The organism is Gammaproteobacteria bacterium (assembly GCA_035546635.1).
In the GTDB taxonomy this organism is placed as follows: Bacteria; Pseudomonadota; Gammaproteobacteria; order JAURND01; family JAURND01; genus DASZWJ01.
The window spans coordinates 57,672-173,014 of the sequence record DASZWJ010000034.1 but is presented as its reverse complement, the minus strand read 5'-3'; the positions used below and the strand labels follow the sequence as shown (position 1 = coordinate 173,014).

At 42.3% G+C, this 115,343-nt stretch carries 90 protein-coding genes, 3 tRNA genes and 1 pseudogene; 26 read left to right on the top strand and 68 right to left on the bottom strand.

Features of this window, described 5'->3' with window-relative positions; translation table 11 throughout:
* Window positions 1–185: 185 nt before the first annotated feature.
* The 4 genes and pseudogenes from htpG to tsaE all read right to left on the bottom strand — a co-directional run bounded on the left by htpG (window position 186) and on the right by tsaE (window position 4,935).
* Window positions 186–2,099, bottom strand: coding sequence for a molecular chaperone HtpG (htpG, locus tag VHE99_10080; GenBank protein HVV69358.1), 1,914 nt, complete (start codon window positions 2,097–2,099; stop codon window positions 186–188).
* 302 nt (window positions 2,100–2,401) lie between these two features.
* Window positions 2,402–3,418, bottom strand: a complete 1,017-nt coding sequence (rpoS, locus tag VHE99_10075) for an RNA polymerase sigma factor RpoS (GenBank protein ID HVV69357.1) — start codon at window positions 3,416–3,418, stop codon at window positions 2,402–2,404.
* Window positions 3,419–3,557: 139 nt separating this feature from the next.
* A pseudogene (locus VHE99_10070) lies at window positions 3,558–4,343 on the bottom strand (N-acetylmuramoyl-L-alanine amidase).
* Window positions 4,344–4,410: 67 nt separating this feature from the next.
* Window positions 4,411–4,935: a tRNA (adenosine(37)-N6)-threonylcarbamoyltransferase complex ATPase subunit type 1 TsaE gene (tsaE, locus tag VHE99_10065; protein HVV69356.1), complete on the bottom strand. Its 525-nt coding sequence runs from the start codon at window positions 4,933–4,935 to the stop codon at window positions 4,411–4,413.
* 96 nt (window positions 4,936–5,031) lie between these two features.
* On the opposite strand from tsaE, the gene VHE99_10060 reads away from it, so the two are divergent.
* Entirely contained in the window at window positions 5,032–6,090 is a 1,059-nt protein-coding gene (locus VHE99_10060; protein ID HVV69355.1) for an FUSC family protein, read from the top strand.
* A 25-nt stretch (window positions 6,091–6,115) separates the two neighbouring features.
* Here VHE99_10060 and VHE99_10055 read toward each other — a convergent pair whose 3' ends face one another.
* The 3 genes from VHE99_10055 to VHE99_10045 all read right to left on the bottom strand — a co-directional run bounded on the left by VHE99_10055 (window position 6,116) and on the right by VHE99_10045 (window position 12,267).
* Entirely contained in the window at window positions 6,116–6,712 is a 597-nt protein-coding gene (locus tag VHE99_10055) for a hypothetical protein (GenBank protein HVV69354.1), read from the bottom strand.
* 159 nt (window positions 6,713–6,871) lie between these two features.
* The gene (locus tag VHE99_10050; protein ID HVV69353.1) at window positions 6,872–10,333 is read right to left on the bottom strand and encodes a hypothetical protein; all 3,462 of its coding nucleotides are present in this window, start codon (window positions 10,331–10,333) and stop codon (window positions 6,872–6,874) included.
* 425 nt (window positions 10,334–10,758) lie between these two features.
* Entirely contained in the window at window positions 10,759–12,267 is a 1,509-nt protein-coding gene (locus VHE99_10045; GenBank protein HVV69352.1) for an NAD(P)H-hydrate dehydratase, read from the bottom strand.
* Window positions 12,268–12,364: 97 nt separating this feature from the next.
* On the opposite strand from VHE99_10045, the gene VHE99_10040 reads away from it, so the two are divergent.
* Together VHE99_10040 and VHE99_10035 are read left to right on the top strand one after the other, a co-directional pair.
* Window positions 12,365–12,440, top strand: a tRNA-Ala gene (locus tag VHE99_10040).
* A gap of 271 nt (window positions 12,441–12,711) precedes the next feature.
* Complete coding sequence (locus VHE99_10035; GenBank protein HVV69351.1) at window positions 12,712–14,568, top strand: hypothetical protein; 1,857 nt, start codon at window positions 12,712–12,714, stop codon at window positions 14,566–14,568.
* Between the two features lie 107 nt (window positions 14,569–14,675).
* Here VHE99_10035 and VHE99_10030 read toward each other — a convergent pair whose 3' ends face one another.
* The 3 genes from VHE99_10030 to VHE99_10020 all read right to left on the bottom strand — a co-directional run bounded on the left by VHE99_10030 (window position 14,676) and on the right by VHE99_10020 (window position 18,592).
* A complete protein-coding gene (locus tag VHE99_10030; GenBank protein HVV69350.1) occupies window positions 14,676–15,992 on the bottom strand; it encodes a Y-family DNA polymerase in 1,317 nt (438 codons plus the stop codon).
* On the bottom strand, window positions 15,956–16,381 hold the full coding sequence (gene umuD, locus VHE99_10025) for a translesion error-prone DNA polymerase V autoproteolytic subunit (protein HVV69349.1): 426 nt from the start codon (window positions 16,379–16,381) through the stop codon (window positions 15,956–15,958). The genes VHE99_10030 and umuD overlap by 37 nt, the downstream gene beginning before the upstream one ends.
* 222 nt (window positions 16,382–16,603) lie before the next feature.
* Window positions 16,604–18,592 carry an ankyrin repeat domain-containing protein gene (locus VHE99_10020; GenBank protein ID HVV69348.1) on the bottom strand — a complete coding sequence of 663 codons (1,989 nt, stop codon included), beginning with the start codon at window positions 18,590–18,592 and terminating at the stop codon, window positions 16,604–16,606.
* A gap of 537 nt (window positions 18,593–19,129) precedes the next feature.
* Between VHE99_10020 and VHE99_10015 the strand changes: the two genes are divergently transcribed.
* Together VHE99_10015 and VHE99_10010 are read left to right on the top strand one after the other, a co-directional pair.
* Window positions 19,130–23,638 carry a hypothetical protein gene (locus VHE99_10015; protein ID HVV69347.1) on the top strand — a complete coding sequence of 1,503 codons (4,509 nt, stop codon included), beginning with the start codon at window positions 19,130–19,132 and terminating at the stop codon, window positions 23,636–23,638.
* Between the two features lie 310 nt (window positions 23,639–23,948).
* Window positions 23,949–24,791 carry a hypothetical protein gene (locus VHE99_10010; GenBank protein HVV69346.1) on the top strand — a complete coding sequence of 281 codons (843 nt, stop codon included), beginning with the start codon at window positions 23,949–23,951 and terminating at the stop codon, window positions 24,789–24,791.
* 148 nt (window positions 24,792–24,939) lie between these two features.
* Here the strand turns inward: VHE99_10010 and tal are convergent, their stop codons facing one another.
* Window positions 24,940–26,052 carry a transaldolase gene (tal, locus tag VHE99_10005; protein HVV69345.1) on the bottom strand — a complete coding sequence of 371 codons (1,113 nt, stop codon included), beginning with the start codon at window positions 26,050–26,052 and terminating at the stop codon, window positions 24,940–24,942.
* Window positions 26,053–26,257: 205 nt separating this feature from the next.
* Here tal and VHE99_10000 point away from each other — a divergent pair, with 205 nt between their 5' ends.
* On the top strand, window positions 26,258–27,538 hold the full coding sequence (locus tag VHE99_10000) for an ATP-binding protein (protein HVV69344.1): 1,281 nt from the start codon (window positions 26,258–26,260) through the stop codon (window positions 27,536–27,538).
* Between the two features lies 1 nt (window position 27,539).
* Here the strand turns inward: VHE99_10000 and pgi are convergent, their stop codons facing one another.
* The 6 genes from pgi to zwf form a co-directional block, all read right to left on the bottom strand.
* Window positions 27,540–29,174 (bottom strand): glucose-6-phosphate isomerase, encoded by a 1,635-nt coding sequence (gene pgi, locus VHE99_09995; protein ID HVV69343.1) that lies wholly within the window; start codon window positions 29,172–29,174, stop codon window positions 27,540–27,542.
* The gene (locus VHE99_09990; protein HVV69342.1) at window positions 29,171–29,818 is read right to left on the bottom strand and encodes an HAD family phosphatase; all 648 of its coding nucleotides are present in this window, start codon (window positions 29,816–29,818) and stop codon (window positions 29,171–29,173) included. Before VHE99_09990 ends, pgi begins: the two co-directional genes overlap by 4 nt.
* On the bottom strand, window positions 29,815–30,486 hold the full coding sequence (gene rpe, locus VHE99_09985; GenBank protein ID HVV69341.1) for a ribulose-phosphate 3-epimerase: 672 nt from the start codon (window positions 30,484–30,486) through the stop codon (window positions 29,815–29,817). Before rpe ends, VHE99_09990 begins: the two co-directional genes overlap by 4 nt.
* A gap of 240 nt (window positions 30,487–30,726) precedes the next feature.
* A complete protein-coding gene (locus VHE99_09980; protein ID HVV69340.1) occupies window positions 30,727–39,351 on the bottom strand; it encodes a glucoamylase family protein in 8,625 nt (2,874 codons plus the stop codon).
* A 21-nt stretch (window positions 39,352–39,372) separates the two neighbouring features.
* A complete protein-coding gene (gene pgl, locus VHE99_09975; protein HVV69339.1) occupies window positions 39,373–40,149 on the bottom strand; it encodes a 6-phosphogluconolactonase in 777 nt (258 codons plus the stop codon).
* Complete coding sequence (gene zwf, locus VHE99_09970) at window positions 40,137–41,651, bottom strand: glucose-6-phosphate dehydrogenase (protein HVV69338.1); 1,515 nt, start codon at window positions 41,649–41,651, stop codon at window positions 40,137–40,139. The genes pgl and zwf overlap by 13 nt, the downstream gene beginning before the upstream one ends.
* 166 nt (window positions 41,652–41,817) lie before the next feature.
* Here zwf and pgm point away from each other — a divergent pair, with 166 nt between their 5' ends.
* The 9 genes from pgm (at window position 41,818) to VHE99_09925 (ending at window position 54,128) form a co-directional block, all read left to right on the top strand.
* The gene (gene pgm, locus VHE99_09965; GenBank protein HVV69337.1) at window positions 41,818–43,488 is read left to right on the top strand and encodes a phosphoglucomutase (alpha-D-glucose-1,6-bisphosphate-dependent); all 1,671 of its coding nucleotides are present in this window, start codon (window positions 41,818–41,820) and stop codon (window positions 43,486–43,488) included.
* On the top strand, window positions 43,478–44,782 hold the full coding sequence (locus tag VHE99_09960) for a glucoamylase family protein (protein ID HVV69336.1): 1,305 nt from the start codon (window positions 43,478–43,480) through the stop codon (window positions 44,780–44,782). The genes pgm and VHE99_09960 overlap by 11 nt, the downstream gene beginning before the upstream one ends.
* Window positions 44,783–44,861: 79 nt before the next feature.
* Window positions 44,862–45,875: a class I fructose-bisphosphate aldolase gene (locus tag VHE99_09955; GenBank protein HVV69335.1), complete on the top strand. Its 1,014-nt coding sequence runs from the start codon at window positions 44,862–44,864 to the stop codon at window positions 45,873–45,875.
* Between the two features lie 232 nt (window positions 45,876–46,107).
* Entirely contained in the window at window positions 46,108–47,523 is a 1,416-nt protein-coding gene (gene gndA / locus VHE99_09950) for an NADP-dependent phosphogluconate dehydrogenase (GenBank protein ID HVV69334.1), read from the top strand.
* Window positions 47,524–47,629: 106 nt separating this feature from the next.
* On the top strand, window positions 47,630–49,702 hold the full coding sequence (gene tkt, locus VHE99_09945; GenBank protein HVV69333.1) for a transketolase: 2,073 nt from the start codon (window positions 47,630–47,632) through the stop codon (window positions 49,700–49,702).
* A gap of 82 nt (window positions 49,703–49,784) precedes the next feature.
* Entirely contained in the window at window positions 49,785–51,683 is a 1,899-nt protein-coding gene (locus VHE99_09940) for a HAMP domain-containing sensor histidine kinase (GenBank protein ID HVV69332.1), read from the top strand.
* A 33-nt stretch (window positions 51,684–51,716) separates the two neighbouring features.
* Window positions 51,717–52,766: a hypothetical protein gene (locus tag VHE99_09935; GenBank protein HVV69331.1), complete on the top strand. Its 1,050-nt coding sequence runs from the start codon at window positions 51,717–51,719 to the stop codon at window positions 52,764–52,766.
* A 70-nt stretch (window positions 52,767–52,836) separates the two neighbouring features.
* Window positions 52,837–53,130 (top strand): hypothetical protein, encoded by a 294-nt coding sequence (locus VHE99_09930; protein HVV69330.1) that lies wholly within the window; start codon window positions 52,837–52,839, stop codon window positions 53,128–53,130.
* Window positions 53,131–53,144: 14 nt separating this feature from the next.
* Complete coding sequence (locus VHE99_09925; protein HVV69329.1) at window positions 53,145–54,128, top strand: response regulator; 984 nt, start codon at window positions 53,145–53,147, stop codon at window positions 54,126–54,128.
* Between the two features lie 264 nt (window positions 54,129–54,392).
* On the opposite strand, the gene VHE99_09920 is transcribed toward VHE99_09925, so the two are convergent.
* Window positions 54,393–55,547, bottom strand: a complete 1,155-nt coding sequence (locus VHE99_09920; protein HVV69328.1) for a hypothetical protein — start codon at window positions 55,545–55,547, stop codon at window positions 54,393–54,395.
* A 206-nt stretch (window positions 55,548–55,753) separates the two neighbouring features.
* A complete protein-coding gene (locus VHE99_09915) occupies window positions 55,754–56,467 on the bottom strand; it encodes a hypothetical protein (protein HVV69327.1) in 714 nt (237 codons plus the stop codon).
* A gap of 170 nt (window positions 56,468–56,637) precedes the next feature.
* On the opposite strand from VHE99_09915, the gene VHE99_09910 reads away from it, so the two are divergent.
* Window positions 56,638–57,045, top strand: a complete 408-nt coding sequence (locus VHE99_09910; GenBank protein ID HVV69326.1) for a LuxR C-terminal-related transcriptional regulator — start codon at window positions 56,638–56,640, stop codon at window positions 57,043–57,045.
* Window positions 57,046–57,144: 99 nt separating this feature from the next.
* Entirely contained in the window at window positions 57,145–57,720 is a 576-nt protein-coding gene (locus VHE99_09905) for a L,D-transpeptidase family protein (GenBank protein HVV69325.1), read from the top strand.
* Window positions 57,721–57,722: 2 nt separating this feature from the next.
* On the opposite strand, the gene VHE99_09900 is transcribed toward VHE99_09905, so the two are convergent.
* Together VHE99_09900 and VHE99_09895 are read right to left on the bottom strand one after the other, a co-directional pair.
* Window positions 57,723–58,211, bottom strand: coding sequence for a cupin domain-containing protein (locus tag VHE99_09900; protein HVV69324.1), 489 nt, complete (start codon window positions 58,209–58,211; stop codon window positions 57,723–57,725).
* Window positions 58,212–58,283: 72 nt separating this feature from the next.
* Window positions 58,284–59,483, bottom strand: coding sequence for a multidrug effflux MFS transporter (locus VHE99_09895; protein ID HVV69323.1), 1,200 nt, complete (start codon window positions 59,481–59,483; stop codon window positions 58,284–58,286).
* A gap of 111 nt (window positions 59,484–59,594) precedes the next feature.
* On the opposite strand from VHE99_09895, the gene VHE99_09890 reads away from it, so the two are divergent.
* Window positions 59,595–60,029, top strand: coding sequence for a thioesterase family protein (locus VHE99_09890; GenBank protein HVV69322.1), 435 nt, complete (start codon window positions 59,595–59,597; stop codon window positions 60,027–60,029).
* Here the strand turns inward: VHE99_09890 and VHE99_09885 are convergent.
* Window positions 59,988–60,863 (bottom strand): LysR substrate-binding domain-containing protein, encoded by an 876-nt coding sequence (locus VHE99_09885; GenBank protein HVV69321.1) that lies wholly within the window; start codon window positions 60,861–60,863, stop codon window positions 59,988–59,990. The two genes, VHE99_09890 and VHE99_09885, sit on opposite strands and share 42 nt — an antisense overlap.
* A gap of 195 nt (window positions 60,864–61,058) precedes the next feature.
* On the opposite strand from VHE99_09885, the gene VHE99_09880 reads away from it, so the two are divergent.
* The gene (locus VHE99_09880) at window positions 61,059–61,598 is read left to right on the top strand and encodes a peroxiredoxin (GenBank protein ID HVV69320.1); all 540 of its coding nucleotides are present in this window, start codon (window positions 61,059–61,061) and stop codon (window positions 61,596–61,598) included.
* 97 nt (window positions 61,599–61,695) lie between these two features.
* The gene (locus VHE99_09875) at window positions 61,696–62,220 is read left to right on the top strand and encodes a carboxymuconolactone decarboxylase family protein (protein HVV69319.1); all 525 of its coding nucleotides are present in this window, start codon (window positions 61,696–61,698) and stop codon (window positions 62,218–62,220) included.
* Window positions 62,221–62,315: 95 nt separating this feature from the next.
* Here VHE99_09875 and VHE99_09870 read toward each other — a convergent pair whose 3' ends face one another.
* On the bottom strand, window positions 62,316–63,674 hold the full coding sequence (locus VHE99_09870) for a hypothetical protein (GenBank protein ID HVV69318.1): 1,359 nt from the start codon (window positions 63,672–63,674) through the stop codon (window positions 62,316–62,318).
* A 128-nt stretch (window positions 63,675–63,802) separates the two neighbouring features.
* Here VHE99_09870 and xseA point away from each other — a divergent pair, with 128 nt between their 5' ends.
* Window positions 63,803–65,176 carry an exodeoxyribonuclease VII large subunit gene (gene xseA / locus VHE99_09865; GenBank protein HVV69317.1) on the top strand — a complete coding sequence of 458 codons (1,374 nt, stop codon included), beginning with the start codon at window positions 63,803–63,805 and terminating at the stop codon, window positions 65,174–65,176.
* Between the two features lie 140 nt (window positions 65,177–65,316).
* Here the strand turns inward: xseA and VHE99_09860 are convergent, their stop codons facing one another.
* From VHE99_09860 to icmT, 17 genes are all read right to left on the bottom strand, one after another.
* Complete coding sequence (locus VHE99_09860) at window positions 65,317–68,334, bottom strand: type IV secretion protein IcmB (GenBank protein HVV69316.1); 3,018 nt, start codon at window positions 68,332–68,334, stop codon at window positions 65,317–65,319.
* 136 nt (window positions 68,335–68,470) lie between these two features.
* Entirely contained in the window at window positions 68,471–69,094 is a 624-nt protein-coding gene (gene icmJ / locus VHE99_09855) for a type IVB secretion system protein IcmJDotN (GenBank protein HVV69315.1), read from the bottom strand.
* Between the two features lie 165 nt (window positions 69,095–69,259).
* On the bottom strand, window positions 69,260–69,664 hold the full coding sequence (locus VHE99_09850) for a type IV secretion protein IcmD (GenBank protein ID HVV69314.1): 405 nt from the start codon (window positions 69,662–69,664) through the stop codon (window positions 69,260–69,262).
* Between the two features lie 131 nt (window positions 69,665–69,795).
* On the bottom strand, window positions 69,796–70,203 hold the full coding sequence (locus VHE99_09845) for a DUF6750 family protein (protein ID HVV69313.1): 408 nt from the start codon (window positions 70,201–70,203) through the stop codon (window positions 69,796–69,798).
* A gap of 263 nt (window positions 70,204–70,466) precedes the next feature.
* On the bottom strand, window positions 70,467–71,300 hold the full coding sequence (locus tag VHE99_09840; GenBank protein ID HVV69312.1) for a hypothetical protein: 834 nt from the start codon (window positions 71,298–71,300) through the stop codon (window positions 70,467–70,469).
* 428 nt (window positions 71,301–71,728) lie between these two features.
* A complete protein-coding gene (locus tag VHE99_09835; GenBank protein ID HVV69311.1) occupies window positions 71,729–74,278 on the bottom strand; it encodes a TrbI/VirB10 family protein in 2,550 nt (849 codons plus the stop codon).
* Between the two features lies 1 nt (window position 74,279).
* Complete coding sequence (locus tag VHE99_09830) at window positions 74,280–75,413, bottom strand: DotH/IcmK family type IV secretion protein (GenBank protein ID HVV69310.1); 1,134 nt, start codon at window positions 75,411–75,413, stop codon at window positions 74,280–74,282.
* Window positions 75,414–75,540: 127 nt separating this feature from the next.
* On the bottom strand, window positions 75,541–76,176 hold the full coding sequence (locus VHE99_09825; GenBank protein ID HVV69309.1) for a type IVB secretion system apparatus protein IcmL/DotI: 636 nt from the start codon (window positions 76,174–76,176) through the stop codon (window positions 75,541–75,543).
* Between the two features lie 68 nt (window positions 76,177–76,244).
* The gene (locus tag VHE99_09820) at window positions 76,245–76,790 is read right to left on the bottom strand and encodes an OmpA family protein (protein ID HVV69308.1); all 546 of its coding nucleotides are present in this window, start codon (window positions 76,788–76,790) and stop codon (window positions 76,245–76,247) included.
* A gap of 101 nt (window positions 76,791–76,891) precedes the next feature.
* The gene (locus VHE99_09815; GenBank protein HVV69307.1) at window positions 76,892–79,255 is read right to left on the bottom strand and encodes a TraM recognition domain-containing protein; all 2,364 of its coding nucleotides are present in this window, start codon (window positions 79,253–79,255) and stop codon (window positions 76,892–76,894) included.
* An 8-nt stretch (window positions 79,256–79,263) separates the two neighbouring features.
* Complete coding sequence (gene icmP, locus VHE99_09810; GenBank protein HVV69306.1) at window positions 79,264–80,403, bottom strand: type IVB secretion system coupling complex protein DotM/IcmP; 1,140 nt, start codon at window positions 80,401–80,403, stop codon at window positions 79,264–79,266.
* 70 nt (window positions 80,404–80,473) lie between these two features.
* Window positions 80,474–81,031 (bottom strand): Dot/Icm secretion system protein IcmQ, encoded by a 558-nt coding sequence (gene icmQ / locus VHE99_09805; protein HVV69305.1) that lies wholly within the window; start codon window positions 81,029–81,031, stop codon window positions 80,474–80,476.
* Between the two features lie 46 nt (window positions 81,032–81,077).
* Window positions 81,078–81,380 carry a hypothetical protein gene (locus VHE99_09800; protein ID HVV69304.1) on the bottom strand — a complete coding sequence of 101 codons (303 nt, stop codon included), beginning with the start codon at window positions 81,378–81,380 and terminating at the stop codon, window positions 81,078–81,080.
* A 463-nt stretch (window positions 81,381–81,843) separates the two neighbouring features.
* Window positions 81,844–82,083 (bottom strand): hypothetical protein, encoded by a 240-nt coding sequence (locus tag VHE99_09795; GenBank protein HVV69303.1) that lies wholly within the window; start codon window positions 82,081–82,083, stop codon window positions 81,844–81,846.
* A gap of 10 nt (window positions 82,084–82,093) precedes the next feature.
* Window positions 82,094–82,339, bottom strand: a complete 246-nt coding sequence (locus VHE99_09790) for a hypothetical protein (protein ID HVV69302.1) — start codon at window positions 82,337–82,339, stop codon at window positions 82,094–82,096.
* A gap of 206 nt (window positions 82,340–82,545) precedes the next feature.
* Window positions 82,546–82,884, bottom strand: a complete 339-nt coding sequence (locus VHE99_09785; GenBank protein ID HVV69301.1) for a type IV secretion IcmS family protein — start codon at window positions 82,882–82,884, stop codon at window positions 82,546–82,548.
* Between the two features lie 57 nt (window positions 82,885–82,941).
* Window positions 82,942–83,202: an IcmT/TraK family protein gene (icmT, locus tag VHE99_09780; protein ID HVV69300.1), complete on the bottom strand. Its 261-nt coding sequence runs from the start codon at window positions 83,200–83,202 to the stop codon at window positions 82,942–82,944.
* A 201-nt stretch (window positions 83,203–83,403) separates the two neighbouring features.
* Here icmT and dotD point away from each other — a divergent pair, with 201 nt between their 5' ends.
* The 3 genes from dotD to dotB all read left to right on the top strand — a co-directional run bounded on the left by dotD (window position 83,404) and on the right by dotB (window position 86,163).
* Window positions 83,404–83,892 carry a type IVB secretion system lipoprotein DotD gene (gene dotD / locus VHE99_09775; GenBank protein HVV69299.1) on the top strand — a complete coding sequence of 163 codons (489 nt, stop codon included), beginning with the start codon at window positions 83,404–83,406 and terminating at the stop codon, window positions 83,890–83,892.
* A gap of 34 nt (window positions 83,893–83,926) precedes the next feature.
* Window positions 83,927–84,865 (top strand): type IV secretion system DotC family protein, encoded by a 939-nt coding sequence (locus VHE99_09770; GenBank protein HVV69298.1) that lies wholly within the window; start codon window positions 83,927–83,929, stop codon window positions 84,863–84,865.
* A 167-nt stretch (window positions 84,866–85,032) separates the two neighbouring features.
* A complete protein-coding gene (dotB, locus tag VHE99_09765) occupies window positions 85,033–86,163 on the top strand; it encodes a Dot/Icm type IV secretion system ATPase DotB (GenBank protein HVV69297.1) in 1,131 nt (376 codons plus the stop codon).
* A 220-nt stretch (window positions 86,164–86,383) separates the two neighbouring features.
* Here dotB and VHE99_09760 read toward each other — a convergent pair whose 3' ends face one another.
* The 23 genes from VHE99_09760 to VHE99_09650 all read right to left on the bottom strand — a co-directional run bounded on the left by VHE99_09760 (window position 86,384) and on the right by VHE99_09650 (window position 106,156).
* Window positions 86,384–89,032, bottom strand: a complete 2,649-nt coding sequence (locus VHE99_09760; protein ID HVV69296.1) for a DotA/TraY family protein — start codon at window positions 89,030–89,032, stop codon at window positions 86,384–86,386.
* Complete coding sequence (gene icmV / locus VHE99_09755) at window positions 89,029–89,490, bottom strand: type IVB secretion system protein IcmV (protein ID HVV69295.1); 462 nt, start codon at window positions 89,488–89,490, stop codon at window positions 89,029–89,031. Before icmV (VHE99_09755) ends, VHE99_09760 begins: the two co-directional genes overlap by 4 nt.
* Before the next feature lie 72 nt (window positions 89,491–89,562).
* Window positions 89,563–92,316: a DotA/TraY family protein gene (locus tag VHE99_09750; GenBank protein HVV69294.1), complete on the bottom strand. Its 2,754-nt coding sequence runs from the start codon at window positions 92,314–92,316 to the stop codon at window positions 89,563–89,565.
* Entirely contained in the window at window positions 92,313–92,774 is a 462-nt protein-coding gene (icmV, locus tag VHE99_09745) for a type IVB secretion system protein IcmV (protein HVV69293.1), read from the bottom strand. Before icmV (VHE99_09745) ends, VHE99_09750 begins: the two co-directional genes overlap by 4 nt.
* Window positions 92,775–92,978: 204 nt before the next feature.
* Window positions 92,979–93,668: a tRNA (adenosine(37)-N6)-threonylcarbamoyltransferase complex dimerization subunit type 1 TsaB gene (tsaB, locus tag VHE99_09740; protein HVV69292.1), complete on the bottom strand. Its 690-nt coding sequence runs from the start codon at window positions 93,666–93,668 to the stop codon at window positions 92,979–92,981.
* A 9-nt stretch (window positions 93,669–93,677) separates the two neighbouring features.
* Complete coding sequence (locus tag VHE99_09735) at window positions 93,678–94,211, bottom strand: hypothetical protein (protein ID HVV69291.1); 534 nt, start codon at window positions 94,209–94,211, stop codon at window positions 93,678–93,680.
* Window positions 94,212–94,346: 135 nt separating this feature from the next.
* The gene (locus VHE99_09730) at window positions 94,347–95,102 is read right to left on the bottom strand and encodes a hypothetical protein (protein ID HVV69290.1); all 756 of its coding nucleotides are present in this window, start codon (window positions 95,100–95,102) and stop codon (window positions 94,347–94,349) included.
* A gap of 174 nt (window positions 95,103–95,276) precedes the next feature.
* Window positions 95,277–96,308: an L-threonine 3-dehydrogenase gene (gene tdh / locus VHE99_09725; protein ID HVV69289.1), complete on the bottom strand. Its 1,032-nt coding sequence runs from the start codon at window positions 96,306–96,308 to the stop codon at window positions 95,277–95,279.
* Window positions 96,309–96,362: 54 nt separating this feature from the next.
* Entirely contained in the window at window positions 96,363–96,707 is a 345-nt protein-coding gene (locus VHE99_09720) for a hypothetical protein (protein ID HVV69288.1), read from the bottom strand.
* Window positions 96,670–96,891, bottom strand: coding sequence for a hypothetical protein (locus VHE99_09715; protein ID HVV69287.1), 222 nt, complete (start codon window positions 96,889–96,891; stop codon window positions 96,670–96,672). The genes VHE99_09720 and VHE99_09715 overlap by 38 nt, the downstream gene beginning before the upstream one ends.
* A 130-nt stretch (window positions 96,892–97,021) precedes the next feature.
* Window positions 97,022–97,110 (bottom strand) — tRNA-Ser (locus tag VHE99_09710).
* Window positions 97,111–97,124: 14 nt separating this feature from the next.
* Window positions 97,125–97,865, bottom strand: coding sequence for a phosphoribosylaminoimidazolesuccinocarboxamide synthase (gene purC / locus VHE99_09705; protein HVV69286.1), 741 nt, complete (start codon window positions 97,863–97,865; stop codon window positions 97,125–97,127).
* A 147-nt stretch (window positions 97,866–98,012) separates the two neighbouring features.
* The gene (locus tag VHE99_09700; GenBank protein HVV69285.1) at window positions 98,013–98,693 is read right to left on the bottom strand and encodes a hypothetical protein; all 681 of its coding nucleotides are present in this window, start codon (window positions 98,691–98,693) and stop codon (window positions 98,013–98,015) included.
* 91 nt (window positions 98,694–98,784) lie between these two features.
* Complete coding sequence (locus VHE99_09695) at window positions 98,785–99,012, bottom strand: hypothetical protein (GenBank protein HVV69284.1); 228 nt, start codon at window positions 99,010–99,012, stop codon at window positions 98,785–98,787.
* An 11-nt stretch (window positions 99,013–99,023) separates the two neighbouring features.
* Window positions 99,024–99,938: a 4-hydroxy-tetrahydrodipicolinate synthase gene (dapA, locus tag VHE99_09690; GenBank protein HVV69283.1), complete on the bottom strand. Its 915-nt coding sequence runs from the start codon at window positions 99,936–99,938 to the stop codon at window positions 99,024–99,026.
* A 48-nt stretch (window positions 99,939–99,986) separates the two neighbouring features.
* Window positions 99,987–100,063: transfer RNA gene (locus tag VHE99_09685), tRNA-Arg, on the bottom strand.
* 281 nt (window positions 100,064–100,344) lie between these two features.
* A complete protein-coding gene (ccmI, locus tag VHE99_09680) occupies window positions 100,345–101,559 on the bottom strand; it encodes a c-type cytochrome biogenesis protein CcmI (GenBank protein ID HVV69282.1) in 1,215 nt (404 codons plus the stop codon).
* A 2-nt stretch (window positions 101,560–101,561) separates the two neighbouring features.
* Window positions 101,562–102,020, bottom strand: a complete 459-nt coding sequence (locus tag VHE99_09675; protein ID HVV69281.1) for a cytochrome c-type biogenesis protein — start codon at window positions 102,018–102,020, stop codon at window positions 101,562–101,564.
* Between the two features lie 22 nt (window positions 102,021–102,042).
* Complete coding sequence (locus tag VHE99_09670; GenBank protein HVV69280.1) at window positions 102,043–102,579, bottom strand: DsbE family thiol:disulfide interchange protein; 537 nt, start codon at window positions 102,577–102,579, stop codon at window positions 102,043–102,045.
* Between the two features lie 278 nt (window positions 102,580–102,857).
* Window positions 102,858–104,780 (bottom strand): heme lyase CcmF/NrfE family subunit, encoded by a 1,923-nt coding sequence (locus VHE99_09665; GenBank protein ID HVV69279.1) that lies wholly within the window; start codon window positions 104,778–104,780, stop codon window positions 102,858–102,860.
* Entirely contained in the window at window positions 104,770–105,186 is a 417-nt protein-coding gene (gene ccmE / locus VHE99_09660) for a cytochrome c maturation protein CcmE (protein ID HVV69278.1), read from the bottom strand. The genes VHE99_09665 and ccmE overlap by 11 nt, the downstream gene beginning before the upstream one ends.
* Window positions 105,170–105,385, bottom strand: a complete 216-nt coding sequence (gene ccmD, locus VHE99_09655; GenBank protein HVV69277.1) for a heme exporter protein CcmD — start codon at window positions 105,383–105,385, stop codon at window positions 105,170–105,172. The genes ccmE and ccmD overlap by 17 nt, the downstream gene beginning before the upstream one ends.
* On the bottom strand, window positions 105,386–106,156 hold the full coding sequence (locus VHE99_09650; GenBank protein ID HVV69276.1) for a heme ABC transporter permease: 771 nt from the start codon (window positions 106,154–106,156) through the stop codon (window positions 105,386–105,388).
* Between the two features lie 125 nt (window positions 106,157–106,281).
* On the opposite strand from VHE99_09650, the gene VHE99_09645 reads away from it, so the two are divergent.
* Window positions 106,282–106,479, top strand: a complete 198-nt coding sequence (locus VHE99_09645; GenBank protein HVV69275.1) for a DUF378 domain-containing protein — start codon at window positions 106,282–106,284, stop codon at window positions 106,477–106,479.
* A 37-nt stretch (window positions 106,480–106,516) separates the two neighbouring features.
* Here the strand turns inward: VHE99_09645 and VHE99_09640 are convergent, their stop codons facing one another.
* The 4 genes from VHE99_09640 to ccmA all read right to left on the bottom strand — a co-directional run bounded on the left by VHE99_09640 (window position 106,517) and on the right by ccmA (window position 110,492).
* The gene (locus VHE99_09640) at window positions 106,517–108,109 is read right to left on the bottom strand and encodes a DHA2 family efflux MFS transporter permease subunit (protein ID HVV69274.1); all 1,593 of its coding nucleotides are present in this window, start codon (window positions 108,107–108,109) and stop codon (window positions 106,517–106,519) included.
* Window positions 108,096–108,989 carry an HlyD family secretion protein gene (locus tag VHE99_09635; protein ID HVV69273.1) on the bottom strand — a complete coding sequence of 298 codons (894 nt, stop codon included), beginning with the start codon at window positions 108,987–108,989 and terminating at the stop codon, window positions 108,096–108,098. The genes VHE99_09640 and VHE99_09635 overlap by 14 nt, the downstream gene beginning before the upstream one ends.
* A gap of 144 nt (window positions 108,990–109,133) precedes the next feature.
* Complete coding sequence (gene ccmB / locus VHE99_09630) at window positions 109,134–109,808, bottom strand: heme exporter protein CcmB (GenBank protein HVV69272.1); 675 nt, start codon at window positions 109,806–109,808, stop codon at window positions 109,134–109,136.
* 78 nt (window positions 109,809–109,886) lie between these two features.
* Entirely contained in the window at window positions 109,887–110,492 is a 606-nt protein-coding gene (ccmA, locus tag VHE99_09625; GenBank protein HVV69271.1) for a cytochrome c biogenesis heme-transporting ATPase CcmA, read from the bottom strand.
* Window positions 110,493–110,636: 144 nt separating this feature from the next.
* Here ccmA and VHE99_09620 point away from each other — a divergent pair, with 144 nt between their 5' ends.
* Window positions 110,637–113,003 (top strand): mechanosensitive ion channel domain-containing protein, encoded by a 2,367-nt coding sequence (locus VHE99_09620; GenBank protein ID HVV69270.1) that lies wholly within the window; start codon window positions 110,637–110,639, stop codon window positions 113,001–113,003.
* 564 nt (window positions 113,004–113,567) lie between these two features.
* Here VHE99_09620 and VHE99_09615 read toward each other — a convergent pair.
* The gene (locus tag VHE99_09615) at window positions 113,568–114,869 is read right to left on the bottom strand and encodes an ATP-binding protein (protein HVV69269.1); all 1,302 of its coding nucleotides are present in this window, start codon (window positions 114,867–114,869) and stop codon (window positions 113,568–113,570) included.
* Between the last annotated feature and the right edge of the window lie 474 nt (window positions 114,870–115,343).

Sequence of the window (115,343 nt, the reverse complement as noted above, 5' to 3'; positions counted from 1 at the left end):
GTCGTAGGCCGTTGGGGAGGCTCACCCACTTTGAAAAAGGGGGTCGTAGGCCGTAAGGCCTGCGGGGGGATTTAAAGAGCCGGTGAGTACTAACACACCATATTGCGCACCCAAAACTCTTTAAATCCCCCCTCAAGCCTTGCGGCCTTCGACCCCCTTTTTCAAAGTGGGTGAAATTCACCTCCCTACTTAGCCTCCACCAACAACGCATTCAAGCGCCTAACAAAATTAGCCGGATCTTCCAGCGCCGAACCTTGTGCCAGTTGCGCTTGCTCAAACAACACCCATGTCCAGTCCGCAAACCGCGCCTCATCCGCTTCATCTTTCATTTTGATAACTAACGGATGATCTGGGTTGATCTCAAAAATAGGCTTGCTGGCTGGGAAATTCTGACCAGCATCGCGCAATAAATTCTGCAGATGGATACTCATATCCTGCTCATCCGCTACTAGACACGCCGGTGAATCCGTCAAACGGTCAGTTAAACGTACCTCTTTCACTTTATCGCTCAACACATTTTTAATCTGCGTAATCACACTGGCCAATTCACCTTCAGCCTGCTTGGTTTTTTCCTTAGCCTCTTTTTCTTCCAAGCCACCTAAATCAAGGTCACCTTTAGCCACTGATTGTAAAGGCTTGCCTTCAAATTCAGTCAAATGCGAAACCAGCCATTCATCCACACGGTCAGATAATAATAATACTTCTATACCTTTTTTGCGGAAAATTTCTAAATGCGGACTATGTTTGGCCGCATTATAGGTTTCTGCCGTCACATAATAAATTTTCTTTTGTTCCTCCGGCATACGACTGACATAATCTGCAAACGACACATTCTGATCAGATGAATCATTATGGGTTGAAGCAAAACGCAGCAAACGCGCAATACGTTCACGATTTGCATAATCCTCACCTGGACCTTCTTTTAACACCTGTCCAAATTGCGACCAGAATTTAGCGTATTTTTCACTATCGTTTTTAGCCAATTCATCTAGCATATCCAACACGCGCTTGATGCTACCTGTGCGTATGCTGTCGATAATATGGCTGCTTTGTAAAATTTCACGCGACACATTCAGCGGCAAATCATTGGAATCGACAATACCGCGCACAAAACGCAGATAACTTGGCAATAACTGCTCCGCGTCATCCATAATAAATACACGATGCACATACAATTTTAAGCCATGCCGACGTTCACGATTCCACATATCGAAGGGGGCACGTCCCGGAATAAATAGCAGACTAATATATTCTAATTTGCCTTCTACGCGGTTATGCGACCACAACAATGGTTCCTCAAAATCGTGGGCAATGTGTTTATAAAGTTCTCGATATTCTTCATCTTTGATTTGTGATTTTGGCAATGTCCAAAGCGCGGTAGCGCGATTGACCACCTCTGTTTCAGGTTCAGTTGTTTCTGTTTTTTTTTCTTCCTCGCCTGTATAAACTTGAGCCTTTTCCATGACAATCGGCAATAAAATATGGTCAGAATATTTAGTGATAATTCCGCGTAAGCGCCAATCATCTAAAAACTCATCTTCATCGGTGCGCAAATGCAAAATGACTTCGGTACCGCGTTCTTGTCGCTCTATATTTTTAATAATATAGTCTCCACCGCCGGTTGATTCCCAATACACACCTTGATCGGGTGTCATGCCTGCGCGGCGGGTTTTTACTATCACTTGGTCAGCCACCACAAAGCCGGAATAAAACCCTACCCCAAATTGTCCTATCAAATTGGAGTCTTTGGCCTGGTCACCGCTTAAACGGCTTAAGAATTCTCGGGTACCGGATTTAGCGATAGTGCCTAAATTTTCTATCACTTCTTCGCGGTTCATGCCAATGCCGTTATCTTTTATCGTGATAGTTCGTTTTTCTTTATCAAAACTGATATGAATTTTTAGTTCTGGATCATTTTCAAACAGTGCTGAATCCCCTAATGCCTCAAAGCGCAGTTTATCGGCGGCATCCGAAGCATTGGAAATCAATTCACGCAGGAAAATTTCTTTATTGCTGTATAAAGCGTGGGTGACTAAATGTAACAGCTGTTTGACTTCGGCCTGAAAACTTAAAGTTTCCTGTTGTTCTGGGGTTGTCATGGGGGATCTACCTCTTGGATGGATTTGTTTTTAGACACTAGTGAGTGTTTTTTAGAACATAGGGACGTTTGGAGAAAATTCAACGGGAGGTATACTGTAACTTCTTTCCTTTGTGGCATAGGCGTCAAGTTAAGCACTGCATCCTCTCCCCTTGTGGGCATAAGCGTCAGGTTAAGCACTGTATCCCCTCTCCCCTTGTGGGAGAGGGAGTTATAGTGCTTTACCTAACACCTATGCCCACAGCAACAGGAAAGTGCTTAATCAAGGCTTCTGTAGCCAAGGAAAGAAAGAAACTCCCAAACCTACACTTCATCACCCCCAAACCCCTGCTCCATCACAATATCATGCAAGCGCTTAATCGCCTCAATCTGAATCTGCCGCACCCGTTCCCGCGTCAAACCCACCGCTTTACCTACCTCTTCAAGTGTGGCTTTTTCATAACCATATAACCCAAACCGCCGCGCTAAAATTTCCTGCTGTTTTGGCAAAAGCTGCTCAAACCAAAGGTGCACATGCTCTTCCATATCTTCATCTTCTAACAGCGTTCCTGGATCGACATTGCGTTCATCAACCAAGGTTTCTGCTAGTGATTTTTCCGTGTCCTTTGCTAAAGGCACATCAATGGACGTAGTATCCTTGCTCAATTCCAACATATAACGGATATCTTCTAAAGGCTTATCCACCTCGGCAGCAATCTCTTCACAGGTAGGCTCATGATCTAAGACCTGCGTTAATTGACGCGCAGCACGCAAATAAGTATTTAATTCTTTGATTTTGTGAATCGGTAGGCGAATCGTACGACGCTGATTCATGATGGCGCGCTCAATGGCTTGGCGTATCCACCAAGTGGCATAGGTAGAAAAACGAAAACCTAAATCAGGATCAAATTTTTCCACCGCATGCATTAATCCTAGATTACCTTCTTCGATCAAATCCAGGAATAACAAACCACGACCCAGATAATGTCGGGCAATTTTTACCACTAGGCGCAAATTGCTTTCTATCATACGCGCACGCGCCTTCATTTCGCCTTTAACTGCCAAATGCGCGACCTTAAGCTCCTCTTCAGGACTCATCAATGGCACATAGCCAATTTCACTCAGATAAATTTGCGTAGGATCTCGCGAATGCGCGCTATGATTAGATCGTTCACGTGCTTTGGGCAGCTCTTCTTCTAGAAGCACCTCTTCTGCAGCTTCCCCGATCTCTAACTCCGCATCCTCGGGTTCTGCTTCTGCCTCTATGGCTTTTAATTCTTCAATATTTTCGGGAACGAAATCTAACTCAGGGCTTCCCTGCCCTTTCTTGGATTTTTTCACAGTTTTTACCTCTATCCTTGTGGTTGAGTTGAGTGAAAATGGTGATAAAAACTACACCATGCCGTTTCGTTATGGTTTGTCATCCTTGACGCCATAAGTAATGACAGACAGTCTTACATTATAACGCATAACACGCTATTTAGACAGCCTGCGGCGGATGGCGCTCAAAATAGGCTTTAACGCCTTTTGCAATGGCGGCGGCAAGTTTCTGTTGGTAGGCCGGATTGACTAGCTGTTTCTCCTGTTGTGGATTCGATAGATACCCTGTTTCTACCAGCAAGGAAGGAATATCCGGCGACTTTAACACCACAAAAGCCGCCTGCTCCACTTGGGTATAATGTAAATCCGTCATTGTACTCAATTGATTCAAAATATTTTGACCCATTTCCAGACTGACTCTAATGGTGTGGGTCTGCGACAAATCCAGCAGTACTGAACGCAGCATCTGATCTTTATTGACAAACACCCCATCGACTAACTCAGACTGATTTTCCTTTTCCGCCAGCCACCTGGCCATTTCACTGGTAGCGCCGCGTTCAGATAGGGCAAACACTGAAGCCCCATTCGCAGTGGTATTTTGAAAAGCTGCATCGGCATGTACTGCGATAAATAAGTCCGCTTTATAACGCCGGGCAATAGCTAATCTTTGCCGCAGTGGAATAAACTCATCACGCGACCTGGTCAAAAATACCCGCGCCCCGGATTGGCGCACCAGCTCCCGAGACAAAATTTTAGAAATAGCCAACACCACGTTTTTTTCTTTATTACCAGCTACGCCGGTAGCGCCTGGGTCTTTTCCACCATGTCCTGGGTCAATCACCACAACCAAAGAACGCATAACAGCTGGCTTAGCTTTGGCCTGCTTTCTCTTGGCTTGACTGGATTTTTCAACCGGCGAGGCATGTACCTTGGTATTCTTGGCAGTGTTACCCCAGGTCAACATAAAAACACTTAGCAGGGCGACTCCCAATAACCAATGGCGATAACCCTTCTTACAATGCCTTTGCTGCATGCCTTAGATGCTCCATAATCTGTTGGCCAAACTTGCTCACCGCTTCTACTTCCAGATTTCGCCCCTCATCAGGCACTGCAATATGCAGCACCAAATCAGGCGCAGGCAACCAGCCTTGTGCAAGCTCCGGCCATTCCACAAGACAAATTGCGCCCTCGCTAAAATAATCATTGAGACCAATAAATTCCAGCTCTTCTTGAGCATTAATGCGGTAAAAGTCGAAATGATACACGCTAACATCCCCTACTTGATAGGATTCTACCAGAGTATAAGTGGGACTTTTAACCCGGCCTAAATAGCCTAAACCCTGCAAAAATCCCCGCACCAGCGTGGTCTTTCCTGCACCTAATTCGCCTTGCAAAAAAATCAAAGCGCCAGCGCCATGGTTAGCCATGGCTTTGGCTAACAATTTACCCATAGCAGTCATGGAAAATTCATCCGGCAGGTATTTTTTCAGGATTTTTGTGGCGAGCATAAGTTGATTATTGGTTAGTTTTTCTAACATTAAAGAAGAAATATTTGCTTTAACTATCAGTTTTTTTGTAGGAAAATATGATTATCTTATTTGGCAACACAATTAAAACTGACATAACAAGCACCCATGCATTTTAATCAAATCAAACAGGAAATCAAATGGAATAGCCTCATACTGGGCATATTATCCCTGGTACCTATATTGATCGGCTATTTGTGGTTTCATGAGCCTTTATTATTTAACGTTGGGCTAGTTACAATTTCCCTTTTTGTTCCCATTGCTCGCAACCATACCGGCCTTTACTTAGCCCTACTACAGTTTGTACTCATATGGCTATGTTTTACCTTACTGTTTTTTACCTTTCAAATACCGTATTTGTTCGCTTTCTTTACTGCCGCCATTGCCTTTGGCGTTATTTATTTTACTCGCTATGACTCTAATTTGCGCAGTTTAGCTAATTTTATTTTTATCCCAGCAGTTTATTTGTCCTGCGAATTACATGAAAGCTTGCAACACACGGCTATCACTCATGTTTACAGACAATTTGTGTTGTTAATGCCGATTGCCTTACTCACTAACATGGTGTTGGTCATCGTAATGCATGCACTGGCTGATTCTAAATTAAGCAATGATCCTTCTGGCCTTGAATTTAAATCATTAACACAGCGCATTTTACACGGTGAAGCCTGGGGAAAAATAGAGGAGAACTGGGTAAAACAAGCGGCAGCGATTTTTTTCGGGATATTAATTGCAGCAAGTATTGTTATTTATAAACCGATTCCCCATGGCGAATGGGTCATATGGTCTACTGCTGCAGTGATTACTGCAGATTTAAGTAGTTCAAAAAAGAAGATACAAGACCGCTTGATTGGTCTTTTCATCGGGGTACCCTTAGGGTTTTTTGTAGGGCAGTTTTTACCTAAAAATATCGTCACTTACTCCATCGCCGTCTTAGCAGTGATGATGTCACTCGTGACTTTTAAAACTTATCGTGTCGCTTTTACTTGTCGGTGTTTTTTTATCGCATTGGCATCTTATCTTGCGACTGCTACGCCACAGATCGCCTTAGAACGCGTAGAAAATGTGATTCTGGGGGGCATTATCGGTATGGCGTCGCTCTATATCGCCGACAATATTGCTGGAAATTTCAGCAAAAGAAAAACCCAACGATCCAAAAAAACTTGAAAGAGGAATGTCTCTACTGAATTGACTATCGGAATTTTTTTGATGGAACTTTTTCATCAATCGGCAGCTTCTGCTTTTTGAAATTCTCAAAATTTTTCTTATGCAGCTCATTTAAAATTTTATTCAATTCTTCTGAAAATTTATCGTAACTCAACTCTGATAACGAAGTAATTTTTGATTTTTCTTCCCAAAAATTACTTCTATATGCCCTACTCATCTTATCAACAAATAACTTACTCGTATGTTTTAGTTCCTGCAACCCTAAATCTTTTAGCAAAGATAATTTATAGTTTAAAAAAATGCTTAGCGTTTCTCGATAGAGTGGTGTTAATTTATTAATAACATTCTCTTTAGACTTAATCAGCTCAGCTGGTATTTCCGGACTTGGATATTCTTCACCTTTTATCTGTTTGATTTCTCCAGGGCTACGATGAATCACCTCCTCTACCCCTTTGAGCAACGCTTCAATTGTTTGCAGAGTGTCACATAGTAATTCGCATTTATTCTCAAATAATACACCAAACAATGGATAATTATCTACGCCAGCGCCAACCCCTCGCTGATAAGAATGTATTCTATAACGTGATATTTCGAGCATATTATCTACTAATTTCTCTAACATAAAAAAACCTCAAAAATCAATATAAAGGAAATTGCAAAGAATAACTTTTCTAAATAGTTCAAACTCTAACACGACATGCTTAAATTAGTATTATGCCCAAAAAATAAATAGCCAAAATCCTCGCAAGGCGATTACCTCATCGAGGTAATTCAAATTCAATTACGGTTTTACTTGCTCCCCGAGCATATATTCAAATTCAGGATCAGAATCATCTCCTTCATCGAGATCGGTGAAATCAAAATTCTCGATGTCGATTTGTGGGGCATTTATTCCAGTTTGTGTAGTAGTTCCTTGCAGCGGTGGAAGATCATTTCCTTGTAATTGAAATAAACAAATCCCAACGCCTAACGCTGCGGCCATATCTGTTTTAGGTTGATGAATTGTTATTGTCTCCTGATCTCCGAGACGTTCAAGCGTCGTACTGCGGACTCTGATTATATCATCGCTTTCATTTTTCTTGTCTTGTGGTTCTTGCAGTTGACCCACAACTTGCAAATCCTCCTCTTCCATATCCGCTTGCTGAGACGGTTCAGGAAGCAACAATTTACAAATATCGTCGCGTTTTCTTTTAACAGCATATCGATATATCTCATGATCGCAAGTAAACAGTGTATCACCATCTCTGGTTTTAATTTTCATCAGTTGCTCTATAATTTCCGGCTTTTTTCTATCAATTGCATGGTAGAATATTTTTTCTTCAATCTCAGCAATTACTGGATTTTTTTGTAGACTGGGCGCCTTTTCCTTCATATCCTTTGTTTTGCGTTTTTCGTTTTCACGCAGCGCTTCCCATAATATCACACAAGTGTCTAAATCTTGGTTGAAATACATACTATCAATGTAATTAATAAGATCTTCTGCATCTTTTTGTGGTTGGTCTAATTGTATTTTTGTTTTGATATCTTTTGTTTGATACCAACCAACTTCGTCATTGATGTCATTATCAAGTTCATCGTATTTCCACCATGCTCTTGCCATCAACAACACCAAACTGATAGTAACTGCCGGCCAATCGGAACCATTAGGTTTTTGCTTTAAAAGTGTATGCAATACTAATTTTGGATCTGCATCCAAAACCATTGAATGACGGACGAATGCCTCCACTTTTTTTGTTATGTCTAGTGCGCCATCCTGCATGAGCAACCCCGTTTTTCCATTAATCCAACCATTAAGAAAAACTATTAGAAGACTGCTGCTAGTAATATTACAGAGATTTTGTTTTGACGAATAAAAATCGTCCACAATGCTACGTTGATTATGCAACATTGCCTCAATTAAAAGACTCTGAAAGAACATTTCATAAAAAAAATTATCCTCCAAACCACAATCCTGCGCAAATTGAAAAAATTTCAAATAAACCTGGTCAAGTGAGGTTAACCCGCAGTAGGCCATAAGAGTACCATAGCGATCAGTAAAAGTTTTGAATTCTTTAGCACTAATATCTTGTGTTTTTTTGGTTTCTGCGAGCTCGTTCTTTGCAATATGTATCGAGGTAAGATCAGTTTTTTTCAGCCTGAGATAGGCACATATTCTTTGGACCACATTCTCTCTCGCTGTTGCATCCAAACCCGCACAAAAAGCTTGACTTATGTCCCCACATATTATCTGATAACCATTTGCACAACGTTTAATTTTCATGTTATCTTTTTTATTGAGGCCAATATCATAAGCAGCAAAATAAATGCTATCGCCTTCGCTTTTTAAAAACTCCATAGCAGCGTTAAAACCATCTTCTTGAAAGATTCCCAATCCTAAAAGTTGACTTGAACGTTTAAATCTGTTTTGGCGCAAGGTAATAATTTCTGTAAAAATGCTATCCATATTAACGCCTTCTGCTTTCAGCTTCGCTAACTTTTTCAAATCCTCGCCTGTTATTTCTTGACGTACAATAGCTTCTTTTACGGCTGGGATAGTATAAGTTTCGCTAATTTGCGGATTGTTAACAATTTCATCCACAGTTAATATCTTCTTTCTTATCAATTCGACTATGGTTGGATTGGTGTATATTTTATAGGCTTCCTGGCTAGTCAAAGATGCTGCTGTAACAGCTTTTTCAAGAGAGGAATACAAAAGGGTATAAACATGAAAATGATCCAGCGAGTGATGCAATTTTGCCTTATTTAGCAGCGCTTTATTGTAGACAAGCGTTTTATGCAATGCTTCATCAAAGGCTTTTTCATTACCTTCCAGAAGAAGAGACGCCATGTTTAATGTGTCAAAACCTGATATGAAGCTGAAGCCTTGGCGGATTTTTTCCAGTGCTAATACGGCAAAAAATTCGTAGAATGAATGTCCACCACTATGTGCTAATATGATAGAAGCATAACACTTCGAAAAGTTTTTAAATTGTTCTAAAGTTTTTAAGCGCAATTTTTTATTTTGTTCCAATGCTAAAAAAACTCTGAGTAATCCTAAATAGTGGCCGGATATTGAACATGAAAACGGGTGTATCAGCGTAGCTGAACAATGTTCAACCCATAAGCTAGACGGCTGCGGGCGGTCTCTATCTGTAGATTTAAAGAAAGGATAGGTTTCAGAAGCACGCACTAAATCATCCAGCGGCACAGGCATACTGCTTTGTAATATGCCAAGATTATTGGATGACACATGATGATGCTGGTCTTTAAATTCTCTGCCTCTGCCAGAATGTGCAAAATATCCCTCAGTAAATACTTCGCCTAATGGTATTGATTTATCCTGGATAGTAAGCAACGGGGCTGCGTAGGCAATTTTAACAATATATTTCAGCAGATCTTTTTCCGCCAGAGAAAACTTTTTTTCTCTGGCATATTCATTTAATGGTATCTTTTTAAATAAATCTAAGTATTCACTGTCATCAGTAGTTTCTTGCCAATCTGGTTCACCAATCTCGACTCTACTCAACCATAATTGAGATCTGTAATCTAATTTATTGTAAATATCCTCGTAAGTATGAATTAAACTGAAAATGTTTATGTTGTTTAAATTATATTTCAACGTTGCCAAGGCTAAATGGGTTTCAAAATATCGGCGACTGGCTTCGCTAGTGGTTATTTTAAAATCTTTTGAAACTTCATACTCCGTATTTTGGTATTTCTTGATTTCTTTCTCAATTGCATCTGCAGAAATTTCAGAATCCACACCACATAGGTATAATTTCTTCAAACGGGCTAGTTCTTCTAAATTAGCTTTTAATTTATCATAATTGTCACTTAATTCACCCAATCTGTGTACTACTGTTTCTGAGGTGATAAGAATTTGCTTTTTTTTCTGCTCATTTTGTGGCCTACCTGAAAATAAAGGCTGGCTACGTAATTCACTAATATATCTGTTAACTTGCCAATCTAATGTATCCCGCAAGCTTTCTAGATTTTCCTTTATAAGTTCACATGTTTTCTCGATAGACAACAGCAGAGCCTGGCCAACTGAAATCACAATCTTTCTTGGCGGTATTATATCCGTCATTATCGGACTGCTACTTGGTGAGGCGATTTCAGGCGTTGATTCTAACGGTGCAAGCGGCACATCTTCGATTGTTTCGATATTGATTTTTTTCTCTCGTCTTAAGGTTTGGGTACCCGCTTCATGGCGTGCTTGCGGAAACTCTACCTTTATTTCAGTTGATTTTTGCTGCTCATACATTACATATACTCTTTGTGCGGAGATGCTAAGGATTTTGCTTTTTAAAATTATATTTAAAAAATCTTATGTAGATATTAAGAGCACCTCTAGAAATTACGCGCGCATGAATTGCCTCATAATTCACCTAACTTTAGGGAAAAATGGTGGGTTATGAATAATGGGCGTTAATTTAGAACTTTTTCAGAGCAGATATTTGCGGTCTAAGCGAACAAGGGGGAACTACCCAGGTTGGTGATGAAGTTAAAATATAGAGGACTTGGCGCCTCAAATGTTGAATCCATTTACATTAAAAAAGCGCTACAGAAGAAAATAAAGCATATTTTCAGATAGGTTTCGGTTAATAAAAATCCGAGAAAGAAATAAAGAAATTATGAATTTAGATCATTATGAAATTTGAGAAGCCTATGAGGCTATGATCTCATAGGTTATTTAGGTGAAGAATTACCCTCTTCATTCACCAACATTCGCAGCACCCGCATCAAATCCAAAGCCAGCATACCTCGCTCACCTTGCTCGCGCGCCACCTTATCACCTGCTTCTGCATGTAATACTACGCCTAACTGCGCAGCATTTTCTAAAGGTAAACCCTGCGCTACCAATCCGCCAAGCACCCCGCTTAATACATCCCCCATGCCACCTGTTGCCATACCGGGATTGCCCAGCGCGCAAACACCAACTCGAGCACTTGATTGCACCAACGTACCCGCCCCCTTCAACACAATCACACCACCATAGCGCTCTGCCAACTCTGCCGCCGCTTTAAAGCGATCAGCCTGAATATCCGCCACACTACAATTCAATAAGCGCGCCGCTTCTCCCGGATGTGGCGTTAAAATCCAATCATCACGCTTGCAAGGATTTTTCGCCAATAGATTTAGTGCATCCGCATCCAGAATTTTCAATTGCGCGGCTGATAAGCCTAAAGTCCACAATTGCTGCGCCCAACTATCCTGCCCCAAACCCGGCCCTATAACCAACACGGACGCCCTAGCCAATAAAGCTCCGCAATCTGCAGGGGATGTGACTCCATGGCACATCAACTCAGGCCGCGCTGCTGCAATATACGCCGCATGTTCCGGCCAGGTCGCAAGACTCACCAATCCCGCGCCCACTCTCGCCGCCGCCTCACCCGCCATCCTCGCAGCCCCCACCATGCCACGATTACCCCCCATAATCAAAACATGTCCAAAATTGCCCTTATTGGCATCTCTCTTGCGAGGCGCCAGGTACTGCAGCAAAGCAGACAAATGCAACAAAACCGCGCTAGCTGGCACTTCATCCAACAATGTTTCAATCGCTGGCAGCAACCCATCATAGTGCAAATCCCCGCAATACTGCGGCGCAGCCCCTGTGTACAGTCCTCTTTTCAAAGCCATAAAGGTCAAGGTCACATTAGCTTGCACAGCAACACCACAAACCCGACCCGTATCTGCATCAATACCCGAAGGTACATCAATAGATAATACTGGCTTTTGTGCCGCATTAATCGCAGCTATGACTGTCGCATAACTCCCCTTCACCTCACCTTTGATACCAATACCCAACAAAGCATCGACAATCACATCCGCTTGAAATGGCTGCTGCCACAAATGCTCAAAAGGCTTTATCTCCACACCCGCCGCCTGACAAGCCAGCCTGGCCTTTTCGGCAGCAACAGGCTCACCTGTCCCCTCCCCCACCTGACACACCATAACCTTCCACCCTGCCTGCTTGGCCAACCGCGCCACGACATAACCATCCCCACCATTATTACCTTTACCACAAAATACCCCAAGTGTTCTGGCATCAGGCCAACAATGCTGCAATAGATGAAAGGCCGCTAAGCCAGCACTCTCCATCAATTCAAATTCAGAAACTGCATATTGGGGAACAGCCAACTGTTCAATGGTTTTAATCTGCTGCGCTTGGTATAACCGAGTAGTTTGATCCGTCATAGAATGATTCTCTGGATATATGGCAAGGAAAGCCTATGCAAAAGTGGCTTTTCAAATACCACCAAATTATAGTATAACAATCCCTCAACTACACCATGGGGCCGTAGCTCAGCTGGGAGAGCGTCGCGTTCGCAATGCGAAGGTCGGGAGTTCGATCCTCCTCGGCTCCACCATTTAAAATCAATAGATTACATCAAAAAAATTCAGACTCACTTCAGTTATAAAAAGGGGAAATCTAAAAGTGAAGTGCAAATGAAGTGTAATTTAAAATTGAACCCCCTTGTACCTACAAATTTAGTGAGAAAATGTGAACAACAGAAATCTCCTTACGGCATAGCCGTTTCAGTCCTGTGGTGAATAGTTACAAAAGTTTTAATAGAAAAGCTGGATAATGCAGTATAATTAACCAATGCATAGAAGCTTATAGTTTTCGCAGAGGCATATATGTCTGAGTCACTAAATGATAAAAAATCATCTCCATCTTCGTCCCCATTAACACCAGAAGAAATAGACGATATAAAAAAAGCTACTGAGTTGAGTCTGCTTACCTTAGAAGAAGAAACGCATAAAGGCCAAGAAAGAAAAAGTTCGCCGCAACAAAGAACGCTTTATGATGAGTTATCGTTTCAATTATATGCTAAAGAATCATGGACTAATTTTTCTTCTAGAAGTTCGTCCTCCAGCAGTTTTTCTTCTAGCTCTGCTTCTTCAACTTCAAGTTCCTCGAGCACAGATGATTTTACTGGCGTAGAAAAGGAACTTGATCTTGAGTTCGCCATTGAGGCGGCTATAGGTGTGGTTGATGATTTTCTGAATTGTTTTGATAAATTTACTGGACCTCCTCCCCAGTCATTAGATATTAAATCGATTAAAGAAAATCTGCAGGGTAAAAAATTTCGGAAACCAGCCGACAAACCAGAAAAATTGGAAAAGCTCATGGCGCAGTTTGATGAAAAATGCGCATCTTTTTCTCAAGCAATCATGCTAAAGATGAAACAAATAATGGCCGCTCCTATCGCCTTGGTGGATCCATCTGCACCTCCACAAGAAGTGCTTACTCACATACAGACCATAGAAGTTGCCAAGGAAAAATTGAACCGGTTATTGGAATACACGACAATAAGTCCTAACCAGGGCGATGCAAAAAAATCTCTAGAATTGGTAAACAAGAATAATCAACATTTTAATATACATTTTGAGAATTTGAGTACTAGTCTTCCAGATGAATATGCTTGTGCATTAGCTTGTCATCTATCTGCCGCAGAGCTTCAAGCTGCTTCTACAAAAGATCCAAGCCATAACTTAGATGCCTTGCGAGTTCTAGCAGGCAGCAGCGAAACTGAAACGGATGCTGAAAAAATCTTAAGAGATAACATACAAAAAGCTCAAAAATTTCTAGAGCAACTACGTGCATTTACTGCCTCTCCCGAAGAAGATATCAGCTCTCTCCCAAAAATTCAGATTAGTGCTAAATTCTTAGGTAGTTTGCTTAGCTCGGCTGATAGGGTAGCTAAGGCAAAAAAAATGTATGAAGATGTTCAAAATTTAATGTCTCTTATGCAGGCTATTCGCGAAGAAATAGCTAGAAGACATATTAGTATTTTCCTCCCTAGTCATAACTTAATCCTTGAATTACTAAATCCAGACACTTTTAAAGAAGATGAAGCATTGGGTAAAATGGAAAAAGTAGAGGCTGCCAGGAAGCAATTCAGTCTTTTGCTGGAAAATATGAAAAAATGTTTGGCGGATAAGGAATCTTTAGACATCAGAGCAAGTATAAGCGAATGTTCTATGATGTTTGATCTATATCGTAGAGTTATGTTGCGAGTTTTTCCAGCAATTGCCAAACCTTTTTATGCTTCTATAGATGAGGCAGCTGCTAAGGAACAAAAGGCTATGGAAAGTGCTTCACTTGATAGTAAGATTAAAACATTGGGCATAGAAGAAGAATCTGACGATGAGGAGGAGAAAGAAAGGCAGGCTATCGAATTATCTTTGGCTTCGCAAGAATCATCTGTTGAACAACCGGTTTCACCAAAGTCAAACCCAGTGTTGAGTTCTTTGCATCCAGCAGAAGATAAAGAAGAGGAGTCTGAGTCTGACGATGAAGAAGAAAAGCAGGCTATAAAAATGTCTTTGGAAAAATATTCATCTGTTGGGCCGTCGGTTTCGCCAGGGTCAAACCCCAGTTCATTTTTTAATGAGACACAAGCTTCATCTGGCGCCGAACATAATGAGTTAAAAGCTAAGTCTGACCCTGTTGTTCCCAACAATACTCTTACCTCTACTTCACCAACATAATACAGGGATTAATCTCTAAAAGCTGTCTCAAAAAAATTTTAGCTGTCATCCTGTGGTGAATAGTTACTATTTTTGTAAATAAATCACTCGCATTTCTAAGTGTAGCTCTATGCTAATACGCGAGCCAATTCCTGCCAATTGGTGGTAAAGTGCAGCGATTTATTTTTGATTCGCATGCTCCAGTTTGGCTCCATACCCTCAGCAGCAATAAATAATGTATTTGTCCCAAATTGGGTATTCAGTGTATCCATGACCTGCATGACTTTTTCTCGCTTTGTATTGGTCATATCATTATCCAGCAACAAATCTTGTTGTATGTTGTCTGAGGCAATATCCATCAACATGATTCCAGCTTTGTAGTATTGATATCCCGGCCGGAATATTTCCCTTAACCCTTTTTTAGCGATAGCAATCAAACGCGAAGTATCTGCAGTGGGCGTAGAAAGACCTAGCATTTTGCCGTTTTGATACTGAGGCTCGGATAGTCGGAATTGATTAGTGGTAATAAAAATATAAATCGCTTGCGCTTTGGAATTTTGTTGGCGCAATTTAATACAAGCGCGCGCAGTATGATGGCTAATCGCCTCAGCTAAATCGGCAAAACTAGTGATGGGCTTACCAAATGAACGGGAGGCCATAATATTTTTTTTAGGCAAGGTTTTTTCTAGCGCCAGACAGGCGATGCCGTTGAGTTCAAGCACAATCCTTTCAACCACAACACCCAAATGTTGACGGATCATTTTAGGAGGATAATCGCATAGCTGTTGTGCAGTGCTGATACCTAACCGCTGCAGCTTGGCCGCAGTACGGTGGGCTATACCCCAAATATCAACTACCTCACATTTTTGCAGTATGGTCTGTTGCAATTGTCGTTCACGCAGATCAAATACGCCGGTAGTCGTTTGTGATTTCGCCACTCGATTTGCAAGCTTGGCTAAAGTTTTAGTAGGGGCAATGCCAATAGAAACGGGAATGCCAGTCCACTGATAGATTTTTTCCCGCATATTTTCCGCATATTTTTGCAGGTCGCAATGTGCCAAGCTATCGAGCCGTAAAAAAGCCTCATCGATAGAATATACCTCCACTTCAGGGCATAACAGGCGCAACGAAGCCATCACACGTTGGGATAGATCACCATACAACGTGTAATTTGAGGAAAAAACTGCAACCTGATGGCGTTTGAGTAGCGCACGGTATTTATAAAATGGTGCCCCCATAGGGATGCCCAATGCCTTGGCTTCGTTAGAGCGCGCAACGATGCAACCATCGTTATTCGATAACACGACCACCGGTTTGCCATTTAATGCCGGGTTAAATAAACGTTCGCAGGAAGCATAAAAATTATTGCAATCCACTAGAGCATAAATCGGTGAGGCACAAGATGAGCTCAGACGGGATGAATCACATTGGTGACGACGCCCCATATGTGCACCTCACTTTCTGGTTTAATTTCAATCGGCGGGAAGTCTTCGTTTTCAGGGAGCAGATATACCTTTCCCTTCGCAGTCTTTTGCAAGCGTTTCACAGTCAGCTGACCATCAATCGCTGCAATGACTATTCGCCCTGACGCAGGTGTCAAACTGCGGTCTACAATCAGGATATCTTGATCGTGAATACCGGCATGAAGCATGGAATCGCCACTGACACGGACGAAAAAAGTGGCGGTAGGATGCTTAATCAGCAGTTCATTTAAGTCGAGGCTGCTCTCAACATAGTCATCTGCAGGAGAAGGGAAACCAGCTGCTACACTGGAGGAATATAAGGGGAATGGACAAGCGTGTTTTGAGGTTGCTGGTGTAGGGGCGCTAATCATGGGTAAATACCTGTCTATGCATATGTCAGCTCCTTGCTGTTTTGGTGGCTTCCTGGCCTGTGTTCTGGTTAGGCTTAAACTATCTCAAAGCAGTTTATCAGATTTGTTTGGTAAAGTGCTATTTCCTGTATGCCGGGATTAAATATTAAAAAGCAGGGTAACTATTCACCACAGGATTGAAACGGCACTCCTTCTGCCCGTTCATCCACTTCTTCTTCATCTTCACCATGGCCAAAATTGTCTAAAGCAAAGATTGAACGACAGTGATGGTTCTGACTCTTCATCTTGTTTATCGCTTGGATTATCAACTGGCTGATATCCAGGCGGTGGAATATAACTTACAGCTTTAGGAATATATGCGCGCTTTAGCTCTTTTTTATTTTCGTAAACAGAACACCAATCTTCAGGAATAGCCATAGGTGCTGAAAGAGATAGCTCTGCTCTAAGTTCTTCTATTTTTTTATTGCGCAGAAACTGTTTTTTTATTCCATCTTCAATCACTTCTTCTATAGCCTTATCTCCCAATACATCCAGGACAGCCGATTTCATTTTAGGGAATTCTGCCAGAAAACTTTCTTTAGAACTTCCAGTCATATTGGTGGCAATATAGATTTTTAGATGCTGCTTTAGGAAATCGTTAATTTGTTCCTTGAGCAATATAGATGAATTCGCTAGCGTATCTAACGATCTTCGGAATTTATCTTCTAAACTAGAGCTGTAAATATTCTCTAGCGGTGAATTGCTTACTTCAGAATAATTAAGCCTGGAAATTATAGATTCTTTGTTTTTTTGCAACATATTAAGCAAAAGTATCTCATTGGTTGTATAACTTAATATTAACCCAATTAATACAAGTGGCATTGCTGGCAAGCATAAAAACATAAAAGAAGGGCAAGCTTCTTCCAGGACATTATTCAAAAATTTTTTACCCACATAGAACATTTCTTCTTTATCTGATGGGATTGAAGTGATTAGGTTTTTTCGCGCAGTGACCTCTGTTAATTCATTTTTTATATGATCTGGTAAGCGGCGAAAATCTTCGAGAGAAATAGTCATGCCATATTCGAGATAGTCTGCCAACCTTTCATGTTTTATGCTGTCAGATCGCGGACAAAAGCCCAATTTAAGCAAGAACTTGGCTCTTTCGTTCTGATAGTGTCTTTTACTCTTTCCCTCATCTATTTTAATGCCAAATGAAATAAGTTCTTCAACCATCGCAATATCGGGCTCTACTGATATGGACCGTGAAGATAAACAATTATGCAAAAATGCGCCTAAGAGTGCATTTAAGTCAGCATCCTTAATGACCGCGGGATAGCCGAATTCTTGTCTATGTTTAATAAAGAAACTAATTATATCTGCGCGACCTACTTCTGCAGCTCGAATAAGAATATTTATAAAATCTTTATAGTCCGCTTTTTTTCTTTGATAGCATATCTGTTGCACATAATGTATCAATCGAAAGTTATTTTTTTTAGTTACGTATTGTAATGTTGTGCAGCCTTCCTTTGACAAAAATAAATTATCATAATCTTTAATGTTTCTTTTTAGTTGCTCTATACAATATTTAAACACTCGAAAAGCTCCACTCGTTGCTGCAGAATATAATATATTATTGCTGGGTTTTATTTGCGTTAGCAATAAGTCGATACTTTCATCTGGGCAATTACAAATAGCCCTATCTTTGCATCGGCAATACCCCGGGACATTCCCCCCAATACACCCCATAATATACAATAAATTCTCTTCACTGAATTGTAATCCGAATTGCATTAGCCGGAATATCGCTGTCTTTTTTTTACCTACATCAAGATCTCTAGAAGAGAATAGCTGAACGACAGGTGTTTGATGTATATAACCTTCCATTTTTAGCGAGAGCGGTGTTGCAGCATTCACATCGAGTTTCCATTTTGTGACTAAAAATTCAATTGCTTCAATGCGCCCATAATATAGAGCTGTTCCTAATAACGTCCAACCATGATTGTCTAGGCATAGTGGGTTGGTTTTTTGGTCTTCAACTAAAAAATTGCAGATGCTCAAATTTCCGCCTTGAACAGCATAGTGTAATAACCTTTCTTTTTCTTTCTTACGTGGGATGGATATTTTTTTGAAATTTTCTAAAAATGGTCTGTTCCGACCATTTATTGCAGCATCTATTGCTTTGCTTAAGTATGATGCTCGAATATTTTTTTCATCAGGTATAGTTGTCATTGGCTTCAGCCTTCCGCATGAGGAGCATCGCGATTGGATATACAGAAATTCTTTAACTATATAATAAATTTTCGACTTTGAACAAACTTTTAAAACCTGACTGCTATAAAATTTATTCCTTTTTTAGCGAAACGACCTTAGCCCCTTCCCACCCGGGGAGAGCGGATATAGAGCTTTACCGGACTAGTGCGCATTGGTGTGGAGGGCATAGATGCAAGCCAAACCAAACAACCACAACAACCCTGCAAATCTAAAGCCACCCTTTTAAAATACAAGGATGTTAACTCGACTCGCTTTTCAGAGCATCGAAACTGCTCTTAACCGCCAATCAGCGATAGGTACCCACGCCAGGTGGGTAAAACTACGCTAGCACTTGCAGTTGCTCAAGGACATCCGTCCATCTATTTAGATTTTGATTTAATTAATCCTTAATCTTAGATAAAAAAACACCACATCCATTTTAATGACAAAGGCTTTTAAAACCCTAATAATTCGAGTATTCTCTATTTTAAATACCTTAAATTTAAGAGAATAATCATGACCGAAGAAATAAAAATAAAGAAACTCAGCCAAAATGAAGACCAAATCAGAGAAGAGTACTTAATAGCAAAAGCATCAGCACAAGGCAGAGAATATCTATCAAAAAAAATCAAAGAATGCACAGATGAAGAACAGCGCTATAATTTAATCTACATTTTTTTAAATAACCTTGGTTTTTTTGATCTAGCAGACATGCAAGACCTAAATAACTTGGTTAGCACAACCCTAGGAGAAAGACACAGCTTACTAAGTATTGCTGCACCTTCCAATTCAAACCTTTTAAATACCCTATTAACACAAATCGAAAGCCATAAGCTAACAGTCACTTTTGATAATTATCTGGAAGCTGCTAGCAAAGCTTTAGAATCGAAAGCTTTTGAAAATTTTAGACACATCCACTCCACATTTTCTAAATCTGATGAAATAAATACCGGAACATACTTTACCTTCATTCTATCATTACTAACACATACTGCAAAAACAGATGATGTAAACGCTTTCGCCTGCTTATATTCAGAATTCATGGCTCAAATTGCATTTGACGAAGACAAATTTAAAAAGTTTAAAACATTCGTTGAAAATATCACTGAAGCCGCGTTTCGTTGGAATGCCCCAAATATCATCCTATTCATTATAGAAAAAAATCCGAGTTTAGACGAATTTATCAACAATCAATTAGACATCCATCATGACAATACTTTATTAGCCTGGGCATTAAATTTTCCAAAAAAACCAGGACTTTTACAAAAATTAATAGGTACCCAACCTGAAAAGTCAATTCGAAAATTTGCACTGACCATCTTAGACAGCGACTTTCATAAATTATCAATTATTATTCAGCAACTTCCAAATCTGGCTAAAAATGAAAATTTTGTGTGCAACTTATTAGAGCGAATATTCTACGACCACGATGAAGAAAAGCCCAGTTTTAGCAAAAATCCGCCTAACATCCTATTATTATTAGAAATTTTAAATGCTGATATTATTACACTAGATAATTCATTAAAAAAATCCAAAGAATTTAGTTTATTAGAACTTGCAGCAAAGTATAATCAAGTAAATGCACTTCAAAAATTTCTTCCCAATGAATTCACTCTTCAAGACTTACTAAACCCGTTAAAAACAGCAATATTATATGGGAATCCAGAAGCAATAGAATTTTTACTTTTTCAAACGAAAAAAATTATCAGACAAACAACTGATAGTAAATCAGAAAATCACTCAAATTCATTTTATTTAGAAATAATTTCAGCACTTGCGCAATCACCCATGCAACCTGAAAATATGACTCACTTCTTCAAAAAAATAATATCCCAACTCCAAGACACCCATGCTCTGACATTTGATTTTCTAAATCATGTAATATTGTCTACAGAAGATTTAACCCTGGAACAGCTCAACTTTTTTTTAAAAAGTCTCTTCGAAATTTCACCAAAGGAAAAATTTCAAGAAACTATAACAGCTATGATAATAAAAGGCGCACAACCAGGACAGGACATTTATCTACGCTGCCTACTGCTTCCACCTAGCACGTTGTCTATCATGCAGCTTAACGATTTAATGCAGGTTGCCATCGGCATTGATGTAATACAATGGTTAAGCCAGTTAAATGATCCTAATATATTTGACAGGGTAATTTGCGCTCTATCCGCATCTCAAGATGGATACAAACACCTAAATACCATTGCTTTAAAGTTAATAGAAACAGGGCAAGATGATAAACTGGAGATGTTTTTATTAACTCTAAAAGCAACACCTGAAGACCAAAAAGAAGGAAAATCTGCTGCAAAAATTACGAAGCCACTGATAAAAGAAATAATATCTCACGCTCTAAACAACCAAAATGTAAATAGCCTCACATCACTAACCAATGCTGACTTAAATTTGCCTTTAGACACATTGGATAGTCTTTTTCTTGAAGTAATTGCTGAAAAATCCACTGACATGAATAAATTTGATAACTTTACGCCTTTTTATACGCCATGGCTTTGGGCAGTAGAGGCGGGCCTTAAAAGAACAGTCGCCTGGTGTTTAGAGCATAAAAAAGCTCCCATTCCTGAAAGTCATGCCAAATCGATGCTATATGTTGATATTCTGGAAGAATTAGCTGAAGAAAGTGATACTGATATATTAAAAATGCTCATCGAGTCTCGTCAAATTAATGACACCCAAGCCAAACAATTGACAATTACTGCAACAAGAGTAAGAAATATAAATTTATTAACTTTATTACTACAAACCTATTCTGCTCACGACTTAAATCATTTTATTGAACCACCTTCTGAATTCAAAGATAGTGCACATCACTTCCAGAAATTTGAAGAAGAGCGAACTCCCGATTTTTTACTAAGATTAGCAATTGACACGAATAACTCGGAATTTTTAAAATTGGTTATTACCAGAACCAAAAACTTTGCTGAAAATTTTAATGTATACACCGGGAGCCAAACTGGTACAACTTTATTTTCGCAGGCACTTAAAAAACCCCAAGCCTTTCAAGTGCTTTTAGATGTACCAACCTTTAATATTAAAGAGTTTCATAAAACCGCATTTCTTAACCTTGCTGCTCAAGACGGCGTACCCGAAACATTCAATCGGCTATTTAATGCGCTTAAAACAGAAAAAGATTTGAAAAAGAGCGATGGTCATATAGACCTTGCTAGTGAACTTAATGTTGAAAAATATATATTTTCTGCCTTAAAGTCAGATAACTGGGGAATGTTAGTCTCATTTTTAGCACCACCTGTATCTTTCCCACATGATAAATTAAATGAGTTCGTATTAAAATTTTCAAAACTGACTTTAGTTGATACCTTACTCAAAAATGCTGATGAAACTATTTTAGAAAAGTATATTTCAACATTAGGTCAATCTCATTTAAATAGAGTTAAGGTAGCATATCCAAATATTTCTCCAGGTTGTATGCGAGTTTTATTACAAAAACAAGTAGACATTCCTTTACATGATATATTTAGAGGCATGGAAAACAAGCCTGATAAATCTGCACGCATGCATATATTGCTTAGTCAATTTAACTTAACTTTAATGGAATTAACAAAACCTCAAGAATTGGCTCAGCTTGATATTGATACACGCATTAAAACTTATTATTTTCTTGCATTTTGTTATGCAAATTCAGCCGCACAACGGATTACTACATTAGAAAATGCAATCGTTAATTTTTCTAAAGCAATGGAATATGCGAACCTTGCAAATCAAATGTCAAAAAACACTTTGCTTTTACCCGCTGCAGCGAGATTTAAGGTTTTCTTCCACCAAGTTTTATCCGTAGGAATATGTACTTATTTAACTAAATATACAGAAATAGATCAATCATTAAAAAATCAAAGCCCCGATGAAGTAAAATCCAAAACATTGCTTAATGACAAAAAGTCGCTAGGTGCCGAAATTAGAAAAATGTTATTAACCTGTGGGATCACTAATAAAAAAAATTTAAATGAATTTAAAACTGTTTTTCAGAAATTATTACAAGGGTCCAAGGACGGCGATACCAATATCCGCGTTATGAATAATCTCGATGGCCTATTTAAATCAATAATTAATGAATTCAAAAGTCGATATTTTTTCGACTGGCATAATTCTGGATCTATACGGGCTGCAAGCAATACAGTTAATGAATTTCTTGATGTCCAACCTACACATTTCCCCCTTATCGAGCAGGAATCAAATCAATTTATTCTTGAATATCGAAAGAACTTTTTAGAAAAAATTTCTCTTCAAGCTGCAAAAAATACCTTCTTTATTCCTATAAAGATTTTTGCTGCTCTCGAATCTCTGATTTTAACTTCAACAAACCCTGAAATATCCTCCCTGGCAGATGCAGATGAAATTTTTGGAGAAAAAATTGTGTTTGCCATTGATGAATTATCCCACCCCACTTTAAGAGAAAGTGTACCTACGTTAAAAAATTGTATAGCCACCGTCATACAAGATCATATCAGTGAAAAACAACTTTTTAATGACATACTTGGTAGAGCTTTTAAAGAAATTATACCCACACAAAAACAAACGCCTATAGATAATCAATTTAAAAAGGCACTATTAAATCTTTTAATGAATTATTACAGCTTTAAGCCAACACATCACTTAAGAGTCACAGAAAATCAGCAATATTTAATAGAAAATATAAAAACCTTTCTAAGCGCCTGCCATTGTGGCGAAGACAATAATCCTGATAAAAAAACTAAAAATATAGCTATTTATTACCAAGGCACTGCTATTTTTCCTCATCGCAAGGAATTAAAAGATATATTTAAATTGCATTTAATTAACGCAGATCTTGCCTTACAACAAGCTGCCACTAGCAGTTCTCAAACAGATGTAAAGAAAAAACGAAAACATTCTTCAACAACTTCACTCAATGAAAACATGCCCGCTCCTCCTTCAAGTCCTGTAAGACTTCAGCTAACGAATAATAGTTCCAGGAAGCGCAAACTAGAAAACCAAAGTACAACCCAAAAAGGGCAAGAACGTATTTTTCATTAAATCTAATTAAAACTATAATCTTTATCTGGTGAAGAAGTAGTTTCAGGAGCAGGAGCAGGAACAGCAACTTTTCATTGAGGAACTCGTTAATAAAAGCCTGTCATTCCTGCGTAGGCAGGAATCCATTTACAATATAGCACAGTGCCACAGTTTGGGTGGATTCCCGCCTGCGCGCGAATGACAATTCTTTCAGGATATTAAATTTTTTATCTAGCGCAGAGTGTTATCACTTTGTTTTTAAAAATCTTAATAAATTATTAATGTTGTTTGTTGTACAATAATACCTTATTTAACAATTTGGGCACTTAACATGCAACCACGTCTCTATACTAGCGCTTTTTTAGCATTCTATTTAGTCTTTTGTAGTACTTCTTCCTTAGCAAATATTACTGATTATAAATTTTATACTAATCAAGTATACGATGCCCAGCGTTCTCCAGCATTTCCAATAGCCAATAACCTCTTCACACTCAGCTATTTTAATAATCCCTATCGAGCTAATTTAACACAGTACAACCTGCTTGATGGCGGATATATTCAGCTATTTTATGTGGGCGGCATCTGCCATGATGGACAAGTCGGAATCAATCATTACGATGCCAAGGGTCATTTTCTGGAAACAGTACAGTCTACAGGACACATTTATGGTTTAACAAATCAAGGATTTTTGCATGATAACGATAACAATATCGGCACCTTTATTTCCACGCAGTATGTATTAAACAATAGCTCTTTGAGCTATATTCCAACTACCGGTCCTAGCCCAGAATCTTGCAGCACACTCGAATCATATAAACCATCTCAAACTCACAAAAGATTTTTCTTTAATTTCAAACAAGGCCTATTTCCAATAACCAGCTCATCCCCAGCGAAAATTAATTCAATATCTGAGAACCAACTTTCTCAAATTCAACAGCAGCAGCAAGCAGCTAATGAAATTCTAGGCAATCAACAAAGACTCATAGCAGATTATGCACAACAAATACAACAACTCACCGCGCAGCTTGCTGACGCAAATCAAGTACAAAAACAACAAGCTTATCATATTGAAGTTTTAGAAAAAAAATTAGATCAATACATGCAATTGATTTTTGAGCATTGCAGCACAACTGAAGTTCAGAGCACCAAAAATCCAGATGATGTTAAAAGGTGAAAAGAGTAGTTATTGAAGAGAAGTTTTCACTACTCGTTCCTATAAGAAATAAAAAAGCACAAAGCGTTGTCATTCCCGCCAGCGCGGGAATGGCAGTGTTTTTTATAGGGACGAGTAGTTACAAAGTAAGAAAGTATAGAAAAATCCATCACTTCTTATTTTTCAAAGCAGCCATTAATTCATCAAAAGATTTGATAAATTTATCGACACCCTCATCTTCAAGTTGTTGGGTTATTTTATCTATGCTGAAACCTAATGCGGGTAACTGCTGAAAAATCCAATCAGCAAAATCAATACCTTGTTCTAATTCTGATTTTGGATTGCCATGATCTCGATAAGCGTCTAAGGTTTCCACAGGCAAGGTATTCACAGTATCCACCCCAATCAACGCTTCCACATACATCACATCACTATATGCTGGATTTTTAGTGCTGGTGCTAGCCCATAACAGCCGCTGCGGCTGCGCACCTTTTTCTTGCAGTTTTTTAAACCGTTCATTCTGAATTAATTTTTTATAATGTTGATAAGCAATTTTTGCAGAGGCGATAGCCACTTGCGCTTGCAATTTTTTGGCAACTGCGGCTTTTTCACCCCCTTCAGCCACAACCTTCCCCAACTTTGGGTCGAGCAATACATCAATACGGCTCAAGAAAAAACTGGCCACAGAGGCAATATGTTTGAGGGATTCTCCCTTGGCAAGCCGTGCTTCTAAACCTTTGAGGTGGGCTTCTGCCACTTCTTGATAGCGCGGCACGCCAAACAATAGCGTTACATTGACATTAATCCCTTCGCTGATTAATTGCGTGATAGCCGGCAACCCTGCTTTTGTGCCCGGAACTTTAATCATGACATTAGGACGGTTCAATGCCTTCCATAATTGGCGGGCTTCAGCAATCGTGCCTTCAGTATCATGCGCTAAATGTGGATTGACTTCTAAACACACATAGCCATCTTTAGCTTCCGTCTGATGATAAAGGTCGCGGAATTGATCGGCAGCCTGTTGTATATCTTGTTGGGTGAGTGTTTCATAGATGGTATTAACATCTTTCCCTGCCTTGAGCATGGTCTGAATATCTTTGTCATAATCACTGCTATCCACAATGGCTTTTTCAAAAATGGATGGATTGGATGTCACCCCACGCAAACCATCTTCAGCAATTAATTTTCTGAGCTTACCACTTTGCATCAGATCACGATTGATAAAATCTAGCCAAATCGATTGACCGAGGGCTTCTAGTTTTTTTAAAGGGTTTACTGACATTGAATTTTCCTCCTGGTGTTGATTGAGTATGAAATCATCATATCATATCGAGTAGGCATAAGCGTTACCCACTTTCCTCTTATACAAGGGGGAGTGTTGTTTTTAAGTTCGACTACTTAGCCTACAAAAGAGTTGATATACGTAGATCAATCTTTATAATATCCTTACCCATATTCGTTTAACCAAATTTAAGTAGGGTTTATTTGTGGATTATCAGCTTCTAAATATTATCTACCAACAGAATCCCTGGCTACAGGATAAAACAAATCCCCTAATTACTGAAAATCAATATATTCAAAGATTGCAATATCAATTTCTGGCACAATCCGATTGGGATAAATTATGGACAATCTTGGTGGGGCCGCGTCAGGCAGGGAAAACGACATTAGGTAAACACCTATGCCAAGGACTTATTAGGCAGCATCGCTATCAACCATTGCTATACTTGAATTGCGATTATTACCAAGTCCGTCATTGGTTAAAATCTCCCACATTTCTATCAGAGGCAGCAGCCGCTTTTTCTTTAAAAAACTATATTCTGTTTATCGATGAAGCCCAACGTTTAGAGTCCCCAGGGTTATTATTAAAAATCATTGCCGATTTGCAATTACCCATTAAAATGATCGCCTCAGGGTCATCACAATTAGAAATAAAAAGCAAAATTCAAGAACATTTAACTGGCCGACAGATTGAATCAGTGATCTTACCCTTGAGTTGTCGTGAAATTGATTTCGCTAACCATTGGCGTTCGTTGCTGCAGTATGGCAGTTATCCACAAGTTTATCTTAACCAAAATAAACTGGTATTTTTGCAAGAGTTATTCAACAGCTATGTGCAAAAAGACATCATTGAATTCCTGCGGGTGGGCAAGCCTGAAGTCGTATTGCAACTGCTGGCACTTTTGGCACATGCTTGCGGACAATTATTGAATTTCCAACAATTAGCCGTAGATTGCCGGGTAAATGTTGAAACTATCCGCCATTATATAGACATCTTTGAAAAAACTTATGTAATAAAAACTATAAAACCTTTTGTTGGCAATAAACGCACGGAACTTACATCAAATCCGATTTGTTACTTTATCGATAATGGCTTTCGCAACCAAGCGTTAAATAATTTTGCCGCTATCGAAAATCGTACTGACAACGGTCTTTTGGTGCAAAATTTGGTATTTCAAGAAATTTATAAATATCAAATGCAAGAAAGAAAAAATTGGCAAATTCATTATTGGCGCACTAAAGCAGGCGCCGAGGTGGATTTCGTTATACAAACCGGCTTTGACACGATTATTCCCATTGAAGTTAAATTCAGAAATACTAAAGATTTAATTTTGAGTCGCAGTTATCGATCCTTTTTAGATGCCTATCAGCCAGCACAAGGATATGTCATTACTAAAAATCAAACTGGCGAATTGAATTACCCTTTTGGGCGGATTAATTTTATTCCGCTTTGTGCATTACCGACGTTGTTTGAAAATATTACCTAACCTAAAACATCCTTCCCCCATAGGTTCGATAACGAGAAATCAGCGTATTCGTAGAACTATCATGCTTCAATTCCGGTTCAGCTTGGCTTTCTAATTCAGGAATGATTTGCAACGCCAACTTCTTACCCAGCTCCACCCCCCACTGATCAAATGAGTCAATTTGCCAAATGGCGCCTTGCGTGAAAACACAGTGTTCATAAAGCGCAACCAGCTTGCCGAGGGCTTGTGGTGTCAAACGCTCCAATAACAACATGGAAGACGGGCGATTACCTTCAAACGTGCGATGCGGCACCAACCAGTCCGGCGTACCTTCCGCCTTAACTTCTGCTGCGGTTTTGCCAAAAGCTAAAGCCTCAGCCTGTGCAAAGACGTTGGCCATCAGTAAATCATGATGACGCCCCAATGGATTTAATGTCTGAATAAACGCAATAAAATCACACGGCACTAACTTAGTACCCTGATGCAATAACTGATAAAAAGAATGTTGGCCATTGGTACCTGGTTCGCCCCAATAAATGGGGCCGGTCTGATAATTAACTTCTGCTCCATTCAGTGTCACATGCTTACCATTGCTTTCCATCGTCAATTGCTGCAGATAAGCTGGAAAACGCTTTAAATATTGCTCATAGGGCAACACCGCCACCGTCTGCGCTGCAAAAAAATTGTTATACCAGATACCTAACAATCCCATTAGCACCGGCAAATTACGCTCAAATGGCGCGGTGCGAAAATGTTCATCCATCTCATGGAAACCCGCGAGCATATCGCGAAAATGATCGGGGCCAATGGCTGTCATAATCGATAAACCAATCGCTGAATCCATAGAATAGCGACCACCTACCCAATCCCAAAACTCAAACATATTCGCCGTATCAATACCAAACTTTGCCACTTCTTCGGCATTAGTTGAAACTGCAACGAAATGCTTGGCAACTGCCGCTTGATTCTTCAATGTCTTTAATAACCAATCGCGCGCCGTACGCGCATTGGTAATCGTCTCCAGCGTCGTAAAAGTTTTAGATGAAATAATAAATAATGTCTCTTCAGGATCAAGATCACGTGTGGCTTCAACAAAATCCGTACCGTCAATATTAGAAACAAAACGGCAGGTCAACTCCGGCGGACTATAATGTCGCAAGGCTTCATATGCCATGACCGGCCCCAGATCAGAGCCACCTATACCAATATTAATAATATTACGAATAGATTTACCGCTATGGCCTTTCCATTCACCACTGCGGATTTTGTTAGCAAAACCCGCCATTTTATCGAGCACCGCGTGAACTTCCGGCACAACATCCGCCCCATCCACCACCAGCGATTGTCCTTTAGGAATACGCAAGGCAATATGCAATACGGATCTGTCTTCCGTGACGTTTATTCTCTCGCCTTTAAACATCGCCTCAATGCGTGATTTGAGTTTAGATTGCTCTGCTAATTGCAAAAGTAACTTTAAGGTCTCATCCGTAATCCGGTGTTTGGAATAATCAAAATAAATACCTGCTGCCTCAAACGCCAGACGTTGTCCACGCTTGGGATCTTCTTGGAAAAGTGTGCGTAAATGTATATCACGCATATTTTGATAATGTGTTGTAAGCGCCTGCCATGCAGGCAATGCCGTTAACTGCGAAGTCATTCTGATATTCCTTCTAATCCAAATTTAGCCAATTTCTCACACGTCGATTGATAATCGGTATGATGAATTCCTTTAATTCCCAAACCTTCTGCAACACTGACAAACATCAAGCGATCTTCAATATATAAGACCTGTTCGGTAGGTGTTTGTGAAATATCCAATGCCATACGAAATATATCAGCATCGGGTTTGCGCAGATGCACGTAGCAGGAAGAAATAAAAAAATCTACAAAGCTGTGCAATTTAAATTTTTTAATACGATAGATATTGAGTTCACGCGCTTCATTACTGACTACGGCAATTTTCAGACCGTAGCGAGACTTGAGTTGACAAATTAATTCCAACATTTGTGGATAAGGTTGCGACTGGGTAAACATGAAGGCTTTGAATTGCGCTCTAGTAAATGACCTTTTTTGATAAAATACGACACGTTGTAGATATTCTTCCAAGTCAATTTTGCCTGACTCATAAGTATCGAAAGTTAGATGATGCCGCTCCTGCATGTCATCGCAATCGAGATGAAAGTGTTGGGCAGCGAGGTTTCGGCTTTTTCTGTCCCAGCCATTGGTTAATAACACACCACCTATATCGAGGAATAATGTAGTAATAGGGGGGGTTTTGGTTTTGGAATTTTTTTTGTTCATGAGTTCTTCCTTAATTGTTCACGCAAATTTGCAATCACTTTAGCATAATCTGGTGCACCAAAAATAGCCGAACCAATAACAAACCTTGTTGCACCCGCACGTGCAATTTCAGCAATGTTATTGATTTTAATACCACCATCTACCGCCAAAATAATATCACGACCACTCGCTAAAATAAGCTCTCTTAGCTTCTTGATTTTATCTAAAGAGGAAGGAATAAATGCCTGCCCGCCAAACCCAGGGTTAACTGACATAACTAAAATAAAATCCAACTGCTCTAACAAACTTTCTACATGCTGCCAAGTGGTATCTGGTTTAAGCGCAATACCCGCCCTACAACCCTGTCCACGAATTTGCATCAAATTGCGCTCTGCCTGCTTCGATGCTTCATAATGAAATATGATGCCAGAGGCTCCCGCTTTGGCAAAATCCACAATCAGCTGATCGATAGGCTCTGCCATTAAATGCACATTGATTTCCGCTTGAATACCGTAACGACGTAACGAAGCACACACGACAGGACCGATAGTCAGATTCGGCACAAAATGATTATCCATGGCATCAAAATGCAAGGCATCGGCGCCTGCCGCCATCACCGCTTCTGCCTCTTGCCCTAAACGTGCGAAGTCGGCGGATAGTAATGAAGCGGCTATTTGATAATTACGCATGGGGTTTCCTAAAAACTGTAACTTCTCTCACCTGGTGGGCATAAGCTTCGCACCATATCCCCTCTCCCCCAAGGCTAGGGTATGCACACATCTTTCATAAGCGCTTCTAAGCTAAGAATTAGCACTGTAACTCCCTCTCCCGCGAAAAGAGTTTGAAAGAACTCTGAACCTTGCTTAGCCTAAAGTCTAGTGCTACTTTCGCCGATGAGTAGCAATCACTTTCATTGGAGCAAGTATGGGTCACAGCAATGGCACTTTCAAATCAACAAAATGCTCTCGCCCATCATCCAACAAAGTTAACACTAAATCAGGCAACAGCATACCATCCAACAACAACTCCCCTTGCTCTTGCCCTTGCACCCGCTTCACAGAAATCTTATACAACGTATTCCCATAACGATAATCTGCTGTAAAACCATCCCAAGCATCTGGTAACAGCGGTTTCACATGCAACTGATTACCATCCTCCAATTGCAAACCTAACAAAGTTTCCGTCATCAAACGATACATCCAACCCGCCGATCCCGTATACCAACTCCAACCACCCCGCCCCGTATGTGGCGCCACACTATACACATCACCCGCCGTCACATACGGTTCAATTTTATAGCGGCTGATTTCCGCCGACGTACGCCCATGATTCACCGGATTCAACATATGCAACAATTGCCAAGCACGCTCTTTATCACCCGCCTCAGCAAACGCCATCGCCGCCCAAACTGCAGCATGCGTATACTGACCACCATTCTCTCGAATACCCGGCACATAACCCTCAATATAACCCGGGCTAGGCTTAGATTCATCAAAGGGTGGATCCAACAACTTAATCAAACTATTTTCAGCATCAACCAAATAATGATACAACGCGGCCAAAGCCTGCTTTCCACGTAATGAATCCGCTGCACCTGATAACACCGCCCAACTTTGCGCAATTGAATCAATCCGACACTCCGTATTACTGGCTGACCCCAAAGGTGTACCATCATCAAAATAAGCACGCCGGAACCATTCCCCATCCCAAGCTGCCTCAATATGTTGCGCCAATTGCTGACTTTCCGATTCACAGCGTGTTGCAAAAGCACTGTCACCATAACGCGCAGCGATCGGCGCAAAACTTTTCAACACACTGTATAAGAAAAATCCTAACCAAACACTCTCGCCATGCCCATCCTTGCCCACCAAATTCATACCATCATTCCAGTCACCCGAACCCATCAGCGGCAAACCATGCACCCCGAATTTCAAACCATAACCAATAGCACGCACCGCATGGTGGTAAAGACAAAAACTTTCTGTGCCTATCAACGGCAAATCATAATAAGATTCTTCATCAACATTCAGTGGCCGTCCTCTGAGAAACGGCACAGCCTCATCCAATACCGCCATGTCTCCGGTCGCATCAATGTAATGACACAACACAAAAGGCAACCATAAATAATCATCAGAACAACGCGTACGCACGCCACGGTTGGATGGCGGATGCCACCAATGTTGCACATCGCCCTCTTCAAACTGATGCGCCGCACAGAGCAACAAATGCTTGCGCAACAGTTCGGGCGCCATATGGGTCAGCGCCATCACATCTTGCAATTGATCGCGAAAACCAAACGCACCACCTGACTGATAATAACCGCTGCGCCCCCACAACCGACTAGACAAGACCTGATACAGTAACCAACCATTGGCCAAGAAATTAAACCCAACATCCGGTGTTGTAACTTGCAATGCACTCAAGCTGTGTTGCCAATATTGCCGCACGCCCGCTAATGCACTCTGTGCAGCAGGTAAACCACGATAGCGCTGCGCCAAACTTTCAGCTTCTGACTTATTCTGTCCCGCACCTAAAGTAAAGACAATCTCACGCGATTGACCTTCGGCTAAATCAAAAGTTAATTGAATCGCACCGCAAGGATCTAACGCCGCCCCCACACGCCCTGACAAGCGTTTACGTTCCAAAGCAACGGGTCGAGCCAAACTGCGATTACGACCAATAAACTCCGCACGATCACCGGTAACGGTACGCGTATTTAAGCCTGAAGTCGCAGTGGCTGCATCAAAAAAAGCCGTGCGCTCACCAAACTCCGTGTTGTAATGATTTTGCGCTAACAATGCACCACCTGCCGATAATTCCGTGACCACATACATCGCATTCTTAGTACGTAAATCTCCCAATACCCAAGCGACATAACCCGTCACCGATAAACGTCGTACACGCTTTGAATCATTGCGTATCTTTAACACGGAAAATTTAACCGCTGCATCCAACGCCACAAACATAGATAATTCTGAATGAATCTCTTCTTCCGCATGTTCAAACACGCTGTAACCAAAACCGTGGCGCGTTAAATAATCACCACGCCCAGGGCACGGTAATGCGGCAGGCGACCATACCTGTCCGGTTTCTTCATCGCGTACATAAAATGCTTCGCCGGAAGAATCCTTGAGCGGATCATTATCCCAAGGTGTCAAACGAAACTCATGGGCATTTTCTATCCAGGTATAACCTTGCGCAGTTTCTGAAACTAAAGTACCAAAATTAGGATTAGCCAACACATTGACCCAAGGTGCGGGGGTGGGTGCATTTTCAGACAGACGAATGACATACTCATCCCCACTGGCAGAAAACCCGCCTAAGCCATTAAAAAATTGTAAATCCGGCGGCAATGGCAGCGACTTATCATAGACAAAAACATGCGGTGATTTAATGACAGCTAAAGCGGGCATCAAAGGCGGGCTGACACGGCGGCGGCTCAGCTGTTCACGTAATTTCCCGCGTTTGTCTGAAAGAATATAGCGGGCAACGGATTGCAACAACACATGATCTTCCAAGGGAACTTGATCCATCATACGCACAACAATACTGCCACTATGATCGGGGGCGTTTGCGCTGATGTTGGCATTAATCAAACTCATAATCTGATCTTGCAATGTCTGGCGATAACTGACGCGCTCTTCATTTAAAATCACCAAATCTACGGCTAAACCTTTACGCCGCCAATAAGCTTGTGCTTGAATGAGTTGCCGTACTAATTCAATGTTAACGGCATCTTCAATTTCCAATAATACAATCGGCAAATCACCAGAAATTGAATAACCCCACAAACCGGATTGTCCGCGACGATTACTAGCAATAATGGCCGGATCTGCGCGACGATTGGTACTGGTGTAAATAATCGCACTGGCGAGTTTACCAAACAGCTGTGCGTCAGCCTCGGTGATATTCAACTGATGCAACAACACTTGACCATGCGTCCAAGCTAATTCGAAAACGCGGTTGGCAAAACTGCGATCATGGTATTTCTCTGCCAAAGCCAAACAATGGTCATGCGTATCTGCCACACCGGTTATCAGATCAAAGGTCACTAAGGCATCAGGTTCCAAGGTTAATCGGCAGCGGATAGCGACAATCGGATCTAACACAGCACCTTGGGTATTAGAAAGATCCCCTGTTTCCAGCATAGCTAAAGGCGCAGCTAAAGTCCGGTCACGGCCAATAAACTGTGAGCGATCCGTTTCAAACGATAGAACAAAGGGCTGTTCTGTATAGACATTCAAGCGATGACACATAAACGGCGGTTTTTCTTGTTCATCACGCGGTCTACGCGTCGCTAAAATTGCCTGTTGTTCTGGTAGAAGTTCTGTTTCTACAAATAAATTACTAAACGCGGCTTGCGCCTGATCGGCCGCCTGCGGCGCCAACACAATTTCTGCGAAACTGGTAAACTCAATGGTGCGTTTGACACCAGCTAAGTTATGAATGCGGATACGGCGTAATTCAATATCATCTTCTGGCGATACCACAATTTCCGTATGCATATCCAAATTCATCAAACTACGGGTGAAATCAGCATGCGCTTCTGAGAACACCGCTTTGAAATTCTCAGCGCTTCCGGCGGTGGGTTGATAGCTGGTAGAACAATACTCACCCGTCGCAACATCACGCACATAACTGAACAAACCCCAGTTATCACAAGTACTATCCTCACGCCACCTCGTCACTGCTATATCTTTCCAACGGCTATAACCGCCACCTGCTTGGGTGAGCACCAAATGATAACGACCATTGGAAAGTAATTGCACTTGCGGTGTCTGGGTATTGGGTGTGTTAAATACCCGCATGGAAGCTTCTGGACGCGAGAGTACGGCGGCGCCCGTGGGTAATTTGGGTATGTGCAAGTAAGAGGCTGTGGGCTTGGGAATGCGTTCTTGCAATAACAATAATGTCGCCTGAAACAGTGGATCAGCGATAAAACGCTGCTGCATGGGTTGGTTATGTAATAAATAAGAAAATGCTAACAGACTCATGCCTTGATGATGCGCCATAAATGAGCGCACGATGGCTCTTTTACTATCCAGCGGCAAACGCGACAGCGTAAAATCAATCGCCTCATAAAAACCAAATTTACCGACAACATCCTCGGCTGCTAAGCGCTGCAGATTTTGACAAGCCGCTTCTGGTGCTACCATCAATGCCATGACACTGGCATAAGGTGCGATCACCAAATCTTCTTCCAAACCGCGCTTTAAACCTAACCCCGGCACACCAAAGGCGCGGTACAAATAATTGATTTGCGTATCCACTGCATTAAAACCTGACTCAGATACACCCCAAGGTAAGCCACGTTGTTTGCCATAGGCAATCTGGCGTCTTACTGCCACACGGCAAGTTTGATCCAACAATGTATCCGGGTAAGTCGGCATGACCAATAGCGGCATTAAATACTCAAACATCGAGCCGCTCCAGGAAATTAAAATCGGCTCACCACCACTTGATACTAATAACCGTCCTAAAGCAAACCAGCTTTCCTGCGGCGTTTGCCCCTGCGCAATGGCAACGAAATTACCTAAACGCGCTTCTGAAGACAGCAAATCGTAATAACTGGCATCTACACGCTGTTCATCAACATTGAAACCAATCGTCATTAAATGACTAGCTTGATCGTACAAAAAGCTCATATCCATTTCAGCGAATGAAAATGCACCTTCCGCCAAGGTTTCAATCAAGGCTATGCGTTCTTTTGCTGTGAAGATTGCTACCTTTTGCGCCTCATTATCCATAGCGGGTAAAAGCGCTATATCCCGTAAACTGGCATTAGCCGGCAATCCTGGCACATAAGCAAACAAACTGATTTCATCGCGCAGTGCCTGACATTGCAACAGTAATTTCTGCGACCAATCCGACATCTCATTTAATGCCGCACCCGATGGGGCTGATAACTCAGCAATTTTTTCTGCGGCCACACAGAGTTCTTCACAACTGCTAAGTGCAGTTGACCAACCGCTAAAGGCATGACGTGCATCTAACAATAATTGTTGGAAATGTTGGACTGCCTGCGCCAGGGATTTAATCACAGTGGTGGCTAACACATCGCGTGTATCTTCTAAGCCATCTAGATAACGCACACGCAACAATGGTTCATCCGGCAATGCCAATAACCCTTGTCGTAGCGTTAACAAATGGCCGGCTAAATTGCCGCTATCTACGGTAGAAATATAGCGCGGCAATAAGGGTTCTAATGTTTCAGTGCTGTACCAGTTATATAAATGGCCGCGATAATGTTCGAGTTTAGATACCGTCTGCAAAGTATTTTGCGTACGCTCCAATAGCTGGCGCATATTAATATAACCAAAATCATAAGCCGACAAACTCGCCAGTAACGATAAACCAATATTGGTAGGCGATGTACGTCGTGCTAAAGCCGGCACTGGCGCTTCTTGATAATTATCCGGCGGCAACCAAAAATTTTCCGCCGTAATAAACGTGTCAAAAAATCCCCAGGTTTTACGTGCCATTCTATGTAAAAAGCGTATTTGCCCGGCATCTAGTTTCGGTTCTTTGCGCACAAACGGCCTGCTCAGCCAAAGCGCAATCCAAGGTGAAAAAAACCATAACGCCAATAAAGGCAAAGCCAAAATTAATGACTCAAAACGCTTATGTGCAATTAAAATCGCTACCGCAGCTGAGGCAAAAACTGGCCCCATCCACATATGCATCAGCCATTCCAACGCTGTGCCGCGCAAACGTTTATCGACTTGATCTGAAGGTGTCCATTCTAATAAATGATGCCTAGAAATAAAGTTGCGCCAACAAGTACGAAACACCGCGCTCAAACTGTACCAAGCCTCATGCGGTAAGCACGCTAAATATAAAAACAATTGCCCAGCACGCCGCTGTATCACATGCAGAATATTAGTCACATGTTGCATGGGTAGCATATCGGCAGGCTTGCGCACTAATTCCAGCAATGTCGTCACCACAGCCGGCAATAATATAATCGTCAGAGTCAGACTCAGCCAAAACACCGTAGACGGCAACAATGTCCAGTTCAATGCAATTAATATCAATAGCGTCACCGCCACTAAACTGCGACGCAGATTATCAAATATCTTCCATTTCGATAACCCCGATAGTGGATTGGCTATCCGCTCTCCAGCTTCATTTCGCACCTTGGGAAATAACCAACCGATGATCTGCCAATCACCTCGAATCCAGCGGATGCGGCGTTTGGTATCTGCTAAATAACTGCTGGGTGATTTTTCATAGACAGGCGTATCGCTTAAAAAACCTGAACGCAAATAACAGCCTTCTAATAAATCATGACTGAGAATCTGATTATCCGGTAAACGTCCAGCCAAACCTTGCTGAAAAAAATCTACATCATAAATACCTTTACCAACAAAAGAGCCTTCGTGAAACACATCTTGATAAACATCAGATACTGTGCGGGTATAAGGGTCTATACCAAACTCACCACCACACAGTTTTACATAAAGTGTTTGACCAGAATTAGATAAAGCCTCTGCAACTCGAGGCTGTAAAATTCCATAGCCGGAGGTTACACGCTGCTTGGCTGCATCATAGTAGGGTCGATTTAAGGGATGCGCCATCGCACCCACAAACTGCCAAGCTGATTCACGCGGTAATTGCGTATCACTATCCAGCGTAATCACATATTTGACAGAAAGAAGGGGAGCGATATCTCCACTGATATAAGAAAAATTTTCTCTAGGATTACCACGCAACAAATCATTTAAATCGGTTAATTTACCGCGTTTGCGCTCCCTACCCATCCACACTTTCTCACGGACATTAAACGTGCGAGGACGATGGAATAAAAAAAAGATATCACTGCCCTCACGCGAATAGCGTTTATTGAGCTCGGCAATTTGTGATTGAGCCAAAGATAATAATTCCTCATCTCCTGGCATATGCTCTTGAGGTGCGTCATTAAAATCCGTCAGTAAGGCAAAATACAACTGCTCATCGCGATTACCTAAAAAACGCACCTCCAGCGCTTCAACTAACGTTTCAATACTGGATGGACTACTCAGCATGGAGGGCACTACCACCAATGTGCGGAAAGCCTCTGGAATTCCGTGCGTAAAATCCATGCGCGGCAAAGGCAACGGTTTCACCAGCAAGGTGGCTACCCAATTCACGAGCGCTACAGAAAGTTGGCTGCCACATATGGCAACTGTGATGCCCAAAATCCAAAGCCAACCGCTACCGATATGATTTTGACTCGCCTTAGCCACCACGCCACACACTAATGCCGCAGTAATCAAAAAGATAAAACCTAAATAACTTTGTAAAGCATGGCCATGAATAAAATGACGAATTTTTTGCCATCCGCTATAGCGTATATTCAACACATTTTTTAATTGCGGCAAACCGGCATCAATCAAGTAATAACCCACATGGCATAACCTTTCTTGATGAGGATCTGCCATTTCGGCAACAGAGACCGCCTGCGCTTGTGTTTTTGCCAACAAAATGGCGGCGGCGGCGACTTCTTCTTCGGGATGTGAACTACTGCGTGATAACCGTTCAATCACATGACGATAACGGTCGCGGGTGCTGAAATCCATCTGGCTATAAATTTGCGCCGGATCCGTCATTAAGGTTTGATTGACCACGCTCACATGTTCAACAAAATCGCGCCAATTGACTTCACCTAAACGCCGTAAACTGGCAATGCTATTACTGACTGTGACCTGATTAGCCGCTTGATACTTATTTTCTTCATGTACTAATTGTTCAATCGTCAATCCTTCATCGGTCAAGTGCTGTTCAATCCAGCTTAACGGCAATGACAGTGCCGCACCTTGTAAACGTCGCGCTAATTCGGCGACGAAAGCACTGCTCATGGGTGGATCAGAACGTGCCATATCGGCAATGACAATCACGAGTCTTTTTGGCTCTGATGCAGCTACTTCTATCATACGATCAGCCCAACGATCAGCTAGGCTGCGATCATTTTTATCAGCGACAATGCGTTTAGCGGCACGGCTTAAATTTTCAATCAAGGCCACGCCTAAGGTAATGGGGACAGCCCACAACTCTCCTAGCGTCAGCGGCGTGACGCTTTGATAAGCGGAGATAAAGCGGGTTAAATTTTCTAGATCCCAACGGCCATCACCGTGTTCAATGATTTGTAAGGCAATATCATAAACGCGCGGCAGTCCTTGCAATCCGCTGGCTAAATGCGGCAATGCCCTGCCGTAACCTTTGGGGAGATGACGCCTGATTGTGTGAATTTGTTCTTGAATTAAATAAAAATTATCCAGCAACCACTCGCTGGCAGGGGATAGGCTACCATTGCCATTTTCGGTTATTTTTTGTGTAAGTATGCTACAGGATTTAATTAAGGCGGCTTCGCTTTCTGACAGTCGATTTAATAATATATCAGGGACAAATTTTTCAGTTAGTTGGTGTGAAAGCGCCAAGGTAATGCCGTAACGCTCAAGCTGATCGGCGCTAAAAAGTTCCGGGAGTAAAGGTGGCTCAGTTGCGTCTTCGGTTGAAGTTTTGTTTTTAAGGTGCAACCATTCTTGGATGGTGCCAATTAGGGTTTCGGTGTCCATTAAAAGCTTCCGTGTTGTTAATTATTCATTAGTTTCGCGTAACAAGCTCCGCGCCGCTTTCTCATCCAAATACCAAATCGTCTCTCCTCCAGCACAGCGGATCAATTGTGCCGGAAACTGCGATGGGTCAAATGAACCACGCAACACCTCTTTAACTGCCGGTGCTTTATCCTCGCCTTTCACTAAAAAACATACACATTGACTGTTATTCAACGCAGGCGGCGTCAAGCTGAGGCGATACATCTGCAATTTCTCAACCCATAATGCCTCAACCAGTTTGCTGGTACCCACTTCAATATAATTTTTCACCACTTCACTATTCGGCATTAATGAAGCCGTATGTGCATCGGCTCCTAATCCTAAATAGACTAAATCAAATATCGGCAATTCACTATTAAACACCTGACGCAATGTCTGTTCATACTGCAGAGCTGCCAGGCTTGGATCTTTTAAATCCGTTGGCATGGGATAAATATTTTCAGTCAACACCGGTAACTTAGAAAATAAATGCACATAGGCCGAATGATAATTACTCGCGCTATCATCAGCGGCAACATAACGCTCATCACCAAAGAAAAATTTTATTTTCTGCCAAGGAATTTTGGTTGTTTGCGAATTTTTCACTAAGGTATCGTAAAAAAGTTGCGGCGTTTCACCTCCTGAAAGCACAACATTAAATTGCTGTTTTTTAGAAACTGCCTGGATGGCGCGTTGTGCAAAATCCTCGGCAGCAGCCTCAAATAAGGAGATGGCATCAGGTAAAATATGTAAAAGCGCATGATTAATTACAGTATCCATTTTCTACCATCTCGTTCTAACAACTCATCAGCTGCTTTGGGCCCCCAAGATCCCGCCACATAATTCGGAAAATCGCGCGGCGGCAGTGCACTCCAAATATCTAAAACTGGTTGCACCAAACACCAAGCAACTTCTTCCATCTCCGCTCGTGCAAATAAAGTATGGTCACCATTCATGCAATCATACAGCACGGTTTCATACCCAGTTTTCGGCTCAATACCAAAATAATCCCCGTATTTGAAATCCATATTCACCGGACCTAATTGCATCAACGGACCAGGCACTTTGGCATTGAAGCGCAAGGAAATACCTTCATCGGGTTGAATTTTAATGCACAACAAGTTGGGCTGAATGTTTTGTCCTGAACCAAATAAAACCGAAGGTCCTGATTTAAATTGAATAATAATTTCCGAAGTACGAACTGGCAACCGCTTGCCCGTGCGTAAATAAAATGGCACGTGCAACCAACGCCAGTTATCCAACATTAATTTTAATGCCACATAAGTTTCAGTATTGGAATGCGGATCGACATTTTTTTCTTCTCGGTAACTGACCACTTCTTTGCCATTGATTAGTCCTGCACCATATTGGCCGCGCACGGCGTATTGCAATACTTGTTCTGGGGTAAATTGATCGATGGTATGCAGCAGTTTGGATTTTTCATCGTGGATATAATTGGCAGAAAATGAAACCGGCGGTTCCATCGCAATTAAACTCAATACTTGAAAAATATGATTAGGCACCATATCGCGCAATGCGCCGGCACGCTCGTAATAAGCACCTCTTAATTCGACACCCAACGTTTCCGCAACGGTAATCTGCACATGATCGATATAACGGTGGTTCCATATTGGTTCAAAAATACCGTTGGAAAAACGAAAGGCGAGTAAATTTTGTACGGTTTCCTTACCCAAGAAATGATCGATACGAAATATTTGCGATTCATCGACTATGGATAGTAGCTCTTCATTCAATTTTTTTGCTGAAGCTAAATCATGTCCAAAAGGTTTTTCGACCACCAGATGCCGGAACACACCCTCTTCTTCTGTCAATAGCTTGACTTTATTTAACTCAGTTGCCACCGTAGCGATAAATTCAGGCGGTACTGCACAATAAAATAAGTAATTCTTACTGGCTTTTTGTTCTTGATTTAGTTGTTCTAGTTTATTTTTTAATGCCACATAAACGCCGGAATCATTAAAATCTCCTGAGATATAATCAACTCGTTTAATGAGTTCAAGACCAAAATTTCTTGTGGCTAAGTCTTTGATAAAGTTATCGACCTCTTGTGTTAACACATCGCGAAAACTTTGGGTGCTGTAATCCTCTTTGCCTAAACCAACAATATGGAAATTTTCATCTAATAATCCTTGCGTGCCTAAATTGCAAATGGCGGGGTAAAGCAGACGTTTGGTTAAATCACCGGTCACTCCAAAAATGACCAGTATGCAGGGACGGGCGGGTTGTGGATGTATTGATTCTACTGATTGGTGAGTCACCATTCATACTCCTTCATTATTAATTCCCATTGAAATATAATAGCTTATATTATTTTTAAAGGGAATTTTAGTTCTATAATAGCCGTTGCTTTTTCCCTTCTCCCACAAGGGGAGAAGGGAAAAAGTCGAGGCTATAAGAAATGCTTGAGCAATAAAAAAGGATTAACCCATGAATTCACCCAACTTAAGCCCCCTAGCCGGCAAGCCTGCTTCCGCCTCACTGCTGGTCGACGTACCCAAACTCATCACCGCCTATTACACCCAAGTACCCGACCCTTCCATACCCGCACAACGCGTTGCCTTCGGAACTTCAGGGCATCGCGGCTCCTCCTTCGACAATACCTTCAACGAATGGCACATACTCGCTACCACGGCAGCCATTTGTCTTTACCGCAAAGAACAAAATATCACAGGTCCCTTATTTATCGGCTTCGACACCCATGCCCTCTCCACACCCGCTTTCGCCAGCGCACTTGAAGTACTAGCGGCCAACGGCGTAGAAGTCATGACTGCTGCACAAGATGAATACACGCCTACTCCGGTGATTTCACACGCCATACTGACATACAACCGCAAACGTGAAAGCGGTCTCGCCGATGGTATTGTCATCACGCCCTCGCATAATCCACCTCAAGATGGTGGTTTTAAATACAATCCGCCCAACGGCGGGCCAGCAGATCAAAACATTACCCAATGGATAGAAACCAAGGCCAATGAATTTCTGGTCAATCAATTAAAAAACGTGAAAAGAATTCCCTTCTCACAAGCCCTACGCGCCAACACCACCCATACCCATGATTACCTCAATCATTACGTGAACGATCTCGAACAAGTCATTGATTTTGATGTAATTCGTAACGCCGGTCTCCGTATGGGCGTCGACCCACTGGGAGGCGCTGGCGTGCATTATTGGCCGGCCATAGCCAAACGCTATCAACTCGATCTGACCGTAGTCAACACAACGGTTGACCCCACCTTTCGTTTCATGACAGTAGACTGGGACGGTCAAATTCGCATGGATCCCTCTTCACCCTATGCAATGGAAAGTTTAATCAGTTTAAAAGATCGTTTTGATAATGCATTTGCCTGTGATACCGATCATGATCGGCATGGCATAGTCACACGCAGTTCGGGTTTGTTACCGCCTAATCATTATCTGGCAGTGGCTATTTATTATTTGTTTCAGCACCGTCGAGAATGGGCAAAATCGGCGGCCGTGGGGAAAACCTTAGTCAGCAGCCAAATGATTGATCGTGTCAGCACTAAACTTAGCCGCAAACTTTATGAAGTCCCCGTCGGCTTTAAATGGTTTGTCTCCGGCCTGCTTGACGGCACATTAGGATTTGTTGGAGAAGAAAGTGCCGGCGCATCTTTTCTACGTCGTGACGGCACCGTATGGACTACGGATAAAGATGGTATCACCGCAGCATTACTATCAGCTGAAATTACCGCCAAGATGCAACGCGACCCTGGTGAAATTTATCATGACCTGGAAAAAGAATTTGGCGTATCTCATTACCTACGCATTGATGCCCCAGCAACTCCTGCGCAAAAAGCCTCACTAAAAAAACTTTCAGCAGAGCAGATTCATTATAAAGAACTCGCGGGTGAAAATATTCAATCCATTTTAACCCACGCCCCTGCCAATGACGCGCCCATTGGCGGCGTGAAAGTCATTGCTGAACATGGCTGGTTTGCCGCACGCCCGTCCGGCACAGAAGATATTTATAAAATTTATGCAGAAAGTTTTAAAAGTGAAACACATTTGCAACAGATTATCAAAGAAGCACAAACTATAGTGAATGATGCACTAAACAAAGCGGTTATCCATGACCACTAAAAAACCAACCCTAGATGCCGAACTTGAAAAACTCCAACGTGAATCCTTCGAGTATTTCTTACACGAAGCCAATCATGCTAATGGGTTAATCAGGGATAAGAGCAAAGAGGATTGGCCGGCTAGCATTGCTGCAACCGGCGTTGCCTTAACCGCCTATCCCATCGCTGTCGAGCGCGGCTTCATGTCACGTAATGCAGCAATCGAGCGCACACTCAATACTTTGCGTTTTTTCTGGAACAGCCACCAAGGTACCGAACCCAATGCAACCGGCTATAAAGGTTTTTATTATCACTTCCTCGATATGCAAACCGGCCAACGTGCCTGGCGATGTGAATTATCTACCGTCGACAGCGCTTTTTTATTCGCAGGCATGTTAACTGCTGGCATTTATTTCAACGGAAATAGTAAAGAAGAACAGGAAATCCGCCGGTTAGTCGATGCGCTTTATCAACGCGCCGATTGGCAATGGGCACAAAACCAGGGAGTAACAGTTACCCATGGTTGGAAGCCGGAAACGGGTTTTCTTCCCTACCGCTGGGAAGGATATGACGAAGCAATGCTGCTCTATGTGCTGGGGCTCGGTTCTCCTACTTTTCCTCTACCGGAAACCAGCTATACTGCCTGGAGTAAAACTTATGAATGGAAGCAATGTTATGGCTTTGATTATTTATATGCCGGATCATTATTCACGCATCAGCTCTCCCATGTATGGCTGGATTTTCGCCACATCCAAGATGCGTTTATGCGTGAAAAAGCCAGCGACTATTTTGAAAACAGCCGACGTGCGACTTATGTTCAACAACGCTATGCTATCAATAACCCATTGGATTTTGTCGGTTATGGCGACTGTGCTTTTGGCATCACCGCCAGTGATGGTCCAGGTTTTGTAACGTGTAAAATCCACGGCATCCAGCGACAGTTTTATGATTACATTGCCCGCGGCGTACCTTACGGTCCTGATGATGGCACACTTGCCCCTTGGGCTGCTATCACCTCACTGCCGTTTGCACCTGAGATTGTACTGCCAGTTATTGACCATTACATTTATGAATTAAAGCTCAAAGAGCAGTATCGCTATGGTTTTAGATCTACGTTTAATAGAACCTTTCCTGAAAAATCTCATTTCTGCGGCTGGATATCACCCTGGCATTATGGGATCAATCAAGGACCAATTGTTTTGATGACAGAAAATTACCGGACTGAGTTATTGTGGAATTTAATGCGCAGTTGTCCGGTTATTATTAATGGATTGAAGCGAGCGGGGTTTAGTGGGGGATGGTTAGGCACTGAGTAATTCCTCTAACAGCCGTGGCTTTTTTCCTTCTCCCCTTGTGGGAGAAGGAAAAATGTTAAGGCCATAATAGGAGACAACTATGAACACACAAGAACTCATCAACACCGCCAAAGCCTTAGTCGCCAATGACAAAGGCCTACTGGCAATGGATGAAAGCACCACCACCTGTAACCAACGCTTTGCCAAACTCGGTATTCCGCAAACGATAGAAGCCCACCGCGCCTACCGAGAATTAATTGTCACGACACCTGGTTTAAGCGATTACATTAGCGGCGCAATTCTCTATGATGAAACCATTCACCAGCAAACCAAAGATGGCACACCTTTTGCGAATGCCTTAAAAAATGTTGGAATTATTCCTGGCATTAAAGTGGATATGGGTGCTGTTAGCCTCGCAGGACACCCTGGTGAGAAAATAACTGAAGGTTTAGATGGTTTACGCGCACGCTTGGCGCAATACGTACAAATGGGAGCACGGTTTGCCAAATGGCGTGCGGTGATTACCATTGGCGATAACATACCGAGCTATGGTTGTATTGAAGCGAATGCACAAGCACTGGCGCGTTACGCTGGGCTCTGTCAGGAAGCAAACTTAGTACCGATTATTGAACCCGAAGTACTGATGGACGGTGACCATACACTGGCACGATGTTTTAAAGTCACAGAGAAAGTGTTACATACAGTATTTAATCAGCTGCATACCCAGCGCATCCTGCTGGAAGGGATGCTGTTAAAACCCAACATGGTTGTTCCTGGATTAAACTGCCCAAAACAAGAAAGCATAGATGAAGTGGCCGATGCCACCATCAATTGTTTCTTACAAGTTGTCCCTGCACTCGTACCAGGTATTGTTTTTTTATCAGGAGGCCAATCTAGCCAATTAGCTTCAGCGCGTTTAAATGCGATGAACATTAGATTCAAGTCACGACTACCCTGGGCAGTTTCATTTTCGTTTGCTCGCGCTATCCAGCAACCGGCTATGGATATTTGGCAAGGCAAAGAAGAAAATGTTTCTGAAGCGCAGAAAGCATTGCTGCATCAAGCTAAATGTAATTGGATGGCACGCCGGGGGGAATATACTCACCGTGTTTGAGATTGAGATTTTTAACACTTCATGCCAGATGAAAGATTATGCATTTTATGAGATAAAAGACACGGTGAATATATTTTATTTTAAGAATAAGGGGGATACTCCCCCTTAAAATTTCCCATTGTCTTTTGGAAATGATAAAACGCAAGAGGAAAAGTTAAGATGGCAGAAAATGGTAGCATCACAACACAACTACATCGTTGTGATTTCACTTAAACCCAAAAGGACAAACAGCATGGTAGATCAATCACAAGCAGAAATTGGCATGGTTGGCTTAGGTGTTATGGGACGAAATTTATTATTAAACATGGCCGATCATAATTTTTTTGTTGCAGGTTACGACATTGATGCCGAGAAAGTGACTAGTCTTGTTAAAGAATCACAGGAGCATAATGTTCACGCCACCGGTGATATTCAAGCCTTTGTCAATTCGCTACGAAAGCCACGCGCAATTATATTACTGGTGCCTGCGGGTGCTCCAGTAGATGCGGCCATTAAAGATTTTGTACCCCTACTGCAACCTGGCGATCTCATTATCGATGCCGGCAATTCTTATTTTAAAGATACTGATAGACGCGCACAGGATTTAAAAGCCAAGGGTATTCACTTTATGGGCATGGGCGTATCCGGCGGCGAAGCTGGCGCACGTCACGGACCCAGTATGATGCCAGGCGGGCCTAAAGAAGCTTATGAACGGTTGCGTCCCCTGTTGGAAGCTGTGGCTGCTAAAGTCAAAGGCGAGCCTTGTGTGACTTATATCGGTCTAGGATCAGCGGGTCATTTTGTAAAAATGGTACATAATGGTATTGAATACGGCATCATGCAACTGATTAGCGAAACCTATGCTTTGATGAAACTGGGTCTTAGGTTAACTAACCAGCAATTACATGAGGTTTACAGCCTATGGAACCAAGGAGAATTAAGCAGCTACCTGCTAGAAATCACCAGCCATATTTTCAGCAAACTCGATGATAAAACTGGAAAGTCACTGATTGATATGATTACACCCGTTGCAGCACAAAAAGGCACCGGCATGTGGACTTCGCAAATCGCTATGGAATTACAAGTGCCTGTTCCTACCATTGATATTGCTGTGGCTATGCGTGATCTATCGGGTTTTGTTAGCGAACGGCAACAAGCCAGCGTACTTTATCCATCGCCGACTTTTCAGCTCACAAGTGACGCCACTCTTTTGATTCAACAATTACAACAGGCGCTCTTTGCTAGCCTTTTGATCGTGTATGCACAAGGTATGGCGTTACTTAAAGTGGCATCCGACAAATATCAGTACCAGCTACATCTTGAAGATATCGCTCGCATCTGGCGCGGCGGCTGCATTATTCGTGCAGCTTTGTTAGAAGATATTCGCTCTGCGTTTCAGGCTCATGCTGATTTACCCAACTTATTATTGGATGCTAATTTAGCAGAACAGCTAAAAAGCCATGAGAACGGTTTGCGCCAGGTCGTTGGCTTGGCTACAAAAGCCGGCATTGCCATACCGGGATTGACGCAATCCTTAAGCTATTTAGACAGTTATCGCAGTGCCTGGCTGCCGGCTAATCTGATTCAGGCACAGCGGGATTATTTTGGTTCGCATACTTATCGGCGCTTGGATAGGGATGGGATATTTCATACTGAGTGGGATAGTTAGACCCTGTAATCCTCTCCCTTTTGCCTCACCCCCCTTGAAAAAGGGGGTGAGAAAGGAAGAAAGACTTTTTACAGGGACACAAATTCACAAACAAGGAAGCCACACCATGAAACGCAGCAAAACCTCCTCTTTAGACCAACTCTGCGTTAATACCCTACGCACACTTTCCATCGACGCGGTGCAAAAAGCAGATAGCGGGCACCCTGGCCTACCCCTAGATGCGGCGCCAATGGCCTATGTGCTATGGACACGGCATCTACGTCACAACCCCAAGAATCCTAATTGGCATAACCGCGACCGCTTTGTGCTTTCCGCCGGACACGGTTCTATGCTGTTGTATAGTTTGCTACATCTGACCGGATATGCCGTTTCCCTGGAACAAATAAAACAATTTAGGCAATGGGGCAGCATCACACCCGGCCATCCCGAAAGTGAATTAACCCCAGGCGTTGAAGTCACTACAGGACCACTGGGACAAGGCTTTGCCAATGGCGTCGGTATGGCCATCGCTGAAAGTTATCTCGCCGCACGTTATAACCGACCCGGTTTCAATCTCATCGATCATTTTACTTATGCTTTGGTCAGCGATGGCGATTTAATGGAAGGCGTCGCAGCAGAAGCAGCATCACTCGCCGGTCATTTAAAACTAGGCAAATTAATTTATTTATATGACGACAATCACATGACGCTATCGGCTTCAACCCAGCTAGCGTTCACTGAAGACTGCCAACAACGTTTTAATGCTTATGGCTGGCATACGCACATGATTGAAGATGGCAATGATCTAGAAGCCATTGACCAAGCCATTAAAAATGCACAACAGGAAACTTTACGTCCCTCAATCATTATTATCAGAACCCATCTAGGCTACGGCTCTCCACATAAGCATGATACCTTTGAAGCCCACGGCTCTCCCCTAGGTGTAGAAGAAGTTAAGCTGACTAAACAAAATTTGGGCTGGCCTATCGAACCTAATTTTTACATACCCAAAGAAGCCACCAAACATTTTCATAACGCCCTCCTACAAGGGCGAAAATTAGAAAAATCCTGGAATGAACGATTGACCGCTTATGCAAAAAAATATCCAGATTTGGCACGTGAATTTTTACACTTAATGAATAAAGAACTCCCCTTAGGCTGGAACGAAAATATTCCCGTATTTCCTGCCCATGAGAAAGGCATGGCCACCCGCGATGCCTCGGCAAAAGTCATGCAAGCCTTTAGCCCTAATCTGCCGGGATTTATTGGCGGCTCGGCTGATTTAAATCCTTCGACGAAAACGCAATTAATTAACCTGGGTAATTTTCAAAATCCTGACATGGCCGTAGGCGACACCCAAGGGTCTGTAGATGGTGGTTGGACTTATGCCGGACGCAATATTTATTATGGCGTTCGCGAACATGCGATGGGCGCAATTAGTAATGGCTTGGCGACTTTTAATGGCATTATTCCATTCACAGCGACCTTTTTAACTTTCGCTGATTATATGCGCCCGCCGATGCGATTGGCGGCATTAATGGGACTGCAAGTGATTTATGTTTTTACTCACGACAGTTTAGCCTTAGGCGAAGATGGTCCAACGCATCAGCCCATAGAACAACTGGCGAGCCTGCGTGCCATTCCCAAAGTCGTTGTGATCCGGCCAGCAGATGCCAATGAAACTGCCATCGCCTGGCAAGTCGCTATAGAAACTCGTCATACGCCGGTGGCATTAGTGCTGACCAGGCAAGCAGTGCCTACACTAGATCGCAAGGAATTTGCCTCAGCCGAAGGTTTGCGACGCGGTGCTTATATTTTGGCAGATGCGCCAAAAAGCAAACCCGACATTATTTTAATTGCTAGCGGTTCAGAAGTTAGCTTAATTGTTCAAGCACAAAAAGAATTACAGAAAAAGAACATTGCCGTGCGCACGGTTTCCATGCCGAGCTGGGAATTATTTACAGCGCAATCACAAAAATATCGTGATTCAGTGCTGCCTCCTACCGTACCATTGCGACTGGCAGTTGAAGCGGGAGTTTCACAAGGTTGGGAGCGGTATATTGGAGAACAAGGTGCGATGATTAGCGTAGAGAAATTTGGTGCATCCGCACCCGCAGCAACATTAATGGAACACTATGGTTTTACTACAAAAAATGTTTACAAGCAGGCACTGGCCTTATTAAAAAAGAAAACCTCGTGATGAAAACAAAAAAATAACGGTATATACAAATCCAAATAATCGATGTTAGTATCATTTATGATAGCCGCCCAACGGAGAAAATATGGGTATTCATAACATAAGTGATATAAAAAAATCTATTAATCAGATAGCGCTTTTACCTTTAGTCATTATATTTTGTCTAGCCACCTTAGTTTTGAGTGTATTCAATTACAAATCTCAACTCAATAAACAATATCTAAATCATCATATTTTGCTAGGCCTATTTGCCACTTATCAATCACAACTCTCCGAGAAAATTAGCATCATCGCTTCATCACCGATTTTTTTAGATTATCTGCACTCTGGAGAACGCACCAAAACCGCTACTCTACCTGATTTTCTATCTTTACTGGAAACTTTAAAAGATTTCAGCGGCGGCATTGAAGGGATAAAAATTCAGGATATAGATAGTAATAACTTGTTTCAAAGTATTTCCTTCCAAGATGGAACAGTAAGTCCTGATAATGTCACTTTAAAATTATGTTATCTCGGCAACTTACTCAATACCCAGTTCGGTCAATGCAAGTATCAATTAACCTTATATTTTAATAAAGCCCTGTTAGAAAAATCCTTGCTGAAATCTCAATTAAATCTCAATCATTGTCCAAAATGTACACCTATTGACTTTATCGATAAACACTTAGCGTTTGGCACTTTTCCTATCCTGTCTTCTACCGGCTTGAAACTTAACCTTGAAATTACCAAACAATTAGAGTGGTTAATATTTTATGATATAGGATTATTATTTTTAGCCCTCATTATATTCGCCTTTTGGAACCGGCGCCGCGTCAACTATCTTACGCAACAATATATCGTTTCCCCACTAATGACTTTAAATACTGCATTAAAATCCGGCGATGGCTTGCGCAAAGTGGAGTATCCTATTGAAGAAGTAGCTTATCTCGCTAATGAATTAATTAGCTGGCAAGAAAAATATAAATCGGCTTTAACCAGTGAGCAACAAGCGAAAATTGGACGCATTGCATCACAGTTGGCGCATGATATCCGCTCACCGCTGGCCGCATTACAAACCATAGTCCAAGATCTATCTGGGTTTACCCAAACACAAAAAAAAATAATCCAGCATGTCGTGCTACGTATTAATGACATAGCCAATAATTTATTGCGTTCTCCAAAGAGCATTTCCACAAACACCACCGCTCTAACCACAACGCAACCTGAAGTAATTGCACCCATTATTGAAAGTTTAGTTCTTGAAAAGAAAATACAATTCAATTATAAAACCGTTCACTTTGATCTCAATTTTCAACCCCATGCTCTTAAAATTGCAGTTAATGTCAATCCCTCAGAATTCAAGCGCGTCATTTCTAACTTATTGGATAATGCTGTTGAATCACTAAAAGAAAAAGGCCAGATTCATATCAGTTTAATCTCAGATACAGATACCATTAAAATTATCATCGCAGATAATGGTTGTGGGATGTCACACGATTTGCTAAATAAAGTACTAAACGATGGCATTAGCACTAAACCTGAAGGTCATGGCATGGGATTATCACATGCCACAAAATGTATCAATCAATGGTCAGGACAATTAGCCATTGAATCTGAAGAAACTCGAGGCACCACCATTAGCATCACACTGCCCATTGCCATAAAATTTCAACCAGCTCAACCCGCAACTGAAGAACCCATCATCATTTTAGATGACAATAAAGTTTTAACTGAAACCTGGAAATTACAAGGCGAGCTGCGTGGGAAACAGGTAATGACTTTTAATCGCGTAGAGGAATTTTTGCAAGCAATTAAACATTATGCAAAAAACACACCTATTTATATAGACTCTTACCTTTCTGAAGATATGCGCGGAGAAATATTAGCTAAACAATTATTTGAACAAGGTTATCAAAACCTGTATTTGACGACAGGTTTTGAGAAAAGTCAATTTAAAGACATGTATTGGATTAAAGAAATAGTCGGCAAAGAACCGCCGTTCTAAGCTGTCACATCAACAATAAAAACTGGAGTTTTCATGATTAAACCTCTCATTATATTAGCGAAACTTTTCATCTTCTGTCTTTTTCTAGTTTCACCACTACTCGCCCTATCAACCCCCAGCACCCCCCCAGTCAATATACTGACCTGGTGGGGTTATTTAACCAGCCCCTGGGTACATGAAATGATTATGAACCAATGTCACGTCAATATTTCCTACGACGAATATTATACCAATGATGAATTTATCCGTAGATTTCGAGAACATAATACCCAATACGATATTGTGATATTTCCCAATATTGACTATCAAATGTTTGCCAAACAGCTCACCAAAAATACTAGCAAACTATTCGAAAACACCAAAGCTTATGAAAAAAATGTCAGAGCCAATTATGAAAAACAAAATTATGCCCACAATGTCGTATACTTCCAGCTCAATATTGAAGGATTTTTATGGAATCCTAAAGTCATAAATCTCTCTGATACTGACTCAATTTCTACTCTATTTAAAAAAGCTGGCTCTAACACGGTTGTGATGATTGATGACCCCATGTTTGTTTATTATCTGCTCAATACAAATGTAGAAAATATCGATAAAATGGCCGAGTTGAAAAAATTTGAAAATCTCAGTAAAAATTCAAAATTATTTTTAACTAATGAACTGAATGATATTTACGGACGATCAGATTTTGCCTTTGCCTATACCTGGCCAGGCATTGCTATTTATGCCATAGACAATAAATATAAAAATTACCGTTACTTGATTCACCCAGAATTATCTCTAATTTCTGCCGATCTTTTAGCCACAATGAACAATAACCCTGCAACTGTTTGTGTAGCCAATGTGATGGCTGGCAAAGAATTTCTCAGCAAAATGCAAAATGATGCCTTGTATATATCACCTTATAAAGACTTAACCAGCATATCCAGTCCCACCATGAAAAACTTTGTGGAAAGTTTTTTCATTGCTTTGCCCAAACTAAGGTGGCAAAATAGCCGCGTCAATGAGACGGACTTTGATTCTATGGATCAGGCATGGAAGTTTTTTAAATTGAAATTTAATAATAGGCAGTATACACATTAAAAATCATACCTAAGTAAACCGTCACCCCCTTTGCAAAGGGGGTGAATATATTCACATTCACAAGGTCCTGATGCCGATAATTGAAAATCCAGAAAACACCTGGCTAAAATTTATTCATGACCTTAAAACTTCACTAGTAACCACTAGCGCAGGGATAAACAGTGTCAAAAAATATTTACCCACATTGATCGAAGCCTATAAAGCTTCCAAACCAAACCTCCGCATCTCTCAAGAAATACCTGAAAGACACCTAGCTATCCTAACTAAGCTGCTGGAAAATAGCGAAAAAGAAATAAACAATTTAAATCTCTTGGCAGATGTTACGGTTGCTCATTTAAAAAACAAACCCATCTCAAATTCATAATCCAAGGTACTAAAATGGAAACAGCACCCCTATTTTACTGGCCAACTGATATTTTAATAGTCGATGACAACCAAAGCTTTTTAGAAAACTTCAGCTCAGCCTTAGATGAAAGTGCTTCTGTGATAATATTTGATAACCCACATGCCGCTTTAGAAGCTTTAAGCAAAAATAATAATGTCTTTGAAGATTTATCTTCTTTAGCAACTTTTGTGAATTCCAATGAATACGATGATGAAAATCCACTAAAAAAAATCGACTACAGTAAACTATCCAATTTTATTTATCAAAAACAGAGATTTAACAATATCTCTATTGCCATAGTCGACTACACCATGCCAAAAATGAATGGTGTTGAATTCTGTAAAAAAATCTCCAACTCTCGTATAAAAAAAATTATGCTCACTGGCGACGCCAGTTATGAGATTGCTGTGAAATCTCTTAATCACGATATTATTGATGCGTTTGTACCCAAAGATGCCACCCATGTTTTTGATGAAGTCAATCAATACATTAAAAAAATGCGCTTAGCCTATTTCTCAGATATCTCTAACTCCTTGCAGGGTGATCCGCAAAATACACTGAAAACTTCTCAAGATTATTTGAAATTATTCAGGCAATTTGTCAAACAAAATAATATAGTGGAATACTACCAATTGGATGTCTCCGGCAGTTACTTGGCGTTAGATAAAGCCGGTCATAATTATTGGCTAGTTATAAAGAGCATGGATAAGCTACAACAAGATATAGACGTGGCCAAATACCATAAAGAAAACATTGAAGTGCTTAAAAAATTAGAAACGAAAACCCATCTTTTATTTCTCTTCTCTGAAATAGAAAAAAAACTACCCGTTTCACTATGGGGTAATTATATTTTTCCCATTGCAAACTCTTTCAGTTTTAATAACTGTCAATATTTCAGTGCGATTATTAAGAAAGAAGACTTTAGTTTACGGCGCAAAGATATTGGTACGCTTCAGGCTTACTTGAGCGATAGATAAATGTGTGTACTAGCCACTACTCCTTCTCCCCTTGTGAGAGAAGGTGCCCGTTAGAGCGGATGAGGGGTGAGTTTGAGTTGGCTTTGAGTTGAATTGCCATAACAGGCTCACCCCTCATCCGCCTTCGGCACCTTCTCCCACAAGGGGAGAAGGAGTAGTGCCTATTTATGGGTAATGATATGGTTAAGCACTACCTTTCCCCCTTGTGGAAAAAAGGAATTGCACTTTGTATCTAAATCCACCACACTATTCTGAGATAATAGATCAATTTCTTGAAAGAGAAGACGGGCTATTAACTAACTCTTCGGTATCAGGCGCCATCCAAGTCGCTGATCGTCTTTTTTCTTCCATTTCTGATTTGACCTTTGCTGTTATTTGCTTAGTTTCGCTCTCATTCGGTGATGATGATGAAGCAATCTCTTTAGTTATTCTATCTTTAAATTCCCGTTCATAACTGAGTAGAGAGCTTTCGATTGCGGCCTTAAACATGTCCTTATAAGAGTCAGGAGAAGAACGCTCAGCTGAGTACGCAACCAATTCTGCCGCCTCTTCTTCTTTTAATTTGGCCTTACCACGTGTTCGAGCTGCAGCCATACTAGACAAAAGCTGTTCTTTGCTTGAGGACGTTGCGCTCTGTATGCGAGCATAAGTGCCCGTTGTACTCGATCGGGACGATAATGGTGTATCGCTAACATCACGCTTAGGTTGGTCTTTTAAAAATGAGTTACAAACGGAAAAACTAGTCTTTGGCACATCTCTGAATCGTCTTATTAACTGATCGCAGCCTTTACTTAACTGTTCAGTTGCTTCTTTCTCAGAAACACCTGATGTTTTTTGAACCTCATTGCGGGCTAAGAGTGCCTTCAGTGATAAATAATATTGTTGGCTATCCGTTAACCCTGAGTGTTTAATAGTATTAATTACGCGCGGGTAATCTTCTTCAAAACTTTTAGAACTATTATTTGTATCTGATTTTAGAAATGTATCTGGTTTAAGCCAAGAATCTATAGACTTGCCCAATATTCTAAAGTTTTCAGCTTGCTCTCCAGTTCCACGAATTGTAAGCGAACTGGGCATGCGGAGGGTATCCTTTCCATAAGCTTCTACAAGTTTTCGCATGCCTAGTTGAAAATATTGATCTTTCTCCAAGAGGCCATCGTAACCACGATCATGAAAAAAATCACTAATTTTGCTCAGAAACTTAGCTTTTAAATGAAACTGGGCGCTAGGATTATGTTCTAGTCTTATATTAATTGCGGCAAACAAGTCTTGACGATAACGCTCAATTTGTTCCTGAGCTTTTGCTTTATTAAAATGTGCAAATTGATGACAATCCATATTGTCTATTAGACGCTCTAAACCTCTAGCATCTAGGTCTGCTATCTTTTCTAATTCAATTTCTTTTGCATCATCTTGCATAAATTTGGCTCTTTATGTTGTTAAATGGGGTATTTAATGCTTAACATCCTAATACTATTTCCCTTATCAGCTCATTGTATTTTACAAATCTTAAGAGAATATTAAACTTTGGCAGAATATGCGTACAAAAAACGTCATTTTCAAAAAAGCACTGTCATTCCCGCGAAGGCGGGAACCCATCCTTGAACTTCATTAGTAATTACCTCTCATAACGCTTTTTTATAGCAACGAATAATTGGTGCCGCACTCACAATGGCTACATCATAAAGCACTGGCATTTTGGTAGTAGTATAAATATTAGAACACGTCAACATATACACACCGGCTTTAGAGCCCTCCTGCAGTTTTCTGGCCAACACCTTGCCCTCTTGCGTTTGAATGATGCAATTTTTATTAAGCGCCTTATGGATATTATCTGCAAACAACTTAATACCTGCGACAAAATCACCTGGCTCAAATATTGGACTTAAACCATCATCTTCGATAGTGTAAATAATCACATCGGGAAACTGTTTTCTGAATAACAATAATTCATTGGTGATTAATTGTTCTTCATTATCCGGTACCACATAAGCCTGTTTACCACCTTTCTCAGCAGCGCTTTTGTAATCGGGTATCACATAAGGACCTACCCCTATCTCATATAGCAACCAATCTGCTGTACAAACCACCCCTTCCTGCCGCACTCGCACCACAACCCTTTCAGCACCATCAACCGGTAACCCCCCATAACGCGCCACTTCCCATCCTTTATAAGTATTGATGTTAATAGCACCATCATGACACATTTGCTCTCGCGTTAAATTAGCCATATTCCGCACACGTTTCAGCCGTTCTGCCCTAGCCTCCGGCGTTGAATTCTCATCTGTGACCAGCACTTTTTTAGTGTATTTTCGACGCATATCGTATTTTTGACCCATAATGAGTTTATAAATTGTAAAATACAAAATATTTGATTCGAATCAAATCGAATATTTGACAGCAAAGTGCCCTTCGTATACTATCACCTCTCATGCAAATCCGTCACCTACCTCTCTTAAGTACCGTGGCGAATTTGCACAGCAGTGACTAATTAAACCTAGGAGTATTTATGCAGGCTAAAAAAATATCAGATTATTATGCCCTAAGCCAATTAATCAGACCGACATCAAACCCTTACTTGACCCATGAAGTTTTCTATCCAGAATTTTTCAAAAAAACCGAACAAACTAAAAAACTTACCACAACTTCGAAAATAAATATTGCAGAAAAAAAACGTTATTATTTGGGAAATAAATATCCAGGTGTATATTTTACTAACCAAGAAGCCAAATGCATGGTGCATTTCTTAAAAGGTTTGAGCAATGCAAAAATTGGTAAAATTTTGCAACTATCGACAAAAACGATAGGCTACTATTGCAGTAGAATGCGCTTTAAATTGGGTTGTCGCACGAAATTAATGCTGATTGAATTAATTAAGACTACAGATTTTATGCACTGTCTACATGAGATAGATTAATTTAAAATTCATACTCTGCACTGCTTACTCTCCCTTGAAAAAAGGGGTGAGTAGTTACAAACTAGTTAAACTTTTTAGTAACCCAAGGAGGCTTATAGTTTGCACGCGATCACCACTGTATTAGTATGCACTCTGGCTACTGGACACAGCTATCCCTGCAGTATAGGCAAAAACGGCGTTTGCGCGCACAAACAAGAAGGGGATAATACAACACCGGCGGGAAGCTTCGCCTTGCGACGCGTTTTTTATCGTGAAGATAAATTAACTGCACCCGAGCTTGCGACGTTAACTCAGTTAAAAGAGCGGGGTTTCAGCGTCCAACCCCTGACACCCGATGATGGCTGGTGTGATGACCCGGCTTCTCCTTATTATAATCAATACATCAAATTATCCACATTCGATAGAACAAAAGTCCCTCCCCATGAAAACTTATGGCATAAGGATGATGATCTTTACGATATCATTGTCGCGCTGGGATACAATGATAATCCCGTACGGCCGAGTAAAGGCAGCGCGGTTTTTATGCATATTGCCAGACAAACGTCGGAAGATAATTATGAACCCACTGCGGGGTGTGTGGCATTTTCTAAAAATGATTTATTACAAGTTTTAGCCCATGCCACACTCGCTTCTCGCCTGGTGGTGACTGAAAAAGGCACCATCACGCTTAAATAACTTCAAGGAGCCTCAGCTTTAGTCTTATAAGCTGCATTAGCAGGTATATCCCTATTGGAATAAAAACTAATTAATTTTAACGGAAGATTCGGATTAGAATTAATAATATTATGTTGGATACCCTGCGGAATAAATATGAGGTCACCAGCCTTTATCGCTGATTCCTTGCCATTTAATAGTGCTTTTCCGCTTCCTTGAACCAGTAAAATCACTTGGTCAAATGGATGGGTTTCCATGCCAATTTCATTTTGCGGATTTGTGGCGGGAGAGACATTCATGAAGACGATTTGGGCATTCTTCCCTGTTAAAAATGCCAACTTCCAATTATTATTGGCTTCAGCAGATTTAAAAATTTGTCCAACCACTTGCGGATTATATACTTCATCACTTCCTGGGTTAGCTGAGTTCGACGGAAAGGCCGTGGTACTCAATGTACTTAATACAACGACAGCACTCAAGGTAAGCAATTTTCCTTTTAAACCTCTAATCATAAAATAAACTCCTTTTATTTAAGTTAACGCTTTAAATTATAGCTTATAATTGAATAAACTAAATAGTTTTTTCTACAATCCGGTTTCAATTAATTTATTTTTCCGTAAGACTATAATAGATCTTAACATCATTAGCAGCGATAAAGTCGCACACAAAGCCATTAAAAGCACAATTGGACGCAAGGTGTGATTACCCATCCAAGCAGATAACGCACTCATGCAACCCGCCACAGTTAATTGTAAAGCGCCCATTAACGCTGCGGCCGTTGCGCTATTGTGTTTAAAAAACTGCAAATAACAGGCCTGATTGTTGGGTGATATGACTCCCATTGAACCCACTGTCACCATTAATGCCGGAACAAATAATATTAATTTATAATCATGAAAATACACAATGCCCACCAACACCAGCACAGCTAGCGTCTGCAACACTACCGCCAAAGACAACAACAAAGACGCCGCAAAACGCCGTAATAATAGACGATTAATAAAAGCCAAAAATCCCATCATCGCAATGTTACAGAAAAAAAACACCGCAAAAACAAATTTTGATACCCCAAACCATTCTTGATAAATAAATGAAGCATTCGTCAAAAAAATCATCATAATACTAAAAGCAAACGCTTGTAACAGAATTAAATAAATCGCTACCGGATTTTTTATCACTGCAACATAACTGGAAAAAAACGTAATTTTACCCATTACCGGTTTGATAGGCGCTGGTTCAGAAAATAAATATAATCGCAATAACACAATGACCAGCACCGCATAAGCGGCTATAAATACAAAAATTCCACGCCAATTCGCTACCGTCAGTATAATACTGCCAACCATGGGTGCTATAGCTGGAGCCACGATCATCATCTGTGCGATTAAACTAAATAATCTGGCCGCCTCCTGCCCTTCCACCCGATCGCGCACGATGGCAGGGACACTCACCGCACACCAACCACCCCCAAATGATTGAATAATTCGCCACACAATTAATGCCGACAGAGAATGGCTGCAAGCAATCATGATGCTGGCTACTGAAAATAATACCAAACCGGTTAACATGATTTTTGCTCGCCCATAGCGATCAGATAAAGGTCCGCCAATCAATTGACCAAAAGCCAAGCCAAAGATATAAACACTGACACTGTAGCCCACATTATCAATATCGGTATGCAAGCCTTCTGCAATACTGGGAAAAGAAGGTAGGTAGGTATCAAAGGCAAAAGGGCCAAGCGCTACCGCCATTGCCAAAATAATTGCTAATCTTAAAGAAGCCATTTGAGATAATTCCCGTGCTTTGGGGTAAATAAATAATTTCGCTTAATTGAATTGATGTACAAATGCCTGGATAATGTCAGCTCTGATTTTTTTCTCTAAGAGCATCCAAGCATGAATCACATCCAATACATCTGGGAAGCAAAAGTCCGCGATTATGAACTGGACTCACAAAGCATAGTCAATCATGCGACCTTTGTGAATTACTTTGAACAAGGTAGAAATGACTTTGCTCGATCGCTAGGCGTAGATCACCTTCAATACTATCAAGCTGGCTTTGCCCTGGTTATTTCTGACATTACCATTAAGTATCGATTGCCATTAAAAGCGGGAGATGAATTTTATGTCACTTCAAATATCGCTGAGCTCACCGGCACACGCTTAATTATTGCCCAGGAACTACGCCTCAAACACTCAGATCATTTAATAGCCAAAGCCAGCGTTGATATTGCCTGTATTAATCTACAAACTCGGAGGTCAGGTATTCCCGATATGCTAAAAGACACTTTAGCACATTACTTTTCTAATCAAAGCGCCAAAGGCAATTAACAGTGGAATTTTCACACTGGAAGTCCGCCATAACATACCAATCGCACGTGACGGTTTGGGAGTTGAAAACGCCACATAGCTAATTTGCTCATGAGATAGACAGGCTAATTCCGGCATCAAGGTGACCCCCATCCCAGCTGCAATCATATGCCGCAGCGTTTCAAGACTCGTCCCTTGAAAATTTTTATTTTCCAGGGCATTGGCTGTCGCACAGATCGCCAATGCTTGATCGCGCAAGCAGTGTCCTTCCTCTAATAGTAATAGCTTTTCATTCGTCAAATCAGCCTGTTTAATTAATTTTCTCTTACCCAAACTATGTCCAGAAGGGACAGCTAATCTGAATGCTTCATCAAATAAATGATAAGAAGTTAAATCTTGCGCAATAATCGGCAAAGCTAAAATAGCCGTATCGATAATTCCTTGTGAAAGTTTAGCGATTAAATGGGCTGTTCTGTCTTCAAATAAATATAATTTAAGCTTGGGAAATGCTGAAGTGATGCGAGGAATAATGCGCGGTAAAAAATAAGGCGCTAAAGTTGGGATAATACCCACCTTTAATTCCCCTGCTTCGGGATCGCGGGCTGCTGCGGCGATTTCGCGTATTTGTTTAGTCTGTTGTAAAATTTCTCGGGCATGTTCTACGACTTGATGACCCACCTCGGTCAGCAAAATCGATTTACCGCTGCGCTCAAGCAATGCTACCCCCAGTTCTTGTTCGAGTTTTTTAATCTGCATACTGAGGGTAGGTTGGCTGATAAAGCACTTAGCTGCCGCCTTGCCAAAATGGCCTTGCTCGGCCAGAACACTTAAGTAGTTAAGGTCACGTAAGTTCATTTTATGCTCCTCACAGCGTTTACACTTTCCTTCTCTCATCCCACAAGGGGATTCCCTTCGGTCACAGACAAGAGCAGGAAGAACGCCATAGCTTAAATAGATATTATTTATTAAAAATATAAAAACAATCGATTATCATTATCGACATATCCAGATTATGCTGTCAACCGTTACCCACTACTTCAGGAGAAAAACATGTTAACCATTGGCGATACTTTCCCTGCTTTTAACGTCAAAGCTGTCATTTCAAATACTATCCAAGATGCCTTTGTGGATATAAACCATAAAACTTATGCGTATCAATGGCAGGTGATTTTCTTTTGGCCTAAAGATTTTACTTTTGTCTGCCCTACTGAAATCGCTGAATTCGGTCGTTTAAACAGCGAATTCGCCGATCGTGATACGCAACTACTAGGAGTCAGCACCGATTCTGAATTTGTCCATCTAGCCTGGAAACAGCATAAAGAAGAATTACAGCACCTACCCTTTCCCATGCTGGCAGATGTAAAGCGCGATTTATCCAGTGCCTTGGGGATACTGGATAAAAACGAAGGCGTAGCACAACGCGCAACCTTCATTGTCGATCCACAAGGCATTATTCGCTTTGTGATGGTCACTGATCTGAATGTCGGACGCAATCCCAAAGAGGTTTTGCGCATTTTAGATGCACTGCAAACGGATGAGTTATGTCCGTGTAATTGGCAAAAAGGCGAACAGACGCTGGTAGTTGCTTAATCAGCAAACATACATTTTTCCTTCTCCCGTCTGTGACCGAAGGGAATCCCCTTGTGGGATGGGAGAAGGAAATCCTTTCAAATTTTAGGAGTATGCCATGAACATCGAACAATTAAAAAACGCCTTACCCGAATACGCAAAGGACATCAAACTGAATCTCATCAATGTGCTCAGCATCGATGGCGCGCCGGATTTAAATTTAAATCAAATCTACGGCATTGCACTCTCTTCAGCTTTGGCGACTGGTAATAAAGAAGTGATAACTGCCATCACAGCACAAGCAGAAAATTACCTCTCTGAAAAAGAACTGGAAGCAGCCAAAGCCGCTACGATTATCATGGCCATGAATAATGTGTACTACCGCTTTATTCATCTAGCCAGCGATAAATCCTATGCTGCGATGCCAGCTAAATTACGCATGAATGTGATTGGCAATCCAGGGATTGATAAAGTTAATTTTGAATTAAATTGTCTAGCGGTTTCAGCAATGAATGGCTGTGGGATGTGTATGGACGCGCATGCGCATGAATTGACTAAAGCGGGAATTAGCAAACTGGGTGTGCAGTCTTGCGTGAGGATTGCTGCTGTTGTTAATGCAGCAACTATAAGCTTAAAAATTTAAAAAGAAAGCAACTTCCCTATTCCTGTCGTCAATTAGTTTGAAATGGGTCATCTCATTCTTTAATTGACGACAGATGTTTATTAAAACTTTATAAATTAACTAATCAAGCAAGTACTATTACCTTCAGCCCTTGTATCAGCAACATGACTTAATCCTAATAAGTATTCTGCTTCTAGAGTTTCTTTGCTCTTTTTTTCCTTTTTTCTTTTTTTATTTTTAGAATTAGTACTAAAAGCTCCAAGTTCTTCTAATCTTACTGCCTGACTACCTTTTGGTTTGATTTTTTCTTCATTTTCCCCATGGCTTGCAGATTTAATGTTTTCAGTATCAGTACTGGTAAATTCGAAAGATAGTTTTCGCCTCACCGGATTATCTATACTTGGCTTAATGATAGCTCCTTCTGCACTTGCTTTAAGAGGAGATAAGCTAAAATCTATACTCTCACCCTTTACTCTCCTATCAGCGTTTACAATCTGATGGTGCATATCTTGATTAATCGATTTTTTTTCACCCACTTCATTTAGACTTAAGCTTTGCAATTCTGTTGGTTCTACATAACTTTCTAACCCGTTAAGCTCTCTCAATTTATTTTGGACAACCCTACTAAGTTGAGGACTAAGCCTAAAATTTAAACCTTCAACAGTTGAGTCAAATAAGAATATTATGCCTGGTTGGGGCGCATTTTTTTCATTAAATTCTTCAATTACCTGCTTCACGAACAACTCGGTATCTTCTTCTATCCTCTGCTTTAATTGAGTATATTGATTGGCTTTAACCCTATATGACTGATCTTGCTTTATAAATTCTAGAAAATCTGGATGAGTTTCGGAAATATTTTTTGGAGGAGGTATTGGAGCTTCTGGAAAAGCAGGTAGCTCTTTTAACATTTGTTTACCAATATCAGCCACCACTGCGTTAACTATGACTAAACTTGCAAAATCATTTCTTTTATCCACACCGCAACGCTTACAAATACCTGCTATTCTTCTTATATCGGGCTCAAAGGTTAGTTTGCTTGTTTCTATTATTTCAGAATCTAAATCTTGTGTTTCCGTCACCGGTTCAAAAGTTAATTTTTCTACTTCTATTATTTCTAAATCTGCTACAGTCTTTGCAAGATTATCACAAATCTCCTGAAATTGTTTTATTACCCTTTCATCCATAACCTCATCCAAAGCGTTAATTTGTGTTCCTGCAGATTGATAGCCATCAAAAGCAGCCTCATACACTGACAATCCACCTTTTCTAGAAAACTCTTTAAAAAAGCCATTTTTTTGGGCAAATGAATAGCTACTAGGCTTAAGATCTCTACCCCTATGTTCCTGAGTGCGAAATTGTATTTGCTCAGAATCTTTAACTGCATCATCAATTTTTTCTGGATTACTCAAAGTATTATAAAAAAGTTGTAAAACTTTAAGCTGATCCGTATGTTCACTTACTACTTCTTCTGACATAACACCCCCTTTCGATCTAAATTAATTAACTCTAATCTAACGCATAGAAAATTATTTACAATTTAACAAATCAACATTAACCTTACATTAACAAATAAACCTATAACCTTTTAAAAAAATCTCTACAAATGTCAAATATTTCCACTACAGAACATCCCATCTACTCCGTCTCTCAACTAACCCGCGAAGTTCGCACCCTCCTAGAACTCAGCTTTGCCACCACTTGGGTCGAAGGTGAGATTTCCAATTTACGTGATCCTGGTTCGGGGCATTTATATTTTTCATTGAAAGATGCCAGCGCCCAAGTGCGCTGCGCTATGTTTCGTATGCGCGCGGGAGCGTTGGGGTTTCGCCCCAAGGATGGGATGCATGTACTGCTACGCGGTAAAATCAGCCTGTATGAAGAACGTGGCGATTTCCAGTTGATAGTGGATTTTATGGAGGAAACGGGTGATGGCGCGCTTAAGCGAGCATTTGAGATATTGAAGCAGCGCTTAGACAAGGAAGGCTTATTCGCTACTGAACATAAAAAATCCTTACCCCGCTTACCACATTGCATCGGGGTTATTACCTCCCCGACTGGTGCGGCAATCCGAGATATTTTAAGCGTATTACGCCGCAGGTTCGCTAAGATACCAGTGGTGATTTACCCCACCCTGGTACAAGGCAGCGAAGCTGCTCCCAAAATTGCCCAAGCCTTAGCTCTGGCTAACCGCGATGGCCGCTGCGATGTTTTGCTATTAGCGCGCGGCGGCGGGTCATTAGAGGACTTATGGCCGTTTAATGAGGAAATCGTCGCCCGAGCCATATTTGCCAGCCAGATTCCCGTCGTCAGTGGCATAGGCCATGAAATTGATTTTACCATTGCTGACTTAGTGGCGGATCAACGTGCTGCAACACCATCAGCCGCGGCTGAGTTGGTCAGCCCAGATGCCAGCGATTGGCTAATGACTCTGCACAAAATTTATCTACGGCTAGCGCAGGCGGCACGTGTCGTGTTACGACATACAGACTTGGTGCTACAAAGTTTGGAGAAACGCCTCCCCCACCCTTTGCGCCGCTTGCAAGATCAGGCGCAACACTTAGATGGGCTGGAACAACGTTTGCGCCTGGCCTATCAGCATATGTTAAAACATAAGCTCGCCGCATTGGCACAATTATCTGTGCGGCTACAACGCCATTCTCCTGCACAACAGATTTTGGTTTTTTCCACCCGTTGCGAAGCGCTTTCGCAACAATTGCGGATGGGTATGCAACATCAATTGATTAAAGCACGGCAATCATTAGAACAGTTGATGAGGGCATTGGATGGGGTGAGTCCGTTGAATACTTTGCAGCGGGGTTATGCCATTGTGATGCAGGATGGAAAAATTGTGGATGATGCAGGTAGAATTCAGGTTGGAGATAAGGTGTGTGCGCGATTAGCTAAAGGCCAGTTGGAGTGTGTAGTGGAGCAAATAGAGATCGGGCCCAAACCCAGATTAGTAAAGGCTTTAACATAAGGCGAAAGTAGAGGTGAGGGGCTCAGCAGACCCGTCGGATTCATGGATGAATCCGTCGAGCGTACACGGACGTATTCACAGCGTGTCTGCTGAGCCCCTCCCCTCTACTTTCGCCGTGGCGCAGCACAATCGCTTGATACCTAGCTAATAAACTTCACATCCGGGTTTTTACCATAAGCCTCCAGCACATCCTCTACCACCCGATCAACCACACCCATCTTCAGCTCTTCAGTCACCGCACCGTGCCTTTCTTTAACTGCTAGCAGGCGATTTTCAATCATCTTCATCGCCGAACCTGAAGGAAATAGCGTAGCCAATAAACGCCGTGCCACAATCGGGTTAAGGCGACGATAAAGCTTATTACGAATCTGTGCATCTTCCAGGGTCGTGCTAAATGCCCACAGTTCCACAGGACCTAAAGTTAAGGTTAATAACTGCGTGTTTAAACCATGCTTGGTGGCGAATAAAGCCAAAAACGTCGAACCGCCTTCTCTTGGGCCATGTACGCGCGTACGCAAGGCATGCTGCGCAGTGTCGGATAGACCAAACACTTTGGTGGTTTTCAAAATCGCTTGCTCGGGACCTGCATCCATAATAAAGATGGAGGTAGCAAACTCCACCATCACTGCATCAAAATCATCTAAAGACTGAGAAATCAGCGCCACCTGCACCTTCCACTTACGTCCCTCACGCATATCCTGGATCACCTGATTACGCACGGCCTCTACACCTGCAGTACGGTGGAATTCGTCAAAGACAATACGCTTAGGATCTTCGCGGATTTCAGAAACACGCGCCTCATGATAACTACGAAAAGTCTCCGGCATATCGGCAACGTCTTCTTCGGTTAAAAAATAATGTCGCGCCAAGACATAACGCGCCAACATATACATCACCGCAGTCTGACGGTTAGCGGCATCACCGCCGCTTTTGGCCACCTCATCTAAATCTAAGGAAACAATTCTGGCTTCACCAATATCAAATTTTGTTGCTTGTGCAATGATAGGATATTCACGGATAGCACTGGAAATCATACGACCAAAGGCGCTGATTAAAGTTTCACCCGTTGGAGCAACAATTTTCCCAAACAAATCCTCCACCGCGGAAGAACGGCAAATTGAAGTCACATCAGCCATCACCGGCACGGCGTGGCGTTGCGCCAATAATGCTTCATGGGTAAAACCGGCGATGAACAGTGCATCCGTCACTTCCCACCAAGTGGTATGCGGATCGCTGACAAAGCCAATTTCTTCCAAAATCCCGTCAATAAACATCTCCGCACCCGGAGTATAAACATGGGGATTACCATCATCAGCCAAGCTTTTATAAAGCTCATCAACAATCAATCCCGACATATCCGAGATACCATCATAGGTTTTGGTAGCACCTACTGGGGTTGCCAACAGGGTGAGGAAATTCACCAAGAAACTTCTTTCCTGTGGTGTCGGGTAACGCGCACCCAGCTGGGTATCAAATGGATTAATCGTATACTCAGGCGTCATACGCAGTCGATGGTAGGCCGCCAAATGCTTTTTCTCTATGGGTAAAGCTTCTTTCAAGAGAGAAATTAACCCGCTACTGGAAGGACCAATATCAATCACTGCAATGCGTGGTAAACGCTGCATGCCGGGACCTAAAGCTAATGCCAAATTAATCGCATTAGATAATACGGATTTACCAGAACCCGGCCGTGCGTACATGATATCAATCCAGGTAGTCTGCTCACTGGAACCTGGTTGATAAGGCCAGGGTTTACCATCCGGCGAACGAAACAGAATAGCGCCATTTGACCAAGGCGAGGACGGTCGAAATAGGGGCAACATATACAATACATCAGAGAGTGGCGCCACAGAGGCCACAGCGACACTATGGCTGCTCACACCCAACATACTGGAAGTCACGCCGGCAAAAGCATCACCACATACTTCGGAGACATTACACGATCCCCAGCTTTCTATGGCTTTAGCTAACTGCGCCGCTCGATTGCGCAGCAAACGCATATCATCGGCAGGCGCCCAAGTGGTTGCGGTGACTCGCAGTTTAACCACTGAATCATCGGTATTGATGTCCACATAGCGTAATAAATCCATAGAATCATTTAATAGCCGATTCTGCGCAGAGCTAAATGACAACAGCGATGACAATGCAGTTTTGAGCTTCATTGAACTTAAACCGCCGCTTTCAATCAAGAAGGAAATACGCCAGGGGGTATTGGTTTGTGCTACCCTGACAAATAATGAGGCAAACTGTTGGATATCTTTAGGAAATAAATCGATAAATACCGAGGAATAGATACGATCGCCGATGCGCGCTGTGCGTAGGTCGAGAATTTCTGCATCGCGGGGTAGTATTTGCCTTGCCAATGATGGCCATAATACATCAGAGACATCGCCTCGCATTTGCTGAGATTCTTTGACTTTGATTTTATCGCCAGGTAATGATGGCAGCCATTCGCGGTCGGTAAAGTCTGGGTCGACGGTCATGCGCATGGCTTTGACTGCTTGATGCACTTCTAGAAGGTCAGTCACAATTTCCAGCATATTTAAGTCACTCATCACAGCGCGGACAAAAGATTCATGCCCTTCACGCAGATCTGGAATCGCTGCCATTAAATTTTGGGTATAACGGAATACTGGCACTTTTTTTTGTTTGAAGGCCTTCATTTTTTCTTTTCTAGCGCGTCCCAACTGCTCACCCGTTAAGCTATTAGGGCGTGTCCAGAGCACCATATAAATAGATTCATGGGCGCAGTATTTTTGTAAATATTTAACGCGCTCATTGAATAAATCATCCAGCTCTAATTCCAAACGCTTGCTGGTTTCTTGGGCTGGACGCAGGATTTCGCGGATTTTTTGGTCTACGTCATCTTTGTTATGGGTGAAATGTACTTGTAGAGTATGTCCGGTGCGAGACATGGTGGTGGCCAGTGCTTGCTGTAAACCTAGTTGAATGCGATCAAACTCTTCTTTTCCAACCAGGGCGCGCACGCCGCGGATTCTGAGTACCGAGACCAACGAGCCATCATGTGCGACTAGCGTATTTTTGCTATCCGCGGTCTGCAGTTCGCAATAGGATTCCACCGTTTGTTTTAACGATGAGGAAGCCCAGGCGATAAACACATCCACTGTGTCTAAAAGTGAACTTAAAATATTTGCCATTTACTTTATCTCGTATATCTATTCACAGCGGGTTTTGCTGTTTTCAGCAACAATTGCTGATTCTAAACTTCGTATTCTAGCTGATAACTAGCTCTCCTGGATGTAGGCACAGGATGACAATACTTCTCTTACAGCCTTAGCTTTCTGCTGATAATTCTTCCAGCGCAGCGGCAGCCCAGGTTTCAATCTGTAAGCTGAATTTAGCGCGCGCCGGTAATAATCTTAGGGAATTTAGCCATTCTGGCATGGCTTCTTGTTTTTGTGGATCAAGGACATTCACCAATGCCTGACCTACCAGGGAAGGATTACTCATCCCCTCACCCAGTTTATCTTCCACATATTTGGAGCGTAACTTCAGGTTACGGTAAATATTCTGCGCATCAGTGCGGTAATCGGTCGCATTAGCAATAGCGCAAAATAAGACATGGCACAGGCCGTTTAAATCAGACTGGCTGATTTCAGGCAAGTAAATCAAAGTACCACCACCGTAGTCACCTTTACCGACTGCCTCTAAAAAGAAACATTGTGTACAAAAGCAACAAGCCGTCGATAAATTAGACAGCCGATTGTTTTGATATTGGGTATCAAGGTTAATGACTTCTTGGAATTGCCGCGCCTGAAACCCACAAAATTGACAGGTGTAGTCATCTCTTTCCCACACTTTTGTGCTAAATGCTTCAAAAGCTTTGTCGGCCTTTCTGGCAATAAACAGTCGAAAAGCGCCAGGAATAACATGTAATGTCAGCGGATTCAAAGTCATTTTCCTCTGCTATACCCATTTTCACCTAAACTGCAAAGTGCATATTAAGTGACCCATGAACGTAATAATGCCGCTCGTGCTTGAAGATTAGTATCAATCTTCAAGCACAAGCGGCATATATTAACTAACTGGCGCATACTCCACCAGTTTCTGACTAACTATCGTTTAACTGGAAGTATCGCTGAGATTGATCTCATAACCAGAACCAGTAAAGTCAGAAGCTTGTCTGTCTGCTCCAAACAACGTCATACCCGCAGAACCTAACAGGGTCGGTAAGAATATCAAACCAACACCAATCACCAGCATACCAACAGGTACACCCAATGCGGTCTGCTGCGGATTATCTCTATGTTTCTTAAACAAGAAAATTGCGATAACTGCTAATCCGAAACCACAAACATAGGAAATAGCAAATAACAATTTACCTAAGCCACTAAAACTGCTAGTTGCCGTCAATGCAAGGTCGCCAAGCGCTTTAGCATCAGCAAGTGCTGCCTGACTGACTGCAAAAAATCCGAGCACACCTAAACCCAGAAGTACTTTCTTAATTTTCGATATATTTAATTTCATGTTAACCTCTATAGGACTGATTTACCAAATCCCTAACGCTAATGACTCCTTGTGTTTTTATTTTCCATCCGCATTGGTAGATATCAGATGGAGGTTCCATCCCTGGAAATATTTATCCTAGTAATACTTTATTAACTACCCGAGTCGCTGAGATTGATCTCATAACCAGAGCCGCTAAAGTCAGACGCTTGTCTGTCTGCTCCAAACAATGTCATACCCGCAGAACCTAATAGGGTCGGTAAGAATATTAAACCAACGCCAATTACCAGCATACCAACAGGTACACCCAATGCGGTCTGTTGCGGATTATCCCTATGTTTCTTAAATAAGAATATCGCAATCACTGCCAAACCGAAACCACAGACATAGGAGATAGCAAATAACAATTTACCTAGACCGCTAAAACTGCTAGTGGCTGTAGTTGCAAGAGTCCCAAGACTCTGAGCATCAGCTAAAGCTGCCTGACTGACTACAAAAATGCCCAGGGCAGCTAAGGCTGTTCCTAGAATTTTTTTAGTTTTTGATGATATTAACTTCATTTCTAACCTCTTTTGATGTTTTAAATTACATCCTGTTTCGCTACTGTCGAGTTATTGATTTTTACCCCATCTGCAAAAATCAATAACTATTCAGTAAAATCCTAACTAAACTATTATCTTTCAGAAAGCTATCTTTAAGATACCTATAATCCTTCATTACCGACTGAATCCCCTCAGTCCTCACTCCTATATTCCTTAAAATCAAAATATATACAGACCCGTCCTTAATAGCAACCAAACAACATTGCTAAATACAGCGCCAATTAACTATCATTGGGAGCATGTTTTATTGTGCCGCCCGCTGAAGTGGTCACTGTCGCATTTTCAGGGTCAATTGCCGTGATTGTGCCATAGCTTGGGAGTTCATCTCCTACTTTAACTGTCGTTAAATCACCTGTTTCTGATTCTATCCAAGCTCTTCCAGTGATAATCGCTTTCAAATAGTATTGAACTTTCACTTCTGGTTTTGCCTGTGCCATTGCAACCGACTTGGCTTTTTGCTCCTTGCTCAATTGTGCTACCTGATTTGACAAAGCTTGTACTGAATTTGTCAATGTCAATAAGGTTTGCTGTAAACCACTCACTGATTGATTCACTGTATTCAATCCCGTTTGTAACTCCTTAATTTCTGGCTGATACTGCGTAGTAGCGACGGAAGTCGCCGGTGCAGGTAGTTTTTCCAACTGCTCTATTGCAGTTGGCTCCTGCTTAGTTATTTCAGGCTCTGCTACTTTTGTCACAGTCAGTTGTGGCTTTATTGCAGGCTTCGATTGCACCACCTCTGCGATATTTTGTCGAGCGATCGGTTTTTCAGCAACTGGTTTTGCTTTTTTAACTACCTTAGCCGTTTGTTCAATTTCTGGCTGGCTACCATTTTCAGCTGCTTTATCACGATTATTAAGAAACTGAAAAATTGCTCCTACCATTGCACAAACAACAACGACAGTAATGATCTTTTTCCTTGAAAACCTGGATTTAGCTTTAGGAGCCTCTAACTCTTTTTCTATGATCGGCTCTGTCCCCGGCTTCTCCGTTAATTGATCTTCGGTATATTCATACTCCAGATCAGGATGTTCTGCGGATGTGTTTGCATTCATGGGTGTATATTACCTATTCAAAATTAAGAAAATATTAATAACATTCTATTAAATTCATTAAAATCAGCAGCAAAAATCTTGTAACAATACCCTAATTATTTGTGTCCTTTTAGCTGATTTTTTGTGGTTAATTTATACTTTTTTAAAAATAACCAATTGATTTGTTACAACATTTTTATATGTTGTTATGATACCTGTATAACATTAAGACAATATTAACAGCACTGTATTGGGGGATTTTCTCCCGGGAGTGAAGAACAGGCAGTTAACCTGCATTTTATTTTGTGGGCAAATTGCCACATCTTCAGATAAACATTTTATATTGAAAAAATAAAATTTATTGCGAATATTTTATGAAAACAGGGCGCGCTGCTCCAACTGCCATTTTAAGTTTAAGCAAGTTAGCAGCCTTTTTAAGAACAATGGCACTATGACTGAGGAATAGTCAAATCAGCCATCAACAAAATGCCTAAGGCTGTCCCTGCATTGAGAGTCACTGTAGGAGGTTTTTGGAAATTCTGCCCCAGTGTTGCCGCATATTGAGTACCGACATTCCCTAAAGCAACCAAGCCCTTTTGTACAGCTGAAGTCGAAGGATTTGTAATAAAAGTATTACCTGTTGGCTGAAATACCACTGTTGAGCCCGATTGAGAAACTGCAGTCCCCAAGCCTTGTAGAAATGATGAAGCAAATAAGGTGCCATAACGCAGCAAGTAGTGATTATTGACATCGCTGGCCAAAGCCGTCCTCGCTGTATCAGGATCAATTGCCACTGCATTCACTGCTATGCTTTTACTCAAGTTAGGCACACTTAAAGTGGTAAAATTTAGCACCAGTTTTTTATCAACCCGGGTAAATTGACCCAATAATTTAGAATTTTTAAGCTGAATATTAGAGCTTTTAAGCTGCCTTTGAGCTTCAGCCGATTGAGACCCAATGATAGTTGCTAGAATGGGGCTTTGTTCATCACTGTTAACTCCTGTATCTAATACTGCAAACAGGATAGTGCCCGCCTTCAAAGTATTCCCCTGCTCAGCTGCGGCTACTGCAGCGGGTGAAGCACCTAATGTAGTTGGCCCCGGCAGGACGGCTGCACCTTCGACATTTTGCGGCACAGCTGTGGGTCTTTGTTGAACCCCGTGCACAACCTGTTGGGTTGGCGGAGGATTCCAGGTACTGAATAAATCATTAGCCTGTGCTGCCATACCGGCTTGTATGGATCGTAGCGCTTCCTCATGTTGCTGAGCGTTTAACACTCTTTCATTACGTTTTTGAATCTGTGCCAATACCCTTTCCGCCCGTGATTCCTGTGGTGTTAAAGAAACGGCAGCTGAGGCTGCAAAAGCCGCTTCAGGATTTGTTTCAACTGCAGGGGTGGTAGGAATAGCGGAAACCGGCGCCGGAGCTGCTGTAGGAAAAGCGCTGGGCGGTGTAGTCACAGCGACATGGGATCGAGCTGGTGGTGGAAGCTCGGTTGTCACTGGCGGTACTATGGCCGGCGGCTTGGTGGTCACAGGTGCTTTAGCAGCAGTTAACATAGCTGTCATTTCTTTCGAGGCCGCACCTATTTCCTTGGGGGTAAATCCACCTCTTAATAAATCACCATCCGTATAGCCTGCTAACTTCAGTTCCTCAGGCGTAAACCCAGCCTCTTTCATATCTTCAATACCTAAACCGGCCGTACGTAGTTCGTTCGCTCCAAAAGGCGCTTTAGCCAGCTCACTTGGGGTAAAATTGGCGCGTTTTAAATCACCCACGCTAAAACCCGCCGCTTTAAGCGCACTGGCGCTATAACCTAAGTCTTTCAGTTGTTTAGCATCAAATCCACCGGCTTTCATTTCAACGGGTGTAAAAGGCGCCTCCAAGATGTCTTTGGGCGGGTAACCTGCCGCTCTTAAATCGGTTACACTATACCCTGCCGATTTTAGAGCAGTCGGAGGACACGCGTAGCGCTGCTTAACTTCTGTGGCGGTTACACCGGCATTTTTGGCCTGAGTTAATGCCGTAGGATTGCACTCTTTCAGCAGTTTTTGCAAGGCAGACACACGCGATTTTGCGGTATTGATTTGATCTGGAGGAATCCCAGCATCAGCGATTTGACTGTCACTAAAGCCTCCCGCCACCAAATCTTCAGGCGCATAACCTGCTTGTGCCAAATCTAAAGCTGTATAAGCTGCTTTTTTGAGATCAGAAGCTCCATAGCCACCGCTTTTTAATTCATCTAGGGTTGCACCTGCGGCTTTTAAATCTTGTGCACTGTAGCCAGCTGCTTTTAATTGCGCCACAGTATATCCTGCAGCTTTTAGGTCTTTCACATCAACGCCACCGATATTTTTCAGATCGCTGGGGGTAAACCCGGCATTTTTCAGATCATTTATTCCAAAACCTGCCTCAGTCATCAATTCTTTAGCACTTAAACCTGCATCCTTTAGTTCTGCGGCGGTATAACCTGCACCCGTTAAATCTTTAGCCGTAAAACCAGCCAATACCAATTCTCCGGCCGAATACCCTGCGGCATGTAATTGATCCGCATTACAGCCTTTGCAGCGTAATTCATCCACTTTGACGCCAGCATTGCGGGCACGCTCAAGTTCTTTGGGATCACAACCCGGATTTGTCGCCTCGCCAGGAGCCATTTCTGCGATTTTGATATTTCCTGGAGTAGCGCCGGCACGGGTGAGGGTTGGCACCGCTGCGGTGTGTCTTTGTATGGCGATTTGTGCTTCCTGGACATTTGCTTGGCGTACCAGTTTTTCATAGCCTGGGGTGGTGCTGACTTCACCTGGTACAGATCGCATCGTGGTTGGAGCAGTTTTTAAAGTAACCGCACTTAATGACTGTTGCTGTACACGCTTATTCCATGCCCATAAAGCAAACCCAAGGCCAATAACCAGGATAGTCACGGAAAATATCACCAGCAATGCGCGTGATTTTCCCCATTTCATCGCTTGGTTTGCACCCCTTTCCTTTTTTGCCATGCTAAAACCCCTCAATTTTGAGCTTTATCGTTTTGCCATTATAAGTGACTAATATCATTGGCGTGGGCTGCATTTCATAAACATGCGTTCCGTCTGCACTCGATAGAGATGAGATCCAGCCAGGAGAAAGAACTGTGTATTGGGTGCGTAAATATAATTTACCATCCAATAACCAGGCGCAATCCTCACAGTCAGAAGCTTTCAGCTGTTTAGCGCCAGGCGGTGGAATACCGTCCAATAAATTCAGTAAAAACGGATTTTCAACCGCGGGTAACTGTGTGAAGGAAGGTTTAGCTTCTGGTCCTAAACTGGGTATACGCAAATCCACTCTGACGTCCATGGCCGCTTGCCCTGGTGAAAGATCGATCATCACTGGGGTATTCAGGCCTCTTAATATGACAGCTAGATTACCTATTCGATGTGCGGCAATGGCCTGAACCAAGAGAATATTACTTTTTTTATCCCATTGAATATTGAAAGCGGCTGGGTTGCCAAGGCTGTAGGATTCAATCGGCCAAGGCGAACCCGTTGAATCCACAAATACTAGGGAAGTGACAAAACCGGCGCCTAAACGTATCACCGGAGGAGTCGCACCAGGTGAGAGATTAACAGCGATGGAATTTGAGGTTGGCCGGGGAGGCACGCCCGGGAATACAGCGGCTGCCCGTTGAGTGGCATCATAGAGGCTGCGTAGCAATTGAATCTGGGTTGGTGTGAGCGGTAAAGCAGAATTAGTCACCCTGGCGAATGCTTCATCGCGTAAACTTTCAGAGGATACGGCTACTGCAGGTGCATTCTGGTTGGTACTGCCACCTGCCGGTCCTGAAGCACTACCACTAGTAGCAGTTGGCACTGGAGGCGGCGGTAATTGTTCAAATGGCGAGGCATTAGGGTTGGCGTTAGCCGGAATATTACCTTGATCGTTGGATGAAGTCCCTTGAGCCTGGCCAGTCGCAGCGGGGGCCAGAACTGGAGCCGTTGTTTGCTGGGCTGCAGGTGATGGACTTGGCTGATCCATAGTTTGCTGTATGGATTGCAGCTGCTGCTGCAAAGTACTGTTCTCCGCATCTGCGGCAAGTATGCAAGGGGCATAAAATCCTATTATCACTGCGGCTACCAATGAATTCTTTTTCATTGTTTTTTTGGCCCCTTTTTGAAGAGTTATTTAAAAGCCTCTAACCGCCTTGGCATTTTTCCTTCTCCCGTCTGTGACCGAAGGGAATCCCCTTGTGGGATGGGAGAAGGGAAAAGGTTACGGCTATTTAACGCACCGGCTGCTCCGTCATATAAAATGCATCAATCGCTATGCCTTTGGGGGTATCCAATGTCGATACGCGGGATACCAGCATGGTCACCAATGAAGGCTGAGATATATTTGTACTTGAGCTCTCATAGGTTACCAAGATCGGCATTTGAATCTTCCATTTGTAGCGGCCGTTCACCACACCTTGGTCAACTATAATCGGTGCTCCCGTCGCAACAGCGTTTACGGTTAACTTCTTGGAAGTCACTGTTTCTAAGTTTCTAGAAGCTTTTAAAGCATCCTGATATTCTTTCCAACCTGTCGGCGTAAAGTATTCCGAAGCGGCCTGTAGTTCTTTGCGATAATTCACAAAGTTATAGGTATTGGCGGCCGTTGCAGCTGTAGCTGCCCATTGTAGCAATTCTGATGTCGATATTGCCGGCTCACTCAATGGATACATTCGGATAATTTTACCATCTCGGGTCGTCGCAAAGTATTGCGGTTTTGCCGGATGGGTTACCAAATAAGCTAAAATGCCCGCCATTATAATATTAATCAGCACCAAAAGAAGCAATGCCGATAACACACGGCGATAACCATCACGATAAAAATTATTTCTTAATCTTACAACCTCTATTGCATCATCATCTAACATATACACAAACCTAAAAACATAAAAAAATCATATTCCCTTCTCCCACAAAGGGAGAAGGATTTTTAACCCTAGTATCTTCCCACACCATAATGCAGAAACTGAAAACGGATCTCCACACGGCGATTTGCCGGATCTACCGGCACACTGCTCATAGGTTCTGAGGTGCCATATCCCACTGCATAAAGAATGCGCGAATCAATACCTCTTTCCCATAAATAATTTGCAACCACCTGCGCTTGTCGCAAGGATAACGCCCGCGCGGCCTGAGCCGGCATGGCATTGGTAAACCCCGCAACCTCTGCTTGCGTTGTCCTTAGCATTAACATGAGGTAAGCAACATTGTCAAGCACCCTACTTCCAGAGCTAAAATTAGCAGAGCGTGGGTTAAATATCATATCACTAGGCAGTATTATCCTTAATGTGTCACCTATTTGTACTACCTGTACACCCTGCCGATTTAGACTTTTAATCAGAGCAGGTGCTTTTAACTGTTTAGTAGCCTCAGGATCCCTGGATGGATTGACTACAAAAACATAGGATTTTTGCTGGCTGCAAGCAGTCAGCAATATTAAACCCATTAATAAAATAATGAAAAAACGACTTATCCTGGCCATGTTTTTTCCCTAGAATAACAATTTTACATTTTTCCTTCTCCCGTCTGTGACCGAAGGGAATCCCCTTGTGGGATGGGAGAAGGAAAAGGGTCACGACTGATTTAGGCCTCAGCTTTAGACTCAGTCTTCCTCAACACAATATGCTGCAGCAAATTGGAAATCAAATCAGACAGTTCCTCAGGCATTGGATTATCTTCAATGTCTGGAGGATAATGGGTTGCCTGCTGCATATCTTTTAGAATTTCTGTCCCGATGCTAATAGCCTGAACCTCTCCCCTTCCTAATAAACGCTCGACATTAATCATATTCTCCCTGATTGTGATAGGCTCAAGGAATGGAGCGCCAAATGTATTAATATCTTTAACCAGGATATAGTGCTGGATATGATCCGATACACGTAATGGCGTAAATAAATTAAGTTCAGTCTGGGGTATTTCTGGTAATAACTCTTCTTCAGCAGGTTGTTCTGGCAGAACCCGGGAATGAAACGCTAACAGCGCCGCAACTCCGCGTTCAATGGCTGATTGAGTTCCATCTCCATTAATGATTGCGTTAGTAATTATCCCTAAATCGTCTTCGATAGCATCGATACTAGCAAAAATATCGCCACTATTCATTATATTTTCAAAACTCCTGCCAACTTTACTCAATTCCGCTAGTACAGAATCCGGTGGTGTTTCAATCTTGAGGAACTGATTTAAACGCATGTGCGGCACAATTTCAGGGTTGGCATAAAACATCTTCGCGCGCACAATCTTCGATTTAAAGAAGATATGCGCTTCCCCTTCGCGCTGCTCTTTCAAGTCCAATAAGTCAACACGCGCGCGTTTTTCCACTTGGGCGCTCTTGCTATCCATGTAACCGGCTATCGCCTTGGTCGCATCGTTTTGGAACTCTTTAACTGAGGTCACATAAGATTCACCTGCGGTTTTCATAAAGAAATCCCAGGTATCCAATGGATCTTCCAATTTCATACAAATCTTGATGTTGGTATTCGCACCGATAGATAAGGCTTCTTCTTTAGAAGCTTTCTGGAAGGCAGGTAAATCCTGTCCGGCGAAAACTACCGAGAATCCTAAAGAACGTGCCTGCGCTGGCACCACCGCAAAACCCTTCACCGCGTAATATCCATACTCGTCAAGAATACATAAGTAGGGAGTCAGCGAATTGGTCGGCTTACGCTGAATCACATCACGGTAATCACCTTCGACCGCATCACCTAAACCTGCCGCCATCATTGCTTTCAACGAAGCGATAATGACCTTACCCAAGTTGGACAATTCATCAGGAGATTTTTCCAATGCCGGCAATAATACAACTAAAATGCGACGATTAAGCACCACGTCTTTTAAATCCACTTCAGCCAGGTTAGTACGCATGATATGGCTATAGGTATCTGACAACGAACCGAACACTTTAGTCAGCTGCATGGTGATAAAACCATGCTGTTCTAATACCTGTGACACCTGTTTGCCTTTTTTCTCTTTATTGTAGCCAGGCAAGTTGAGCAGATAGTTCTTGATTGGTTCTATGACCAATGGCGGCAGATATTCGATATTGATTGGATCTTGATCGTCACGGATAAATACCTTATCGATCACCATCGCTTCGATACGTTCTAGATGGAAATAGTTACGAATGGTATTGGCATCCAGCAAAATATGACCGGCATCACGCATTGCGACTAGCACTTTCATCAATGATTCGACGAAGTTCACCGCACGGCCTTTCCACATATCGCCATCACCGCCGCTGGAACCTGAGTCCATGAGACTGACAACTAATTGTGAAAGCATGCTGGATGAACCATTGGCAAACGGATTCATGGTATTGGACAAGCGGCTTTTCTGCGGACCAATAATATCTCTCGCACCGGTCATGAAGTTAATCAACAGCATATCGTCTTCACGCCCCATGGAACGCACCATGGAGAATACTTTGGCGAATAAGGAGTTATCACCTTTACCGTCCACATAAATAAAGCCACTGCCCTGGATAAGCGCATTATAAGCAATAGAAACTAAGGCTTCGGTTTTACCGCTACCGGTTGAGCCGAATACCAACATGTGCGTACGCATATCATCGTTGGCAAACCACAATTCTTCTTTGGTTTTTATTTCATTACCGAGAAAATAAATGCCGCGGGCTTTACGCGGCTTATTTGATCCTGGCGCCGGATCATTATAGTCTGGTTCTCCACAGCGTTGCGGCATACGAAACGGTAAGGTCAGTTTACGTGTCACTGCGAGTCCAATCAGAAAAAACAGCACCCCAAACATGAAAATAAATTCTGTCAGCGCTGGAAAAAACACACCTGCCACAGCGCCAAACACCAGCGACATCGCAACCGCGAAAGAATTCCTGAAGAAATCGCGAATGCGCTGCCCTACAGTGCGGGTATCACGCAATAGTTGTGAATAATTTTGTTCTTGATTTTGCTCTAAACCACGTAATGCACGAGCCATACCGCCACCTATTCTTCTTCAGCTTCATAAATAACTTCTGAAAGAGCGATCTCTAATCCTTTTACCGCTTCCTCAACCATAGGGGTACGCAATGCACCACCCCATTTTTTCTCCGCGATCCAATGCGCATAAACTCCGCCAACTTCAGGCACAGCCGTTTGCCGGCCTACGGTATTTAACACATACCACAAGCGTCTATTGAGCGGCTTTAACCATAAAAACTCACTGGTGGCAAATACGCCATCGGTTCTAGCTAATTCCAACATCGTTGCAAATACGGTTAATATATAAGCATGTCTGCTGATGACTTTGGCTACCAATTTGCTGTCTTTATGTTTAGCTAACAAGGCATGCGTGCCATCAAAATTCAACTGACCTTCGGCTGCAGAACCTGAAATATGCTGCAGCAGTCTCATACCACCGGCACGATCTTGGTTACCAAAGGCAGCAAATGCTGCAAATAAAGCTTTCGCATGCAAGGGCAATGTTTCAACCCCACTCCATAAAGGTCCAAGTTGCAGTACAAATGCCTGCTGCGCCTCACTACGCAATAATTCTACTGTCACTGCACCGGTTTCAGATTTTTTCTCTTTTAATAACTTCATATGCTTGCAATATTGCATGGGCGTCATAGCCATTGCCCAGTTACCTTGGTTGACATTTTCTTTAGCCAAACTCAATTTAATCACCGGCGCAATCTGGGGATTTTCTTTCTGCTCCATTTGCTTCATGGTTTTCATGCTGAAAACGTTTCTTAATTTTAGCGTGATGTTTTTACCGTGAATAATAAACGCTAAAATCACCATCACCAACCCTAATGGATAGCACAGATACTGTCCCACCATGGTCATAGCAATTTGTAGCGCTGAATAATTTGTACCAATACTTCTGGTCTGAATTTGCGCTTGCAACTCTTTGAGCAGTGTTAAATTAAATTCAGGCAAGCTAGCTTTATGCGCTAGCAAATTCCACGCGCCTAACACATAGTTAATCACGTTGATCTCGTAATATTTAACGAAAAAGGCGGTTTGAATAATATAAAAACGGCCGAAATACCAGATACCTAGGACAAAAGCGATAAGCACGCCTCCTATCCACAGCATATCCATGGAATTATCACCATTACCACCTTGTTGACGACCTTGCATTTGACACCTGTTTTACTTTATAGTTTGAAAATTGGCCTAATTTTACTCAAGAGAATTAGGCAAAAAAACTTTATGCATTATTTAACACTAATTTATTTCCCATCAGGGAATATCTATAATTGTCATGCACAAATTCAATAATATTCTCAACTTTGACACTGCCTTCTTTTAAGATCAGCAGTTCATGCCCCCAGCGATCCTGCGTTTTATTCGTCCCCAAAATATCTTCTTGACGAACCCAAATTGCAACATAAGCATCATTCCTGCTGCGTTTGGCGAAAATCATTTCACGCACGTGATCTTCTTTTTGATAAACCGGGCGGCTAATATAATAATCACACAGTTTACTGACCGCATTTGTCCACCCTGCTAAGCGGTCACCTTGTGCCTGATAGATGGCAATATATACTTTTTGGTAACCTTGTTCTTGTTTGTTGATGGCATTTACTAGCTCTGCATTGACTTCCGTGTCTTGCTCAGGATCGTCTAATTCTACTACGACATATTCCCGAATTTCATGCAGCCGTTTCAATATATTTCTAAAAAACAAACTGCCTTCCCATTGGCCTTCATTAATAGCCTTATCTAATGCATTGACCAGTCTGTCTCTTGCTTCTTGTTGATACACAATTCACTCCGAATAAATAGAATAGGCTGGAAAGTTTTATTTATTCTTAGCTCCCGCTTAAACCCAATTTTGAACCTTGCAATAACTCTTGAGCTTTTTCTTCTTCTTTGCGTGCCACATCTACAGCATTATCAAGCAAACCCCCAATAACTTTAGCTGCTTCACCTGTCGCTGGCTTAAAAAATTGGGTATTATTGCGGTTTTGAAGGGTAGTTACCTGACCCCTGAGCTGGCTTACATCCTCTCTTACTTTTCTAGCCACTGTTTCTACTTGGTCTACTACTTCTTTATCATGGTCATGTTTGTGTTCTTCAGCATCGACCAACGTATTATTATTGTTTTCTTTCACGTTAACTCCTCCACAAACATTAAAATCCCAGAGTCATTTTTTATGCTCTGGCTCTTTAGTTCATGAGTCCATTCTACCTACTCCACCTTAAGAGAATATTAATAAATTCATACTATTAGCTATCCTTTGCTTGAGTAATCCACTCATAATGCAGGTTCTGATCGGCTCCTTTTAGAAATGGGAAATTCAGCTTACCTTGATAAAACTAAGATTAAAAAGCAAAGAGAATTGTTGATTGTATTTCTGCTTACAATAGCCACCACATAGCCGTAATGCGGTAGGCATTCTGTAATAATTTATGAGGTACAGATCGTAAAAAAATCTGCCAGATTGGTGTTTATTTTACACAGGGAGGGGGCTGCAAGATATATTAGAAAATAACAAATTAAGCGAAAAATACAGGTAAAAATGCATGAATACGGAATTAATATTGCCAATCTTCCCGCAAGATTGAATTCCTCCACTAAATGCTGGAGGAATTCATAAACAAATTGACGCCATTCATACCGCGTTGAATCAGTATTTCTAGAAACTTACCTAATACAAACTTGCCTGCTTGTTTAATTGGAAAACTAATTGTTACCATTGAGGATAGATCACACAGAATGGCAATAGCTAAAACAATACAAATAGCCATTACCAACACTGCAAATACTAAAAATACATAATTATGCGCTTTTTCATGTTTTATCATAGTCTGCATCGCTATCACCTTAACCAATTGAATTATTTAAAAGCTTTTCTTTTGCTCGCAGCATCCACTTTTCTATTAAATGACCCAAAAGAAATTTAGCCAGGATTTCACATGCGATAGTGATAGGCAACAATGCTGCTGACTTCAATAAAACTACCACTAAACAGCCTACAAACAGTAAATTAATACCTGATAGTATATAGCGGCGGGTACTGCCAGAATCAACGGCAAGGGCTTTCATGGATTTAAAATAGTTTAATAGCATTGTGTTTAATCTCCCCTTTGGCTTCATACTTTAGTCAAGTTTTTATGGAGTTAATTTAAACACAGAATACCTGTATAAAAAGTAGTCAGCAGGCTGTGCAAAATGTAGTCATTTGGAGGGTGTTCATTGGGGGAAAAGGCAGAGAAAACAAACAGTGAGACAAATAAAAAGCTTAAATAAATCAATATGTTGCAGCAAGACTCAACTCAATCATACATTAATTCATCTAAGGACACAGCATCCTTAGAGGCAGCGGATTTGATTAGCTCCAGCATCACATCCGTCAAGCATAATAAACGTAATACATTAGGCGTAACTTCATCAAACTTAACTTCAACACCAAGCAAAGTTTTTTCAGCATCATCAAACATAGCGCCAATCCCATACCCGAGACACAATGAAGACAATTGGTCAGCACGACGCGCTATACCTGGCAAAAGTCCAGTCGAGGAGAAAACCTCATCATAGCTTATAGGCTTTTCATTAAAAGTAAATCTCACATTCAACGACTTTGCCAGCGCAGCTAGCTGTTTACTCAATTCCATTTATTTGCCTCATGGATAACGAAAGTTACTATATTTTTTGGAATTATTAAAAATTAGTCAAACCCACCAAGGTATGGCCACTTTTCTTCGTCCAGCAAGGGTACACCTGAGCCAGCGACCAAAAACCGCTACACTAAACCCATAATAATTCAAAACCGTGAAAAACGCTGTTACCGACACAGCTAATAAAATTGTCCACAACTTGATATGCAATAAACAAAAGAAGACTGGAAAAACCGCTCTGGCATCCACAAAAAAGAACCGCGGATAACGCGCTGAATCACGCCAATGGCTGTTGGGGGAAGGGGTCTTAAGCATATAATCACCTAAAAATTCTACTCTAATACATTTAAATTATAACACTTTATTGCCTCTAAAACTATCAAAGCCCTATAATTTCATTGACAGCCACTTCCCAACTTGCTTCAATACCGCAATCATAGCCAAGGCCTTGATTGCACTCTAAAATGCAGTCATGGCACTTCCACTAACCTCTCACTTGCGATGGTCAAAAGGACGATGAAAATTAAATTGCTGGTCGTGAGTCTTATGACAATTTTGTTGCTCCAAGGATGTACAAGATCAACGAAAGTTGTCGCTTATTATCCCCCAGATGCCGGCACACAAAATGCCCGAACAAAATTGACAGAAGCTGCCACCTCAGTCAGCGCTTCTCTCAATGAATTGGCAGCTATAGAAAAAGCCACCCACCCCAAAGCAAAACTAGCCCCCCCGTTAAATCCTGATAGCATCGGATTAGGAGCCCCCACTTCTGTAGACTGGACCGGCCCCGTGGAACCACTTGTCGCAAAATTAGCTGCTGCTGGCAATTATAAGTTCCGTGTCGTAGGCAAAAATCCCAATATTCCAGTTTTAGTTGCAGTTTATGCAGTCAACATGCCTATTGCGGATATCTTAAGAGACGCCAATTACCAAGCTGGCAAAAAAGCCGATATTGTCATATATCCCAGCCGCAGAACTATTGAATTGCGTTACCGTTATTCCTGAAATACGTACAATTCTTTAATGGCTACCCATACTCATGAGCAAAATTAATTTGAACATCGAAGCAACCAGAAGACTAGTTATCACGCATTTCTCAGATTTTGCCCAAAACATCAGTAACGATGGCAAATTATGGAGAATACTTAGCAAATTGGTCTTTATTTTTATTGCTGCCACACTGATAACTGCTTGCTCCAGCAACAAAAAACCACCTCCGCCCAGCATTATCAATGGCTACCCTGCCACAGCAACCGACGGTTCACAAGTCAATCAAATACGCCAAAGCATTTTAACCGAAACGGCTACCAGCATGGGCGCACAAAGCGGGTTAGCTTGGGCATCACAGCGCATTAATAAAATACTAGACATGAACGAACGTAATCTCGATCAGACTTTTAACTTCCACGCCCTACTTCTTAACCAAAACGTGTTACCCCCGGTCTTAACCCAAGGCGAAAAAGCCTTAAACCTAGACAATCCTGAAACGCTGCGTTTAGCCGATAGAGTTTTTAAAATTGAAAGCCCTCCACGTTTTGTCACCGCCCCACCTTCGTGGCGAGAATACTTATATATGAACTATGAGCAGCCGGAAAAACCCCCGGGTTCCTTATTACCCCGTACCGACGAAGAGCGTAAAATATGGAATGATGCCGTGGCAGAAGGTTGGCAGGATGGTATTCAACAAGCGAATTCCATCTTTTCTGAAAATATGGGACGTTTAAAACGCGATTATAATGGCATGATTACCTATCGCGTCTTGCTAGCACAAAACATGGTCACAGCACCGTTTGTCGCCAAAACTGATTTAGGCGTAACAGGAGATGACAACCAAATGCGCATTAACGACCAGGTATTGCGCATTACAGCAACTTCCAAGCTAATACCTAATAGCAAAAAATGGAAGGCCATTGTCCTGCCAGGCACTGACGGCGCCATCCGCAAACAGGGAACTGAAGGTACGGAAATGCTGGAGTAAAACGCTATTTCCCCTTCTAAAGCTCCTTCTCCCACAAGCACTGTAACCCCCTCTCCCCTTGTGGGAGAGGGGATACAGCGCTTAACACCTATGCCCCTGTGGGAGCAAGCCACAGTGCTTACGGGAGAAAGAAGGAAAAAAATCATCCACCACTATAAACTTTACCTATGAGCTCAGAATATCAATACCCCAATGAACCCCATCGCTTTACCTCGCATCATATCGAGCAGCTATTGGCGTTCTGCACAGAAAAAGGTGCTTCCGATATCACCTTACAAACTGCCGAACCCATCATTGCTGAAATACACGGAAAACTCTATAAAATTACCCGACGCAAACTCTCAAATGGTGAAGTCAGCGATATTTTAAATGGCATTTATGGTCCAAATGGTACCACTCAAGTTTTAAGCGGTCAGGACGTAGATACGCATTATGAATTCAGACCCACTCGCAGCAGCCGCTTCCGCTTTCGTGTCAATGGCACTGGGTGTCAAGTCGAAGGTCATGCCGGGATTCAATTGACACTGCGTACCATTCCTACCTACCCACCCGATCTCTCGACACTCAACCTGCCCAAACCCGTCTTAGACGCCATTGCACCGGAAGATGGCGTGGTTTACGTATGCGGAGCAACCGGCTCTGGAAAAAGCACCCTACTCGCCGCTATCATCAAGGAGATCGCAAAAGATCCCAATAGCCATAGAAAAATTTTAACTTATGAAGCGCCTATAGAATTCGTATTTGACGCCATTGATAAGCCCACCGCCATCGTCAGCCAATCAGAAATCCCCATGCACCTCCCTTCTTTCGCGGCTGGCGTCAGAAATGCTCTAAGGCGCAAACCACGTCTAATCCTGGTAGGTGAATCCCGCGACACCGAAACCATTAGCGCCGTACTAGAAGCCGCCTTAACCGGCCATCCGGTTTACACGACCGTACACAGTAACGGCGTCGCCGAAACCCTACGCCGCTTAGTAGGCGCTTTCCCCCCCGAAGAACTACAAGCCCGCACCATAGACATCATTGAAACCATCCGTCTGGTCATCTGGCAAAAACTCGTACCCACCGTCGATGGCAAACGCGTCGCCTTACGTGAATATCTAGTTTTTGATGAGGATACCCGCGATCAACTGTTATCCGTCGATCCAGAAAAAGTCACAGCCATCACCCGCCGCCTGGTCAATGAAAGGGGGCAGCCTATGATAAAAGACGCTGAACAGAAATTTAATGAAGGGATTATTTCGGAACGTGAATATAATCTACTTGTGCGCAGCTCACGTTCTAGTGAGTCAGGATAATTATATTCCCCCCTTTCAAGAATAAGTATCTACACAAGTAATTAGAAAATCCCTTCCCCTTCTCCCCTTGTGGGATAAGTTTGAGTTGGCTTTTAAGTTGAGAAGTTAAGTAGATACTGCAGACTTACCCCTCATCCGCCCTAACGGGCACCTTCTCCCACAAGGGGAGAAGGGGGGGCTAACTATTTATGTAGATACCTATCCAAGAGCAAAATACGCTCTATAGCTTAGGCCCCATACCTGAACCACTGCTGGTCATGCTCTTTATGCCGCCCGACATCTTATCGCTGCCTTTGGTCACGCTACCCTTCATCTGCTCAACCACACCCTGATCATGCAGATGCTGTATGGTATCCCCAATGGTACCGGTCACATGGTTTACCAACTCCGCAGTACACAAATTAGCCAAAGTCTGCGAGATGTACACCATTAAGGTCGAAAATACCATTAATATCACAGCTAGCGACACCGGTACTAAAATCGGGTCATTATACGCTTTAGCCAACATCGGCAAGAATTCTGATAGAATGGAGGTAATCAACAAATAACCAATATTAAACAGCGTCAAATAGGCCACAGCACCAATTGCTAGAATCGCCGGAGTTAATGCCGTCTTAGCCAGATCAGCCAAGAACCTTTCCCCGCGTCCTATCATCCCCTCACCATCTGAACGGATTAGGTTAAAGCAAAAAATAGGCGCACCCAGGACATTAATCATCACCATACCAATCCAGCGCAAACAAATTGCAGCAAACGCCACCACAAAGGTCAGCGGCACTACAATATATAACAACACACCACCGGCAAATAACATCACTGAAAGCGCAATATGGAAGGTCGAAAAAGTCTCAATACCTTTATGGACCAGATTGGAGCCTATACTCACAATTCCGCCAACAGCACCGCCGACATAAGGAATAGCGCTCACCACCTGGTTCAAACCATCCACAGCAGCTTTAACTAATGTCCCAACAAACAGAATCTTACCCGCTTGGAAAGTCGACTCCATAGCCGACACCATCATCTCGCCACCTACATAAATAGAACTGGCCATGGCATTAAATTTCGGGTTAAACAAATGACCTTCCAGACTTTCCATACTCCGGCCAATCATAGCAGTCATAATCGTCGCATAAAGCGGACCTAAAGGACCCAATTGACCTGTTAAATCCTGCAGTTGCGTAGTCATACCACCTTTTACCGCCAAGTCCTTAGCACTTAGAATGTCATCAACCAAGGCATCCAAGTTACCACTGGCATTACCCACCATATCACGGACACTTTGCTGTGCTGATGTGATTTTATCTATGCCATTTTGTAACTTTGAAGTATCGGCATCAAAAAAATCACCTACGTCTTTAAAAAACTCTGTTACACCCTTAGGTACTTCTAATAAACCTGCGGCCGCAGTTGCACCCGCGTCCAAAGACCATTTAGTCGCATCAAATATACCATTAAGATGCTCGAGATAACTCGCATCGCGGGTACCTGTATACAGTGCGGCAAAATCAATACCCGACCACTGACTATTGTCATCCATCAGCTTTAAATACTCATTCGCTTTGCTAACGTAGTTGGCATCCACTTTCGCCATTGCCGTGATTATCTGCTGTTTTTCGGTTCCATCTATCTCTTTAAGCACACCGATGGTAGAACTGCCAATATCCGTCAATTTAGCAGCAGGCGCATAATCGGAGAGTTTTATTGAGGTCAAATTATATAACCCAGGCGCTATAACCATCATCGGGGTAAAAATCCACCCTCTGTTGTTCAGCGTAGTCAACGAATTTTTCAGTTCGGTCTCTGCACTCACTGCAACCGCTTTTTTCAGTGGGTCAAGTAATGTGGCAAAACTAGTGCCAGCACCTGCCATCGCAGTTGCGGCTCTTTGCGCTATAGAATCTGCGCTAGTGGTATCGCTCGAATTAAGAGAAGCCAGCTCTCTGGCTACAGGTTGCAAATTCAACGCCATTTCAGTGACAGCCGCTTGCATATAACCCGCTAGCGTTTTCCGGGCACTCACTCTTTCAGCATCACTCGCCATTGGCAGGCCAACCGCACTAGCATCCCAGTCAACTTGCCCGCAATCATTGAGATATTCAGGTTCACCCGCTTTATTAGGACTATACGCCGGGTTTTTGCTGCCAAAAGTAATATTCCCCGAATTTTCACCTACATTAATGCTATAACCAATCTTAGCCAGTTCGCTACCGGCATCAGTGGAACTTCCTGATTCTTTTAACGCTTCATCGCGTAATTTTTTTCTTTCATCTGCGATATCCTGCAACTTATACATGCAGACCTCAGCCTTAAGCACATTAGCTGCAATCGGCATTAAAAAGTTTGTATCCGCAGAGGTAGAAGGTTTAGAAGTAAAAGTCTGACCTCCTGCCTGCAAATAATCATGTAACTTTTGCGTAATCTGATCTGCTAAACCCACGCCTTGGACTACGACCCATACTACGCCGTTCTGCGCCATGGAGTATCCAGTGGCTTTACTCGGTACTACCAAAGCGAAACCCATCACAATACGCAAAATCGTAAATACCGTTTTCTTACCGCGACTCTGCATCATTTCTCCGCTTTGTGCCGCAGTAATCACGGTATCCCATACCACAAATAAAATACCAAGGCCAATCACAATGACCCACACCGCATTGAAAACACCAAGAACAATACCGATGATTTGGTTACCCCGGCCATGCAAAACATTGCCGACAGCACCAAAAGTTCGCTCTAAAAGGCTAACTGAATAATCACCTTGTGGTGGCGTGAAGAAATGCAAATTCAGACTGGAAATATCAGCAAATGCCGCGACCGGCAACAGCATCAAGAGAACAATGAAACAATTTTTTACTATTCTGGTCATTTTTTTATTCTCCCCAGCGTATAGTTCGCCCAATCGCTAAAGCTCAGACCCAAACGACGATGTTTCATTTGTGTATACCAAAAATGATCTCTAAATGCTAAAGCCAACGCAATCACTACTAAAACACATCCGATAAAGGTAGCCAAAAACAACCCTGAAAACAGCAAATACATTGTGTACACAAACAATACTAGTGCTACCCCCACGAAAAACAGAGCTGTGCGCAAAAACGTTTTTCTACGCTCAACCACCATTTCTTCCGAGAGATTTAAACGCACTAATGCTTCTTCAAAAGTCTCTTTGATCACAACTCTTTTTTGTTTACGATCCCAAACTTCTTTCGCAGGATCACGCACAAAACTGTTAAAGCTGTCTTTTAACTGATCCCAGCCCACCATACGCTTAGGATTGCGAAATGGGAAAAACGCTCGACCTAGGCCAGTAAACAGTTTTTTCATGGAACTACCCTCAATAATCAATTTTCTTTCCGTTATTCTACTTAGGTAGCATTAACAGAACATTAAAGCATGCTATTGCTTATCCTTCGCCATAATACCGCTACCACCGCTGGCCATGCCTTTAACTTTGTCAGTCGGATACTGACTGCCCTCTTGAATTCTGGTGCGAATCTCCTGGGTCGGCTGCTGATCTTGCAACTGCTGTATTGTGTCACCAATAGTACTAGTCACCTGATTCACAAAGTCGGTAGTACATAAAGTAGACAATGTTGTCGCTAAATACAGCATCATCGCCGAAAATGTCAGTAATATCAGTGTTAATGTTACTGGTATCAATATCGCGGAATTATAGGCTTTAGCCAGCATAGGTAAAAAGGCACTAAACACGGTCGTCACAATCATAAATCCAATATTAAACAATATGACAAACGCGATCGCACCAATGGCTAAAAGAGCTGGTGTCAGCACAGTTTTCGCCAAATCCCCGAGAAAACGCTCCCCACGTCCAGCTAAACCTTCACTATCCGCCCGAATCAGGTTAAAGCAAAAAATCGGCGCAGCTAATATGTTAATTAACACCATACCAATCCAACGCAAGCAAATCGACGCAAACGCGACTATAAAAGTCAGTGGCACCATGAAATACAGCATCACCCCACCTGCAAACATCAAAAGGGATAAGGCAATATGAAAACCAGTAAAGCTTTCAATACCCTTATGCACCAGGTTGGTGCCTACATCCATCACACCGCCTACTACTTTTCCACCTGGGATCATGCCAACAATCTGGCTTAAACCATTCATACCCGCTTGTACCAGCGTGGAGATAAACATAATCTTACCACCCAGGAAAACCGACTTCATGGCGCCCACCATCATGTCGCCCCCCAACTGAATGGAGCTGACTAGTGCGTTAGTATTTGAACTAAACACATAATTCTCAAAGCTAGTGATACTCTTGCCAATCATGGCTGTCATCACGGTGGCATACATCGGACCTAAAGGCCCCAGCTGACCTGTCAATGCTATGAGTTCAGAAGTCATTCCGCCTTTCTCGGCTAAAGTAGCACTATTCTGAATATCACTCACTAACGTATTTAAATTGCCGATGGCACCATTGACTGAATCATTCAGAGAGCTCTGTAAGTTACTAATTTTATCGATAGCATTCTGCAAACCGCTGGTATCACCACCCACACCTGGAATGTGTACACTAATGTCTGGGGCACACAGGTCACCAATACACACCTCAGGGACACCAATGTCAAATCCATCCACAAAGAAATCTGCAATACTCTTAATACCCTGCATTAAGCCTTTAGGCACCTCCAACATACCATTGGCCGCCAAGCGCCCAGCATTCATAATTTCCCGGGTGCCATCAAAAATAACACTTAAATTATTAATATAATTACCATCAGGTGTTCCAACAGTGAACATGGCTTTAAAATCGATCTTAGGCCATTCATTATTGGTATCCATTAATTTCAATTGATTAGTAGCCAAGGTGACATAGTTATCGGTCTCCACATGCACTATGGCATCCATGATCTCTTGACGTTGTTCTGAACTTAAGACTTTGATTTTATTGGCCGGCTCATTGAGAACCAGATTAGGCGGTGTGACTGCCGGCATATAACTTTCCATGTTGAGCGAATCCACTGAATATAGTCCAGGCACAACAACCATCATCGGCATGAAAACCCAGCCCCTTTCATTCAAATGCGTCAATCTAGTTTTTAAACCCTGTTCTCCAGTGATTGCTATGGCGCCTCTGATGGGATCGATCAATGTCGTATAACTAACACCCGCACCCGCAATGGCGGTAGCTGCTCTATCGGCTATCTTTTTAAAGTTTTCAGTATTTTCATCGGTATCACTTAAATCAGCAGAAGCCAATTCTCGGGCTAGGGGCTGTAAAGTCACCACTAAATCAGTCACGCCAGCTTGCATATAACCAGCTAGCGTTTTTTTCATACTCGCTGCTTGGCTTTCAGTGGCATCGGGTAATGGCAGGACTAAGTTCCAATGGGCTTCACCACAGTCACTGAGATATTCAGTGCCGGTAGTAGGATCATCAGGGGAATAATTTGGATTTTTGCTGCCAAAAGTTACACTACCTGAAGTCGTGCCAACATTAATGCTATAACCCATCTTATCAAATTCACTAGGGGGGTTTGGCTCAACGCCAGTTCCTTTTAATGCTTCGTCTTCTTCTTTTTTCTTTTGATCTAGGAAATCCTGTACCTTAAACATACAGACTTCAGCTTTAAGAATATCGGCAGCCACGCTCATCAACGGTTCAATTTCGGTAGCGCTTGACGGTTTTGGCGTAAAAGTTTGTCCACCTGCTTGTGCATAATCATGCACTTTTTCAGTAATTTCGTCCGCCAATCCAACGCCCTGCACCACCGCCCACACCACACCGGTCTGCGCCATGGAATAACCCGTGGAGCTGCTTGGCACTACCAAACAAAAACCCACCACAATACGTATGATGGTAAACGCTGCTTTTTTGCCATTTCTTTGCATCATTTCACCGCTATGCGCTGCAGTCATAACGGAATCCCAAACCAGAAATAAAATACCAAGACCAATCACAATCACCCACATGGCATTAAATATGCCGAGCAACAAACCAACGATCTGATTGCCTTTACCGTGTAACACACTACCCACGGCGCCAAAAGTGCGCTCTAGCAGACTCACTGAAAAATCACTGGTGGGAACAGTAAAGAGATGTAAACCGGTAGAATTATCGGCAAATGCCGCAACTGGCAACAACATCACAAGGAAAATCAGACAATTTTTTACTGTTCTACTCATCTTTTATTTCCCCTAAAAGTATAGCCAGTCCATTCGTTAAAAGTGATTCCTAGGCGGCGCTGTTGCATTTGCGTATACCAAAAATGCTCGCGAAAAGCTAAAGCTAAAGCAATAACCACTAATACCAGTGCAATAAAAGTGGCTAATAATAGGCCAGAAAATAGTAAATCCACTGTGTAGATAAACAAGGCAACTGCCATTACTACAAAAAATAATGCCGTTCGGAAAAAAGTTTTTTTTCGGGCTGAGAGGTCTTCTTCTGATATATTTAAGCGGGTCACCGCCTGTTCAAAAGTTTCAGTGGTTTTGGTTTTTTTATTCCGGCGACCCAATACTTCTTTAGCTGGATCACGCACAAAGCTGTTAAAGCTTTCTTGCAATTGATCCCAACCAACCATACGCTTTGGATTGCGAAAAGGGAAAAATGCGCGACCTACGCCGCTTAACAACTTTTTCAAGAAACTACCCTCAATAAATATAACAGGCTTGAAGGGTATTTTATAAGAAAACTATTAAGGGAATATTAAAAAGGGTGGAGAGCTAAGAGCGCGAGCAGCTTACCTGCTGTTAATTGCTGGGGAGTCGTCTGCATTTCCAGAAAACAAGCAGAAGATAAATATCACAAAAAAACACGAAAATGTTTAAATTTTTGCATTAAAATTCTAAATATCTTTAGGGTTGGATAGCTTTTTCCAAGTATCTGCCTGGTGCAAATAATAAGGAACTACCGCTTCAGGGAGCACAAAACACCCCCTGGAGAAAGCAATTTCTGCCAATTTTGCAACGTCTATAGCCTGAGGATGCAATGTCTTTATGGATTTTATGCCTGGTATCCGCTGATTTAATACTTCTGCATAAATTTCCCAGCCATTCCCAACTCCTAAATAATCGCATTTTTCAGGTATAGGAACCTCTGCTGGATTGCAGCGTTGCTCCGAAATGACTGAGTGCATAGATTGTTCATGCCACTTATAAACACCCCAATAAATTTCCCCCGAATGGCCATCCATTGCGACTAGGACATTTTTTGCTTGAAAATCACGATAAGCGCCTTGTGCCATAGCCGTTAAGGTTGAAACCGGTATGACAGGTAAGTCTGCACCTAAAGCCAACCCTTGAGCCACACTGGCAGCAAGCCGGATGCCGGTAAAACTACCTGGACCATTGGTAAAAGCCACCGCATCTAATTGGGATAAGTGAACATCCGCTACCGACAATAATTGTTCAATCATGGTTAAAATACGCCGCGACTGCTGCCGCGGCGTGATTTCAAATAACTCAGTCACACTGCCATCCAAAAACAGAGCAGCTGAACAAGCTTCTGTGGAGGTATCAAAGGCTAGTAATTTCAAAGAATATTCCTAGTGAGATATTTCCTGCACAGTAATATTCACATTGGTTAATTTCGCCATTCCGGTACTAGTCACATTAGGGTAGGTAAAACCCCGACTCCAAATAGGCATATATGGGAATTGCAGTGAACCATCCGCTTTACTGGGATCAATAGGGCTTGGATCCATATATAATGTACCTCCCTGGTAACAGATGCCCAGCTTGGTATGCTGCTCTGGATTTTCGGCGCTGACTATTGTCAATTTCTCGTTACACTTCCCTTCTCTGATATTAAAGGAAATGGGCTGAAAAGCTGTCAGTTGCGTAAAAGGAGGCATCAGCGCCTTTCCATCTTGAATGTTTACTGATAACAAGGAGCTACCACCCTTAGCATGAGATATTTTCGATCTCTGGGCTTGGTGATAATTCTCGATCAATTGTTCACGCTGGCTATCACTGTATTGATCCCATTCACTTTGGGAAATGCCTAGTTTATTGGGAGAAACTGTGGCGCAACCTGTTAAAAACAGTGATAGGAATATCAGATAGTAAAATTTACGCATGACTACCCCATTGGACTTTTAATTTATAAACATTGAAAATTTATGAACACAAATAAAAGAGCCGCTATTTAAACTTCTAAATAACGGCTCCTTTAAACCAAACTATTTTAACAAATGCTAGTGCATTGTTTTGTCTTAGCTGGTTGAGGTTGAACTACCTTCTAATGGATCGCTGCTTGAGGTATCCGTGCTACCCTGAGTTTGATCGGTTCCAGAAGTTGAACTCGTAGATTCAGTTGTAGTGCTTGAGGTTGCACTGCCGGATTGGTCAGCACCTGATGTAGTGGTAGTGGTGGTAGACTGAGTAGTATCCGGTGTTGTTGTAGACTGATCGGTTGAACCCGGTGTAGTAGTTGTTGTTGTTGTTGTAGACTGAGATTGGGTAGATGAATCAGGTGTAGTTGTAGTGGGCTGATCCGTTGAGCCAGGCACAGTTGATTGATCGGTTGAACCAGGTACAGTTACGTTGCTTGTAGACTGATCGGTTGAGCCAGGGACGGTTGCACTGGTTCCAGACTGATCGGTTGAACCAGGTACAGTTACGCTGTTTGTGGACTGATCGGTTGAACCAGGAACAGTTGTAGTAGTAGTCGATTGATCAGAGCTGCCAGGAACGGTAGTAGTTGTAGTAGACTGCTCAGAACCCGGTGCTGCGCTTGTGGATATGGATTGCTCAGAGCTAGGAGCAGTTGATGTTGTTGTAGACTCTTCAGAGCTGCTAGTGGTGGTGGTAGTAGATTCATCACTACTGGCTGGGGTTGTCTCAGTTGTGCTGGTGCTGGTTTCTGTAGTCGTCGTACTTCCATCTGTGGTATCAGACGACTGATCTTGTTTTTGGCAACCAGCCAAAACCAGTGCAAATGCAGCTATTAAAGACAATAAAACACGCATATTTAAATCTCCTTAAAAAAATTATTCGATTAAAAACGGAAAAAGTGATAACGACAACAACAAAAACCAGCATCGACACACGCGAATAAAAGACTGACCCTACCTCTTCGGAAGATATTTCTAACACAATTAAAGAGAAAATGAAACATATTTGACGTAGTTACACGCTCTGGTTCAAACTGACTGCCAATCTAAAATCACCTTCCCTGATTTTTCTCCACGCATAACTTCAAAAGCTTTTTCAAATTCTTCTACAGGAAAATGGTGAGTAATAATCCCAGTGACATCAAGGCCGCTTTGTAACATGCTAGCCATTTTATACCAGGTTTCAAACATTTCTCTGCCGTAAATTCCTTTGATAGTTAATCCTTTGAAAATCAATAAATTCCAATCAATGGCGATCTTATCCGGTGGAATACCTAACATCCCTATTCGCCCGCCATGATTCATAGTCAAAAGCATATCGTTAAACGCACGGGCATTGCCTGACATTTCAAAACCCACATCAAATCCTGCCTGCATACCCAACTCTGTCATAATATCCTGCAAAGATTCACTTCTGGCATCCACCGCCCGAGTCACTCCCATATTTTTAGCTAACTCTAATCGATAGGGATTAATATCGGTTATAACGACAAAACGTGCACCCGCATGTCTTGCAATGGCTGCTGCCATAATACCAATAGGTCCCGCACCCGTAATCAAAACATCTTCGCCGACTAAATCAAATGATAAGGCGGTATGCGTGGCATTGCCTAATGGATCTAAAAAAGCAGCAACATCATCAGATATAGTTGGCGGGACTAAAAATACATTGCTTGCAGGAAGACTTAAATATTCTGCAAAACAACCCGGACAATTCACACCAATGCCTATTGTATTACGGCATAAATGACGTTTTCCCGCACGGCATTGACGACAATGCCCGCAGGTGATATGCCCCTCACCAGAAACCCGATCACCCACCTTGTAACCCGTCACCTCACTGCCCAATTCTACGATTTCACCGACAAATTCGTGCCCAATGGTCATAGGCACCGGTATGGTCTGACTAGCCCAGTGATCCCAATTATATATATGAATATCTGTACCGCAGATTGCGGTTTTTTTTATCTTAATTAATACATCGTTATGCCCAATATCCGGGATAGGGATATCGGTCATCCAGATACCCTTTTCGGGTTTTAATTTGCTTAGGGATTTCATGTTTGTGCTCAATAGTTACAACCTGACCCCTTCTCTTTTTGATGTCTATACCTCTTACCAAAGAAGGTATTTGAAGATAGGTTTTAGAAAAATTATGCTAAAACCAGAGAGCCTGTTTCCTGTCAAATTACTTGTGGTTTGAATAGTACTTTCATAAAGATTCTGTAAAGCGAGCTGTTTATCCTTAATCGGCTTGACTAACACTTCTGCTAATGAAAGCTCACTAGTAAAAGCTTGCAGGCTACCTTCATCAATATAACCTGCGAGGTGAGAAAGAATCTCAGCAAACTCAGGATAGCCTTCCGGCAGGTAAGGTAAATAAACACATTTACATCTAAGTAAATGTTTCCTGAAACGGAGATTATTCCCATGTGTTTCTTTCTCGACGGATAAATGCATCAGCCTCCTCTTGAGAAGAAAAACTGCCCTTGCCAGTACCAAGCAAAGTACGGAGGTTAGACTTTTTATTTTCATCCTGATTGAACAAAAGTATTACTTCTACACGATCGCCTAATTTCAGCTCAGGTGAGTAAATTCGATGATCTTTTTGTACAGTGATATCTTGTCGGATAGCTTGTGTCATCGCCCCCCTCTTTAAAATTAATTATTATATATTTTTATTTAGCTCAACAAAACACTTCAAGCTGGCTTCGATGGAGGGATTGATTCGGGTCTCCTGACCCTCACCCTTCGGGCGCCTGCGGCGTCCAAACTGGCGGAGAGGGAGGGATTCGAACCCTCGTGGGCTTGCGCCCCATCCGATTTCGAGTCGGCGCCGTTGTGACCGCTTCGGTACCTCTCCTGTTAGAAACAGGTTTATTCTTCTGCGTGCAGTGATGTTGGCAAAGGCACTGCCAAACGTCTAGCTACTTCTTCATAAGCCTCAATGACACCACCGAGATCTTTTCGAAAACGATCCTTGTCTAATTTATTGCGGGTTTTAACATCCCAAATACGGCAACCATCTGGCGTAAACTCATCTCCTAATAACAACTTGCCTTCATAACGCCCAAATTCCAGCTTAAAATCTACCAATAACAAACCTGCCTGTAAGAACAAGGGCTTCAGTATATTATTCACTTGCATAGTTACGCTTTTCATCAAAGCCACCTCTTCCTCACTTGCCCAATTAAAAGTACGAATTAATGATTCATTAATCATCGGATCGTGAAGTGCGTCATTTTTGAGGAAAAATTCAAAGGTAGGCGGCGTTAAAGTAATACCCTCTTCAACTCCCAAGCGTGAGCATAAATGACCAGCAGCAATATTACGCACCACACACTCGACCGGAATCATATGGAGATGTTTCACCAGTGTTTCATGGGGTGACAATAGACGAATGAACTGCGTCGCAATCCCTGAAGCTTCCAGTTTTTGCATAATGAAGGCATTGAAATAATTATTCACCATGCCTTTATGAGCTAGCTTAGCGGTTTTTATTCCATCAAAAGCGCTAGTATCATCACGGAACTCCATAATTAAACAATGCGCATCTTCAGTATCATAAAGTGTCTTAGCTTTACCTGTATAACGTAATGATTTTTTTTCTAAGGTCATTCACAGCTCGCAAAAGAAAACCTTCTCTTAAGCCTTAGCTTTTTTCTATCTCCCGTCTGTGACCGAAGGGAATCCCCTTGTGGGATGGGAGAAGGAAAAAAGCTAAGGCTGTAAGAGGAGATTGATTGAGGAATAGTAAACCCAATATTACATAGAATTTTTCAAAGCACTTAAAATGCGACTGGTGACTCCACTTGGCGCCGCTTGTTGGTTCTGCGGATTGACAACAGTGACAGTCGTTGCTTTAGCGCCTTGTTTTTCAAGATGTACCTGGTAAATTGGCGTATCGCGTTTAATGACACCACCACTGCTTACTTTATCTAAAACATAATAAGTTCCTGAAGAATTATCTTGCTCCATGACAGGATAACCCGCCGAAGGTAAACCTTTACCGACTTTAGACCAAGCCTGATCGTAACCCACATTTAAAGTAAGGGAATTGCCGGTCACTCCCGCAGGTTTTGCCGGTACAGACACTGCTGGTGCTGGCGCTGGGGCAGGCGCAGCTGCAGGCTGGGTACTTTGAGGCTGAGTTGTAGCAGAGGTAGCTTGTGCTAGATTACTGCCCGGAGGTGCTAAGGTGGTATTTTGCTGCTCGCCGGTAGAACCTGGGGTAGGTGTTTCCGGCACTTGATAGCTGTTTTGAATATTGGAGGAACTTAAATTACTGGGAACACGTACAGGATTAACACTGCTAACAGAAACTTCCTTAGACAAACGCGGCGGCTGTGTTTCATTTACAATCTTGGTGTTAGAAGGGGTGGTCGTAGTACATGCAGCCAAACTGGCAGCTAATGCGGATACAATAATCATTTTTCCATATTGCATTTTAATCTCCTAAATTATCAATTAACTCACACAAGTGGTGAGAGCTTAGTCTTAAGAATCTTCCTTTTAAAGGGGAAGAGATATACTTTAATTATGATGATTTTTGCAGCCCAGGAGGAACAACCACAGGCGCAGCATCATCAGGCCATACCTGCTTTTCGGTATCTACAACACCTTGTGCATCCGGTGCATTTGAATCCAACGGTCGCAAATCAGGCGACGGTAGTTTAGGTGGTTGCTCATTGGTTGGTGGAATCCATGAGCAGGCTGCAAGACTGCTAACCAAGGCAGCTATAGTAATGATTTTTCCATATCGCACAAGTCATCTCCTTATAAAGAAGCCGTTCCGGTATTTCTGGAATAGCTAATGTGCTCCTGCCAAAAAGGCATTAATGCTTCCCTTACCGCATCATGGTAGGTTTCAGACAAAGGGGTTAAAGGCAAACGTATACCCTTTGGGATCATACCCATGATATGCAAGGCCCACTTTACTGGAATGGGATTGGTTTCCACACCCTGTAATTTATGAAATCCAGCTAATTTTTCATTTATTTGATGTGCTGTCTCGGTATCACCTGCTAATGCTGCATCACACATTTTGCGCATTAACTGTGGTGCGACATTGGCAGTGACGGAAATCACGCCTCTGGCTCCCGCTAATAAAAAATCTAGCCCTGTTGCATCATCTCCGCTATAAACATCCAAGACATGACTGGAGAAGGCCAGGATTTCCTTTAGTCGTTGTAAATCTCCCACCGCTTCTTTTAACCCAATAATATTGGGTAAATGCACTAAACGTGCGATAGTTTCAGGCTTTAAATCACAAGCCGTTCTGGAAGGACAATTATATAAAATCTGCGGAATGGGAACGGCATCCGCCACTGCCTTGAAATGTAGATAAAGGCCTTCTTGCGTGGGTTTATTATAGTACGGAGTTATCAATAAACAAGCATCTGCGCCCAACTCCATAGCTTCACGCGTATAATGTATGCTCAAATCTGTGGAATTGGTACCCGTTCCAACAATCAGCGGTACACGTTCTTTAATCTGCTCGCGCGCCTGCTGGATAATCAGTTGACGCTCTTGTGGGTTAATCGTCGGTGACTCACCTGTGGAACCCAATATTACAATACCATGAGTGCCTTGCTCGATATGCCATTCAATTAAATTGCGAAGGCTATCAACATCAATAACGCCATCTGGCTCCATAGGCGTTACTATAGCTACCATACTGCCATGAAACATATCATCACCTCATCAATGAGCACAGGCGGGAAGAAACTGTGAATTTTTTGGCGCGCCCAGAAGGATTCGAACCTCCGACCACCTGGTTCGAAGCCAGGTACTCTATCCAGCTGAGCTATGGGCGCAAGGATTTTAGTATACTTAAAAAAACTAGTAGTAAAAAGACTTAATCTATGTATTTCGTAAAATCGTGCACTGTGACTCCCTCTTACCTTGTGGTACCAAACTAAATAAAAACATTAACCTCTCCCCTTGTGGGAGAGGTCGACAGGCGAAGCCTGGAGGGAAAGGGGTATTTTTCAGTAGGCATAATAACATTGAAACCAGCCGATGCTTACCCCTCTCCCTCCGCGCTACCCGCGTCGACCTCTCCCACAAGGGGAGAGGTTAATGTTTTTACTTAGCTTCAATGCACCTTATCAATCATCACCACAATTTTCTCAGGATGCTTATGCACCTCTATAACATCACTACTCCCTTCTAAATCGCCGTTGGCAGCTAGCGGTTGGCCGGACTTAGAAATCCGTGCGATGACTCTAACTTTATCAACATCCGCCAATGACACACCCGGCAGCATTCCCATTCCTTCATTTAAAGTAATTTGTAACGGCAGATCATGTGCCAAACGCTTCACTACCGCCAATGGCATAGGCGATCCTGTTTCTGCCTGTGCATAAATAAACAGGGTCTCATCACCTCTTACTTTATTCTTCAAAGACTCCGCCAGTTGTACTGAAACCGGCAGTACAATTTTGGCTGTATTGTTGGAAGATTTTTCAAGGTGTTGTTGCGCTTCGGCAATCATGCGCAATAGTATTTTGCCTTCATCAGAATCTGGGGGATATTGCGATAGCAATTGCTGCCAATAACTTGCTGCTTGCGCAAAATTTCCGCGCTGATAAGCATCAATTGCCAACAGGCTTACCGCTTCTTTCGCATTGGGCTGTAACTTTAAAGCAGAAGTTAACAATGCCCGCGCCTGCAAATTCAAAGTATGTCCGTTAATAAAATATAGTGCTTCTGCATGCGCTATCAACATTTCAGGTGTCGCCTGAGTCAATTGCTCTGCTTTAACAAATGCTGCCACAGCTTCTGAAAAACGCTCCTGTTTCATATAAAGCCGTCCCAGCAAAAACCAGCCACGCCCATCAGGATGCGCATCAACCCGCTGTTTAAGCTGAGTAATAATATTATCTACACTACCTAATTCGGCAATCTCAGCGTTCAGCTTACGTGTTTTTTCATAAGCCATTCTATAGTCTGCATACTTTCGAAAGGAGTCTCCATATAAGTAAAAACACACCGCGACTACAGGCAAAATAATCAACAATGCTATAGCTAAACCAGTACTGCGTTTTGGATGTGTCGCATGCGTCTTTACTTCTGGAATTTCATCTAACAAAGATTTTTCGAGCTCCAAATGCATTTGATTATATGCTTCTGGCGCCAATTCTTCTCTTTGTCTTTGCTGATTTAGATGCAACAAACGATCTTTATGTAGTGCAATTGATAAAGACACAGCATCTGGGCCTGCGATTTTTCGCGGCCAAAGAAGTGGCAGCACAACAAAGGTCAATGCGACCACCACCATCACTGCAATACCTACCCAAAACATCAGCATATTTATAATCCCAACTCTTTTAAACGCTGTTTTTCATGCGTCAGCAAAGCCGTGGTCACGGCAACTTTTTTCCTGCTATATACCACCAAAGCTAAAATGCAAAATGCCATCAATAACAAAGCAAATGGCAGTATCCACAGCACATAAGTTAAGCGGTTCCATGCCGGTTTAAACAAAATAAACTGGCCATATCTTGCCAAAAGATATTTTTTTATAGCGCCGGTATCACTACCTTTTTGCACTTGGTCATAAATTTCTTTACGCAAATCCTGTGCCAATGGTGCATTAGAGTCTGCCAAACTCTCATTCTGACAAACCAGACATCGCAGTTGTTGGGTAAGTTGTTCAAACTGCGTTTGTTGTGCTTTTGAAGTAAAGGTATAGATTCCCTGAGGCTCTGCGCAAGTAAATGTAACGTAGCCAAAAAAAATAATCATAATAAACACTAGTATTTTTTTCATATTGACTAGAGCCTGTCACCCATTAACTTTTACCTTGCAGTCTCAACACTTCAGGTTCAATTTTATTTTTCCAAACATCAGGACTAATAGCACCTATATATTTATCTCGAATAATTCCCTTACTATCAATCACAAACGTCTCAGGCGTCCCATAAACCCCAAAATCAATAGCCAACGTCCCCTTGCCATCAAAAATAACATCCGCATACGGATTACCATATTTTTTTAGCCAATCGGTTGCTTGGAAAAAATCATCCTTATAATTCAATCCATACACAGTCACTACACCAGAGTGCGCAATATCCATCAACACCGGATGCTCTGCATGGCAAGTAATACACCAAGTCGCCCACACATTTAACAACGACACATGCCCTAAAAACATTTTATTGCTAAGAGAGCCTTCTTTGCGCAACAAACTCGCATAGTTAAATTCAGGAACCGGTTTCCCAATCAGTGCTGACGGCAACTCATGAGGATCACGCTTCAGCCCCCGCCATAAAAACGTCATGAGCACTATAAATAATAGTAATGTAAAAATCGTAATAATGTAGCGCATCAATGGTCTCGTAAAAAAATGAAACGGCCTTAGCTCCCCCTCTCCCTAACCCTCTCCCACAGGAGGAGAGGGGATTGCAGCGCTTAATTAACGCCTTGTGGAAAAAGCAGATCAGTAAAATCCAGAATGGCTATAAAGCGAGGTGAAAGCAGAGGGGAGGGGCTCAGCAGACCGTCGGTTTCATGGATGAAACCGTCGAGCGTACACGGACGTATTCACAGCGTGTCTGCTGAGCCCCTCCCCTCTGCTTTCGCCGATAAATGGCAACGCTCTCAGCACTATACTCTAACCCGATACCGCCTATCCATCAGCGCCAATATCCCCCCCAAAATAATCATCAATCCTCCTCCCCAAATCCAACGCACAAATGGCTTATAATAAACCCGCAATGACCAAGCTTGATGATCCAACGGCTCGCCCAGCGCCACATACACATCCCGAAACAACCCCACATCAATCGCCGTTTTCGCCAAAGCCGTTTTCTGAACAGAATAAACCCGCTGCTCAGGCTGCAAAAAAGCCACCGCCCGCCCGCTCCTACTCACAATCACCCCACCTGCAACACCCGAATAATTCGCCCCCTGCAAATCCCTAACCCCTAAAAATCTAACCACATAACTACCAAGACTCACGCTATCCCCTGGATTCATACGCACCTGCTGCTCTTCACTATAATGCGTAGTCAAAACTACCCCACAGACACAAACCGCTACTCCTACATGCGCCACCACCATACCCCAACCACTACGCGACAACCGCTTTAACCCAATAAATCGCCCCCGCCTAACCAACACATGCTGCAAAGTTGCAATAATGACCCACAATGCCAACCCCAACCCAACAACTACACCCAAATTCAACCGCCCAACTACCACCCAAGGCAGCAAGCACGCCAACCCAACAGCCATCACCAATACCAGCCACATTTTCCTCATCACCGTACGCGCATCCGTATTTGCCCAACGCGACAACGGCGCCAACCCCATAAACACCAACACACACACCATAAATGGCACAAATACCAAATTAAAGTACGGCGGACCCACCGAAATTTTTTCTAAGTTCAAACCATCCACTATCAGCGGATATAACGTCCCCAACAAAATCGTCAACATCGCCATCGTCAACAACAAATTATTCGCTAACAACATACTTTCACGCGAATACAGATTAAAGCGGATATCCCGACGCACCGTATGCGCCCGAAACGCATAAAGCAACAACGCAGCCCCAATAACCAACCCCAAAAATACCAACATAAATACACCGCGCAACGGATCCACGGCAAATGCATGCACTGAAATCAAAACCCCAGAACGCACCAAAAAAGTACCGAGCAAACTCAAAGAAAAAGTACAAATAGCCAGTAATGCCGTCCAGGCTTTAAACGCATCCCGCGCCCCCGTGACCGACAATGAATGGATCAACGCCGTACCCGCCAACCAAGGCAAAAATGAAGCATTTTCCACTGGGTCCCAAAACCACCAGCCCCCCCAACCCAATTCCCGATAAGCCCACCAACTCCCCAAAATAATCCCAAAAGTCAGAAAGCACCAAGCCACCAAGGTCCATGGCTTAGACCAACACGCCCAAGCCGCATCCAAGCGCCCATTCATCAAAGCAGCAATCGCAAATGCAAAAGCCACAGCAAATCCCACATAACCCATGTATAGCATCGGCGGATGAATCACCAAACCTGGATCTTGCAGCAAAGGATTTAAATCCTGTCCATCGGCAGGAACATTCGGTAACAAACGCAAAAATGGATTAGACGTCAGCAGCAAAAATAATAAAAACCCGGTACTAATCATACCCAAAACTGCCAATACCCGCGCTCGAGTAATAAGCGGCAGACTGCGGCTAAAAACCGCCACTGCACTCATCCAGCCACTTAATAAGAATACCCACAACAATAACGAACCTTCATGCGCCCCCCATACCGCGCAGATGCGGTAAATCCAGGGTAATTGTGAGTTGGAATTACTGGCAACATAGGCCACAGAGAAATCATTACTGACAAAACTATAAGCTAAGGCACTGAAGGCAAAAGCGACAAACAAACATTGACCATAAGCCAAAGGACGAGCGAGTTGCATCCAAGCTGGTTTTCTAAAGCTCGCGCCGATCAGCGGAATCAATGACTGCGATACCGCCAAACACAAAGCCAAAATCAACGCAAAATGCCCAAACTCAGGAATCATGTTTTTTGATTCCCGGGGGCATATATTTTTCATCATGTTTTGCCAATACTTGATCGGCTATAAAAACACCTGGCACATTGAGCTTACCCTGCACCACGATGCCCTGATTCTCACGAAACAATGCCGGCAAAATACCCGTGTAATGCACTAACACCTCATGCTGATAATCAGTCAACACAAAACGTACCTTAAGGCTATTGGCATCACGCACAAAGCTGCCTGCTTTTACCATACCACCGATGCGCAATGTTTGCGGCGGCGGCGTTTTTAGCAAATAAAGTTGCGTGGGCGTGTAATATAAATTGACATTCTGACCCAGTGCATAAATGGCTAAGCTCACAGCCATACTGACACCCACTAAAATAGCGATGATAAAATAAAGACGTCTTCTACGATGTGGTTTCATGGGAATTTCTAGATTCTTTTTCTTGAGAAGCTGAATTGACACGCCGACATTTTATCAAAAATCTGAAGAAGACCTTGCGCGCCTGCCAAACCTGCAACAGCAAAACCAAAGCCACAATGCCATACGCCGGCCAAACATAAACACCATACCCACCCATATGCAGAAAATTCCAAAAACCACTAAAATTTGCAGCCATCATTTAATTTTTAACACCCACAGCTTTAACCCACTCAGTCCTGACTTCACGCCGCAATATTTCCGCACGCGCGCGCATTAGCATCACTGCTAAATAATATAAATAAAAAGCCATTAGCATCGCCAACAACGGATATAACATGCTGGCATCCATACTGGGCTTTGCCAATTTCAATAAGGTGGCTTTTTGATGCAAGGTATTCCACCAATAGACGGAATAATGAATGATAGGAATATCCACCACGCCTACCAGCGTTAAAATACTGCAGGCTCGACCCGCTGCATCTTTATTGGCAATCGCCGAACGCAGCGCAATAATACCCAAATATAAAAATAACAGCACCAATTCAGAAGTCAGGCGCGCATCCCATATCCACCATGTACCCCACATGGGCTTACCCCAAAGCGACCCCGTCACCAAAGCCAAAAACGCAAACCACGCGCCCACTGGTGCACTGGCTGTCGCCACCACATCGGCCAATTTAAGCCGCCATATCAAATGGATTGCCGCCATCACCGCCATAATAACAAATACTGATAAAGACAACGCAGCGCTGGGTACATGAATAAAAATAATACGATAAGCATCACCCTGCTGATAATCAGGCGGCGCCCAATATAATCCCGCCACCACACCATAAGCCAGGAGAATAAGGCATACTACCCAAAGCCAAGGAAGTAATCGACCGGCAAAATAGAAAAAAGATCGCGGTGAGGCTGATTTGTTGATAAAAGTCCACATAAGGTTAGCTAGTTGGCAGAATGGATTGAAAATCAAAAGCGTCTAATAGCACCATCAGAAGCGGCTATGCCCTACAACACAACCACTTCTATACTATAATAAAAAAAGGAGTATACAAACAATGGATTTAATCTATTAATAACGCACTGAGGTATTTTATGGCAAAAGCGACATCAACAATCAGTCTGATTGCTTTCATACTCTTGGTGACTGGAGGTATAAACTGGGGATTGATAGGAATATTTAACTTTAACCTAGTTGCTTTTATATTTCATTCCATACCTATAGTTGAAAGAATAATCTATATTTTAGTCGGTATCAGCGCCCTGTATTTAATCTATGAACGCTGCAAATGAACCACAGTCATGCCAACTCAGTTGGCATGACTAAAACCTAATCCAACAAAGTAGCAGAACCTTCCAAAGGCGCATGCTTCCCGCCCCTTAACAACAACACCAATGGCAATATCAATAAAAGCGTCAAGGCAATCACCGCAAATACATTAATAAATGCCACCATTTGTGTTTGAGTTAATAATTCACCACTTAATAATGCCGCCCCTTGTGCATCCGTCGGCTTTAACCCTAAATGCTCTAGGTATTGATACAAAGCCGGATTGTAAGGATTAATAAATCCACCCAGCCGGTTCCAGGACACTTGACCATAATTCGTTAATAACGACATAGTCATGGAAATACCGATAGAACCGCTGAGCACTCGAACCAAGCTAAATAAACCCGCAGCTTCCGTATGCATTCTAGTTGGCAATGTTGCAAATGCCACCGTGATAATCGGATAAAACACCATACCCAATCCAAACCCCTGAACCATCGACACTGAAGTTGCCCATCCCGGACTAATCATCACAGAATAATAAGTACTTAACCAAGTGCCGGCCGCCGTAAATAAAATGCCCAAAATCATGATTCCCGCAGTACCTAATCTTGGTGCAAGGCGCCCAACGACCACAATACTTAACAAACTAGCAATACCCCGCGGCGCCAACACCAAACCGGTGGTCGACACCGGATAATTTAATAAATTTTCCAGCAACAACGGCAGCAATACCGTCACGCCATACAAGCTCGTACCCAACAACAATAATATTAAACAGCTTAGCGTAAAATTACGGTCAGCAAATATACGTATGTCAAACACCATCTGCTTACCCGGCGGCAAACTATGCAATAAAAATCCAATCAAACCGCCTATAGCCAACACCGTAGCTACACAGATCACATCCGAACTAAACCAATCAACCTGGCTGCCTCTATCTAAAACATACTGTGTCGCGCCAATCGCAAGAGAAATCAATACCAGCCCTATCCAATCCATACGCCGTTCTTTTCTGTCACTATCCGGCACAACCTGCCAGGCTAAGAAAAAGGCTAAAATTCCTATGGGTACATTGACATAAAACGTCCAACGCCAACTGGCAATATCCGTTAAATACCCCCCTAATGTCGGACCCAGTATAGGCGCAATCATCACCCCCATACCCCAAATAGCCGTGCCTTTATTACGTTCTTTACCGCTATAAACATTTCCCATAATCGACTGGGATAAGGGCACTAAACCCGCACCAAAAATCCCCTGCAACATCCGAAACACAATAATTTCTGTCAAAGAAGTCGCAGCACCACACAGTGAGGACACCAGGGTGAACCCAGCAATACAGATCAATAAATATTTCTTTTGCCCAATTTTATCGCTGAGATAGCCAGTCAACGGCATAAAAATAGCCGAAGCCACCAGATAACTAGTCAAAGTCCAACTAATCTGATCGGGCGCGGCGCCCAATGACCCCTGCATATGCGGCAAAGCCACATTGATAATCGTGGTATCTAACACCTGCATGATAGTAGCGGACATAACCGCGATGATAATCAGCCAACGTTCTGTATTCGAAAAGGCACTCGCCTCGATCTTGGATTTTGACGCTCCGGGGAGAGAAAGGGCTTGGGAGGAAGTCTCAAGAGCGGACATAAATTTTGACCGATGCGGTTGCACCCACCCTGAGTGGATAATGCGGGTCTACAGTCAACACCCTGACGCGCACTGGCACACGTTGAGTCACTTTTACCCAGTTCCCGGTCGCATTTTGCGGCGGCAGCAAAGAGAATGCATTACCGCTGTTCGGGCTGATACTTTCAACGACACCTGAAAACTTCTTGTCTGGATACATATCAATCACAATATCAACTCGCTGACCTTGACGAATATGCGCCATTTGCGTTTCTTTAAAATTAGCATCAATCCAAAATTCTTCATCACTAATCAAGGCAAACAATGGCCGGTTCGCTTCAACCATATTACCGGCACGCAAACTCATATTAGCAATCCAGCCACTCACCGGCGCTAGGATTTTAGTATGCTGTAAATCCAGCTTTGCCTGAGACACTAGGGTATTGGCCATTTGCACGCCACCGGTCCAAGTATCCAATTTAGTGATGGAATCATCCACAGTCTGGGGAGACATGGCGTGTTTTTTTATCAATTCCAAATTTCTATTGACTGTTAACTGGGCACCCAAGCGCTGGGCTTCATTGATCGCCAATTCAGCCTGAGCTTTATCCAGTGCAATTTCAAAAGGCTGCGTATCTAAGGCAAATAGGACTTGGCCTTGTTTAACATATTGATGATTAAAGGTATTTATATGGGCCACTTGACCACTGACCCGAGAGGCAATTTGCACGACATTGGCATTAATATACGCATCATCGGTACTGACAAAGCGCCGATCATAAAGCCAATAGCTAAAGCTACCCACCATGAGAACAGCCACTAGGACTATGATTAATTTTTTCTTGAATGCGAGAATAGGGTTTGTCGGTTTATCAATCGCATCACCAGTATTGTTTTTCACTTTTACTCACTCTAATACTACTTCCCTTTGCTATATCTCCCCCCCTTTGGAAAAGGGGAGATTGGGGCGGCTGAGCCGGTAAGATTCGGACTATATAATTGTTATCAAATATCGGATTATTATAGCAAATTTATGGGTAATTGACTAATATTCATACAATTTTAACGCCGCACCCGCCGCCAATGGCGCCAACGTAATCGCCAAAAATAGCATAGCACCCAATAGCGCCAAGGCGCCTACATTTGACACACCAGAGCCCGCATCAATCACTGCTCCTGTACCAAACACCAGCACCGGCACACACCACGGCAAAATGAGCAAAGTCAGCAAGACCGTGTTATTGCGCAAGGCCACTGTCAACGACATGGCTATCGCGCTTAACAAACTCAACACCGGGGTTCCCAAAAGCAATGTAAAGAGTAAACTCACTATTTCCCAGGCTGACAAATGCAGCGTCAATGCTAAAATCGGCGCAATCAATATCAAAGGTAAGGCGCTTATCAACCAATGTGCCGTAGTTTTGGCTAATATCAACAATGGCAATGCATGGGGACTTAATAATAATGCCGCCAAACTACCATCCTCATAATCCGGCCGCAAAAAATTCCCCAAAGAAAGTAACATGGACAATAAGGCAGCCACCCAGATCAAGCCTGGAGCAATTAAATGCAATAAAGCGCTATCCGGCGTTACTGCTAAAGGAAACAAACTCACAACCAGAATAAAAAACAGCCAAGCATTCACCCAATCAGCTTTATAACGATAAGCAGACAGCAGCTCATAACGAATGACACAGACTAAAGTTGATATTGTATGCATTGAAGTTATCCTAAGCACTAGCACCGTAACTCCCCTCAAATTCTCACCGCTTTGAAAAAGGGGGTGAACTTCCTCCATTCAACACAATCGCAGCTCCTTCACCCCCGGCAGCGCAAACGGCTGATGACTGGTCAACACCACCATCCCCCCACGCTGTACTTGTTGCTGTATCAAATCCTGCAATAACACGACACTCTCGCTATCAATTGCCGTAAACGGCTCATCTAAAATCCACAACCCCGCTTCCAAAATCAACAACCGCGTCAATGCAACACGCTGCCGTTGTCCAGCCGACAAATGCGCACACACCATATCTTGCAAACTGTGTAAATTAAAATAGCGCAACGCCTGCTGCAAATCTAAATCCAGTACCCCCTTTCCCAATTTAGCAGCTAATTGCAAATTTTCTCGTACTGTTAAAGTATTTTTGACACCAATTTTATGGCCAATATACAGCAATTGCGCCTGATAAGCGGCTGCGCATTCACCAATTAAAACATCCCGCCAACGCACCTCACCCTTTTCAGGCAATAACAGACCCATTAAAATATGCAATAATGTTGACTTACCACAACCATTAGCACCAGAAATATGCAATATTTCACCCGGAAATAGTGTAAAATTCACTGAAGAGAAGATGACTTGATCGTTGCGGACGGATTCTAAATCATAAGCGGTTAACACAAAGAAACCTATAGATAATGTCTATACTGTAAAATTTCATCATACACTAGCCGCCTTTGAACTGACAATCCGTCCTATGCTGACTGCTCACCCCTTTTTGAAAATGGGGGAGAACAATTCCGAATTGCCCTAGAGATACCCATAATGTTCCGACGTTTGCTGCTCCTACTATCCGCATTATCCATTTTAACCAGCCTTTCTGCTGCAGCGGATATCACCACTTTAGTACATAACCTCGACGCTGCGCATAATTTTGATTTAAGCCATGAGTTTGAACCCACCGCCGCCAATAAAACCTTAAACAAATACAGCCCCCACTTTATCACTACCGCCACCATCTCTGAGCTGAGAAATGCCTTAGTACAGTTAACCAAACTGCAGATACAAGCTAAAAAATGCGTCGATTACAACACCACTGAACTTAGCGACCTCGATAAACGTTTAACCGCCATCACACCAGCACCCAACCCAGGAGAAACCAAAAAACTTCCCTTAACTTCAGAACAAAAATTTCTTTACGGCAAAAAAGATCAGCTAACCAATCAATTATCCGATTGCCGGTTATTTCTATTACGTTCCGACGATACCATAACCCTGTTGGCAGGCAATTTAAGAACCCATGTGAAAACCGAGTTGCTTTATCAAGAAACCACTGTCTTAGCCAACTTAACCGAAATTCCTACCGATCTTGAGGAGTTTTATCATAATTTCAATCTATCATTATTTCTAGACCAAAGTGGTTTTTACCTATTTAACAAAACACAACTCATCGTTTTAGCCTGTCTATTCCTAGTGGGAATTATTGCCAGTATTCGCATCAGAAACGTACTTAAACACCTAATTGGCGCCAAAACAAATACTGGATTTTATGCTCAACTGAAACAAGCCTTACTTTGCATCATACAAAAATATATTATCTATTTTCTACCTATTAGCTTATTTGCTTTATTTATTACTATTATCACGCCTTCTCTCAAAGAACCCTCTTATTTGGCTTGCCTGAGTTATGCCATCTTGGCGTATTTATTATTCCTCATGGTCATTCGTTTTTTCTTTTACCCACCTAAGCCTGCAAAAGGTTTCAGCACCCTACCTGATGCTTTAGCCAAATCACTGGTGCGACGTTTAAAAATGTTGGGTGCGCTTTGCATTTTAGCCTATCTCAGTTATCTAGTATTTCATCCACAATCTGTGCCTGACCATCTAGGAGATTTGGCACAAACCGTGTTTATTTCCTTGGTCACGATCAATCTGATTGCTATTATTTGGCTGGTAAAAAAACTGCCAAAAATGCTTTATCACTTTCAAATATTACGCTCGCTTATCAGCATTTTCTTAAGCTTTTTACTAGTAGTGATTCTAGTAGCCGAATGGATGGGATTTCATATTCTGGCCGCCTGGCTGCTGTTTGGTATTTCAATCACCGTGTTCAGCGCCTTCATTGCCAAAACCATTCAAAAATTAGTTTTTGTAACCTTCTCTGACACTGAAGGACAAGAAGGTGGCTGGATTCCTAAATTCAAACGCCTCTTGGGCTTAAGATCCTATGATCCTTTACCGGAATTGTTGTGGTTTCGCGCCTTGTTATTCGTGTTGATCTGGCTGGGATTTTTTGTTTCGCTACTTAAAGCCTGGGGATTGGCACAAACTAACCTGCAACTTTTAATCAGCACCTTCCTGCAAGGATTTCAAATTGCCAATATTAACATTATCCCCTCACGCATTTTTTTCGCCGCCCTGTTATTTATCCTGTTATCACTCACCACCCGCGTCTTGCGCAATTATGTCGCAAGACGCGGGGCCCCAGTAGCCCAGGGCAATCGCGAATCTTTAGCCTCAATTGTCGGCTATATCGGTATCGCCATCGCCTTGTTAATCAGTTTGTTAATTGCTGGTGTTAATTTTTCCGGTTTAGCCATTATTGCCGGCGCATTATCTGTCGGTATCGGTTTTGGTCTGCAGAATATTGTTAACAACTTTGTCTCCGGTTTAATACTACTCATAGAACGGCCGATTAAACCAGGAGATCGCATTATAGTCGGCGACACTGAAGGCTATGTACGCCGCATCAGTATCCGCTCAACACAAATTGTCACATTACAACGTGCTGACGTCATCATCCCCAACTCAGATTTAACGTCCAAGCAAGTGACCAACTATATGTTGTATGATACCAATTATAAAATTATTATTTCCGTCGGTGTGGCTTATGGCAGCGATCTCGAATTAGTCAAAAAACTGTTGCTGGAAATTGCCAACGCTCATCCCAGTGTCATTAACTATATAAAAGATCATGAACCTTCTGTCTATTTTACGAAGTTTGGCGATAATAGCCTTGAGTTTCAATTATGGTGTATGATTACCGATGTGAATAACCGTGGTACCATCATTACCGATATTAATTTCGCCATTGATAAAGCCTTCCGTGAGCACAATATAGATATCGCTTTTCCGCAGCGAGAAATTACTGTTCGTAATTGGCCAATACCAGAAAAAGACCTGCCCAAATAACATTGACCTCGCTTTCAGCCTTTCTAAATAGCACTAGACAAATTTGTCTAGTGGCTATCTGCCAAATTTATTAAGTGATAGAGGACCGGACTAGCCGCAAACCGCCGCAAACAAGTTTATTCATTCTTAAGAAACCACGTAGTGCTGCGCGCATGGCCTTTTGATCCAATAATTCCAGCTTTTTTTAAGCCAATGTACCCAGGCCATCTGTTATTTCTAAAGTAATTTGCAAGATTAAATTAAAACTAAATCCGACCATGTCTCATGAATTTCATCTAGTTGATTTTTTTCGTTAAAACTTTCCCATGTTAATCCATTTACATCTTTCTCCTCCGAAAATACGGTTACCTTCGAATCTTCGAAAAATTCAGAATGTCAGTCTTCCACAAAGCAAATTCATTAGGGACAGAAATTTCAGGAGCACAACCCAATCGTTTCGTATAATCTTCTATAGATTGAGATACGTCAAAAACTGCAATGAATATATGAAATCTTTTCATTGATATTCCTTATAATTGTTTTCATGTAATACTCACCTCCTAAATAAAACTGGAGAATAGCCCATTATATGGATTTTAAAAATTCATAAACCGGTAGACTTTTGATCTCTTTAACAACGCCTGAATAAGCCATTTTAGTAAGAATCAAACTATTTTTAAATTGCTTTAATATCTTCAAATCAATTGGACGCAATTGCTCAGACCACTTCACTTCGATTGCTTGAATTTTTTGACTTTTCAGCCAAATAACATCGACCTCGCCTTCAGCCTTCCAATAAAAAGTTTTGGCCATTCTATAACAGTGGCTAGCTACGCATGCTTCGACTAATGTACTTTCCTTTACTTCAGGCTTTGGGTTAATCTCACGTTGCAGCCAATTCAAACAAGTTCTATAAATGAAAGGATCTAAAAAATGAAATTTCCTGGCTTTCTTGGAAAAGCCTTGGCGAGTGTTTTGATCAAAAGCCTGAAGATCAAATAATATATCCATCCTTTGCAATAGACGACAGTAATCCATGCAGGTTTCTTTAGTCACTACTCCCATTTTTTGGGTTACTGTCGAGTAAGAGGCTTGAGAAACACCGATCTCTAATAACGCTCGCAACAGGGCTAATAGTGTATCCTCATTTTTACCGCGCTTTAAAAAATCTCCACGAATCCATTGTTCATAGGTCATGAAAGTTGCCTGAGAAATAACACCTGTTTCACCCAAGTCGTTAATAGCCCGTAGATAGCCACCACACTGCAAATATTGCTCAAACAATTGATCCAGTTTTTTTGTGCTAGGATTAGCATCCTTAGCGACTAAGTGTACATATTCGGCAAAGGTAAGCGGATATAAATGAAAATCAGTTTGCTTTGCTTTTCCTCTTCGACCAGGAAAACGCATGGCAGCTTCTTTGAGAATAAGCGTATCAGAACCTGTCAATAAACATAATCCTTGCTGAAAATGACCTTCATCCGCTAAGGCTTTTATCACGCGATCCCAATCCTTGACATAAGTTACCTCATCAATTATCAATAGAAATCGTTCATGGGGTATGAAATTTGCCAAAATGAATCGAAGCGTTTCTCCCAACTGTTTAGCATCATATATTTCATCACAGGGTAAATAAAATATCCCCTGCGGAGAAAATAATTTCTCCTCTAATACATGCTTAATAAGCAACTTACAAGACGTGGATTTTCCTATCTGACGTCCACCTGTTAGTATATAGATTCCTGGAGTGAAAGAGAGAGATTTCCACCAGTTAAAATGATGTTGATATTTAAGCTGAGATAAGGCTAGCAAATGAGGATCAGCCTCAAGGTAATCTTTAAAGCTGGTGACGAATCGGTTATGTATTGGGTATAGGTTAGTTAGCATAGATTTTCCTATTGGACTATATAATAGTATAGTCAATAGATAAATTTGTCTAGTGGATATCTTTCAAATTTATAAAGTGATAGAAAGCTGTACAGATAGGCTTTGATGGGGTATCTTGGAGAGAGTCCTTGGATTTGTATCGCTTTTCCACAGCAGAAAATTACTATTCGTAATTGGCAAATACCGAAAAAAGCCTGTCCAAATAAAAAAGTAAAGCAGGAAATCTCTATGATTATCCCACCCCAAAAAAATTGTTACCCCTGTTAGCAATAGTACTGGTTGCTTTTCTCAGTACATTTTTCACGTTTTTTCTTCCATACCTCAAGGAAGAAGGTCGATATACTATCGCTTCGATAGAAATGCTTTACAATCACCATTACTGGCAACCCACCAATTATGGAAATTATTATCGAAGGCCACCATTATTCAACTGGTTAACCCTCCCCATTTTGCATTGGCTCGGCGTAAAAAATA

What these genes read in the sequence shown, in the direction of transcription:
- htpG (HVV69358.1), bottom strand. Translation starts at nt 2,099, where the DNA reads ATGACAACCCCAGAACAACAGGAAACTTTAAGTTTTCAGGCCGAAGTC.
- tsaE (HVV69356.1), bottom strand. Translation starts at nt 4,935, where the DNA reads ATGTTAGAAAAACTAACCAATAATCAACTTATGCTCGCCACAAAAATC.
- VHE99_10060 (HVV69355.1), top strand. Translation starts at nt 5,032, where the DNA reads ATGCATTTTAATCAAATCAAACAGGAAATCAAATGGAATAGCCTCATA.
- VHE99_10055 (HVV69354.1), bottom strand. Translation starts at nt 6,712, where the DNA reads ATGTTAGAGAAATTAGTAGATAATATGCTCGAAATATCACGTTATAGA.
- VHE99_10050 (HVV69353.1), bottom strand. Translation starts at nt 10,333, where the DNA reads ATGTATGAGCAGCAAAAATCAACTGAAATAAAGGTAGAGTTTCCGCAA.
- VHE99_10045 (HVV69352.1), bottom strand. Translation starts at nt 12,267, where the DNA reads ATGACGGATCAAACTACTCGGTTATACCAAGCGCAGCAGATTAAAACC.
- VHE99_10035 (HVV69351.1), top strand. Translation starts at nt 12,712, where the DNA reads ATGTCTGAGTCACTAAATGATAAAAAATCATCTCCATCTTCGTCCCCA.
- VHE99_10030 (HVV69350.1), bottom strand. Translation starts at nt 15,992, where the DNA reads ATGGGGCGTCGTCACCAATGTGATTCATCCCGTCTGAGCTCATCTTGT.
- umuD (HVV69349.1), bottom strand. Translation starts at nt 16,381, where the DNA reads ATGATTAGCGCCCCTACACCAGCAACCTCAAAACACGCTTGTCCATTC.
- VHE99_10020 (HVV69348.1), bottom strand. Translation starts at nt 18,592, where the DNA reads ATGACAACTATACCTGATGAAAAAAATATTCGAGCATCATACTTAAGC.
- VHE99_10015 (HVV69347.1), top strand. Translation starts at nt 19,130, where the DNA reads ATGACCGAAGAAATAAAAATAAAGAAACTCAGCCAAAATGAAGACCAA.
- VHE99_10010 (HVV69346.1), top strand. Translation starts at nt 23,949, where the DNA reads ATGCAACCACGTCTCTATACTAGCGCTTTTTTAGCATTCTATTTAGTC.
- tal (HVV69345.1), bottom strand. Translation starts at nt 26,052, where the DNA reads ATGTCAGTAAACCCTTTAAAAAAACTAGAAGCCCTCGGTCAATCGATT.
- pgi (HVV69343.1), bottom strand. Translation starts at nt 29,174, where the DNA reads ATGACTTCGCAGTTAACGGCATTGCCTGCATGGCAGGCGCTTACAACA.
- VHE99_09990 (HVV69342.1), bottom strand. Translation starts at nt 29,818, where the DNA reads ATGAACAAAAAAAATTCCAAAACCAAAACCCCCCCTATTACTACATTA.
- rpe (HVV69341.1), bottom strand. Translation starts at nt 30,486, where the DNA reads ATGCGTAATTATCAAATAGCCGCTTCATTACTATCCGCCGACTTCGCA.
- VHE99_09980 (HVV69340.1), bottom strand. Translation starts at nt 39,351, where the DNA reads ATGGACACCGAAACCCTAATTGGCACCATCCAAGAATGGTTGCACCTT.
- pgl (HVV69339.1), bottom strand. Translation starts at nt 40,149, where the DNA reads ATGGATACTGTAATTAATCATGCGCTTTTACATATTTTACCTGATGCC.
- zwf (HVV69338.1), bottom strand. Translation starts at nt 41,651, where the DNA reads ATGGTGACTCACCAATCAGTAGAATCAATACATCCACAACCCGCCCGT.
- pgm (HVV69337.1), top strand. Translation starts at nt 41,818, where the DNA reads ATGAATTCACCCAACTTAAGCCCCCTAGCCGGCAAGCCTGCTTCCGCC.
- VHE99_09960 (HVV69336.1), top strand. Translation starts at nt 43,478, where the DNA reads ATGACCACTAAAAAACCAACCCTAGATGCCGAACTTGAAAAACTCCAA.
- VHE99_09955 (HVV69335.1), top strand. Translation starts at nt 44,862, where the DNA reads ATGAACACACAAGAACTCATCAACACCGCCAAAGCCTTAGTCGCCAAT.
- gndA (HVV69334.1), top strand. Translation starts at nt 46,108, where the DNA reads ATGGTAGATCAATCACAAGCAGAAATTGGCATGGTTGGCTTAGGTGTT.
- tkt (HVV69333.1), top strand. Translation starts at nt 47,630, where the DNA reads ATGAAACGCAGCAAAACCTCCTCTTTAGACCAACTCTGCGTTAATACC.
- VHE99_09940 (HVV69332.1), top strand. Translation starts at nt 49,785, where the DNA reads ATGGGTATTCATAACATAAGTGATATAAAAAAATCTATTAATCAGATA.
- VHE99_09935 (HVV69331.1), top strand. Translation starts at nt 51,717, where the DNA reads ATGATTAAACCTCTCATTATATTAGCGAAACTTTTCATCTTCTGTCTT.
- VHE99_09930 (HVV69330.1), top strand. Translation starts at nt 52,837, where the DNA reads ATGCCGATAATTGAAAATCCAGAAAACACCTGGCTAAAATTTATTCAT.
- VHE99_09925 (HVV69329.1), top strand. Translation starts at nt 53,145, where the DNA reads ATGGAAACAGCACCCCTATTTTACTGGCCAACTGATATTTTAATAGTC.
- VHE99_09920 (HVV69328.1), bottom strand. Translation starts at nt 55,547, where the DNA reads ATGCAAGATGATGCAAAAGAAATTGAATTAGAAAAGATAGCAGACCTA.
- VHE99_09915 (HVV69327.1), bottom strand. Translation starts at nt 56,467, where the DNA reads ATGGGTCAAAAATACGATATGCGTCGAAAATACACTAAAAAAGTGCTG.
- VHE99_09910 (HVV69326.1), top strand. Translation starts at nt 56,638, where the DNA reads ATGCAGGCTAAAAAAATATCAGATTATTATGCCCTAAGCCAATTAATC.
- VHE99_09900 (HVV69324.1), bottom strand. Translation starts at nt 58,211, where the DNA reads ATGATTAGAGGTTTAAAAGGAAAATTGCTTACCTTGAGTGCTGTCGTT.
- VHE99_09895 (HVV69323.1), bottom strand. Translation starts at nt 59,483, where the DNA reads ATGGCTTCTTTAAGATTAGCAATTATTTTGGCAATGGCGGTAGCGCTT.
- VHE99_09890 (HVV69322.1), top strand. Translation starts at nt 59,595, where the DNA reads ATGAATCACATCCAATACATCTGGGAAGCAAAAGTCCGCGATTATGAA.
- VHE99_09885 (HVV69321.1), bottom strand. Translation starts at nt 60,863, where the DNA reads ATGAACTTACGTGACCTTAACTACTTAAGTGTTCTGGCCGAGCAAGGC.
- VHE99_09880 (HVV69320.1), top strand. Translation starts at nt 61,059, where the DNA reads ATGTTAACCATTGGCGATACTTTCCCTGCTTTTAACGTCAAAGCTGTC.
- VHE99_09875 (HVV69319.1), top strand. Translation starts at nt 61,696, where the DNA reads ATGAACATCGAACAATTAAAAAACGCCTTACCCGAATACGCAAAGGAC.
- VHE99_09870 (HVV69318.1), bottom strand. Translation starts at nt 63,674, where the DNA reads ATGTCAGAAGAAGTAGTAAGTGAACATACGGATCAGCTTAAAGTTTTA.
- xseA (HVV69317.1), top strand. Translation starts at nt 63,803, where the DNA reads ATGTCAAATATTTCCACTACAGAACATCCCATCTACTCCGTCTCTCAA.
- VHE99_09860 (HVV69316.1), bottom strand. Translation starts at nt 68,334, where the DNA reads ATGGCAAATATTTTAAGTTCACTTTTAGACACAGTGGATGTGTTTATC.
- icmJ (HVV69315.1), bottom strand. Translation starts at nt 69,094, where the DNA reads ATGACTTTGAATCCGCTGACATTACATGTTATTCCTGGCGCTTTTCGA.
- VHE99_09850 (HVV69314.1), bottom strand. Translation starts at nt 69,664, where the DNA reads ATGAAATTAAATATATCGAAAATTAAGAAAGTACTTCTGGGTTTAGGT.
- VHE99_09845 (HVV69313.1), bottom strand. Translation starts at nt 70,203, where the DNA reads ATGAAGTTAATATCATCAAAAACTAAAAAAATTCTAGGAACAGCCTTA.
- VHE99_09840 (HVV69312.1), bottom strand. Translation starts at nt 71,300, where the DNA reads ATGAATGCAAACACATCCGCAGAACATCCTGATCTGGAGTATGAATAT.
- VHE99_09835 (HVV69311.1), bottom strand. Translation starts at nt 74,278, where the DNA reads ATGGCAAAAAAGGAAAGGGGTGCAAACCAAGCGATGAAATGGGGAAAA.
- VHE99_09830 (HVV69310.1), bottom strand. Translation starts at nt 75,413, where the DNA reads ATGAAAAAGAATTCATTGGTAGCCGCAGTGATAATAGGATTTTATGCC.
- VHE99_09825 (HVV69309.1), bottom strand. Translation starts at nt 76,176, where the DNA reads ATGTTAGATGATGATGCAATAGAGGTTGTAAGATTAAGAAATAATTTT.
- VHE99_09820 (HVV69308.1), bottom strand. Translation starts at nt 76,790, where the DNA reads ATGGCCAGGATAAGTCGTTTTTTCATTATTTTATTAATGGGTTTAATA.
- VHE99_09815 (HVV69307.1), bottom strand. Translation starts at nt 79,255, where the DNA reads ATGGCTCGTGCATTACGTGGTTTAGAGCAAAATCAAGAACAAAATTAT.
- icmP (HVV69306.1), bottom strand. Translation starts at nt 80,403, where the DNA reads ATGCAAGGTCGTCAACAAGGTGGTAATGGTGATAATTCCATGGATATG.
- VHE99_09795 (HVV69303.1), bottom strand. Translation starts at nt 82,083, where the DNA reads ATGCAGACTATGATAAAACATGAAAAAGCGCATAATTATGTATTTTTA.
- VHE99_09790 (HVV69302.1), bottom strand. Translation starts at nt 82,339, where the DNA reads ATGCTATTAAACTATTTTAAATCCATGAAAGCCCTTGCCGTTGATTCT.
- VHE99_09785 (HVV69301.1), bottom strand. Translation starts at nt 82,884, where the DNA reads ATGGAATTGAGTAAACAGCTAGCTGCGCTGGCAAAGTCGTTGAATGTG.
- icmT (HVV69300.1), bottom strand. Translation starts at nt 83,202, where the DNA reads ATGCTTAAGACCCCTTCCCCCAACAGCCATTGGCGTGATTCAGCGCGT.
- dotD (HVV69299.1), top strand. Translation starts at nt 83,404, where the DNA reads ATGAAAATTAAATTGCTGGTCGTGAGTCTTATGACAATTTTGTTGCTC.
- VHE99_09770 (HVV69298.1), top strand. Translation starts at nt 83,927, where the DNA reads ATGAGCAAAATTAATTTGAACATCGAAGCAACCAGAAGACTAGTTATC.
- dotB (HVV69297.1), top strand. Translation starts at nt 85,033, where the DNA reads ATGAGCTCAGAATATCAATACCCCAATGAACCCCATCGCTTTACCTCG.
- VHE99_09760 (HVV69296.1), bottom strand. Translation starts at nt 89,032, where the DNA reads ATGACCAGAATAGTAAAAAATTGTTTCATTGTTCTCTTGATGCTGTTG.
- icmV (HVV69295.1), bottom strand. Translation starts at nt 89,490, where the DNA reads ATGAAAAAACTGTTTACTGGCCTAGGTCGAGCGTTTTTCCCATTTCGC.
- VHE99_09750 (HVV69294.1), bottom strand. Translation starts at nt 92,316, where the DNA reads ATGAGTAGAACAGTAAAAAATTGTCTGATTTTCCTTGTGATGTTGTTG.
- VHE99_09735 (HVV69291.1), bottom strand. Translation starts at nt 94,211, where the DNA reads ATGCGTAAATTTTACTATCTGATATTCCTATCACTGTTTTTAACAGGT.
- VHE99_09730 (HVV69290.1), bottom strand. Translation starts at nt 95,102, where the DNA reads ATGCGTGTTTTATTGTCTTTAATAGCTGCATTTGCACTGGTTTTGGCT.
- tdh (HVV69289.1), bottom strand. Translation starts at nt 96,308, where the DNA reads ATGAAATCCCTAAGCAAATTAAAACCCGAAAAGGGTATCTGGATGACC.
- VHE99_09720 (HVV69288.1), bottom strand. Translation starts at nt 96,707, where the DNA reads ATGCATTTATCCGTCGAGAAAGAAACACATGGGAATAATCTCCGTTTC.
- VHE99_09715 (HVV69287.1), bottom strand. Translation starts at nt 96,891, where the DNA reads ATGACACAAGCTATCCGACAAGATATCACTGTACAAAAAGATCATCGA.
- purC (HVV69286.1), bottom strand. Translation starts at nt 97,865, where the DNA reads ATGACCTTAGAAAAAAAATCATTACGTTATACAGGTAAAGCTAAGACA.
- VHE99_09700 (HVV69285.1), bottom strand. Translation starts at nt 98,693, where the DNA reads ATGCAATATGGAAAAATGATTATTGTATCCGCATTAGCTGCCAGTTTG.
- dapA (HVV69283.1), bottom strand. Translation starts at nt 99,938, where the DNA reads ATGTTTCATGGCAGTATGGTAGCTATAGTAACGCCTATGGAGCCAGAT.
- ccmI (HVV69282.1), bottom strand. Translation starts at nt 101,559, where the DNA reads ATGCTGATGTTTTGGGTAGGTATTGCAGTGATGGTGGTGGTCGCATTG.
- VHE99_09675 (HVV69281.1), bottom strand. Translation starts at nt 102,020, where the DNA reads ATGAAAAAAATACTAGTGTTTATTATGATTATTTTTTTTGGCTACGTT.
- VHE99_09670 (HVV69280.1), bottom strand. Translation starts at nt 102,579, where the DNA reads ATGCGCTACATTATTACGATTTTTACATTACTATTATTTATAGTGCTC.
- VHE99_09665 (HVV69279.1), bottom strand. Translation starts at nt 104,780, where the DNA reads ATGATTCCTGAGTTTGGGCATTTTGCGTTGATTTTGGCTTTGTGTTTG.
- ccmE (HVV69278.1), bottom strand. Translation starts at nt 105,186, where the DNA reads ATGAAACCACATCGTAGAAGACGTCTTTATTTTATCATCGCTATTTTA.
- ccmD (HVV69277.1), bottom strand. Translation starts at nt 105,385, where the DNA reads ATGATGGCTGCAAATTTTAGTGGTTTTTGGAATTTTCTGCATATGGGT.
- VHE99_09645 (HVV69275.1), top strand. Translation starts at nt 106,282, where the DNA reads ATGGCAAAAGCGACATCAACAATCAGTCTGATTGCTTTCATACTCTTG.
- VHE99_09640 (HVV69274.1), bottom strand. Translation starts at nt 108,109, where the DNA reads ATGTCCGCTCTTGAGACTTCCTCCCAAGCCCTTTCTCTCCCCGGAGCG.
- ccmB (HVV69272.1), bottom strand. Translation starts at nt 109,808, where the DNA reads ATGCATACAATATCAACTTTAGTCTGTGTCATTCGTTATGAGCTGCTG.
- VHE99_09620 (HVV69270.1), top strand. Translation starts at nt 110,637, where the DNA reads ATGTTCCGACGTTTGCTGCTCCTACTATCCGCATTATCCATTTTAACC.
- VHE99_09615 (HVV69269.1), bottom strand. Translation starts at nt 114,869, where the DNA reads ATGCTAACTAACCTATACCCAATACATAACCGATTCGTCACCAGCTTT.